Origin of the sequence: Pseudomonas botevensis, assembly GCF_019145475.1 — a bacterium.
Taxonomy (GTDB): domain Bacteria; phylum Pseudomonadota; class Gammaproteobacteria; order Pseudomonadales; family Pseudomonadaceae; genus Aquipseudomonas; species Aquipseudomonas botevensis.
Map to the genome: position 1 here is coordinate 112855 of NZ_JAHTKI010000011.1, position 114145 is coordinate 226999.

Sequence of the window (114145 nt, forward strand, 5' to 3'; positions counted from 1 at the left end):
GTAGGTCAGACAGCCGAAGGCGAACAGCAGAAACGCAAACTGCCCCCACGCGGCCGGTTGCGCCAGCCCCATCCACAAGCGGTCGCCGCGCCAGGCACCGAGCAGGGGCACCACGGCCTGCACCAGCGCCAGGCACAGCGCCAGAATCATCGCCAGATGACCCAGCTCCGGAATGAAAATGGTCGAAGTCATCGATCAACCCTCCTTCGCAGGCGTCGGCGCGGATTGACCGCTGTCCTTGAGCGCCTTGGTGACTTCCGGCGGCATGTACTTCTCGTCGTGCTTGGCCAGCACCTCGTCGGCGACCACCACGCCGTCGGCGTTGAGCTTGCCGAGGGCGACGATGCCCTGTCCTTCACGGAACAGGTCCGGGAGGATGCCGCGATAGGTGATGGTCACCGACTTGTTGAAATCGGTGACGATGAATTTCACGTCCAGCGAGTCCGAAGAGCGCTGCAGCGAGCCCTTCTCGACCATGCCGCCGGCACGGATGCGCGTGTCCTGCGGTGCTTCGCCGTTGGCGATCTGGGTCGGGGTGTAGAACAGATTGATGTTCTGCTGCAGGGCGCTCAGGGCCAGGCCGACGGCAGCGCCGACCCCGACCAGAATCGCCAGAATGATGATCAGACGTTTTTTGCGCAGCGGATTCACTTGCCGTTCTCCCGGCGCAGACGACGCGCCTCTTGTTGCAGATACCGCTTGCGGGCCAGGATCGGCGCCGCCACGTTGAGGGCCAGCACCGCCAGGCAGATGCCGTAGGCCGACCAGACATACAGGCCGTGATGGCCCATGGCGAGGAAGTCGCCGAATGACGCGAAACTCATCGAGCGGCCTCCAGGCTGTTCTGCACTTCTTCTTTCACCCAACTGGCGCGGGCCTCGCGCTTGAGCACTTCAAGGCGCATGCGCAGCAGCAATACCGCGCCGAAGAAGCAGTAGAAACCCAAAGCCGTCAGCAGCAGCGGCAGCCACATTTCCACCGGCATCGCCGGTTTTTCGGTGAGGGTGAAGGTTGCGCCCTGATGCAGGGTGTTCCACCACTCCACCGAGTATTTGATGATCGGGATGTTGATCACGCCGACGATCGCCAGTACCGCACAGGCCTTGGCGGCACTGTCGCGGTTGCTGATGGCGTTGCCCAGGGCGATCACGCCGAAGTACAGGAACAGCAGAATCAGCATCGAGGTCAGGCGCGCGTCCCAGACCCACCACGAACCCCAGGTCGGCTTGCCCCAGATCGCCCCGGTGACCAGCGCCACGGCGGTCATCCACGCGCCGATCGGGGCGGCGCATTGCAGGGCGACGTCGGCCAGTTTCATCTTCCACACCAGCCCTACAACACCGCACACCGCCAGCATCACGTAGATCGATTGGGCGAGCATCGCGGTAGGTACGTGGATATAGATGATGCGAAAGCTGTTGCCTTGCTGATAGTCCGGCGGCGCAAAGGCCAGGCCCCAGATGACGCCGACAGAGATCAGCAGCAACGCCGCAATACTGAGCCACGGCAGCATTTTGCTGCTGATGCCGTAGAACCACTTGGGCGAGCCGAGCTTGTGAAACCAGGTCCAGTTCATACTGTTTCCATCACGGGTGCGCTTCGCTATGAAACGCCTGGGTCTTTGCTGATCAAATTTTGATCAGACCTCATCATTATTCGCCGACGCTGATCTTCAGGCCAGCCGCTATTGCAAAAGGTGTCAGGGTTATTGCCAGGGCGGTCAGGCTACCAAGCCACAACAGATAACCAATCGCCGGCATGCCCTGCAACGCCGCCTGCAAGGCGCCACTGCCCAGGATCAACACCGGGATGTACAACGGCAGAATCAGCAGCGCCAGCAACAGGCCACCGCGTTTCAGACCGACCGTCAGCGCCGCGCCCACCGCGCCGAGCAGACTCAGCACCGGCGTCCCCAGCAGCAATGACAGCAGCAGAACCGGCAGGCAGGCGGCCGGCAATCCGAGCATCAAAGCCAGCAAGGGCGAGAGCAAAACCAGTGCCAGCCCGGAAAAAAGCCAGTGTGCCAGCACCTTGGCCAAGACCAGAAGTGGCAGGGGGTGCGGCGAAAGGACCCACTGTTCCAGGGATCCATCCTCGAAATCACTGCGGAAAAGCCCGTCCAGCGAGAGCAGGACCGACAAAAGCGCCGCCACCCAGACTAACCCCGGGGACAAGTTTTGCAACACTTGTGTCTCCGGGCCGACGGCCAGCGGGAACAAGGCAATGACGATGGCGAAGAAAATCAGCGGATTGGCCAGCTCCGCCGGGCGGCGGAACAGCAGTCGGGATTCACGGGCAACCAGCAGGCCGAACACACTCATACCGCCCAATTCCCCAGATCGATGTCGCGATAACCGGCCGGCATCCGGCTCAGGGTGTGGTGGGTGGTCAACACCACCATGCCGCCGCGCTCGCAGTGCCCGGCCAGATGCGCTTCAAGTTGCGCCACGCCCTGCTTGTCGAGGGCGGTGAACGGTTCGTCGAGAATCCACAGCGGCGGACTGTCCAGATACAGGCGCGCCAACGCCACGCGGCGCTGCTGGCCGGCAGACAGACTGTGGCAGGGAACATCTTCGAAACCGCGCAATCCAACCGCCGCCAGGGCCTGCCAGATTGCCTCGCGTCCGGCCGGTTGATGCAGGGCGCAGAGCCAGGACAGGTTTTCTTCCGGGGTGAGCAGATCCTTGATCCCGGCGGCGTGGCCGATCCACAGCAGGTTGCGCGCCAGTTCGCCACGCTGCTCGTTCAACGGTTGACCGTTGAGCAAAACCTGACCGCCGGTCGGCTGCATCAGCCCGGCCAGCAGGCGCAGCAGACTGGTCTTGCCGCTGCCGTTGGGGCCGCTGATCTGCACCATATCGCCACTGGCCAGTCTCAATTCGAGATTTTCGAAGAGCAGCCTCAAATCTCGCTCACAAGCGAGGGCGACGGTTTGCAGGACAGGGCTGGTCAAGGGATCACGGGCCTTATACGGTTCAAGTCGGCTCTGGCGCGGCCGTTAAAGTGATGCAGCATAGATGCAAAAACGGCTTGATCTAGAGAGCTGCGTCAAACAAATGCAATGTTTTAGCCACTCTCGGAAAGACGGGCGGCATTATACATGCCGTACCTTACTCTCAAGCGTGCAATTTCCTCAGGTTGTGTCCGCGTATGACAGGTGAAATGAACATCCTCCCGCTCCCGCAAACCACGCCGGCGAACAGTCGCCCACAAGTGGTCAGCGGTGAATTGCTCAAGCTGCTGACGCCGGTCGAGGGGTTGATCGGCGCCGGTCAGAGCGCCCGGGCCGAGGTGTTGTCGCTCAAACAGGCGGACCAGACCTTTCAATTGCTGCTCAAGGTCACCCTCGACAACGGTCGCCAGACCACCGTGCAGGCCACCAGCAGCCAGCCCCTGCCCCAGGGCACCAGTCTGGCGATCACCCAGCCATCGGCGGGCAACCTGGCGATCACCGTGCAACAGGCCATCGCCAGCAGCGTCGCCACCCTCACCCGCATCGACACCGCGCAATTGCCGGTCGGCACGCTGTTGCAAGGCAAGGTGCTGACCGCTCAGGTGCTGCCGCAAGTGCCGGGACAACCGACGGTGTATCGCTCGCTGGTGACGCTGCTCAACACCGCGTTGAGTGGCAGCACCCTGAGCATCGACAGCCCGCAACCACTGCGTATCGGCACGCTGCTGTCGGCGCTGGTGCAAGACACCCAGACCCTGAAATTCCTGCCCCTGAGCAATCGTCAGGAGCAACTGGCGGTCAGCCAGCAACTGGTCAGTCAGCAGAGCCGCCAGGGTTCGCTCGATGGCTTGCTGAAGATCCTCCAGAACCTGCCGCCCGCCAGCAGCGACCAGACTTCCCAGGACTTGCGCGCGGCGGTCGACAAACTGCTCGCCAGCCTGCCGGATGTACAACAATTGAGCACCCCTCGGGGTCTGGCCCAGGCCCTGGCCAACAGCGGGGTTTTCCTCGAAACCAAACTGCTGACCGGGCAAAACCCGACGCTGACCCCGGACATGAAAAGCGACCTGCTGAAACTGATCGCGCAGCTCACGCCAGGACTGCCGAGCAGCACCAGTTTCAACGCGATCATCGCCGCCAACACCCTGGCCCAGGCACTGCCGAGTTTCGTGCGCAACGCCCTCGGCACCCTCGGCCAGGTCAGCGCCAAACCTGTGCCGAGCAGCTTCCCGCTGCCCGAACGACTGCTGCAAAGTCTGGAAGGCGAAGGCGATCTGGAGCATCTGCTGCGCCTCGCGGCAGCGGCGGTATCGCGCCTGCAAAGCCATCAGTTATCGAGCCTGGAACAGACCGGCGTCACCGACGACGGCCGTCTCCTGAGCACCTGGCAACTGGAAATCCCCATGCGCAACTTGCAGGACATCGTGCCGTTGCAGGTCAAATTCCAGCGCGAGGAAGCCCCGGAAAAACAGGAGCCGAACGAGCAACGCCGCGACGAGCGCGAACCGAAACAGCAACTGTGGCGCGTCGATCTGGCGTTCGACATGGAACCGCTGGGGCCGATGCAGATTCAGGCGCAACTCATCAGTGGCAGCCTGTCGAGCCAGCTCTGGGCCGAACGGCCGTACACCGCAAGCCTGATCGAAAGCAATCTGGCCGCGCTGCGCCAGCGCCTGCTGGATTCGGGGCTGAATGTCGGCGATCTCGACTGCCACCTCGGCACTCCGCCGCAAGGCAACCAAACCCGTCTCGAACACCGCTGGGTCGATGAAACCGCATGAACGATTCCACTGCTCCACGCCAGGCCATCGCCCTCAAATACGACGGCAGCCACGCCCCGACGCTCACCGCCAAGGGTGATGAAGAACTGGCCGAAGAAATCCTGCGCATCGCCCGTGACTGCGAAGTGCCGATCTACGAAAACGCCGAACTGGTGCGCCTGCTCGCGCGCATGGAACTGGGCGACAGCATTCCGCAGGAGCTGTACCTGACGATCGCCGAGATCATCGCGTTTGCGTGGAATCTGAAGGGCAAGTTCCCGCAAGGACAGGATCCGGATGCGCCCATGGTCGAGAAGGACATCACCGATCGCGGGGATGATTACTGAGGTTTCGAAGCCCCCTTCGCAAACAAGCCCGCCGCCACGTTGATTGTGGGAGCGGGCTTGCTCGCGAAGGGCGATTTCAGCTTCAACGCAAAAATCAGCTTCTGTGCAGCTTTCTCATCAACTCTGCCTCAGCCTGGGTCAAGCCGCAGGACTGGGTCAGTTCATCGACGCTCGCGCCCATGCCCACCAGTTTCGCCGCCTGGGCGAACGACAGGCTCGAGGGGTCGCGCTGTTCCAGCTGGATGATCTTGTCCGGCAACGGACCGACGACCGCGCGCAACTCGTGCAGGGCTTCGCCCATGCGCACGTTGCCGTTCTGGTAATCGTCGACGCGTTTGGCCAGGTCCTTGATGCGCTGGTCACGCAGCGCATCGCCCTGGGCCTGTTGCGCAGCGATCAGCCGCTGCGCCTTGATGTACGCCAGAAACATCGCCAGCGTGCCTGCCCAGAAAAGGAACAGGACAATGACCGCTACCTCGAGAATCAATCAGATATTCTCCAGTTCCGACCATTCTTCTTCGCTCATCATCTTGTCCAGCTCGACCAGGATCAGCAACTCGTTGTTCTTGTTGCATACGCCCTGGATGAACTTGGCCGACTCTTCGTTACCGACGTTTGGCGCGGTCTCGATTTCCGACTGACGCAGGTAAACCACTTCAGCCACGCTGTCGACCATGATCCCGACCACTTGCTTGTCGGCCTCGATGATGACGATACGGGTGTTGTCGCTGATCTCGCCGCTCATCAGGCCGAAGCGCTGACGGGTGTCGATCACGGTCACCACGTTGCCGCGCAGGTTGATGATGCCCAGCACGTAGCTTGGCGCACCCGGAACCGGAGCGATTTCGGTGTAGCGCAGGACTTCCTGAACGCGCATCACGTTGATGCCGTAGGTTTCATTGTCCAGTTTGAAGGTCACCCATTGCAGGATCGGATCTTCGGAACCCTTTGCCGCCGTAGCCTTGTCGTTCATACCCTAGCCCCTCGAAAAACCGCGCCTGGCGGTGTGTGTTCGGTGCGCCGGCTTCAAGGGCCAGCGCGTGTCTTTTATGTCGGTTTGTGGTTCGGCTTACTGCCGGACATGTGCTTAGCCCCGCCGCTGGCGATCAACTCGGCCAGTGCGGCGACATCGAGCAAGGCGCACATGTGTTCAATCACCGTGCCGGCGAGCCATGGCCGCTGCCCTCGGTGACTTCTCCATTTGATTTCATTCGGGTCCAGGCGCAGCGAGCGGCTGACCTGATGCACCGCCAGCCCCCACTCGTAGCCCTGCACCGAAATCACGTACTGCAAGCCCTGACGGAAGTCGTCGCGATAACGATCCGGCATGACCCAGCGCGCGGTGTCCAGTACCTTCAGGTTGCCAGCCTGGCTCGGCAGGATGCCGAGGAACCATTCCGGCTGACCGAACAGCGGCGTCAATTCGTGGCCGGCCAGCGAATAGATCGAACCCAGGCACACCAGCGGCACCGCCAGGGTCAGCCCGGCGACGTCGAACAACAGACATTCGAACGCTTCGGCGGCCCAGGCCGGACGGCCATCGGTGTCCACCGGCGGCGGTGTGTTGCTCGGCGGCAGATGCACTTCCACCAGCGGTGGAACCAGCGTTTGCTCAACCTGCACAGGGGCCGGCGCTTGTGGCTCGACCGGCGCGGGAGCGGGTTCTGGTTCCGGCGTCGTTTGCAGCAATCGGGTTTGCAACAGCGGTGCGAGGGTCGAAACCGGCCGCACAGGTTCCGGGGTTTCGATCAATGCCACAGGCGCTCTGGCAACCGGGGCCGGGGCTGGCGCCGCCACCGTTGTCACCGGTCTGGCAGACGCCTGTGCATCGCGCGCCTGCTCTTCAAGCACCGCTGCCTGGAATTCATCGAGCGCGGCGGCACTTTCAACCACTTCGACCTGCACCTCGACTTCGTCCAGCAACGCCTCCGGCACGTCCTGCAACAAGCTGTCCAGATAGGACTGCAAAGCCATCTGCGGACGTGAAGTCAGTTTGATCGGCCGGTTCATGCTCAGGCCACCTGCGGAACGAGTTGCTGCGCCAGCAGATGCTTGAGCAACGCGCGGTAAGCCAACACGCCACGGCTCTTGCCATCGAACTGCGAAGGCGTGACACCGGCACGGCTGGCATCGCGCAGACGGGTATCGACCGGGATGTAACCCTGCCAGATCTCGTCGGGGAATTTGTCCCGCAACACCCTCAGGGTGCCCATCGACGCCTGGGTGCGGCGGTCGAACAGGGTCGGCACGATGCTGAACGGCAGAGCCTGTTTGCGCGAGCGGTTGATCATTGCCAGGGTGTTGACCATGCGCTCCAGACCTTTGACGGCCAGGTGTTCGGTCTGCACCGGGATCACCAGTTGCTGACTGGCGGCCAGGGCGTTGACCATCAGTACGCCCAACAGCGGCGGGCTGTCGATGATCGCGTAATCGAAATCCTGCCACAGCTGCGCCAGACTCTTGGCGATCACCAGGCCCAGGCCACTCTGCCCCGGCGACTGGCGCTCGAGGGTCGCCAGCGCGGTGCTCGATGGCAACAAGGAAATGCGTTCGTCGCTGGTCGACAGCAGCAACTGCCCCGGCAGGCCTTGCGGCACGCCGCCCTTGTGCAGAAACAGGTCGTAGTTGCTGTGTTCCAGGCTGTCGGGATCGTAACCGAAATAGCTGGTCATCGAGCCGTGGGGGTCGAGATCGACCACAACCACGCGCTTGCCCGCCTCGGCCAGCAACCCGGCTAAAGCGATGGAGGAAGTGGTTTTACCGACACCACCCTTTTGATTGGCGACTGCCCAGACTCTCATTCGGATCATTCCTCCCGGCCGAGATGCTCGGCCGAGACATAGCTCAGCGTATTAATGCGGGCGACGGAGAATTGACGGCACTCTCGCGTCCCGGCGTCTTGACCGGGGTCGGTGCAGTTTGTGTGCCAGCGCGCTTCAATGCCGCGTCCGGTGTTGCATTGGCGGTGCCCGTACCGGTGAGGCTGCGGCGCACGTCGAGGTTTCGCGACACCACCAGCACCACGCGACGGTTTTTCGCGCGGCCTTCGGCGGTGGCATTGTTGGCCACCGGCTGGAATTCGCCGTAGCCCACCGACGCCAGGCGACCGGGGTTCACCCCCTGCATCGCCAGCATGCGCACGATGCTCGCCGAACGCGCCGAGGACAGCTCCCAGTTGGTCGGGTACTGCGCGGTGCGGATCGGCTGGTCATCGGTGAAGCCTTCGACGTGGATCGGGTTGTCGAACGGTTTGAGGATCGCTGCGACCTTGTCGATGATGCTGAACGCGATGTCGCTCGGCATCGCGTCGCCGCTGCCGAACAACAGGCTGGAGTTAAGCTCGATCTCGACCCACAGCTCGTTGCCGCGCACGGTCATCTGGTTGGAACTGATCAGGTCGCCGAACGCGGCGCTGATGTCGTCGGCAATGCTTTTCAAAGGGTCGCTGGCCCCGGCGATACCGGCGTCGACCTGCTCGCTGTCCTTGACCAGCGGCTTGGCCGGGGTCACGGTCTTCGGTCGTTCTTCGCCGATGGGGATCGGCTTGAGCGCGCGGTCGGAGTCGGTGAAGACCCCGATCAACGCTTCGGAAATGATCTTGTACTTGCCTTCGTTGATCGACGAGATCGAGTACATCACCACAAAGAAAGCGAACAGCAGCGTGATGAAGTCTGCGTACGACACAAGCCAGCGCTCGTGGTTGACGTGTTCTTCATGCTGGCGACGACGAGCCATAGTCCATTACCCCCATCAATCCATGAAGCCCTGAAGCTTCAGCTCGATAGAGCGAGGGTTTTCACCTTCGGCGATCGACAAAATACCTTCCAACAACATTTCGCGATAACGCGACTGCCGCAACGCGATTGACTTGAGCTTGGCGGCGACCGGCAGCAGCACCAGGTTGGCACTCGCCACACCGTAGATGGTGGCGACGAACGCCACGGCGATGCCGTTGCCCAGTTGCGACGGATCGGCCAGGTTGCCCATGACGTGGATCAGGCCCATCACTGCCCCGATGATGCCGATGGTCGGCGCGTAGCCGCCCATGCTTTCGAAGACCTTGGCAGCTTCGATGTCGCGGGCTTCCTGGGTGTAGAAATCGACTTCAAGGATGCTGCGGATCGCTTCCGGCTCGGCGCCGTCGACCAGCAGTTGCAGGCCTTTGCGCGAGTAGGCGTCCGGTTCGGCATCTGCCACGCCTTCCAGGCCGAGCAGGCCTTCCTTGCGCGCGGTGAGACTCCAGTTGACCACCCGGTCGATACCGCCGGCCAGATCCACCCGTGGCGGAAAGAAGATCCAGGCGAGAATCTGCATGGCGCGCTTGAAGGCGCTCATCGGCGATTGCAGCAGCGCGGCCCCGATGGTGCCGCCCAGCACGATCAGCGCCGCCGGGCCGTTGGCCAGCGCGCCGAGGTGGCCGCCTTCAAGGAAGTTGCCGCCGATGATGGCGACGAACGCCATGATGATCCCGATAAGGCTTAGAACATCCATCAGATGCACGCCTCGACCAGATGCTTGCCGATATCGTCCAGGCCGTACACCGCGTCGGCGAGGTCAGCTTTGACGATCGCCATCGGCATGCCGTAGATCACGCAACTGGCTTCGTCCTGCGCCCACACCGAACTGCCGCCCTGCTTGAGCAGACGCGCGCCTTCACGGCCATCGGCGCCCATGCCGGTCAGCACCACCGCCAGAACTTTGTCGCCGTAGGATTTCGCGGCGGAGCCGAAGGTGATGTCCACGCACGGCTTGTAGTTCAGACGCTCGTCGCCCGGCAGGATTTTCACCGCACCACGGCCGTCGATCATCATCTGCTTGCCACCCGGCGCCAGCAGCGCCAGGCCCGGACGCAGGATGTCGCCATCCTCGGCTTCCTTGACGCTGATGCGGCACAGCTTGTCCAGACGCTCGGCGAACGCCTTGGTGAACGCCGCCGGCATGTGCTGGATCAGCACGATCGGCGCCGGGAAGTTCGCCGGCAACTGGGTCAGGACCCGTTGCAGGGCTACCGGGCCGCCGGTCGATGTACCGATCGCCACCAGTTTGTAGGACTTGCGCTTGGGGGCCGGCGACGAAGCGCTGGCCGCCGGAGTGCGGGTCGGTGCATGGACAGGGGCTGGCGCCGGACGGGCCGGAGCGCTGCTGCCATGGCTGGCGAAACTCGACGGCGCAGGTGCAGGCGCGGGTGTCGGCGCAGGCGCAGCGGCCGGCGCCGGAGCGCTATAGGCGCTGAAACGACGGTTACTGCGCGAGATGCTGTGAACCTTCTCGCACAGCAACTGCTTGACCTTCTCCGGGTTGCGGGAGATGTCTTCGAAATTCTTCGGCAGGAAATCCACCGCGCCGGCATCCAGCGCATCCAGGGTCACCCGGGCGCCTTCGTGGGTCAGCGAGGAGAACATCAACACCGGGGTCGGGCAGCGCTGCATGATGTGCCGCACGGCCGTGATGCCGTCCATCATCGGCATCTCGTAGTCCATGGTGATCACGTCCGGCTTGAGGGCCAGGGCCTGATCGATCGCCTCTTTACCGTTGGTCGCCGTACCGACGACCTGGATGCTCGGATCCGCTGAAAGAATTTCCGAGACGCGGCGGCGGAAAAAACCCGAATCGTCCACCACCAGGACTTTGACTGCCATAAACACTCCATTAGGTGCGGCGAGACGTTGTCGCCCCGCCGCCCCGGATTCAAATACGCCGTGCGGCGTAACGCTTGAGCATGCTCGGAACATCGAGAATCAGTGCAATGCGGCCGTCACCGGTGATGGTGGCGCCGGACATGCCCGGAGTTCCCTGGAGCATCTTGCCCAACGGCTTGATGACCACCTCTTCCTGGCCGACCAGTTGATCGACGACGAAGCCGATCCGCTGGGTGCCCACCGAAAGGATCACCACATGGCCCTCGCGCTGCTCTTCGTGAGCGGCGGAGCTGACCAGCCAGCGCTTGAGGTAGAACAATGGCAGCGCCTTGTCCCGCACGATCACCACTTCCTGGCCATCCACCACGTTGGTGGTCGACAGGTCGAGGTGGAAGATTTCGTTGACGTTCACCAGAGGGAACGCGAACGCCTGGTTGCCGAGCATCACCATCAGGGTCGGCATGATCGCCAGGGTCAGCGGCACCTTGATGACGATCTTCGAACCCTGGCCCTTGGTCGAGTAGATGTTGATCGAACCGTTGAGCTGGGAAATCTTGGTCTTCACCACGTCCATGCCGACGCCACGGCCGGACACGTCGGAAATCTCGGTCTTGGTCGAGAAGCCCGGGGCGAAGATCAGGTTGTAGCATTCGGTGTCGCTCAGGCGATCGGCCGCATCCTTGTCCATCACACCGCGTTTTACCGCGATCGAACGCAGGACGTTCGGGTCCATGCCCTTGCCGTCATCGGAAATCGACAGCAGGATGTGGTCGCCTTCCTGTTCGGCGGCGAGCACCACCTTGCCGCCACGGGCCTTGCCCGAGGCTTCACGCTCTTCCGGCGACTCGATACCGTGGTCGACCGCGTTGCGCACCAAGTGGACCAGCGGGTCGGCCAGTGCCTCGACGAGGTTCTTGTCGAGGTCGGTTTCTTCACCCACCAGTTCCAGGTTGATCTCTTTCTTGAGCTGACGCGCCAGGTCGCGAACCAGACGCGGGAAGCGCCCGAAGACCTTCTTGATCGGCTGCATCCGGGTCTTCATCACCGCGGTCTGCAAGTCGGCCGTGACCACGTCGAGGTTCGACACGGCCTTGGACATGGCTTCGTCGCCGCTGTTGAGACCCAGGCGCACCAGACGGTTACGCACCAGTACCAGCTCGCCGACCATGTTCATGATTTCGTCGAGACGCGCGGTGTCGACCCGCACGGTGGTCTCGGCTTCACTGGCCGGTTTTTCCGGTGGCGGCGAGGCCGGCGCACGGGCGGGTGCCGGTGCGGCCGCAGCGGCCGGTTTTGGCGCTTCGGCTTTCGGCTCGGCAGCTTTCGCGGCCGGCTTCGGCGCAGCCGCCGGAGTCTTGGCGGCAGGTGCGGCGGCAGCAGGCGTGGCGACGGCCGAAGTGCTGCCGGCGGAAACTGGCGCACCGCTAGCGACGTCCGTGAACTTGCCTTTGCCGTGCAGCTCGTCGAGCAGCGATTCGAATTCGTGATCGGTGATCAGATCGCTGCCTGCAGCGGCCGCAGCCGGAGCGGCAGGCGCCGGGGCCGAAGCAATGGCCGACTCCAGTGCTTCGACGGCGAAGTTGCCTTTGCCGTGCAACTGATCGAGCAGGGCTTCGAACTCATCGTCGGTAATGTCGGAGCTGTCGCCGGCCGCCGGCGCCGCAGGAGCGGCCGCCACCGGGGCCACCGCATCAGCGGCGAACTGGCCCTTGCCGTGGAGCTGGTCGAGCAGCGACTCGAACTCGGCATCGGTGATTTCATCGCTGGCCGCTTCATCGGCGCTCTGCACCGGCGCAGCCACGGCCGCCGGGGCCTCGGCTTCAGCCTTGACGGCGCTCAGCGAGTCCAGCAACTGTTCGAATTCGTTATCGGTGATGTCGCCCGAGGCTGCGTCTTCAACGACCAGTTCCTCGATCATCTCGGCCACCGGCGAGGCCACGGCTTCATCAGCCGATTGCGGCTCGGCCAGACGCGACAGCGCCGCCAGCAGTTCCGGTGTTGCAGCGGTGATCGGGCTGCGATCGCGAACTTCGCCGAACATGCTGTTCACCGAGTCCAGCGCTTCGAGCACCACGTCCATCAGTTCTGCATCTACGCGTCGCTCACCCTTGCGCAGGATGTCGAACACGTTTTCGGCGATGTGACAGCACTCCACCAGCTCGTTGAGCTGAAGGAAGCCGGCGCCCCCTTTTACAGTGTGGAAACCGCGAAAAATTGCGTTGAGCAGATCCGCGTCATCCGGACGGCTTTCCAGCTCGACCAGTTGCTCGGACAGTTGCTCAAGAATCTCGCCGGCCTCAACCAGGAAATCCTGAAGGATCTCTTCATCGGCGCCGAAGCTCATTAATGGGGTGCTCCTACAGGTCTAAAAACCCAAAAAAACTCAAAATCCAAGGCTGGATAGCAAATCGTCCACATCGTCCTGACCGGACACAACGTCTTCTCGTTTATCGGCATGAATCTGCGGACCTTCACCCTGCGAGAGATGTTTTTGTGGATCTTTTTCAGCAAGCATCGCCGCACGGTCATGTTCGATGCCCGCGAAGCGGTCCACCTGACTGGCCATGAGGACGAGTTTGAGCAGGTTGCTTTCGACTTCGGTGACCAACTGGGTCACACGCTTGATCACCTGACCGGTGAGGTCCTGGTAATCCTGCGCCAGCAGAATGTCGTTCAGGTTGGCCGATACGGCGCGGTTGTCCGCGCTGCTGCGTGCCAGAAAACCGTCGACCCGGCGAGCCAGTTCACGGAACTCTTCGGCACCGACTTCGCGGCGCATGAAACGCCCCCAATCGGCACTCAACGCCTGGGCTTCGTCAGCCAGGCCATTGACCACCGGCGTGGCGCTCTCCACCAGATCCATGGTGCGGTTGGCGGCGTTCTCGGTCAGCTTGACCACATAGCCCAGGCGTTCGGTCGCATCAGTGATCTGCGACACTTCCTCGGCTTGCGGCATGTGCGGATCGATCTGGAAATTGACGATCGCGCTGTGCAGTTCACGCGTGAGCTTGCCCACTTCCTGGTACAGGCCACGGTCGCGGGTCTGATTGAGCTCATGGATCAGTTGCACGGCTTCGCCGAACTTGCCTTTTTCAAGGCTTTCGACCAGTTCGACCGCGTGTTTTTTCAGAGTCGACTCGAAGTCGCCCTGTGAAGATTCGTTATGCTCCATAGCTCCCCCGGGGCGCGTACATCAGCCGATGCGTTCGAAAATCTTCTCGATCTTTTCTTTCAGCGCCTGAGCTGTGAAAGGTTTGACCACGTAGCCGTTAACGCCGGCCTGGGCCGCTTCGATGATCTGTTCGCGCTTGGCTTCAGCGGTCACCATCAGCACCGGCAGGTGCTTGAGCTTTTCATCGGCGCGCACGTGACGCAGCAGGTCGATGCCGGTCATGCCGGGCATGTTCCAGTCAGTCACCAGAAAGTCGATGCTGCCGCTGTTGAGCACCGGAATGGCGGTGGTGCCATCGTCCGCTTCAACGGTGTTGGTGAACCCCAGATCACGCAGCAGGTTCTTGATGATCCGCCGCATCGTCGAGAAATCGTCAACGATGAGGATTTTCATGTCTTTGTTCAATTCGACCTCCAAGCAGTCTTAAACGCGCCCAGCACCTGGACGCGCCATTTCAATCAATCCGGCAAAGCACTCAAAGACTGTCTGGAGCACAACAGATCGAGACCGGTGCCGTTCACCACCGCACCAGCCTCGTTCGCAGCGTCCCCACACGGCTCTCAGCGCGCTCGCCACTCCCCCAAACGCCCCCGCAAACGGGCCGCGCACTGGCTGTGTAACTGGCTGACCCGCGATTCACTGACGCCCAGGACTTCACCGATTTCCTTGAGGTTCAGCTCTTCGTCGTAGTACAGCGCCAACACCAGTCGCTCACGCTCCGGCAAATTGGCAATCGCGTCCGCCAGCGCGGCCTGGAATCGCTCGTCTTCCAGATCGCGCGACGGCTCCAGATGAGCACTGGCGCCATCCTCGTGCAGACCTTCGTGTTCGCCGTCCTGCAACAGGTCGTCGAAACTGAACAGCCGGCTGCCCAAGGTGTCATTCAAAATCCCGTAGTAATCGTCGAGACTCAATTGGAGTTCGGCCGCAACCTCGTGATCTTTAGCGTCACGGCCGGTTTTAGCTTCAATTGCGCGAATCGCGTCGCTGACCATACGGGTGTTGCGGTGAACCGAGCGTGGCGCCCAGTCCCCCTTGCGCACTTCATCGAGCATCGCGCCGCGGATCCGGATGCCCGCGTACGTTTCGAAACTGGCGCCCTTGCTGGCGTCGTATTTGGTCGAGACTTCGAGCAGGCCGATCATCCCGGCCTGGATCAGGTCCTCGACCTGCACACTGGCCGGCAATCGCGCCAGCAAGTGGTAGGCAATGCGTTTGACCAGTGGCGCGTAACGCTCGATCAGCTCGTACTGCGCGTCACGTGCCGACTTCTTGTAGTAGTTCATACCGCTGGCGGTCATAGCACTGGCCCTGCCGTTTGCTGCACGAGGCGCTCGACGAAAAATTCGAGGTGCCCACGCGGGTTGGCGGGCAGCGGCCAGGTGTCGACCTTCTGGGCGATGGCCTTGAACGCCAGCGCGCACTTGGAACGCGGAAAGGCTTCATAGACCGCACGCTGCTTCTGCACCGCCTTGCGCACGCTTTCGTCGTAAGGCACCGCGCCGACGTATTGTAGGGCGACGTCAAGGAAGCGATCAGTGACCTTGGTCAACTTGGCGAACAGATTGCGCCCTTCCTGCGGGCTCTGCGCCATGTTGGCGAGGACGCGGAAGCGGTTCATGCCGTAGTCGCGATTGAGCAGTTTGATCAGCGCGTAGGCGTCAGTGATGGACGTCGGTTCGTCGCAGACCACCAGCAGCACTTCCTGGGCGGCGCGGACAAAACTGACCACCGAGTCACCGATACCCGCAGCGGTGTCGATCACCAGCACGTCGAGGTTGTCGCCGATATCGCTGAAGGCCTGGATCAGACCGGCATGCTGCGCCGGGCTCAGGTGAACCATGCTCTGGGTGCCGGAAGCGGCCGGCACGATGCGGATCCCGCCTGGCCCCTGCAACAGCACGTCGCGCAGCTCGCAGCGGCCTTCGATCACGTCGGCCAGTGTGCGTTTTGGCGTAAGCCCCAGCAGAACGTCGACGTTCGCCAGCCCCAGATCGGCGTCCAGCAGCATGACCCGACGGCCAAGCTCTGCCAGCGCCAGAGACAAGTTCACTGACACGTTAGTCTTGCCGACGCCACCTTTGCCGCCGGTCACCGCGATCACCTGTACGGGATGCATGCTGCCCATGTTATTTCTTTACCTTGTCTTGCATAGACGGAGGCCACATTACTGGCTGCGCGTTCACAACCGGAACAATGCGTGGCAAGCCATCGATGTAGGTACAAAAACTGTTCATTACCTCAGCCAACCTGCTTGGTCGGGCTGTGGTAGATATCAGCGAACATGTCAGCCATGGCTTCTTCGCTGGGTTCTTCCTGCATTTGCACGCTGACGGCGCGGCTGACCAGTTGATGACGGCGCGGCAGATGCAGATCATCCGGAATGCGCGGGCCATCGGTCAGGTAGGCGACCGGCAGTTCATGGCTGATCGCCAGGCTCAACACCTCGCCCAGACTGGCCGTTTCATCCAGTTTAGTCAGGATGCACCCGGCGAGCCCGCAACGCTTGTAACTGTGATAAGCGGCGGTTAGAACCTGTTTCTGGCTGGTGGTTGCCAGCACCAGATAATTTTTCGAGCGGATGCCGCGACCGGCCAGGCTTTCCAGTTGCATGCGCAGGGCCGGGTCGCTGGCCTGCAGGCCGGCGGTGTCGATCAGCACCACGCGCTTGCGCAGCAACGGATCCAGCGCCTGCACCAGGGACTGGCCCGGGTCGACGTGGGTCACCGACACATTGAGGATCCGCCCCAGCGTCTTCAACTGCTCCTGGGCACCGATGCGGAAGCTGTCCATGCTCACCAGCGCAATGTTCTGCGCGCCGTACTTGAGCACGTAGCGAGCAGCCAGTTTGGCCAGCGTGGTGGTCTTGCCCATGCCGGCCGGGCCGACCATGGCAATCACCCCGCCGTCTTCCAGCGGCTCGACTTCCGGAACAGAGATCATCCGCGCCAGATGCGCGAGCAACATGCGCCAGGCCTGACGCGGCTCTTCGATATCGCTGATCATCGCCAGCAGATCACGGGACAGCGGGCCGGACAGGCCGATCCGTTGCAGGCGACGGTAAAGATTGGCCTGGGCCGGACGGCTGCCTTGCAGCTGGTTCCAGGCCAGGGTGCCGAGCTGCACTTCCATCAGTTCGCGCAGGCTGTTGAGTTCGAACCGCATCGAGTCCAGCGCACGCGGATCGACACCGGCAGCGGCCGGGGCAGGCGCCACCGGGGCCGGGCGATTCGGCGCGGCGTAGGTCGGCTCGGTCAACGGTTCGGCAGCGGTCAGCGGCAGGCCGGCCGTCAGCGGCAGCCCGGAGAACAACTGGCGATTGGTGCTGCCGTCGGCTTCGCCACGCAGGCTCAGCTCGGCCTGGGCGGTGACGATGCGCGACTGGGTCTTGCGCAGCTCGTCTTCGAGTTCCATGTTCGGCACCCGTGGCGCCAGCGCCGACAGTTTGTAATCCAGCGCCGCCGTCAGCTCGACGCCGCCGGCAATGCGGCGGTTGCCAATGATGGCGGCATCAGCGCCCAGCTCATCACGAACCAGCTTCATGGCCTGACGCATATCGGCGGCGAAAAAACGCTTAACTTGCATAAACCACTACCTCAGCCGTTGGGCCCTACTGTCGCAACGATGGTCACTTGCTTGTTGTCCGGAATTTCCTGGTAGGCCAGCACATGCAGTCCGGGGACGGCGAGGCGACCAAAACGCGAGAGCATCGCGCGTACCGGGCCTGCTACCAACAGGATCACCGGCTGACCTTGCATTTCCTGACGCTGCGCCGCTTCGATGAGCGAACGTTGCAGCTTCTCGGCCATGCTTGGCTCCAGCAGAACGCCCTCTTCCGAGCCTTGTCCTGCCTTCTGCAGACTATTGAGCAATATTTGTTCCAACCTTGGCTCCAAGGTGATCACAGGCAGCTCGGACTCAGTACCTACAATGCTTTGGACGATGGCGCGGGATACGCCAACCCGCACGGCAGCCACCAGCGCGGCGGTATCTTGACTCTTGGCGGCGTTGTTGGCGATGGCTTCGGCGATGCTGCGGATATCGCGCACCGGCACATGTTCGGCCAGCAGCGCCTGCAGAACCTTGAGCAGTTGCGACAGCGAAACCACCCCCGGCACCAACTCTTCGGCCAGTTTCGGCGAACCCTTGGCCAGCAATTGCATCAGTTGCTGCACTTCTTCGTGGCCGATCAGCTCGCTGGAGTGCTTGTACAGAATCTGGTTCAAGTGAGTGGCGACCACGGTACTGGCATCGACCACGGTATAACCCAGCGATTGCGCCTGGGCACGCTGGCTGATTTCGATCCACACCGCTTCCAGGCCGAAAGCCGGATCCTTGGCGTTGATGCCGTTGAGCGAGCCGTAGACCTGGCCGGGGTTGATCGCCAGTTCGCGGTCCGGGTAGATCTCGGCTTCGGCGAGGATCACGCCCATCAGGGTCAGGCGATAAGCGCTCGGTGCCAGATCGAGGTTGTCGCGAATGTGGACGGTCGGCATCAGGAAGCCCAGGTCCTGGGACAGCTTCTTGCGCACGCCCTTGATCCGCGCCAGCAGTTGCCCGCCCTGGTTGCGGTCCACCAGCGGAATCAGGCGATAGCCGACCTCCAGGCCGATCATGTCGATCGGAGTCACGTCGTCCCAGCCCAGCTCCTTGGTTTCCAGGGCGCGGGCCGGCGACGGCAGCAGCTCCTGTTGACGTTTGACCTCCTGCAACGCCTGCACCTTGTCGGCGTTCTGCTTTTTCCAGAACAGGTACGCGCCGCCAGCGGCCAGGGCGGCCATGGTCAGGAACGAAAAGTGCGGCATGCCCGGCACCAGGCCCATGACCGCCATCAGTCCGGCGGCCACGGCCAGCGCTTTGGGCGAGGCGAACATCTGGCGGTTGATCTGCTTGCCCATGTCTTCCGAACCGGAAGCACGGGTCACCATGATCGCCGCAGCAGTGGAGAGCAGCAGTGATGGCAATTGCGCCACCAAACCGTCACCGATGGTCAGCAGCGCGTAAACCTTGCCCGCGTCGGCGAAGGTCATGTTGTGTTGGAAGATACCGACGGCCATGCCGCCGATCAGGTTGATGAACAGGATCAGCAGGCCGGCGATGGCGTCACCGCGCACGAACTTGCTGGCACCGTCCATGGAACCGTAGAACTCGGCTTCCTGGGCGACTTCCTGACGGCGGGCCTTGGCCTGGGCCTGGTCGATCAGGCCGGCGTTGAGGTCCGCGTCGATCGCCATCTGCTTGCCGGGCATCGCATCGAGGGTGAAGCGCGCGCTCACCTCGGAAATCCGCCCGGCACCCTTGGTGACCACGACGAAGTTGATGATCATCAGGATCGCGAAGACCACGATACCGACCACGTAGTTACCGCCGATCACCACCTCACCGAAGGCCTGGATCACCTTACCGGCGGCGGCGTGGCCGTCCTGACCGTGGAGCATCACCACCCGTGTCGACGCCACGTTCAGCGCCAGTCGCAACAGCGTCGCCACCAGCAGGATCGTCGGGAACACCGCAAAATCCAGCGGCCGCAGGGCGTACACGCAGACCAGCAGCACCACGATCGACAGGGCGATGTTGAAGGTGAAGAACACGTCGAGCAGGAACGGCGGCACCGGCAGCATCATCATGGCCAGCATGACCAGCAGCAACAGCGGCACGCCCAGATTGCCGCGACTGAGTTCGGCAATGTTCGAGCGAGCACTGTTGATTAACTGAGAGCGATCCACCGGTTTTCCCCGTTCCTTTAAAGCAAACTTTTGACGCCCGAAGCAGGCGCACGGCGGCTACTGCAAAAAGCCTTCCAACTTTTGCACAGGATTGAAACAGAGGGGTTTATCGGGATTTTTGCGCAAGGATTGCATCAGTGAAAACGGGCCTGCCGACGCTCTCGCAAACAGGCCCGTGGCGGGCAGATCAACCGGCGGTGAGAATCTGTTCGGGCGCAATCGACCCCAACGTCAGTTGATGGGTTTTCATGTAGCGCATCCCGCGATTCATCGGGACACCTTCCACATCCACCATGTCTTCTTCGGCATAACCCAACACGACAACCGTGTACGGCGCCGTGTCCCCGGACAAAACATCACTGTGCATCAGGTTGAGGGCCGCCTGGAAACGAGCGACCGGCAGTTCACCGACCTGCACCGGCCGCCCGTCCTCATGGCGAAAATACTTGCCCGCCGTGATCTGCAAGGTGTCTCCGGTCATTTTGAGCTCGGGCTTGTCGTACCGCTGTTCGAGCCCGCCGCTCGACCACGCGGCCGAGTAGTAATCCGCATCGCTGAAAACCCGGAACAACGCCGCGTTATCGCGAATACGTCCTGCCCAGTCGAAGAAGTAATTGTAAGCATGGTGATAGGCCAACCCATCGAACTCGGGCCGGATCGCATTGAGCGGCGCGTCCAGATAGCCGGGAATGTACTGGTCCGCCATGACCTTGAAGTTCAAAAAGTCCATGCGCAGATTGAAGACGACCCGATACCCCATCGCCCTTTCACTGGCATTTTCCATCAGCTCACCGGAGACGAAATCCAACGCCATCCCCGGGACCTTTCGATACAGACGCTCAACCATGATGGCTTCCTCTGACAAGACGCGAGCATCTCGAACGCTCTCAGCACCTGCCACAAGCGTCCACGGCGAGACATCCAGCGGGAACGATTCCCGCCCCCATGAAAACGCCTGGACCGGCGGCCGTCTACTGTCAGAACTGTCAGGTGCGAAGGGTTTTCAGACGAAATGCACAGTCAGGAATCGCGGCGCAGATCCGGCGGGATCGGCAGGTCGTCCTTGAGCGGATCCGGGCGCTTGCCCTTGCCCGCGCGGTATTGGCGGATCTGGTAGACGTAGGCCAGCACCTGGGCGACCGCCAGATACAGGCCGCCGGGGATCTCCTGCTCCAGCTCGGTGGAGTAGTAGATCGAACGCGCCAGGCCCGGCGACTCAAGCAGCATGACATTGTTGGCCACGGCGATTTCGCGGATTTTCAGTGCCAGGAAATCGCTGCCCTTGGCCAGCAACACCGGCGCCCCGCCCTTGTCGGCGTCGTACTTGAGCGCCACGGCGTAGTGGGTCGGGTTGGTGATGACCACGTCGGCATCCGGAATCGCCGCCATCATCCGCCGCTGCGACATCTCGCGCTGGGTCTGGCGAATGCGCTGCTTGACCTCCGGGCGGCCCTCCTGGTCCTTGTGCTCGTCGCGCACTTCCTGCTTGGTCATCTTGAGCTTCTTGATGCTCTCCCAGATCTGCACCGGCACATCGACCGCCGCGATGATGATCAGCCCGCACGCCAGCCATAGCGTGCTCCAGCCCACCAGCAGCACGCTATGGATGATCGCCTGCTCAAGCGGTTCGTGGGCAATGCGCAACAGGTCGTCGACGTCGCCGGACAACACCACCAGCGCCACCGCCAACGTGATCAGGAACTTGGCCAGCGCCTTGAGCAGCTCGATCACCGATTTGCTGGAAAACATGCGCTTGAACCCGGACAGCGGGTTCATCCGGCTGAACTTGGGCGCCAGGGAGCCGGCGGCGAACAGCCAGCCACCCAGCGCAATCGGCCCCAGGAATGCGGCAATCAGCAGCGTAATCATGATCGGCTGAATCGCCAGCAGCGCCATCAGCCCCGACTGCATCAGAAACTTGCCCATGGAGCCCTGATCCATGACCACTTCGCGCGACAGGGTGAAGTTCAGGCGCATCAGCTCCATCAGGTCCTCGGCCAGCATGCCGCCGAAAATCAGCAGCGCCGCCGAGCCGGCAAGCATGATCGCCAGCGTGTTGAGTTCCTTGGAGCGCGCCACCTCGCCCTTCTCGCGAGAGTCCTTTTTGCGCTTCTCCGTGGGGTCTTCCGTCTTATCCTGACCGCTTTCGCTTTCGGCCATGACTCAGCTCGCCTTTGCCAGTTCACGCAGCAACTGCAAGGCCTCGGCGGCCAGCGGTTGATACTGGTTGAGAATGTCCGCCAGACCGACCCAGACGATGAAGAGGCCGAGCACCAGGGTCAGCGGAAAACCGATCGAGAAGATGTTCAGTTGCGGCGCCGCGCGGGTCATCACGCCGAACGCGATGTTGACCACCAGCAGCGCCGTGACCGCCGGCAACACCAGCAGCAATGCCGCGCCGAGCACCCAGCCGAGCTTGCCGGCCAGCTCCCAGTAATGCGCGGTCATCAGACCGCCGCCGACCGGCAGCGTGGTGAAGCTTTCGGTGAGCACCTCGAACACCACCAGATGACCGTTCATGCCCAAAAACAGCAGGGTCACCAGCATGGTGAAAAACTGCCCGATCACCGCCACCGACACGCCGTTGGTGGGGTCGATCATCGAGGCGAAACCCATGCCCATCTGGATCGCGACGATCTGCCCCGCCACCACGAAAGCCTGGAAAAACAGTTGCAGGGAAAACCCGAGCACCGCGCCGACCAGAATCTGCTCACCGATCAGCAGCAGACCGCTCAGGTCCAGCGGACTGACCGCCGGCATCGGCGGCAGGCCAGGCGCGATCACCACGGTGATCGCCACGGCGAAGTACAGACGAATGCGTCGGGGAACCAGCGTGGTGCCGAACACCGGCATCACCATCAGCATCGATGCGATGCGAAACAGCGGCAGCATGAACGACGCCACCCAGGTACTGATCTGGGTGTCGGTCAACTGAAGCAGCGACTGCATGACTCAGCCGATAACCATCGGAATGTTTTTGTACAAGCCGATGATGTACTCCATGAACGTCTGCACCAGCCACGGGCCGGCGACGATCAGGGTCACCAGCATCACCAAAAGACGCGGCAGGAAGCTCAGGGTCTGTTCGTTGATCTGCGTCGCTGCCTGGAACATCGATACCAGCAGGCCCACCAGCAGGCTCGGCACCACCAGGATCGCGACCATCATGGTGGTCAGCCACAAGGCTTCGCGAAAAATGTCGACCGCCACTTCAGGGGTCATGGCGAAACACCTCCAAAACTGCTGGCCAGGGTGCCGATAATCAGCGCCCAACCATCCACCAGCACGAACAGCATGATTTTGAACGGCAAGGAAATGATCAGCGGCGACAGCATCATCATCCCCATCGCCATCAGCACACTCGCGACAACGAGGTCGATGATCAGGAACGGAATGAAGATCATGAAGCCGATCTGGAACGCGGTCTTCAGTTCGGAGGTGACGAACGCCGGCACCAGAATGGTCAGCGGCGCCTGCTCAGGCGTGGCGATGTCGGTGCGCTTGGACAGACGCATGAACAGTTCCAGATCGCTGGAGCGGGTCTGGGCGAGCATGAAGTCCTTGATCGGCACCTGAGCCTTTTCCACCGCTTGCTGAGCGGTGAGTTTCTCCGCCAGATACGGCTGCAAGGCATCCTGGTTCACCCGATCGAACACCGGGGCCATGATGAACAGGGTCAGGAACAGCGCCATGCCGGTGAGGATCTGGTTCGACGGCGTCTGTTGCAGGCCCAGGGCCTGACGCAGGATCGAGAAAACGATGATGATCCGGGTGAAGCTGGTCATCAGGATGACGAACGCCGGAATGAAGCTCAGCGCCGTCATGATCAGCAGGATCTGCAGGCTGACCGAATACTCCTGCGCGCCCTCGGCATTGGTGCCCAGGGTAATCGCCGGAATCGACAACGGATCGGCGGCGAACGCCAGCGGCGCGGCCAGCATCAGGGCCATGGTCAAGACGATGCGCAACGCACCCATTACTTCTTATCCTTTTGATCCTTGCCGAGGATCTTCAACAGATGCTGGGCAAATTCCGGGGTCGCTTTTTCGCTGGTGACCGGCACCTGCACCGGCTCCTTGAGCACATGCAGCGCGGTGATCGTGCCAGGGCTGAGGCCGAGCAGGATTTGCTCGTTGCCGACCTGAACCAGCATCAGCCGGTCACGCGGACCGAGCGCGCGGGAACCGATCAGCTCGATCACCTGCCCCTTGCCGGCGGGACCGGCCTGCTGCACCCGACGCAGCAGCCAGGCGAGGAAGAAGATCAACCCCAGCACCAGCAGCAGGCCGAACACCAGTTGCGTCAGTTGCCCGGCAACGCCGCTGCCGACCGCCGGTGCCACGACCGCAGCGCTCGTGGCAGCCGGTTCGGCCGCCATGACGCCGACCGGCAGCGCCAGCAGAGCCCAGAGAAACGTTTTCACTCAGCGCAGCTTCTTGATGCGTTCGCTCGGGCTGATCACGTCAGTCAGGCGGATGCCGAACTTTTCGTTGACCACCACCACTTCGCCGTGGGCGATGAGCGTGCCGTTGACCAGCACATCCAGCGGCTCGCCGGCCAGACGATCCAGCTCGATCACCGAGCCTTGGTTGAGTTGCAGCAGGTTGCGGATGTTGATGTCGGTGCTGCCCACTTCCATCGAGATCGACACCGGGATGTCGAGAATCACATCCAGGTTCGGACCGTCCAGGGACACCGGGTCGTTGTTCTTCGGCACGCTGCCGAACTCTTCCATCGGCAGACGGTTGGAGCTGGAAGTGCCCGCATCGGCGGCCAGCAGCGCATCGATATCGGCCTGCCCGGCTTCGCCGGTTTCTTCCAGGGCCGCAGCCCATTCATCGGCCAGTGCCTGGTCGTCCTGGGTGTTCATATCGTCATTCATCATTTGTCCTCGGCGGGCAAAAAAACCGGTAAAGAATCAGGGGTTGGGGCGCCGCTTCAGCGACGCTCGATCGGCTCGATCACCTGCAACGCGAGGTTGCCTTTGTGCGAGCCCATCTTGACCTTGAAGGCCGGCACGCCGTTGGCGCGCATGATCATGTCTTCCGGCATCTCAACCGGGATCACATCCCCCGGCTGCATGTGCAGGATGTCGCGCAGCTTCAGCTGGCGACGGGCAACGGTGGCACCGATCGGCACGTCGACGTCGAGCACGTCCTGGCGCAGGGCGTTGACCCAGCGCTCGTCCTGGTCGTCGAGATCGGACTGGAAACCGGCGTCGAGCATTTCGCGAACCGGCTCGATCATCGAATACGGCATGGTCACGTGCAGGTCGCCGCCACCGCCATCGAGTTCGATGTGGAAGGTCGAGACCACAATGGCTTCGCTCGGGCCGACGATGTTGGCCATGGCCGGGTTCACTTCCGAGTTGATGTACTCGAAGTTGACTTCCATGATCGCCTGCCAGGCTTCCTTCAGGTCGACGAACGCCTGCTCCAGCACCATGCGCACCACACGCAGCTCGGTCGGGGTGAATTCACGCCCTTCGATCTTGGCGTGACGGCCGTCGCCGCCGAAGAAGTTGTCCACCAGCTTGAACACCAGTTTGGCGTCCAGAATGAACAGCGCGGTGCCGCGCAGCGGCTTGATCTTGACCAGGTTGAGACTGGTCGGCACGTACAGCGAGTGTACGTATTCGCCGAACTTCATCACCTGCACGCCACCGACGGCAACGTCCGCCGAGCGACGCAGCATGTTGAACATGCTGATGCGGGTGTAGCGGGCAAAACGCTCGTTGATCATCTCCAGGGTCGGCATGCGTCCGCGGACGATGCGATCCTGGCTGGTCAGGTCGTAGCTTTTGACACTGCCGGGTTCGGCAGCGTTATCGGTCTGTACCAGACCATCGTCGACACCATGCAACAGCGCGTCGATTTCATCCTGGGACAGCAGATCCTGCACGGCCATGTCGTGTTCCTACTGCAATACGAAATTAGTGAAAAGCAACTGTTCGATCACCACTTTGCCCAGCTCTTTCTGCGCCACTTCCTGGACGCTGGCCGTGGCCTTCTGACGCAACATTTCCTGACCGACCGGCGTCGCCAGGGTGGCGAAATCCTGACCGGAGAAGAGCATCACCAGGTTGTTGCGGATCACCGGCATGTGCACCTTGAGCGCTTCCAGATCCGCCTGATTACGCGCCAGCATGGTGATGCTCACCTGCATGTAGCGCTGACGGCCGTTCTGGTTGTAGTTGGCGACGAACGCCGGTGCCATCGGCTCGAAGATCGCCGGCTGCTTGCCGACCGGCGCGGCTTGGGCGGCGGCTTCGGCAGGCTTGCTCTGAGCGCTGTGCATGAAGAACCAAGTGGCCCCCACGGACGCGCCGATCGCCAACAGCAGCGCCAGCACGATCACGATGATCAGCTTGAGTTTGCCTTTGGTTGCGGGGTCTTTTACTGCTGCTGCTTCGCTCTTCGCCATGCCAATAATCCGTCACTAATCGGGTTTTCACAGTCGCACGGCAAGGCAAGAGCAAGTGTTATGCCAGAAGTGTCGCAGGCAGGATTGGGCGAGTTACAAAACCAATGTGGGAGCGGGCTTGCTCGCGAAGGGGGCGTCAAATTCAGCATAAATACTGACTGACACACCGCTTTCGCGAGCAAGCCTGCTCCCACACATTGTCACGTCGACCGGATCAGGCGTAGTAGTCGACCGCACTGCTGCCGATCACGCTGGTGGTCTGGGCGGCGGCTTCGGCCACACCGGTTGCGGCCAGCTCTTCATCCGCCGAATCGAGACGACCGCCGGCAGCCTGGGCGCGACCACTCTGCCCCTGCTGCGCCTGTTCCTGACCCTGCCAGCCACGGCTCTGGTCGGAAACGTTGACATCCACCTGACCCATGCCCTGCTGGGCGAACATGTCGCGCAGGCGATGCATCTGGCCGTCGAGCGCTTCACGCACGCTCGGGTGGGCGCTCATGAAGGTCACTTGCGTCTGCTGATCCGGCACCATGTTCACCCGGATATCCAGGCGCCCGAGCTCGGCTGGCTGCAGCTGGATATCGGCAGCCTTCAGGTTGGCGCTCGACAGGTACATGACACGGTTGACCACCTCCTCCGTCCAGCCGTTCTGGTGCATGGCGATCGGCTGATTCACCGGCACGGCGTTGGCGGTTTTCGGCGTCGCGGCCTGGGTCAGCGCCGCCAACCGGTTGGCGAAATCATCGACCCGGGTATCGCTGGTGGCGCTTTTGAGATCTTTCAGGCCGTCGTCGATCAGACCACTGAAGGACTTCTCCCCACCCTGACTGGTGCTGTCCTTGTCGGCCTGCACGTCAAGCATGTTGGCCATACCGGCGGTGAAGGTCTGCGCCGAGGTCAATTCGCCGTCGGCCGGGTTTTGTGTGGGTGGGGTCTTGGCGGACGACTGGCTGGAAGCGGAAATGTGCCCACTCTGTTCCATGGCCAGGCGCACGGCCGGCAAGGCATCGAGCGGGTCGGCCGCCGGATCGAAATCGCTGTCGGCGACCGCTGCCGGATCCTTGACAGCCGCCGGCAACGCGGCCACGGCCGGGGTTTCGACTTTGGGTTGGGGCGTTTCGACGACCGGCGCCTGCGCCACCGGCGCCGTGACCAGCGGCTGCACGACCTGAGCCACCGCCGGGTCCAGCGCCGGATCAACCGGAGCGGTATCGGCCACCGGGGTTTGCGCCGGGTCGGTTGTGTCGTCAGTGGCCGTCTTGTCCTCGGTCGCCGGTTTGTCGGCGGGCAAGTCATTGCCGCTATCGGCAACCGCCGGCTCCGGGGCGGCAGAAGAATCGTTGTCGACCGTTTTCTTGCCGCTGGCCTCAGCAGTCTTGGCCTGCACGGGCGCGGCCGAATTGTCAGCGACCGCCGAAGGCTTTTTCTGCCCCTGGTCGGCGAACACCTGAGCGAAGCTTGAGGCCTTGTCTGCGGGTTCCGTGGCCGCTGCCGATGCTTTCGCGGAGGCGGCTTGAGCCTTGGCCTGGGCGGCGGTCTGAAGAAGAATGTTAGGGGTCGCAGGCATGACACGGTCTCCGCTGCACTGGGATCGTAGGTACAGTTGAGAGAGATGACTGCAAGTGCCGGGCCACTTTCCCCGATGGCCCGACAAAAGCGCCGGACGGTCGGCTCAGTGCGTCAGCGAGCGCTGTCGTTCGGCTTCATAGACAGGACGCACATCCGCAAACTCGCTGTGGATATCGGCGACCAGTTTGATGATTTCGGAGGGGCTCTTGTCCCTGGCGTGTAATTCCAGCTCATGACAAAGCTCGGCCAGACGAGTCGCCCCCATGTTGCTGCTGCTGCCCTTGAAGCTGTGAGCCACATGGGACAACACCTCGGCGTCGGCAGTCTTTTGCAACTCCCGCAGACGCGTTTCGGAATCCGCCATGAAGGTATCCAGCAATTCCGGATAGGCTTCCTCCATGACTTCCTGCAACGCGCTCAGCACGTTGCGATCAACTTGTATTTCAGCCACTTGTTCACTCCTTGATCAAGAATGCGCGGATTATGCCAGAGCCTCCCAGAAAAACTCCACGTGGGCACTGCGACCATCGTCGGACCAGCCGGCATTGCGGCCCAATTGGCGGATCAGGCTGACGCCGCGCCCCGACAGACGGACATCGTCGAGGGGCCGCTGCATGACCCGCGTCACGTCGAAGCCCTTGCCGCTGTCCTCGACCCGAATGGCCAGGCATCCGCCCTCGCCCTCCGGCGTCACCTTCAGGTGTACGCGCACATAGCCGTCCTGCAACGCATCGAGGCGCGCATTGCGCTGTTCATAGTAACGCGCAAACCCCTGGGCATCGCGCTTGAGGCTGGAGTCGAGCCCCAGCACCCCGTGTTCCAGGGCATTGGAGTACAACTCGGCGAGCACGCTGTACAGCGCGCCGCTCTGCGCCCGCAGGCCATGAACCTCCAGCAGCAATTGCAGCAGGTACGGCATGGGGTTGAAGCGCTTGAGCGTCGCCCCGCGAAACTCGAAGCTCACCGACCAGTCCAGCGGGCACGACTGGCCGCTGTCGGAATACACCGGTGCCGATGGACTGACCTGCGCCGCCTCCAGCAGGCTGACCTCGACCATGCTGACATCGTCCCGCGCCTCGCCACCGAAATCGTGCAGCGCCTGCTCGATCTCCTCGAACAGGTGATCGGGCTGGCGATTGGCGGCAAACAACTGCTGCAGACGCTCGACGCCGAACAGCTGATCCTGCGCATCACAGGTGTCGATCACCCCGTCGGACAGCAGAAATACCCGATCACTGACCGCCATCGAGTGGACTTCCGTACGATCATTGAAGGCCTGCGGGCTGAGCACGCCCAACGGCAGGTGCCGCGCCGCCAGCGGCTTACGCTCGCCGGTGGCGATGCAATGCAGATAACCGTCAGGCATGCCGCCGTTCCAGACCTCCACCGTGCGGCGCTGGAAACTCAGGCTCAACAGCGTCGCGCAGCAGAACATGTCCACGGGCAGGATGCGCTTGAGCTTGGCGTTCATCTCCCGCAGCGTTTCAGCGAGGCCGTAGCCCTTGGCGGTCATACCGTAGAACACTTCGGCCAACGGCATGGCACCCACCGCGGCCGGCAGGCCGTGACCGGTGAAATCCCCGAGCAGCACATGCATGTCGCCGGCCGGCGTATATGCAGCCAGCAGCAGATCGCCGTTGAACAGTGCGTAAGGCGATTGCAGATAGCGAATATTCGGCGCGCTCAGGCATCCGGAGTGCGCGACCTTGTCGAACACCGCTTTGGCAACGCGTTGCTCATTGAGCAGGTAATCATGATGCCTGGCGATCAGGTCGCGCTGTTGCAGCACGGTGGCCTGCAAGCGGCGCAGACGATCCATCGCCTTTATTTTGGCGGTGAGGATCACCTGGTTGTAGGGCTTCGCCAGAAAGTCGTCACCCCCCGCCTCCAGGCAGCGGGCCAGCGCTTCGCTTTCCGTCAGGGAGGTGAGAAAGATGATCGGCACCAGGCTCTCGCCCGCCAGCGTCTTGATCTGCCGTGCCGCCTCGAAGCCGTCCATCACCGGCATCATGGCATCCATCAGCACCAGATGCGGTTGCTCTCGGCGGAACACCTCGACCGCCTCGGCGCCATTGGCGGCAGTGAGCACCTCATGGCCCTGGCGCCGGACAATGGTCGACAGCAGCAACCGGTCGGCGGCACTGTCCTCCGCGATCAGGACTGTCAGGGGTTCCAGCGGCTGCATGGCCGTCAACTGATGTCGAACAGTTTGTCGAAATTGGAGATGGCGAGGATCTTGCGCACGTCCGAGTTGCTGTTGACCACCCGCACGTCGGATTCGTCGCCACCCGCGTGGTCGCGCAGCAGAAGCAACATGCCCAGCGCAGAGCTGTCGAGGTAGGTGGCGTCCTTCAGGTCCACCACGATGGATTCGGGTTTCTGGTTGAGTCGCTCATAGGACTCGCGAAACTCCTGATGGCGCCCGAAATCGAACCGCCCCTTGATCGAAATCGTCAGTTTTTTCTGGTCCGGGGACACTTCTGTAACGACTGACATTTTATGGCTTCCTTGTCATGAACAAACCTGTACAAGGTTTAGCACTTGGCCGGGGTTGCGGCAAGGCGCAAGCACGATCAAAACGACGATCGAAGGTTCGCTCAAGGATACGCATCGTGCCTCGGCAGGCGCTGGGACAATTCGTCCAGCAGTTTCTGTTCGCGCTTGTCTTCGGCGCGCTGCGCCTCATCGCGATAACGTTGTACAAGTTTGCGCAACCCTTCGACCCGGGCGAACGCCTGTTGCCAGGCTTCGCGCGCCTTGTCCAGATTGTTCTGGTGCCAGTTGAGGCTTTGCCGCTGTTGATCGACAGCGGTATCGAGTTGCGCAAGAAAGCCCTGAAAACCCAGCAGCCACTGCCCGGAGACACCCGTGCTGCCGCGCACGATCCATTGCTCCGAGTAGTCGAGGCGAAAGGCATGCAGGTCGGCCAGCTTGCTTTCGGCGACTTTCACCTGCCCCTGGAAGTAACCAAGGCGCTGCACGGCGGTTTTCTCGGCCTTCTCGGCCATTTCCACCACCGGCGCCAGACGCGCCGCTCGGCTCAGGGCCATGAGCGGTTACCCGCCGGCCGCTGTGGCGAAAATCGTTTCGAGGTGCGCCTCGCTTTCGCCCAGGCTGATGCTGTCGTTCAAGCCCTGACGCAAGTATCTGACCAGTTGCGGCTGGAGCGAGATCGCCAGGTCCGTTTCACGATCGCCGCCGGCGACATAGGCACCGACGCTGATCAGATCGCGACTCTGCTGATAACGCGACCACAACTGCTTGAAATACTGCGCCCGGGTCATGTGTTCCGGCGGCACCACCGCCGGCATCACCCGGCTGATCGACGCTTCGATATCGATGGCCGGGTAATGGCCTTCCTCGGCCAGACGCCGGGACAGCACGATGTGTCCGTCGAGCACGCCTCGCGCGGAGTCGGCAATCGGGTCCTGCTGGTCGTCACCCTCGGACAGCACGGTGTAGAACGCGGTGATCGAGCCCCCGCCCTTCTCCGCGTTACCGGCACGCTCCACCAGTTTCGGCAATTTGGCGAACACCGATGGCGGGTAACCCTTGGTCGCCGGTGGCTCGCCGATGGCCAGGGCGATTTCCCGCTGGGCCTGGGCGAAACGGGTCAGCGAATCCATCAGCAACAGGACGTTCTTGCCCTTGTCGCGGAAATACTCGGCGATCCGCGTGCAGTACATGGCAGCGCGCATCCGCATCAGCGGCGCGTCGTCCGCCGGGGACGCGACGACCACCGAACGCTTGAGGCCTTCTTCACCGAGGATGTGCTCGATGAACTCTTTAACTTCACGACCCCGCTCGCCGATCAGGCCGACGACGATGATGTCGGCCTCGGTGAAGCGGGTCATCATGCCCAGCAGCACCGACTTACCGACACCCGTACCGGCGAACAGACCCAGACGCTGGCCGCGACCGACCGTCAACAAGCCGTTGATGCAACGGATGCCCACGTCCAGTGGCACGCTGATCGGGTCACGGTGGAGCGGGTTGATCGTCGGCCCGTCCATCGGCACCCAGTCTTCGGCCTTCATGCCGCCCTTGCCGTCCAGCGCCCGGCCGGCACCGTCCAGCACGCGACCGAGCATGCTCATGCCCATCGGCAAGCGCCCGGTATCGGTCAACGGCACGACCCGCGCACCCGGCGCGATGCCGGCAACGCTGCCGACCGGCATCAGGAACACCTTGCTGCCGGAGAAGCCCATGACTTCGGCCTCTACCTGCGACGGGTGATAGGAGTCGTCGTTGATCACCATGCAGCGAGTGCCCATGGCGGCGCGCAGGCCCTCGGCTTCGAGGGTCAGGCCGACCATGCGCAGCAGGCGTCCTTCGAGGATCGGCGCACCGGCGATTTCGGTGGCCTCGGCGTAGGTGCTCAGGCGCTTGGCGAAACTGGTGCGTTCAAGGCGCATCGGGGGCGTCCGCACGCGGCTCGTCAGTGATCGGCGACGGTGTTGGCGTTTCCGGCAGATCCAGGCTCATGTCCGGCGCGGCCGGATGCAGAGCCTGTTCGTGCAACTGGTCGAACAGCTTGGCCATGATTTGGCTGACCCGGGTTTCGATGCTCGCATCGATCCGGCTGTGCTCGGTTTCGACCCGGCAACCGCCCGGCAGCAGACTTTCGTCCTCGACGATGCGCCAGGTTTCCTCATGACGTTCGCGCAGGGCTTTGACCTGCTCGAAATCCTGCGGATTGACGTACAGCCGCACGTTGTCCACGCCCAACGGCAACAGTTTGAGCGCGTCGCGCATGACGTGTTCGATCTGTTTGGAGTCGATGGCCAGTTCGCGCTGAATCACCTGTCTGGCGATGTGCTGCACGAGGTCGACCAGCGACTTTTCGATCTGGGTGTCCTGCTCGGCGATGGGTTCGAACAGATGCCCCATCAGTTGCTCAAGACTGGCGATCTTCGCGGTCAGCGCCACTTCGGCTTCCTGGCGTACCCGGAGGGTCGCGCTGTGGAAACCTTCTTTTTCGCCGATGGCAAAGCCCTCGTTGTAAGCCTCCTGACGGATGCTTTCGAGCTCTTCCAGGGTCAGTGGCTGGACCTCCTCCAGCGGCACCTCTTCCATTTCCGGCGGTTCGGGTTCCGGTTCAGGCTCGGGTTCCGGCTTGGGCGGATCGAAGCTGGGCAGCGCCCAGGATTCGAAACCACGGACATCCCGGGCACGGATCAGGTCCGTCACAGACTCGTCATGCTTGTCCATGGGCTTAGATCATTTCCTCGCCGCCCTTGCCACCGAGCACGATTTCTCCGGCTTCGGCCATACGGCGGGCGATGGTGAGGATTTCCTTCTGCGCGGTTTCCACGTCGCTGACGCGCACCGGGCCTTTGGCCTCGAGGTCGTCGCGCAACAGTTCGGCCGCACGTTTGGACATGTTCTTGAAGATCTTTTCCTTGACGCTTTCGTCCGAACCCTTGAGGGCCAGTACCAGCACGTCGGAGGACACTTCGCGCAACAGCGCCTGGATGCCACGGTCGTCGACGTCGGCCAGGTTGTTGAACACGAACATGAGGTCTTCGATCTGACCGGACAGGTCTTCGTCGACTTCGCGAATCGAATCCATGAGCTGGCCTTCGATCGAGCTGTCGAGGAAGTTCATGATGTCCGCCGCCCGCTTGATGCCACCCAGGGTGGTGCGCGAGGCATTGGAGTTGCCGGAGAACTGCTTCTCGAGGATCTGGTTCAATTCTTTCAGCGCGGCCGGCTGCACGGTGTTCAGCGACGAGACGCGCAGGATGATGTCCAGGCGCACCTTGTGGTCGAAGTTGCCCAGCACTTCACCGGCCTGATCCGGATCGAGGTACGCCACCACGATCGCCTGGATCTGCGGGTGTTCGTAACGGATCACGTCGGCAACAGCGCGCGGTTCCATCCATTTCAGGCTGTCGAGGCCACTGGTGTTGCCACCGAGCAGGATGCGGTCGATCAGGCCGTTGGCCTTGTCTTCACCCAGGGCCTGAGTCAGCATTTTGCGCACGTAGTCGTCGGAGCCGACGCCCAGGCTGGTCTGGTCGCCGACGATGTCGACGAACTCGCTCATCACCTGCTCGACCTGCTCACGGTGGACGTTGCCCATCTGGGCCATGGCCACACCGACCCGCTGAACTTCTTTGGGCCCCATGTGGCGCAGCACTTGGGCGGCATCGGTCGAACCCAGGGACAGCAGCAGAATCGCGGCTTTATCGACCCGGGACAATTTGGCGACGGCGGCTCGGTTATCACTCATCTGCGTTAATCCACTCTTTCACGACCTGGGCCACACGACCCGGGTCTTCTGCCACCAGACTCTTGATTGCGTTCAACTGTGCGTCATAGCCTTCGCTCGGGCTCGGCAGCAGGATGCTGGTCGGGCCGCCGAGGCTGACGCGGTCGTTGGACAGTTCGCCATCCAGGCCGCCCATGCCACCGAGTTCGACGTCACCACCCAGGCCGGCCAGGTCTTTGCCCTTGCCGCCGTTGGTGATGTTGTTGAGCACAGGACGCAGCACGCCGAACACCAGCACCAGGATGAACAGCACACCCAGCACTTGCTTGACGATGTCCCAGAACCACGGCTGGGAGTAGAACGGAATGTCGGCAACCACTTCACCGCGCTCGGCGGAGAACGGCATGTTGATCACGCTGACGCTGTCGCCACGGCTGGCATCGAAGCCGACGGCGTCCTGCACCAGACGGGTGAAGCGCGCCAATTCGTCGGCGCTCCACGGCGCGCGGGTGGTTTCACCGTTGGCCGGGTTGATCTTGACCTGATCGTCCACCACCACCGACACCGACAGGCGATTCAGGCGACCCTGCTGCTGTTTGGTGTGGCTGATGGAACGGTCGAGTTCGAAGTTCTTGGTGGATTGTTGACGCTTGTCCGCCGGATACGGAGCCAGCATCGGCTGGCCGGTGGCCGGGTCCATGATCTGCTGGCCGTTGGCGTCAACCAGGGGCTGACCCGGCTGCACCATGCCGGCAGCCGCTTGCGCACCACCGGTGGTCTGCGGCGCCGAGGCCGGCGACGGTGGCTGGTTGCTCAGGGCACCCGGCACGCCTTGCGGGCCATTGCTGGCGGTACGCTGTTCGTTGACCGATTGTTCGCTGCGCAGCGCCGGCTGATCCGGGTTGAACTGCTCGGCAGTCGATTCGACGGCATTGAAATCGATGTCCGCCGAGACTTCAGCCTTGTAGCGGTCGTTGCCCAGTACCGGTTGCAGAATGTTGTGTACACGCTGGGTGAGCATGCTTTCCATGCGGCGGCTGTAGTCGAACTGCTTGCCGGCCATGGTCATTTCGGAGTTTTCCGCCTGATCCGAGAGCAGGTTGCCCTTCTGGTCGACGACGGTGATCTGCGATTTGCTCAGCTCGGGAACGGAAGTCGCCACCAGATTGATGATGGCGACGACCTGACCCGGCTCCAGCGAACGGCCGGAGTACAGCTCGACCAGAACCGAAGCACTTGGCTTGCGTTCGTCACGCACGAATACCGAGCTCTTCGGAATCGCCAGGTGAACCCGCGCGCCCTTGACGTTGTTCAGGCTGGAAATGGTGCGGGCCAGTTCGCCTTCGAGGCCGCGACGATAACGGGTCGCTTCCATGAACTGGCTGGTGCCCAGACCCTGCTCCTTGTCGAGGATTTCAAAACCGATATTGCCATCGCTGGGAGTGACACCAGCGGCCGCGAGCTTGAGCCGCGCACGGGACAGGTCATCGGCCTTGACCAGCAAGGCGCCGGAGTTCGGTTCGACGGTGTAGGGAATGTCGGCGGAGGCCAGGGTGTCCATGACCTGCTTGGCATCCATGCCGGCAAGGCTGCCGTACAACGGACGGTAATCCGGCTGCTGCGACCACAGCACCACGGCAAAGCCAATCGCCACGCTCGCAGCCAGGCCGACCAACAGGCCCACCTGACGCAGCATGGTCATCTGGGAGAGGTTTTCCAGGAAGGACAGGCCGAACAACGGCGGTTTGCCGTCTATCGGGGTGGCCTTGGCCGGAACGTTATCGGCGACTGCTTCTGCCATGACTCAATCTCGTCCTTAAACCGGCATCTGCATGATGTCTTGATAAGCCTGAACCAGTTTGTTGCGCACCTGGGTCAGAGCCTGGAACGACACGCTGGCTTTTTGCGACGCGATCATCACATCCGTCAAATCGACGCCGCTCTTGCCGATTTCGAAGGCGTTGGCCAGCTGGGTCGACGCCTGCTGGGTATCGCTGACTTTGTTGATGGCCTGACCGAGCATGTCGGAAAAGCTGCTGCCCGCCATTTCAGGGACAGCGGCAGTCGATTGCGGCTTCGACATGGCGTCCATTTTCATGGCCTTCATGTCCATCATCAATCGATTAAATTCAATACCTTGGCTCATGGTCTACTCTCTTGGGCGGCCCGCAATTTTTTGACACTCACTCAGCGGCTACACAGGTATTAGCAACAACGGTGCCAGCTCGCCGACAGCGTTTTGAGAAAACGTTTGCGCCATCACTCAAGTGGCGAACAGATACCCTTCGACATCCATGCCCGCATCACGCATCTGTGCCAGTTTGTAGCGCAGGGTGCGGGGGCTGATGCCGAGCTTTTCCGCCGCTTCCTTGCGCCGGCCACGCTCGGCACGCAGGGTATCGATAATCATCTGGAACTCACGACGACGCAGGTCATCACCCAAAGCGCCGGCCGAATCGCTTTCAACCTCGACCTCTCGCACAGTGTGTGGCACCGCTGTCGCTACAGGCAGCGGCGCGAACGTCACTGGCCCGGCGAGACAGAAATCCTGCGGCTGGATCAAACCGCCCTGCTGCAGAATCAACGCGCGCTGGATCGCGTTATCCAGCTCCCGCACGTTGCCCGGCCACGGATAAGCCGTCAGACAGGCCTGCGCCTCGACCGACAGTCTGGCGGCCGCATGCTTCATTTTATTGACGTGTTTGGCCAGCAGGCGCTCGGCCAGTGGCAGGATATCGGCGGTACGCTCGCGCAGCGGGCGCCAGGCCAGCGGAAATACCGAGAGCCGGTAGAACAGGTCTTCGCGAAAACGCCCCGCCGCCACCTCCCCGGCCAGATCGCGGTTGGTGGTCGCGACCACGCGGATGTCGAGGGTGATCGGCTTGCGCGCACCGACCCGCTCCACTTCACGCTCCTGCAACACCCGCAGCAACTTGGCTTGCAGGCCCAGGGGCATTTCGGAAATTTCGTCAAGCAGAATGGTGCCGCCGTCGGCCTGTTCGAATTTGCCAGCCTGGGCCGCGATGGCGCCGGTGAACGAGCCCTTCTCGTGACCGAACAGGGTCGCCTCGAGCATGTTGTCCGGAATCGCCGCGCAATTGATCGCAATGAATGGCTGACTGGCGCGGTGGGATTGCTGATGGATGTAGCGCGCCAGCACTTCCTTGCCGGTGCCGGACTCGCCGGAAATCAGCACGGTCGAATCGCTGCGCGCCACTCGCGCCGCCAGATCCAGCAACTGGGCGCTGGCCGGCTCGACCGCCACCGGCCCTTCGACATCACTGCCGCCGCCGACACTGCCCAGCGCGTGGCGCGCCACCAGATCCAGCAAGGCCTTGGGCTCGAACGGCTTGACCAGATAGTCCGCCGCGCCCTGGCGCATGGCGTCGACGGCACGCTCGACCGCGCCGTGAGCCGTCATCAGCAGCACCGGCAATTGCGGCTGACGGGCACGCAGCAGACCCAGCAACTGATGACCGTCCATACCCGGCATGTTGACGTCGCTGACCACCAGACTGAACGCCTCGCGCTCGACCGCCTTCAAGGCCTCCTCGGCCGAACCCACCGCGTGGTAATCGTGGCCGGCAAGCAGCAGCGTATCGGCCAGCGCCTCACGCAGCGCGCGGTCGTCCTCGACCAGCAGAACCTTGATGCCCATGTCCTTCACTCAGCTCCCTGTGCAGCGGAAAACAGCGGCAGGATCACCTGCGCGCACGTGCCGCGCCCGACCCGCGAGCGCAACTGCAATTCTCCCTGATGCGCCCGCGCCACAGCCTTGACCACGGTCAGGCCCAGGCCGGTGCCGGTGACCTTGGTGGTAAAAAACGGTTCGCCCAGACGCGCCAGCACCACCGGTTCGATGCCGCTGCCGCTGTCACTGACAGACAGGCGCAAGGTGTTGTCACGGGTGTAGAAATGCACTTTCAAACGAATATCACCGCCACTGGCCTGGATCGCGTTTTCAATCAGGTTGAGCACGGCGCCGACCAGAGTGTCGCGATTGCACAGCAACTCACCGGTATGGCTGTCGCACTGCCAACGGATCGGCAGGTCCTGCACATGGGTCAGCGCAGCGGCCTGCAAGGACTGCATCAAGGCATTGGGCGTGATGCGATCGGTCAGCGGCAACTCGCCGCGCGCGAATACCAGCATGTCGCGCACCTGATGCTCCAGCTCGTGCAGGCGCTCCTTGAGGCGCCCGGCGAAACGCTGCTGGGTGGCGACCGGCAATTCCTGCTCAGTCAAATGACTGGCGTAGAGCAAGGCGGCGGACAACGGGGTACGAATCTGATGGGCCAGCGAAGCGACCATACGCCCCAGGGATGACAGACGCTCGTGGCGCGCCAGTTGATCCTGCAGGTGGCGGGTTTCAGTCAGGTCGTTGAGCAAGACCAATTGCCCGGGTTCGGCATCCAGCGAACGGGTGGCAATCGACAGGCGCCGACCGTTCTTCAGGGAGATTTCATGACCGTCGTCTTCGCGTGGCGCGAAGCAGCGGGCAATCACCTGACGCCACAACTCGCCTTCCAGCGGCAGGCCCAGCAGCTCGATGGCCGCCGGATTGGCTTCACGCACAATGCCGTGCCCATCAATGACAATGACGCCACCGGGCAACAGATCGAGAAGATTTTGCAGACGGTTGGCCAGCCGCTCTTTTTCCGCCAGCTCCTGCATGCGCTGGGCGCTGACCACCGCCAGCTCGCCCTTGAGCTCGGTGACCCGCGCTTCGAGCATGCTGTAGGAATCGGTCAACTGGCTGGACATCTGATTGAACAGGGCGAACGCCTGCTCAAGCCCCTGACGGCTCGCCTGCTCAACGGACGGCAGTTGCCCCGAAGAATCGGCAACAGAAGACATCTGGGAGGCTTGGGGCATTGTGCTCACTCGCTTGGCTGACCGTCAGTGAAACGGAACGTTGCGAGGGACGTAGCAATACCCGTGCCTAAAAAAAACCGCTTATAAATGAAGCGGTTGAAAAACAGGCGTCAATCATCCGCCTGTTCATCACCTTCGCGCCGGCTCATGCCGTACTTGCGCATCTTCTCCACCAGCGTGGTGCGACGGATACGCAGGCGTTCAGCGGCGCGCGCCACAATACCGTTGGCGTCGTCCAGCGCCTGCTGAATCAGGCCCTGCTCCAGACCACCGAGGTAGTCCTTCAGGTCGAGGCCTTCCGGCGGCAGCATGGCGTTGACCGTGAAGTCCGGAGTATGACCGTTGATCGCCACACGCTCTTCGAGATCGCTGCGCAGGCTGTCGACCATTTGCTCGTCTTCGTCGTCGACGTAGCGGAATTTCTTCGGCAACTCGACCACGCCGATCACCCCGTACGGGTGCATGATCGCCATGCGCTCCACCAGGTTGGCCAGTTCGCGGACGTTGCCCGGCCAGCCGTGACGGCACAGGGACATGATCGCGGCGGAGTTGAAACGGATCGAACCGCGCTTCTCGTGCTCCATGCGCGAGATCAGCTCGTTCATCAGCAGCGGAATGTCCTCGACCCGCTCACGCAGCGGCGCCATCTCGATCGGGAACACGTTCAGGCGATAGTAGAGATCTTCGCGGAAGGTGCCGATCTCGATCATGCTTTCGAGATTCTTGTGGGTCGCAGCGATGATGCGCACATCGACGCTCTGGGTCTTGTTGCTGCCCACGCGTTCGAAGGTGCGCTCTTGCAACACGCGCAGCAGCTTGACCTGCATCGGCAGCGGCATGTCGCCGATTTCGTCAAGGAACAGCGTACCGCCGTTGGCCAGCTCGAAACGCCCGGCACGGCTGGTGATCGCACCGGTGAAGGCACCCTTCTCGTGACCGAACAATTCGCTTTCCAGCAACTCGGCCGGAATCGCGCCACAGTTGACCGGCACGAACGGCGCATCGCGGCGCTTGGAATGGTAATGCAGGTTGCGCGCGACCACTTCCTTGCCGGTCCCGGACTCGCCAAGGATCAGCACGCTGGCGTCGGTGTCGGCCACTTGCTGCATCATCTGACGCACGTGCTGGATCGCCCGGCTGGTGCCGACGAGGCTGCGGAACAGATTGGGTTCGCGATGACGGCCGCGCTCGCGGGCCTGGTCGTACATCTCGCGGTAGACCTGGGCACGGTGCAGGGAGTCGAGCAGCTTGCTGTAGCTCGGCGGCATTTCGAGGGTCGAAAGCACTCGGCGGCGCTGGTCTTCAGGCAAGTCGACGGAAGAATTATCACCCATCAGCAAAACCGGAAGGAACTCATCCCAGGTTGAGAGTGTCTTTAACAAGCCCAGAAGCGCACCCGGAGCATTGACCGTCCCGATCAGCACACAAATGACTTCACGACTTGACGACAAAGAGCCGACAGCCTGCTGCCAGTCATGGCTACCGCAGGGTAAATTTTCTTCACCGAGAAAATTTAAAATCACCGCCAGATCGCGGCGGCGGACGCTATCGTCATCGATCAGCAGAATTTTGGTTTCACGCCACATGCAATAGCAACTTCCCTAGTCAACTCAATGCCCGAAATGAGTGGGCAAGCGAGACGCTTGCAGGACACCTTGTGCCTGTAGACGCCTTCAATCTGAAAACAGCCACTAGTTAAGTCAAAAAACCGTGCACAGTCAAATTTATGGCGCACATGCCTGGATTAACTGGGGGTTAATTAACCAAACAGATGGTAAACCTTTGCCGCATTCTTCGCTTGAGTGATCTGCGACATCTCGTCGACTATCGCCTGGCGCTCGCCCATGGCCACTTCCAGCAACTCCTTGTAGACGTGCAGCAACTCCTCGAGATTACCGCGCAACGCCTCTTCATCCAGCGACGCTTCACTCAAGACGTCTTCCATGCAGGAACGGCAATCCAGGTCCAATTGACCGATGGCCTCCCAGTTGCGTTCGGCCAGCGCGCTGACCAGCGCCATGCGGGTATCTTCGATTCGCTGCAATACGGCACTCATGACAACCTCCTTAAAACTGAGGAGCAGGCACAGGCGCGATGGCGTCCCAGCCCTCTTTCACCGTGCTCAGCAGGCCGGCAACCTCGTCGAGAACGCGCGGGTCGCTGCTGATATTCGCCTCGGCCAGACGCTTCATCATGTAGATATAGAGGCCGTCCAGATCCCCCAGCGTATCGGCGGAATTCTCCAGATCCAGACCTTCGCGCAGGCCACTGACAATGCCGATGGCCTTGCTGATCGCCGTGCATTTGCCCGGAATATCCTTGCGCTCGATGGCGCCCTTGGCCTGAGCGATACGGTCCAGGCCACCTTCCATCAGCATCTGCACCAAGCGGTGGGGACTCGCTTCGGACGTCTGCGCCTGCGCGCCGACTTTCTGGTATTGCCGAAGGGCCAACATCGGATTCATGTTCTACCTCATTTGCCACAATGACTCGTATAGCCAGTGTATCGCCTGCGAGCCTGGAAACTTTAGATGAAAAGACAAAAACCCGGCGCGCGCCTGAAAGCGCAGCCGGGTTTTTGTCGTTCCTGCATGTTACTTCGCGGATTGCTGGGCGTTCAGCGAAGAGAAGAACGACGTGATGTTGCTCGCCGTTGCCTTCATTTGCCCGACCAGCAAGTCCATGGCGTTGTACTTCGCCGTCAGGGTCTTGGTCAGGTTGGCCACACGCAGATCCAGCGCCAATTGCTGATTGGTGATGTTCTTCGTGTTGTTGTTCAGGATCGTCAGACGCTGATCCAGCAAGCCACCGGTAGCGGTACTGCCGGTGGGCGCCTTGAGATACGGATCCACCGCCTTGCTCATCCGCGCCAGCAGACCGTTGGTGTCATCGGTGCCGGTGAACAGCTGCTGGACCTGACCGGTCATGCCCGGTTGGGCCATGGTCTTGGTGAATGCAGCGGTGTCGAACTTCAGGTTACCGGTATCACGGTCGGTCAGAACACCCAACTGCGACAGCACGGCCAGTGGTCCGCCGGCACCGGTAGCGGTCAATTGACCACGGATATCGGCAATGAGCGAACGCGGCAGCGCATCGCCAGTGAACGCCGCCTGAACGGTCAGTTTGCCATCTTCGTCCGGCGTTGCCTTGGACAAGGTGTCAACGGTGCTCTTGAGCGTGTTGTAGGCATCGACAAACGCCTGGATCGATGTCTGCAGGCCCTTGGTGTTGGCATCAACGCTGACAATCGCCGGCGTTGGCGGTGTGCCAGGGCTGGCAGCGACCAGGTTCATGGTCAGACCACTGATTGCACCGGTTACCGTATTGCTCTTGCTGGTCACGGCCAGGCCATCGATGGTCAGCGACGCATCCTTGGCCAGCGCACTGACCGCACCGGAGGCGCCAGGCGCCGGGTTGGTGGCCATCACCTGGGTGCCGTCGATTTCCAGACCGGCAATACCGCTGACCGTCATGTCGGAACCCGCACCCGTCTTGCTCGAGTTGATCACCAGGCGCGAAGCGCCAGTGGCGTCGGTCACGATGTTGGCGGAAATGCCGTTGGCGCCCTGAGCCGTGTTGATGGCATCACGGGTGCTCTGCAACGTCGCATTGGCCGGAATCGTGACATTGTAATCAGTGCCATTCTGACTGATTTTCAGAGTACCACTCGGAATGGCACTGGTAGCACCGCCGGCAAAGGATGCGCTGGCAATTTTCGAGCCGGTGGCCAGTTGACTCACAACCACACTGTAGCTGCCCGACACTGCGGTGTTATCGGAGGTCGCGGTCAGGATCGACGGCGTGCCCGAAGTCGCCGTGAAACCGGCAAACGCAGGGTTGGTCTTGCTGCTCAGGTTGGTCATCGCCGTCTGGAATGCGGTCAGCGCACTCTTCAGCGTACCGATACCGGAGATCTTCAGCGTATTGGTTTTTGTCTGGGAATCGATCTGCGTCTGTTTCGGCGACTTGTCAGCGTTGACCAGCGCAGTAACGATTGCACCGATGTCCAGGCCGGAACCCAGGCCCGTACCCGGTAAAATTGGACTTGCCATGTGCCTCTCCCTTCAAATTGCTGCCAGTCTTTTGACCCTTCCAGGCGTCATGGGGAATGACAAACACTATTCATGCCAGCTATCAGACCTTGGCGTCGAACAACACATGACTCGCATTGGCGAGACTGTCTGCCAGTTTGAGAGCTTCAGCGGAGGGGATCTGTCGTACGACCTCGCCCGTCTCGCTGGCGATCACCTTGACGATGACCTTGCCGGAATGCTCGTCGATCGAGAACTCCAGGTTGCGCTTGATCGACTGGACGAATTTTTCGATCTCTTGCACCGCCAGCTTCAATTTCGCCTCATCCGTATCCTGATGCTTTTCTGCAGCCGAAGCATCGGTGGTACTGGTGACTTTAGGCGTCTCTGACGGCTTTTCAACAACAGGGGTTGCTGGCTTGGGAGCCGGATAAGACACGTTAAGCTTTACGCTCATGTCCATGTCCATCACCTCCTAACGTGAAAAAGCGAGAGAGCACGACAAGCGCACTCCCCCGCCAAAACTCATTCCGAAATTACTGAAGCAGCTTCAGTACAGCGGAAGGCAGTTGGTTGGCTTGAGCCAGAACGGAGGTCGAAGCCTGTTGCAGGGTTTGCTGCTTGGTCAGGTTAGCAGTCTCTGCGGCGAAGTCGGTATCTTGTACGCGACCTTGTGCAGCAGTGGTGTTTTCAGTGATGTTCTGCAGGTTGGAGATGGTGCTGGTCAGACGGTTTTGCGAAGCACCCAGAGCGGCGCGGGTGGCGTTGATGTTCGCAATTGCAGCGTCGATCGCGGTGATCGCGTTGTCGATGTTCGAAGCGGCGGCTGCGGAAGTAGCACCGGTCAGAACAACAGTACCGCTACCTACCGACAGGCTTGCAGCGTCGAACTTGCCGCTCAGTACCAGGTCGATGTGGTTAGCCGAACCGGTGTTTGCGCCCACTTGCAGGGTCACAGTACCAGCCGAACCGTCCAGCAGGTTTTTGCCGTTCAGGTTGGTAGCAGCCGAGATACGGGTGATTTCGTCAGACATCTGAGCGAATTCAGCGTTGGTTGCGGTCTGGTCAGCAGTGCCGTTGGTGCCGTTACGTGCTTTAACAGCCAGTTCACGCATACGCTGCAGGATGTCGGTCGAAGCTTGCAGAGCGCCTTCAGCGGTCTGAGCAACGGAGATACCGTCGTTGGCGTTCTGGATCGCCTGGGTGTTACCACGGATCTGCGAAGACATACGGGTAGCGATTTGCAGGCCAGCGGCGTCGTCTTTAGCGCTGTTGATTTTCAGGCCGGAAGACAGGCGCTGCATCGAAGTCGACAGAGCGTCAGAAGCGCGGTTCAGGTTTTTCTGAACGTTCAACGACGTGGTGTTGGTGTTTACTGTTAAAGCCATGACGAATTCCTCGTTGGTTGGGTACTGCGGCTTCCGGCCCTGGCAACCGCCGGGTATGGCCTAGAGAACCTTCGTAATAGTTATCGTCGGGTTTGCAGGTTGCTTGAGGGCTTTTTTGAAAAAATTTGCCATCAACCTGCCACCCCCTAGAAAACAAAGACTTAGCAGCACTTTCCCTTCAATAAAATGACGTCAAAAAGCGCACACGGCGCAAACCTGCGCGCCAAAGCGCTCGGGCATTTTCAGCCCGGCGCCCGTTCCAGCAAATCGATCAACTCATACTCCATGAAGTCGGCCAGCCCGAGCCAGTCCTGACGCTCCTGACAATCGAGCATCTGCGTGAGCACCTGCGCCCACGACTGCCGGACTTCGGCAGACGCGGACACCAGCCACTGCTGCGCCCCCTCGAAGACCTCGACCATGGTCAACGCCGCCTCGACATCCCGTCCCAGCCGAAACAGCCCGGCGCACTGCCGGCATTCGTCGACACACTTGCGCAGCGCACTCATCGCACGAACTCCTGATTGAGCGTGGTCCCGGCAATCTGCGCGCCCGCGCGACTGCTGTTGAGGAACTGCACCTGCGGCTGGGTGGCGATATAGCGCTCCAGCACACACAAATAGCCGCGGAAGTTGAGCTGCGTACTGACCCGCTCACCGAACCCGTCACGCACCCAATGCCGCGCCTGATTCACCGACGGCCCCAGATCACCGTCGTTCCAGCCGGCGTGGGTCTTGTTCATCGGAAACGCGAAGTCGGCGCCAAACAGAGTGATCCGCCCTGCGCCCATCTTCACCGCCAGATCCACCGCCGGGTGAATCACGCTGCCACCCACATGCAGCAAGGCCCGTGGATGTTGATCACGCAGGCCGGCGTACACCGGACTGGCCGAGTAGCCGCCATAGCGCTTGCCCTTCCAGGCTTTCAACACCTGCGGATCGCTCATCGGCAGATACACCAGCGGGATGCCGTCGGAGTCTTCCCAGGGCAAATGGCGAAAGCTGATGCGCTGATCGATGCTTACCACGAAGTCAGGCACGATCCCGTGCTCGCGTAGCGGCCGATAAGCGGTGTCGACGCAAATGAACAGCGGACGCTGCGCCTGGCCACGCACTGCCGCCAGGCGCTCGAAATGCCCCTCAAGGGTCGGTCCGGTGCCGATCACATAGATTTCCCGACCCGCGCAGGTGCCAAACAAGGTCGCCACGTCATCGTCAGCCAGCAACACCGGCAAGCACTCCTGCAAGCGCTGCTGGATGAAGGGCGATTGCGGGTCGAACTCGCGGTTGTTGAAGCTCAGGTGCACTTCGCTGACCAGGCGATCACGGATCTTCGCGTTGAAGTCATCCGCCAGCAGCATTTCGGCAGGCAGGGCAAAGAACGGCGTGCAGATGTCCGCCAGATCGCCGGCATACAACAGCTCCACCCGAGGGTCTTGCAGCCAATAACGCTGGTCGAGCAATTGCAGCACGAGACTGAACAGCGCGCCGTTGAGGATATGCACATACAAGCGCTCGAGTCCGGCGCGCTCCAGCAATACCGTCGGCAAATCGCCAAGGCCGGTGCCGTAGACATGCAGTTGCGGCTTGTCCGCCGGCAGGCTCGCCGCCTGGACCCGCGCTTCGTGAACACGATCATGGCGACTGGTGAGCTGAATCCCGGCAATGCTCAGCGTCGAACCCAGCCCCTGAGTCAGTTCCGCGTCGATCGCCGTGCTGTCTTCACCCAGCAGACGGGCGAGCAGGCGCGGCCAGCGGCGCTCGATGACCTCGGCGTTGGATTGGAAAAACTCGCTCATGACGCCTCGCGCTCCCTTCAGGCAAAAAAATAGCGTTCAAGGTTAGCCTTGAACGCTATTTTTGTATCGACTGTTTTTTACCGACTCACGGGCGGTAGATGATCGCCGAGCCCCACGACAGACCGACCCCGAAACCACTGATCGCAATGCGCTGCCATTGGGAATCGAGAGCGTGTTTCTCCAGCAGCAGCGGAATGCTCGACGACACGGTGTTGCCGGTCTCGACCATGTCCTTGATGAACTTCTCCGGCTCTCCCTCGAAACGCCGAGCCACGGCGTCGACGATTGCCGCACTGCCCTGGTGGATGCAGAACGCATCGATGTCATCGGCCTTGAGGGCAGAATCGTCGAGTAATTCGTGCAAATGCGCCGGAACCTTGAGCAACGCGAAGTTGAACACCTGGCGACCGTTCATGAAGAACACGCCGTCGGTGACTTTCAGGTGCGGTGCGCCGGAGCCGTCGGTGCCGAACTTGGCCTTGCCCAGCGCCCAGGTCGGATCTTCACCCATCCAGGTCGCAGTGGCGGCATCGCCGAACAGCATGGTGGTGTTGCGATCTTCCGGGTCAACGATCTTCGAGTACGGGTCGGCGGTGATCAGCAGGCCGTTCTTCAGACCGGCGGCTTCCATGAAACCCTTGATCGCGTAGATGCCGTAAACGTAACCGGAGCAGCCCAGGGAGATGTCGAACGCAGCAACGTGGGTCGGCAGACCGAGCTTGTCCTGAACGATCGCCGCCGTGTGCGGCAGGCCTTCTTCATCACCGTTCTGGGTGACGACGATCAGCGCATCGATGGATTCACGTTTCAGCTCAGGATTGCTGGCAAACAGCGCATTGGCCGCTTCAACGCACAGATCGGAAGTTTCCTGGTCCGCATCCTTGCGGGGCAGGAAGGCCGAACCGATCTTGCCGAGGATGAATTCTTCATCCTTCTCGAATTTTGCACCTTGTGCGTAATTGTCCACGCCGGCTACAGGAACGTAGCTCGCAATGCTTTTTATGCCAATCATTACGGCTTCCCAATAATAAACAGCCCAATACCACCGCTCGCAAGGATTCGAGGGGCGCCGACAAACAGAAAACGGCCGCCACAACGGGCAGCCACGGGGAGCGCAGAGGGCTATCACTGAAACCGATAACGGGTCAGGCGCCATCTCCCCGGTCATTACAATACAGTGAAGATGCGCGTTATGACTCGCAGGTCACGCCATTTTGCCGAATCGGTTGCAGATCGGGTTATTCGACCAACGACCAGTCCAGCGGCGTGCCACGTTTGATCGGCGCGCGCGCGCGGCGGCCGAGGACGGCATCGGTGTGCTTGGGCGGCAGACCGAGGCCGGGACGGATGGCGCGCAGGTTGGCGGCCGTGAAGGGTTCACCGGCGGCCATGTCGGCGGTGACGTACAGCGACCGACGGTACACCAGCGACTTGCGCTCGGCCTCCGTCACCCCGTAATGCACCTGGCCCATGGCCTGCCAGGCGCGTTCGGTTTCCAGCACCAGGCTGGCGAGTTCCGCCGGCTCCAGGGAGAAACTGGCGTCGACCCCGCCGGCAGCGCGATCGAGGGTAAAGTGCTTTTCCACCACGGTCGCCCCGAGCGCCACGGCCGCCACCGAGACACCGACGCCCATCGAGTGATCCGACAGCCCCACTTCGCAACCGAACAGCTCGCGCAGATGCGGGATCGTGCGCACGTTGCTGTTGACCGGGGTTGCCGGGTAGGTGCTGGTGCATTTGAGCAGCACCAGATCCTTGCACCCGGCCTCACGGGCGGCGCGCACGGTTTCATCGAGCTCGGCGATGCTCGCCATGCCGGTGGAGATGATGAGCGGCTTGCCCGTGGCGGCCACGCGGCGGATCAGCGGCAGGTCGGTGTTTTCGAAACTGGCGATCTTGTAGGCCGGCACGTCGAGGCTTTCGAGAAAATCCACTGCCGAATCATCGAACGGCGTCGAGAACGCGAGCATCCCCAAGGCTTTGGCCCGGGCGAAAATCGGCGCGTGCCACTCCCATGGGGTATGGGCCTTTTCATACAGATCGTACAAAGACGTGCCGGCCCACAGGCTGTTCGGGTCCTTGATGAAGAACTCGCCCTCGGCCAGATCCAGGGTCATGGTCTCGGCGGTGTAGGTTTGCAGCTTCAAGGCGTGCGCCCCGGCCTTCGCCGCTGCATCGACAATCTGCAGCGCCACGTCCAGCGACTGGTTATGGTTGCCGCTCATCTCGGCAATGATGAACGGCGGTGCGTCGGCACCGATCAGACGGTCGCCAATCCTGAAACTGCTCATGGGCGGTGTTCCTTCAAAACCTTGATGAACGCGCAGGCAGCCTGGCTGAACCCGGCGTCGTGAAATACAGTCAGCGAGGGCCGATTGGCCGGCAGCACCTGCGCGGTGATTGCAGTGAGGGACGGCCAGTGCGCGCTGACGAACGCCTCGCCCCGCGCCAGCAACGCCCTGCCCCAGCCGAGGCCGAAGCGGCCTTCGAACAGATACAGCGAGACTTCGGCCTCGAAGCCGCGCAGGTCGTAGCGCAAGACACCCACCGGGCCGTCGTCGGCCTCGGCGATCAGCAACAGACGCTGGGGATTGCTCAGACTCGCGGTCAGCCAGTTCAGGTGCGCCGGCCATTCGATCACCCCGGTCTCCAGCGACCAGCGCCGCACCGCCTCGGCATTGCGACCGTCGAACAGCAACTGCGCGTCGTCCAGCGTCGCCACACGCAAGGTGAGGACCGCGCCAGCCAGTGCCGCCGCCACCCGCTGCGCCCCGCGTCCGTCGACCAGTTGCCGCGAACGCTCGGCCAGGCTCTGGCGCAGGTAAAAATTCTCGCTGACAAAACCGATGGCATCGCGCAGTTGCTCGACGCTGACCTGCTCCCGTGCGCCCATGAACACATGCACGCCCGCCGCCGCCATCACCTCGCCGTTGGTCTGCTGGTTGTTCGACACCGCGATGCAGATCGTCGGCAGGCCCATCGCCGCACGCTCCCAACTGGTGCCGCCGCCCGCGCCGATGAACAGATCGGCCTCGGTCATGCGTTGATAAAAATCACTGACAAAACTGTGCAGGCGCCAGTTCGGCCGCGTCTCGGCCAGGGCCTGCATCTGTACCCACGCCGGGTTGTCGGCGCCAGCGACGAAGTCCACTTCCAGTTCGGGAAAGTTCGCCAGCGCAAGCATCGCGTGGTGCGTCTGCCGCGCCGCGTCGAAACCGCCGAAGTTCACCAGCACCCGCCGCGCGACCGGCTTGATCGCAATGGCCGGGCAATCGAACTCGTCGCGCAGCATGGCGTAACGCGGGCCGAGCAGCGTCCGGCAATTCTCGGGCAGCAGCGGCGCATAGTTTTCGCTGAGACCCGACAGATTCTGGTTGAGCAACAGATCGACGCTGTAGCGACGGGTCGCCAGATCATCCACGGCGGCAATCCGCAGCGCCCAGCGGCGCGCGGCGGTCTGCCAGTGATGATCGAGGCCGTAATGATCGACGATGATCCAGTCGAAGTCGGTCTGGCCGTCGAGCAGCGCGGCCAGGGCGTCGATGTCCGCCTGCCACGGCAGCATCGACTCGATGGCCTGCTGTGGGTCCTCACCGGGATAGCGATCCGGCAACGCGAAGGTTGCGAAGCCCTCGGCCTGCAAGGCCTCCAGCCGATGCCCCGGCAAGCGACGGCAGGCAAACGCTACGTGACTGCCCTGGGCGCGCAGCACCCTGGCCAGGGTCAGACAGCGGGCAATGTGACCGCTGCCGATGGTCGGCGACGCGTCGGCGCGAATCAGCACTCTCATTGCAGTTCTCCGCCGGCCTTGAGCGCGGCGTAGAGATACTCGGCGCGCGTCCAGTCTTCGGCGGTGTCGATGTCCTGCACCAGATGCCGGGGCAGAATCACCGGCAGGCTGGCCGGCGAATAGAGCACCTCGCCGCGCAGCCACGCCTCGCGCCGGCCCCAATAGAACTGGCCGGCATCCTGGAAGGCCTCGGGCAAATCCTGGGAACGGGTGTCGCGAAATTGCGGATACAGTGCGGTCAGGGCGCCCTGCCCGTCCAGAGTCAACGCGCGCTGCACCGGAAAACCGAAACTGCTGACCGAAAAGGCGAACGACTTGTCCGCATGCTGTTCCAGCAACTCAAACCCCTCACGCAGATACCGCGCCTGCAACAGCGGTGCCGTGGCGTACACGCAGCAGGCGTAATCGAAGGCCGGCAGTTGCTGCAAGGCATGCACGATCACCGCCGCCGTGCCGGTGAAATCATCGGCCAGTTGCGCCGGACGCAGGAACGGCACGTCGGCGCCATGCGCCCGAGACACGTCGGCGATTTCCTCGTCATCGGTACTGACCACCACCTGATCGAACAACCGCGAATCCAGTGTCGTGCGGATCGAGCGGACAATCATCGGCACACCATCGAACGGCTTGAGGTTCTTGCGCGGGATGCGTTTGCTGCCACCGCGCGCCGGGATGATCGCCACGTTGCTCAAGAGCGTTTTTCCAGAAGAAACCAGGTGATGTCGTCGACCGGGAACTGCGGATCGCGGTGATAACCGAAGCCGTAGTCCAGCAGTTGCAGGTCGGGATAGCGATCGAGCATTTCACCGGCAAAATCGCGCTTGAACAGCTTGCCGCTGTTGCCGCGATAAGACACTTCCACCGGCGCCGGGTTGTAGTACTCAGCGATCAGGATGTAGCGCTGGCTCAGTTCGTACAGCTGCGCATAGGCCGCCGGCAACAGTTCCGGCGCCAGGTGAATCAGCACGCCTTTGCTGAGGGTCAGGTCGTAGCGGCGCTCGCGGGGAAAGTCGAACAGCGAACCGTGCCAGATCTGCGCAATGTCCAGTGCTTGCGCCTGGGCGCAGGCACTGGCGTTGATCTCGACGCCGAACAACGCGCATCGCGGCAGCAACTGACGCAGCGCCTGCAAGTTGTTGCCGGCGTTGGTGCCCAGTTCCACCAGGCTCTCGATGCGGCCGGCGCGGGTCAGCGCCTTGGCGAACAACGCCAGGTTGGCCGCCACCAGCGGCTGGCCGACGTTGCGTTCGACGTACTGGTTACCGAACTCGCCCTGCCAGAATTTTTCCTGCTCACTCAGGTCACGCATTGCAGATTCCCATCCGTCGCCACAGGCAATTTATTCGGTCAGACGACGCAGTTGCTCCACCACATGATCCTGTTGCGCATCGCTCAACAGCGGAAACATCGGCAGGCTGATCGCTTCGGTGTAATAACGTTCGGCCTCGGGAAAGTCCCCTTCGGCGAAACCCAGGTCACGATAGTACGGCTGCAAGTGCAACGGAATATAGTGCAGGTTCACGCCGATACCGGCCGCGCGCAAGCCTTCGAACACCTGACGGTGGCTGAGGCCGATGCGCTCGCTCTGCAAGCGAATCACGTACAGGTGCCAGGCGGATTCGGCCTCAGGCTGCGCGCTCGGCAGTGTCACCGGCAGGTACGCCAGCAACCGGTTGTAGCGCGCCGCCAGTTCACGACGCCGGGCGATGAAAACGTCCAGTTTGTCGAGCTGCGACAAACCCAGCGCGGCTTGCAGATCGGTGATCCGGTAATTGAAGCCCAGCTCGATCTGCTGGTAGTACCACGGGCCGTGGCTGGGTTCGGTCATCTGTTGCGGATCACGGGTCATGCCGTGGCTGCGCAGGCGTTGCAGGCGCTCGGCCAGTTCCGGGCGATTGGTCAGCACCATGCCGCCTTCGGCGCTGGTGATGATCTTCACCGGGTGGAAACTGAACACGGTCATCGCGGCGAATTCACCGCACCCGACCGGGCGCCCCGCATAGGACGCACCGACTGCGTGGGACGCGTCTTCGATCACCGTGAAGTTGTAGCGCTCGGCCAGTTCGGCAATGCGCCGCATGTCGCAGCTCTGCCCGGAGAACGCCACCGCCACCAGCACTTTGGGCAGTGTCCCGGTTTGCTCGGCGCGGTCGAGTTTGTCGGCCAGCACCTCGGCATCGAGGTTCCAGGTCAGCGGATCGATGTCCACGAAGTCGACATCGGCGCCGCAATAACGCCCGCAGTTGGCCGAGGCGAGAAAGGTGTTCGGCGTCGTCCACAAATGGTCGCCCGGCCCCAGCCCCGCCGCCACGCAGGCAATGTGCAGCGCCGCCGTGGCGTTGCACACCGCCACGGCGAAATCCGCCTGGCAACGTTCGGCCACCGCTTGCTCGAAGCGTTCGATGGTCGGCCCCTGGGTCAGCCAGTCCGATTGCAACACCTCGACCACCGCGTCGATATCGGCCTGATCGACGCTCTGCCGGCCGTAGGGAATCATGCCGACAGCTTCGCGTGCAGGTCGGCGATCTGGCCCACCGAGAGGAAATGCGGGTTGGTGTCGGAGCGGTATTCGAAGTCCTCGCCTACCGGCCGGCCGCGCTCGCCGAGACGGTCCACGGCAAAATCCACGTCGACGCTGGTGAAACGGATCGACGGCTGGATGGTGTAGTGATCGGCGAATTCCAGGGTCATCCGCGCGTCATCCAGCGGCACCATCAGCTCGTGCAGCTTTTCTCCCGGACGGATGCCGACGTTTTTGTGTGGCAGATGCTCGGCCATGCCCCGCGCCAGATCGACGACGCGGATCGACGGGATCTTCGGCACGAACACTTCGCCGCCGTGCATCCGCGCGAAGCTGTCGAGAACGAACTGCACGCCGTGGTCGAGGGTGATCCAGAACCGGGTCATGCGCTCGTCGGTGATCGGCAGCTCAGTGGCGCCATCGGCGATCAGCTTGCTGAAGAACGGCACCACCGAACCGCGCGAACCGGCAACGTTGCCGTAGCGCACCACGGCGAATCGCGTCTGTTGCTCACCAGCGATGTTGTTGGCGGCGACGAACAATTTGTCCGACAGCAACTTGGTCGCGCCGTACAGGTTGATCGGGCTCGCGGCCTTGTCGGTGGACAGCGCCACGACTTGCTTCACGCCGTTGTCGATGGCAGCGGCGATGATGTTTTCCGCGCCGTTGACGTTGGTGCGGATGCACTCGGTCGGGTTGTATTCCGCCGCCGGCACCTGCTTCAACGCGGCGGCATGCACCACGTAGTCGATGCCGCGCATGGCCTGGCGCAGACGGTCGGCGTCGCGCACGTCACCGAGGAAGTACCGCATGCACGGCGCGTTGAACGTCTGCTGCATTTCGTACTGCTTGAGTTCATCGCGGGAGAACACCACCACCCGCTTGGGCTGGTATTGCTCAAGCAGGCGGCGGATGAAGTTGCGACCGAACGAGCCGGTGCCACCGGAGATGAAGATCGATTTACCGTTGAACATGTCTTGAATCCTGTTCCCTGTGCGAAGGCTTAGGCGAGCAACTGCGCCCAGTCCAGCGAAGCACTTTCGTTGAGAACAAAACCTTTGCCGCTCAGGCTCAGGTTGGCGTTGTAGGCGGCGTCCTGGGCGAAAGCCGAGGACCATTTTTCACGCAGCGCTTGCAGCGCTTGCGGGGACTGCGCGACGTCACCCGAATGGATGACCTGAACCAGCGGCGTCCACACGTTGAGGAAACCGGCCTGACCGGCCTTCAGGCACAGGTCGACGTCGCTGAAGCCTTCGGCGAACTGCTCGTCCAGGCCTCCCAGCGCGTCAAACAGCTCCTTGCCGATCATCAGGCACACGCCCGACACCGCCGAGTAGTTCTGCTCCACGGCCAGACGCTGCATATAGCCATCGGCATCATGCTTGTCACCGACGAAGGCCGAGCCGACACCGCCATTGAGGCCGAGAATCAGGCCGGCCTGGGCGATCTTGCCATCGCGGTCGACCAGTTTCGCGCCGACCACGCCGACTTCCGGACGCTGGGCATGGTTGAGCAGCGACTCGATCCAGTTCGGATTGACCACTTCGCTGTCCGCCGCCATCAGCACCAGGTATTCACCCTGCGCCTGCTGGCTGGCGGCGTTGCACAGCGCCACGCTGTCGAGCGGCTGGTCGGCGTGCAGCACCCGCACCCTGGCCTGGCTCAGTGTGCCCAGCCAGTCATTGACAGCGGCCGACTGATTCGAGCTGGCCGCGATCAACACTTCATAGCGGGTGTAGCGGGTTCTGAGCAGCAGGCCTTCCAGGCACCGTTGCAGGGCCGGCAGATCGTCGCTGGCCGGCACGATGACCGATACCAGCGGCTGTTCCGCGTGGCGATAGTCGACCTGATAGGTGCCCGGTTTGGCCGAGGTGATCTTCGCCTTGTAGCCACGATTGCCGAGATGACGCAGCAGCGCCTGACGCTCGTCGGCGTTCTCTTCCAGCACCGAGGCCTGGGCAATCAGCAGCGGTTCGTCGAGGTGAGCCAGGCCGCCCAGCCCGCCTTGCTCGATGATGCGCAGCAGCAGATCGAATTCCAGCGCCTTGCTGAAATCGGCCTGGTAACCACCGACCTCGATCAGCACGTCACGCCGGATCAGCCAATGCCGCGCCATGAGGGCCGGCAGGCTTTGCAGCAGGTCAAGGTTGAAGCCGGGACGGAATACATCCACCAGGGCGCCGTCGGCGGTCCGCTGGATTTCGTCGGTGGCGACCGCGCGGCATTCAGAGGCGCACGCCAGCTCCAGACCGGCGCGCAGCAGGCCGCCAGCGGTGAACTCGTCGCCCGCCTCGGCCAGCAGCAGCCAGTCGCACGGCGACTGACGGACGCTCAGGTTCAGTTTGTCGACGAAGTTGCCCACCGTGACGCGTACGAAGTGCAGCGTGTTCTGCGCAGTGGTCGCCGCTGGCGGCTCACCGGTGGTGAACACGACCACTTTGAACGCCTTGCTGTGACCTTCAAGCAAGCTGTCCAGGGTGGTCTGCAGCTTGCCGATGTCGTTATCCAGATCGAGCAGGAAAATACCGAACTGCGGGCCGCCGTCATTGGCCGCCAGATGGCTGGCAATTGCTTCGGCCTGAGCGGCATCCGGTTGACGCGCCGCGAGCCACTTGAGCAGGCGGCCGGTGAGCATCTTGCCGAAGGCCTGATCGTTGCCTTCCACCGCTTGCAGGCGCGCGGTCCAGTCACGCAGTTTTTGCGCGTCTTCGTCCTCGCCCATCGACTGCAACTGGTCGATCAGACGGCTGATGACTGCGCGGTTGAAGACGTTGCTGTCGTGGGCCTGCCACAAGCGGTCAACCACGCTTTCCGGCGTGTCGTTGTTGCGGGCCAGCATCAGGTTCTGCTGACGCGCCCAGATGCCTTCCAGGCCCTGCAATTGCAAACGTCCCGCCGGCATCGAATGCAGCAGGAATTCGAATTGGGTCAGCTGATCGAAGAATGGCTGATTGTAGAACGGCATTTCGACGTACTGTTTCGGGCCGAAACGGCGCTGCGGACCGGCCTCGATATCGGTCCAGGCCGATTCGAACACCAGCTCGGCGGTCAGCGCGCGACCGACCCGCAGGCCGTCGGCCAGGGCCTCGAAGCTGTCCAGCACGCTCTGCTTGCCCTGCTGCGGATCCTGATGCTGGACCTGGGTCGGCAACCCGGCCAGGAAACCGGCAAAGGCGTCGCGCTCGGCGACATGCTTGGCATCGGTGTAGGCCAGCGAGTGGTAGATCTCGGTGTTGTGGTCGGAATGCTGGTAGTTGAGCTCACGCACCACGTACGGGATCGGCAGAATCCGCGCCTTGCCGCGCGCCAGCAGATAGTAGGTGTGCCCGACTTCCTGCCACTGGAAGGACGTGTCGTGTGGCAGGACTTCATACCACTCACGCAGGACGGCTGTGCGCTGTACGGCATAGAACGGTGGCAGGTACTGATACAGGTAATCGTGTATACGCTCCTGCGCCACGTCCGAGGCGTAGTCTTCGCAGACTTTCTTGTCGCGCCGGTAGTAACTGACGCTGTTGGCCAGCGACAGATACATCATGCTGTAGCCGTGGCAAAGGCTGTAATCAGGGTTGGCCTGCATGAACGCTACGGACTCGTGCAAGGCCTCCGGCACATGGAAATCGTCGTCGGCGGCAAACACCATCAGGGGCGTGGCGACCTGATCCACACCGTAGGCCAGCTTGGCCCGAATGCCCCAGTAACCGTATTGCGGCAGGTGCTGGTAGTCGACGTTCGGGTAGCGGCCGGCCATGCCTGGCTGAGCCTCGGCAGAGGAATCCAGGACGAGAATCCTGTAGGGCAAGCTGCTGTAAAAAGTCACCGCCCGCCGCAGGAACGCCGGTCGTTCGTGTGAGATCAGCACCACGGTCAACTGTTCGTGGAGTGCCAATTGCGTTTCAGAGCGGTTCTTGCCTTGCATAAAATTTCCCCAACCGGCGAGTAGCCGAAAGAACTCAACGATGTCGTGTCGATTAACGTACGCGGCGCAGATAGCCATCCGGCGCGACAGTGATCAGCAACTTGCCGTGAACGGCATGGTCGATCTCGAAATCGCGGTTTTCTTCCAGATAGGCCCAGACCGCGGTTTTCGGATTGTCGCCCTTGCCCCACGGACGATCAGGGAACGCGTCCTGCGGCATGTCCTCCACGACGGTATCCATCACCACGCAATAGCTGTCCACCGAGGTCAGCGGGGCGTAGGCCTGCAACTCCGCCAGCACATGTTCGTGAGTGTGGTTGGAGTCCAGCACCACCAGCACTTTCTTGCCGGCGACGCGCTGACGCACTTCATCGACGATCGCCGGGTCGATGCTCGAACCCTGGATCATCTGAATCCGCTTGCTCATCGGGTGAGTTTCAATGGCTTCACGGTTGTGCTGGCGGATGTCGATATCGATGCCCAACACTTCGCCATGGCCGATCAGTTCCAGCATCGAGGCGTAGAACACCAGCGAGCCGCCGTGGGCGATCCCGGTTTCAACGATGATGTCCGGCTTCACCGACCAGATGATCTCCTGCATGGCGATCATGTCCTGGGGGAACTGAATGATCGGGCGTCCCATCCAGCTGAAGTTGTAGGTGTACTTGTGCTTGGCGGTCGTATCGATCCAGTCCTGCGAGGCCGCTTGCAGCGCCTTGTCCTGCTGCAGCCCCTGGATGTTCTCTTTTACTTCTTCGCGAAACTGTTCATGCGGATTCATTGCACACTCCAGAATTTGATTGGCGGCGGTTACTTGAAAACCCGGCCGTCTTGAAAGGAATCAGGATTGGACTTGATGATTTTGCCGGGATTGCCGACCACGACCGCGTAGTCCGGAACGTCCTTGGTCACCACGGCACCGGCACCGATCGTCGCCCAGCGACCGATTCGAATGCGCGGCAGAATGCTTGCGTTGGTCCCGATGAAGGTCCCGTCGCCGATCTCGCAGCAACCGGAAACGCTCACGCCATGGGCAATGAACACCGAGTTGCCGACATGGCTTTCATGGGCGATCAAGGCGCCCATGTGAATACTGCTGTTATCACCGATGGAAACTTCTGCCTGGAGAATCACCCCTTCCTGCAAATAGTTGCCGGTGCCCATGCTCGTCATCGTCAGGTCGATGCTCGGGTGAATGAAGTTGCCCAGTTGCCCTCCGGCCTCGACGATGCGGCAGGTGGTCTGGTATCGCGTGGTCGTGCTGCCGGTGATCAGATTGACGAACCGCACATCGTCGCCCTTGAGCTCTGCCACCCGATCCAGACCGCCAACCACCGGCAAGCCGTGGAACAGCGTGCCCTGCTTGGCCGGATCGTTGTCGAGAAAGGCGAATTCCTGGTTTGGCAGCGCGCGCTGAATCGCCAGGATCATGCGCATCGTTTCAGGATTGGCGGCACCCAATAGATAGATCTTCACAGTATCCCCTTGTGCTTGAGAACAACGCGCACGACCTCGATGACCCGGTTCTGATCCGCTTCGGTCATGTCGTGATAGCTAGGCAGGTTGATGGCACGCCCCGGCAACGCAAAGGCCACGGGCGTAGTCACAGGTACGTCAAACATCGGCAGCGAAGACAGCGGCCAGAAGAACACCCGGGCATCGATGTCGGCCGCCTGGAACGCCTCGATCAGCTCTTCGCGAGTCACGCCGGTGCTTTCATCGAATACCACCGTCGGCATCCAGTAGCCGTTTTGCGCATGGGCAGGCTGCGGGTTCATCGAGACACCCGGCAGCCCGGTCAACGCCTGGGCGTAGTAAGCGAAAATCGCCCGCTTGCGCTCGATCAACTCGTCGATCCGCTCGACCTGCGCGCAGCCGACCGCCGCCTGCAAGTTGCTCATCTTGTATTTGAAGCCGACGAACTCCGGCCAGAACTGCTTGGTGCAGCCCGCCACCCGACCGTGGTTGGACAGGGTCAGGACCCGCTCGTACAACGCCTTGTCGGAGGTGACGAACATCCCGCCTTCGCCGGTGGTCATGGTCTTGGTGCCATGGAACGAAAAAGCCCCGAAAGCGCCGAGCGAGCCTGCTGCCTTGCCGCGCCACTGTGAGCCTATGGCTTCCGCCGCATCCTCGATCACCGGAATGCCGAACTCGCGACCCAGGGCCAGCAACGCATCCATGTCGCACAGGTTGCCGTACAGATGCACCGCCAGAATCGCCTTGGTGCGCGGGGTAATCGCCTCCCGGACCCGCTGCGGATCCAGGCACCAGCTATCGGCCAGCACATCGACGAATACCGGCGTGGCACCCAGGTAGGTGATCGGCGCCGCCGAGGCGATCCAGTTGGTGTTGCCCAGGATCACCTCGTCACCGGCGCCGATGCCCAGCGCCGCCATGCCCATGTGCAAGGCGCCGGTGCAGCTGGAGGTAGCGATCGCGTAGGTCGCGCCCAGATGCTCGGCGAAGCCGTGTTCGAAGCGGGTCAGGTATTCGTAGCAACGGGCGCCCCAGCCGTTCTGCACGGCATCCAGGGCATAGCGGGCCTCGAGTTCGCCGACGCTCGGCTTGGTGTAATGAATTCTGCTCATTGGATGCTCAACTCCGGAACGGCGACGACGAAACGCGCGCCCCATGTTTTGGCCGAAGACAGTTGCCGGGTCACTTCACTCAACAGGTTCCATGGCAGAACCAGGATGTAATCAGGCTTCTCCAGCTCGATATGCTCGGGCGCGACGATCGGAATGCGACTGCCCGGCAGGTACTTGCCCTGCTTGTGCGGATTGGCGTCGGCCACCCAGGCCAGCAGATCCGCGCGGACCCCGGCATAGTTGAGCAAGGTGTTGCCCTTGGCGGCCGCGCCATAACCCACCACGCGCTTGCCTTCGGCCTTGGCCTGCAGCAGGAAACGCAGCAACTGGTGTTTGATGTTTTCAGCGGCCGGCGCGAGGGTCGCGTAGTAGCCGGGGGTTTTCACGCCCGCATCGAGTTCGGCCTGCAACTGCTGCTGCACTGCCGGCTGCACGGCACGGCGCTCACCGTCCTGGCGCTGGACGAACACCCGCAGCGAGCCGCCATGGGTGGTCAACTGACTGACGTCGAACACTTCCAGGCCATTGCGCTCGCACAGGGCCTGCACGGCGGTCAGGGACAGGTAGGAATAGTGTTCGTGATAGAGCGTGTCGAACTGCGCGCCGGCCATCAGCGTCAGCAGTTGCGGGAATTCGAACGTGGCCACGCCGGTCGGCTTGAGCAGCGTCGCGAAACCACCGAGGAAGTCGTTGATGTCCGGCACATGGGCCAGCACATTGTTGGCCGCCATCAGGTCGGCGCCCCAGCCTTCGCTACGCAGTTGCGCGGCGGTGTCGCGACCGAAGAACAGCTCACGAATTTCCAGGCCTTTTTCCCGTGCGGCCTGCGCGGTGCTGCGGGTCGGCTCGACGCCCAGGCACTGGATCCCGCGCGCGGCCACGTACTGCAACAGATAACCGTCGTTGGCGGCGACTTCCACCACACGGCTGTCGGCAGTCAGGCCAAAGCGTTCGGCCATCTCGGCCACATACCGCTCGGCGTGGGCCAGCCAGGTGCTGGAGAACGAACTGAAGTAGGCGTACTCGGCGTCGAACAGGCTTTCGGCGCTGGTGTAATCCTCGGTCTGCACCAGCCAGCATTGCTGGCACACGGCGACCTTCAGCGGCACCCACTGCTCGGCCTGCTCGAGGCGATCGGCGTGCACATAGGCGTTGGACGGCGGCGAAGTGCCGAGATCGATCAACGGCAGGCTCAGCGGTGCGGCGCACCCACGGCAGTTCATAGACGCACTCCAGCAAAATGTTGATCGAGCACGGGATGGCTGGAGTCCCGCACCGACAGATTATTGACAGGCAACGGCCAGGCAATCGCCAGCCGTGGATCGTTCACCGACAGACCACCCTCGTGCTCCGGCGTGTAATCGGCGCTGTGCAGGTAGAGCAGTTCGGCGTCGTCGGTGAGGGTCTGGAAGCCGTGGGCGAAACCGGCCGGGATCAGCAGGCTGCGGCCATCGCCGGCCTTCAGATGCTCGGCGTGCCAGTGCAGAAAGGTGGCCGAGTCCGGGCGCAGATCCACCGCCACGTCCCACACTTCGCCGCGCAGGCAGGTGATCAACTTGGCTTCCGGCGCGTTGGCGTTCTGGTAATGCAGACCGCGCACGCTGCCCTTCTCACGGGTGCAGGAGTGGTTGATCTGGCGGATATGAAATTCGCTGCCGAACGCCTTCAGGCTGCCTTCGCAGAACAGTCGGGCGAAGTGCCCGCGCTGGTCTTCGAAGCGCTTGTGCCGCACGTTGAACAGCCCGGCCAGCGGCAAGGCCTGCAAGGAAAATTCGCTCACAGCGCGCCCCGGTACAGGTTCAATTGACCGAGGGTCACGGTGCGCATGTCATCGCCGTTCTGCCAGGCCAGGTGCCAGTCGAGGGTCTGGGTCAGGCATTGCTGCAACGACCAGCGTGGCTGCCAGCCGAGCACCTGACGGGCGCGGCTGCTGTCCAGGCGCAGCAGGCCGGCTTCGTGCAGGTCGCTCGGTTCGATGCGCAGGCCACGGGCCTGGGGCCAGCGGTTGGCGAGCAGTTCGACCACTTCGCCGACGCTGCACATGTCCGCCTCGCCCGGGCCGAAGTTCCACGCCCCGGCGTATTCCGGGCCTTGTTCGTAGAGCCCGGCGGCCAGTTGCAGGTAACCGGCCAGCGGCTCCAGCGCGTGTTGCCACGGGCGCACGGCTTGCGGGTAACGCAGGGTCACCGGCTCATCCGCCGTCCACGCCCGGAGTACGTCGGGAATCAGTCGCTCAGGGGCGAAATCACCGCCGCCCAACACGTTGCCGGCACGCGCGGTGGCCAGTGCCAGACCGTGCTCGGCGTACTTGTCGGCCGGGAAGAACGATGCCGCGTAAGACTGTGCCAGCAATTCGCAGCACGCCTTGCTGCTGCTGTAAGGATCATGACCGCCGAGGGCTTCGTCCTCGCGGTACGGCCATAGCCATTCCTTGTTGGCGTAGACCTTGTCGGTGGTCACCAGCACGCAGGCCCGCACGCAACCGACCTGACGAATCGCTTCCAGCAGGTTGAGGGTGCCCATGACGTTGCTGGAGTAAGTGCCGAGCGGATCGCGATAGCCCTCGCGCACCAGTGGCTGGGCCGCCAGGTGCAGGACGATCTCCGGCTCGGTGTCGGCGATGATTTCCAGCAAGGCGCCGAGATCGCGCAGGTCACCGCGCTGATCGTTGATGCCTTCGCCGACCCGCGCCAGTTCGAACAGGCTCGGCTCGGTCGACGGGTCGAGGGAAAACCCGCTGACCTGCGCACCCAGGCTTTGCAGCCACAGGGTCAGCCAACTGCCCTTGAAACCGGTGTGGCCGGTCACCAGAACCCGTTTGCCGCGCCAGAATTCCGGACTCAGTCCCATTGCTTCCATGGGGCCTCCCCGCTCTGCCACAAGGCTTCGAGATGGTTCTTGTCACGCAGGGTGTCCATCGGCTGCCAGAAGCCTTCGTGCTGGAACGCCATCAGCTCGCCGCGCTCGGCAAGGCCGTCCAGGGGGCCGGACTCCCACGACGTTTCGTCGCCGTCGATCAGCGGCAGGACTTTGGGCGACAGCACGAAGAAACCACCATTGATCCAGCCACCGTCGCCGCGCGGCTTTTCGGTGAAACCCAATACCCGGTCGCCATCGCGATCCAGGGCGCCATAGCGTCCCGGCGGTTGGACGGCGGTGACGGTCGCCAGTTTGCCGTGGGTCAGGTGGAAGTCCACCAGCGCGCTGATATTGAGGTCCGAAACGCCGTCGCCGTAGGTGAAGCAGAACGCCTTTTCGTTTTCCAGATAGCGCGACACACGACGCAGACGACCACCGGTCATGGTTTCCTCGCCGGTGTCGACCAGGGTCACTCGCCATGGATCGCTGTAGTTCTGGTGAACGTCCATGCGGTTTTCACGCATGTCGAACGTCACGTCGGAGGTGTGCAGGAAGTAGTTGGCGAAGAAGTCTTTGATCGCGTAGCCCTTGTAGCCAAGGCAAATCACGAAATCGTGAATTCCGTGCGCGGAATACTGTTTCATGATGTGCCAGAGAATTGGCTTGCCGCCGATCTCGATCATCGGTTTCGGCTTGAGGTGCGACTCTTCACTGATGCGCGTGCCCAGGCCACCCGCCAAAATAACTGCCTTCATCGTCTCCCCTCTCGTTCGTCACCGGGCTGCGCGCTGCTTTCTGCGCATGGCGGCCACCTGGCTAAACCTGTCTGCCGTTCCGGGCGCAGGGGCGATGACCGCGAGCGCTCGTTTTATGGCGATTTGAGGGGGACTTGCAGGAAACGCGCCAGCTCCGCAAGCGCTGCGTCGACGGGACGCGCAGGCATGAAAAAAGGGATGAACCCGTCACCGGGTCCATCCCTTTCGTGCAGCGACATCAACGGTTCAGTTATCAGCCAAACATGGCGAACGCATCACTGTTGGCTGGCAGATTGATAATCTGGTTATCAGCCGTCTGGATCTGTTCGATGGTGTCGGAGCCGGCGAACCAGTCCTTGAGGCGTACACCTTCCTCCGGTGTCTGGCCTGCGGCGAATGTCGACCGGTGCAGGTACAGATCATCACCCACGCGATCGAGCAGCAACTCCCTGGAACTGATATTGGCCAGGACCAACTTGTCGCCACGGCTGGCGCCAGTGTCCTGAATGGTTACCAACAGGCTGGTGTTGACGGTGTAGGTGTCATCCCCTTCGCCGCCGTTGGCAAAACCTCCGGACTTCATCTGCCATGGGTACACACCCGCCAGGCCCAGTTTCAGCGTGTCATTGCCCGCGCCACCCAGCAGCACGAAGTTGGCGCCGGTGCCGGTCAAGGCGTCTGCGCCATCGCCACCATCAGCGGTGCCGCTGACCACGGTGATGCTGTCGTTGCCCGCTTCGCCGAAGGCGAAGGTTCCGCGGTCATCCGGCGCACTGACGATCGTGTCGTTGCCATTGCCGCCGTACAGCATGTCCGCTTGCGGGCCGGCAGAAAGCGCGTCGACCGCGAACGGCCCGAGCGCGGTGAAGAAGCTGCCGTAGAGGTAGTCGTCGCCGTCGCCGCCATAAATGACGTCATTGCCCAGACCACCTTCAAGCCCGTTGGTCAGCGCATTACCGGTCAAGGTGTCGTTGAAGTTAGTGCCGATGATGCTCTCGACGCTGATCAGCACATCGCCCTGGGCGTCGCCGCCCTGATTGACGCCGGTCGCCAGGTTGATGTCCACGGCGGTGCCGTTGTTGACGTACCAGACCGTGTCGATACCCTCGCGACCATCAATGACGTCAGCACCGGCACCGCCAATCAAGTTGTCGTAGCCGGCCGAGCCCGACAACGTGTCGGCAAACTGGCTGCCCTGGAAGATTTCGATCCCGGTGTAGGTATCGCCAGCGGCATCACCGCCATTGACCTTGGTCTTCAGGTCGATGGTGACCGCACTGTCCGAGTTCTCATAGCTGACCATGTCCAGACCCGTACCGCCGTCCAGCGCCATGGCGGCCGTACCGCCGACGAAGATGTCGTTGTAGTTCGAACCACGAATCGCTTCGATGCTGTTGTAGGTGTCACCCAGCGCGATACCGGTATTGACCCCGGTCTTCAGGTTGATGCTGACGCCCACGGTGCTGTCGGTGTAGCCAACGGTGTCCATGCCGGCACCACCGATGAACTGGTCCGCGCCATCGCCACCAAAGAACGTGTCGTTGCCGATGCCGCCGGTCATGATGTTGTCGCCAGCGTTACCGTAACCGGTAAAGGCGCCCGTGCCGGTGTAGGTCAGGCGCTCGACGTTGGCGTTCAGGGACTGCGTGCCGTAGTTGGTGCGCACCTCGTCGTCACCACCGCCAGCCTGTTCGATCACCGTACCGCCGATGCCATTGATGACATACACATCGTTGCCCGCACCACCCTCGAAGGTGACCGTCAGGGTGTCGAGGTTGAAGGTGTCGTTGAACGCGGTGCCGATGACTTTCTCGATGTTGATCAGGGTATCGCCCTGAGCATCGCCGCCAATGCCGGCACGGCCCGGGGTGCCATAACGAATGTCGACGTTGATTGCTTCGGTGGAACCCGAATAATCCACGGTGTCGATTCCCGTACCGCCGTCAAAGGCAAATACGCGGCTGTCAGCGACGAAGGTGTCGTTGTATTTCGAGCCCAGGATGCCTTCGATGCCAGTGTAGGTGTCGCCCGCTGCAATGCCGGAGTTGACCCCGGTCTTGAAGTTGAGCGTCACGCCGACGGTGCTGTCGGTGTAGCCGGCGACGTCGATGCCTGCACCGCCGATGAACTGATCCGCGCCGTCACCACCGAACAGCGTGTCGTTGCCAATGCCGCCGGTGATGATGTTGTCGCTGGCATTGCCGTAACCGGTAAAGGCGCCCGTGCCGGTGTAGGTCAGGCGCTCGACGTTGGCGTTCAGGGACTGCGTGCCGTAGTTGGTGCGCACCTCGTCGTCACCACCGCCAGCCTGTTCGATCACCGTGCCGCCGATGCCGTTGATGATGTACACATCGTTACCTGCACCGCCCTCGAAGGTGACCGTCAGGGTATCGAGGTTGAAGGTGTCATTGAACGCGGTGCCGATGACTTTCTCGATGTTGATCAGGGTATCGCCCTGAGCATCGCCGCCAATGCCGGCACGGCCCGGGGTGCCATAACGAATGTCGACGTTGATTGCTTCGGCGGAGCCCGAATAATCCACGGTGTCGATTCCCGTACCGCCGTCAAAGGCAAATACGCGGCTGTCAGCGACGAAGGTGTCGTTGTATTTCGAGCCCAGGATGCCTTCGATGTCGGTGAAGGTGTCGCCCGTAGCGATGCCCGAGTTGATCCCGGTCTTGAAGTTCACGGTGACGCCGACAGTGCTGTCGGTGTAGCCAACGGTGTCGACGCCTGCACCGCCGATGAACTGGTCCGCACCGTCACCACCAAACAGGGTGTCGTTGCCGATGCCGCCAGTGATGATGTTGTCGCTGGCGTTGCCGTAACCAGTAAACGCGCCGGTGCCGGTGTAGGTCAGACGCTCGACGTTGGCGTTCAGCGATTGCGTGCCGTAGCTGGTACGTACCTCGTCGTTGCCGCCACCTGCCTGTTCGATGACAGTACCGCCCACGCCGTTGATGATGTAAACGTCATCGCCCGCGCCGCCTTCGAATGTCGCGGTGAGGGTATCCAGGCTGAAAGTGTCGTTGAACGCGCTGCCGATCACCTTCTCGATATTGAACAGGGTGTCGCCTTCCGAGTCGCCACCGATACCGGCACGGCCCGGGGTGCCATAACGGATATCGACGTTGATCGCTGAGGTGGAACCCGAATAGTCCACGGTGTCGATGCCGGTATCGCCATTGAAGGCCATGACGCGGCCGTCAGCGACGAAGGTGTCGTTGTATTTCGAACCCAGGACACCTTCGATGTCGGTGAAGGTATCGCCGGCCGCGATGCCCGAGTTGACCCCGGTCTTGAAGTTGACGGTGACGCCGACAGTGCTGTCGGTGTAGCCAACGGTGTCGATGCCCGCGCCGCCGATGAACTGGTCCGCACCCGCGCCACCGAACAGCGTGTCGTTGCCGATGCCGCCGGTGATGATGTTATCGCTGGCGTTGCCGTAACCGGTAAAGGCGCCCGTACCGGTGTAAGTCAGGCGCTCGACGTTGGCGTTCAACGACTGGGTGTAGTAGCTGGTGCGCACTTCGTCGTTACCGCCGCCGGCCTGTTCGATCACCGTGCCGCCCACGCCGTTGATGATGTACACATCATCACCCGCGCCACCTTCGAAGGTCGCGGTAAGGGTATCCAGGCTGAAGGTGTCGTTGAACGCGCTGCCGATCACCTTCTCGATATTGAACAGGGTGTCGCCTTCCGAGTCGCCACCGATGCCGGCACGGCCCGGAGCGCCATAGCGGATGTCGACATTGATCGCTTCGGCAGAGGTGGAGTAATCGACCGTGTCGATCCCGATATCACCATTGAACGCCATGGCACGGCCGTCAGCGACGAAGGTGTCGTTGTATTTCGAACCCAGGACACCTTCGATGTCGGTGAAAGTGTCGCCCGCCGCGATGCCCGAGTTGACCCCGGTCTTGAAGTTGACGGTGACGCCAACGGTGCTGTCGGTATAACCGACGGTGTCGATGCCCGCACCGCCGATGAACTGGTCCGCACCGTCACCACCAAACAGGGTGTCGTTACCGATGCCACCGGTGATGATGTTGTCGCTGGCGTTACCGTAACCAGTGAACGCGCCAGTGCCGGTGTAGGTCAGGCGCTCGACGTTGGCGTTCAGGGACTGGAAGTAATAGTTGGTACGTACTTCGTCGTTACCACCGCCGGCCAGTTCGATGACAGTCCCGCCCACGCCGTTGATGATGTACACATCATCGCCCGCACCACCTTCGAAGGTCGCGGTGAGGGTATCCAGGCTGAAGGTGTCGTTGAAGGCGCTGCCGATCACCTTCTCGATATTGAACAGGGTGTCGCCTTCCGAGTCGCCACCGATGCCGGCACGGCCCGGAGCGCCATAGCGGATGTCGACATTGATCGCTTCGGCAGAGGTGGAGTAATCGACCGTGTCGATCCCGATATCACCATTGAACGCCATGGCACGGCCGTCGGCGACGAAGGTGTCGTTGTATTTCGAACCCAGGACACCTTCGATGTCGGTGAAGGTGTCGCCCTTGGCAATACCGGAGTGAATCCCGGTCTTGAAGTTGACGGTGACCCCGACGGTGCTGTCGGTATAACCGACGGTGTCGATGCCCGCACCGCCGATGAACTGGTCCGCACCGTCACCACCAAACAGGGTGTCGTTGCCGATGCCACCGGTGATGATGTTGTCGCTGGCGTTACCGTAACCAGTGAACGCGCCAGTGCCGGTGTAGGTCAGGCGCTCGACGTTGGCGTTCAGGGACTGGAAGTAGTAGTTGGTACGTACTTCGTCGTTACCACCGCCGGCCAGTTCGACGACAGTGCCGCCCACGCCATTGATGATGTACACGTCATCACCCGCACCACCCTCGAAAGTCGCGGTGAGCGTGTCGATGCTGAAGGTGTCGTTGAAGGCGGTGCCGATCACCTTCTCGATATTGAACAAGGTATCGCCTTCCGAGTCGCCACCGATGCCGGCACGGCCCGGGCTGCCGTAGCGAATGTCGACATTGATCGCCCCGGTCGAAGCCGAATAGTCGACGGTGTCGATCCCCGTGCCGCCATCGATCTTGTCCGCGCCCGCACCACCCAGAATCAGATCATTGCCAGCCAGGCCATTGATCTCGTCATCCCCACTGGTTCCCGTCAGCGTATCCGCGCCGTTTGTCCCGTTTATGACTGCCATTGTTTCTTCCTTGCCTTGTTTGTGAACCGGTACAGGCCTGCGGGGTGATCACACCTCAGCGCGGCGCAATTTTCGAAAACAGAGAATGTGTTGATATCGACAGGAAATACTCAATCCTTGAGGGGTCGAAAAAAATTGTATCGAGATTGATGCAAATACGAATTTCAAACGCAAAAAAAAACAGACGACCGCCAAGTCGCCTGTTTTTTTGCTGTAGCCGGTGCGGTTCGATCAGTCCGCCAGCCAGCCGTTTTCCCAATAGCGCAGGTTATCGCCACGCAGCACATAGTCGCGCAGAACGACCTCGCGCAGCTCGTCGCCCATGCGGTAGCTGGCATCCGGATCGGCCAGGTGCATGCGGATCGCCTGCAGCCACTCGTCCGTGGTGTTGGTCTTGATCCGGGTGCATGGCAGGTAACCGCGATAGGCCTCGGTGTCGGTGCAGATCACCGGGTAGCCACAGGCGCCGTACTCCAGCAGACGCAGATTGCTCTTGCAGTCGTTGAAGATGTGGAATTCCAGTGGCGCCAGGGCCAGGTCGAGGTTGAGGCTGGCCAGTTTCGCCGGGTACACGTCCAGGCCGATCACGCCGTGGAATTCGTGCATGTACGGACGCAGGTCATCCGGGCACATGCCGAAGAACACCCAGTCGACCTCGTTAGCCAGCTCGCGCACCACATCGGCGATCACCGCCAGATCGCCATGGTGGCTGGTGCCGCCGCCCCAGCCGACCCGAGGTTTTTTCGAGGTGCGGCGCTGGCTGCGCAGGTCGCTCCACAGGTGTTTGGCCAACATGTTCGGGACGACGCGAATGTCGCTGTGCATGCTCGACAGCGCATTGCCCAGCGGCGCGGTGGACACCACCACGCGGTCGCACATGGCGATCGCCCGGCGGACCAGCCTCTCCATCTCGTCCTTGTTCGGCATGTTGCGGATGTGTGCGTTGCGGTGCGGAACGTCGATCACGTAGTCATCGAGTTCATAGATGCGCCGCGCGCTGGAATACTTTTGCAGGCCCGGGATTTCGTTGATCGGCGCTTCGGCATAACGCCCCTGCAAAATGATCACGTCCGGAGACTGACGCTCGACTTCAATGATCGTCGGCAGGTTGTAGTGAATGCGCCCCAGCGCGCGACCTGCGGCTTCCAGTTCGATCAACGGCTGAGTCACGCGATAGTGGCCGATGGCGGAAGCGTTGACCGGCAGCGCGAGGATCTTCGGCAGTTGCGGCTGGGAAAACGGACTCCAGCCGGTACGCAGGCCCGGATCGAGACTGAAGCTCGAACCGCCCAGGCCGTTCAGCGACAGGTTCTTGTTGTAGGCCGGGTCCCGCGCCACGATCGGCAACCAGCGCTTGTAGAACGTTTCCTGTTCCTGGCCGAGCTGCGCCTGCTCGCCCTCCTTCGGCGTACCCGCCGGCTGCGCGCCGAGGGCCACTTGAGCATACGGCGTCCAGACCACCAGATAACCTTCCTGACCGATCCGCAGGCACAGGTCCACTTCATTGAGCGACTGCGCCAGATCCTGCTCGTCGAGGCCGCCGACCGCGTCGAAAACCGCCTTGCGCACCAGCAGGCAATCGCTGCCCACAGCGCTCAGATCATGAGCCACCAGCAACCGGTACATGTAGCCCGTCGCTTGCAGCGACTCACCGTAAAACGGCACGCCGGCCGGGCCTTGCAGGCCGAGGATCAGCCCGGAGTGCAATATCCGGCCATCCGGGTTGAACAGCTTGGCGCCCACCACACCGACTTCGGAACGCTGGGCATGGTTGAGCATTTCCGCCAGCCACTCGCCGTGGGTGATCACTGCGTATGGGTTGAGCAACAGCACGTACTCGCCACGGGCCTGGCCTACGGCGGCATTGCGTACCGCCGCCATGTTGTCCTGCTGCGGGCAGTCCAGCACGCGAATCCGCTCGCTGCCCAGTTGCGCCATGCCATCGAACCAGGTCTGCGCCTCGGCGCTTTCGCTGCCGTTGTCGACCAGCAGCAACTCGTATTCGGCGTAAGCGGTTTTCTCCAGCAGGCTCTCGACGCAGCGCTGCACGGCGGCGGTCTGATCCTTGCTGACAATGACAATCGACACCAGCGGCTGGCGCGCATGGTGATAGTCGACCCGGTTGAGCAGCGTCGATGCGCCGCGACGGATGTCATGGGCAATGCCCAGGCGATCCAGGTGCGCGCTGACCAACTGTGCGTTGTTGTCGGCCATTTGCGGCTCGGACAACCACTTGGCGAGGTCGAACGCCGACTCCAGCAACACCTCGGCGACATGCCCGACCACTTGCGTACCTTCGTGCTCGACCATGCGCCACAACAGATCGTGGGGCGCCAGTTCGCCGAACGCGGCATCGAAACCGCCGAGGTCCAGGAAGCGCTCACGCTCGAACGCCAGCGCCCTGCCGACATAGGGGTAGCTGCGCATCAGGTCGAGGTTGAAGTCCGGTTTGAAAACCGGTTCGCTCGACTCGCCCTGGCTCAAGCCACCTTCATCGCTGTACAGGCACGCCAGGCTGCGCGACAGCGCAATGCGCTCGGCCAGCACCAGCAACGCCGGCACCACCAGCCGATCACCGGCACGCAACAGGTAGAACCAGTCGGCCCCGTCCAGCTGCGGCAGCAGGTCATTGATTTGCTGCTGCCAGTTCTCCTGCAGCGGCATGCGCACCACGCGTTCGTCCAGCTGCGCTTCGGTACAGGACGCCGACAGCACAATGGTCAGCTCGGGCAAGTATTCCTGGGCGGCCAGCGATTGCAACGTCAGGTCCAGCGCCGAACGGCTGCCCTGCTCGTCGATAATCAGCGGAACGATTTTCGGCACACGCGGCCACGCGGCCAGCGTATCGGGCAGCAGCTCGCGCTGGCCTTCGGTCAGGTTGCGGCAGGCCAGCCACTGCGCGTACAGCTCGGCGAAACTGACACTGGCGATCCCGACGTGCCAATCCTGGGTGGTCTGCTTGGTGCCGAGCGTGCGGCTCAACGGCAGCTCTTCCCAGACACGCGGGGTCTCGCTGGCCTTGCTCAGCGGCACGTGACGCACCCAGCCCGATGCGGGCGCGGATTCGCCACTGCGCGCTTTGAGCATCTGCGTCAGCCATTGGCGTTCGGCCTCGATCGCATCACGCATGTGCTGCTGACCGCTCAATCGCTCCGGGTACAGCCGCTCGACGCTCATGACGTGATTTGACACCACCACGTTGCCCCGGCGCAGCAGGCAGACATACAGCGCGAAATCGAGGGAGGCGACAAAGCAATGCCCGGGCTGGGTCAGCGCCGGGAGCAGTTCCAGCACGTCGGCCCGACGAAACAGGGCGTTGCTGAAACCGCCAAGAATGTTGACCGGGAAATTCTCGAAGATCGCCAGCAGGTCTTCACCCTTGAGCAGGCCGCAGGTCGGCGACAGCGGCGTGTTTTGCAGGCGCGACGGCAACGGCATATCGTCGGCGTCCCAGAACAGGCGCTGGGCCAGGGCCAGGTTGACATCATGGTGATCGATGAGGATTTGTGCCTGGCGCTCGACACAGATGCCGAACAACTGATCGTCATCGCACAGGAATTTGATGAACTCACCCTGCGCCTGCTCCAGGCACGCATGCAGGTTGCCGACCAGCCCCAGCGTCCGGGGATTGCGCACATAACGCACGGCCACGCCGCTGCTTTCACTCACCGCCGTGACGATGGTTTCGATCTCCGTGCCGCGACTGTCATCGCAGACAATGATTTCGAGATTGCCATAGCCTTGGCTCACGGCACTGAGCAACGCCCGTTCGAAAAAACGCGGATTGAAGGCGGGAATGACCAGGCTGACGAGGGGAAGTGAATTCACGGCGGGCTCACAGGCGGTGCGAGCCCGCTCAGAAAAGCGAGCCCTTGAAACCGCTAAAGACATTAACTATTGAAGAAACAGGGCAACACGGGCGCTTGCGCGCCCGCCTGCCATCAGATCTTGTTGAACAGACCCAGCTGGCTGATTTTGCTGAACGCCAGTTGCGAGGCCTGCAGCATGGTCTGCTGCAAGGTCAGGCGCGTCATCACCTCGGCCGGGTCCGAATCACGGATCGAGCCCTGGGTGGTGGTGTTGGCCTGGGTCAGGCTCTGGTTGGTGGTGGTCTGGTCATCCAGCGTCTGGCCACGGGCACCGATCGAGGTCACGGCGGAACCGATCTGGTTCGCGGCGCTGTCGATGTTGCCCAGAGCCGACTCCATCTGCCCCTGGAATTTCTGCTTGGCGACCGGATCACCATCGATCGGTGCATTCAGCGCGGTGACCATCTGGCCCAGGGTGTCGAGCACGTTCTGGGTCTGGTGGTTGTTGGACTGAATCGAGAACTGGTCACCGGCCGCTGGCGTACCGCCAATGGCGAAGGTCACACCGGCGGCCGTGGCATTGCCGGCGGTCACGGTGCCCGACGACACCGGCTTGCTGTCGGCAGTGACCGGCGCTGCGTACAGGTCGAAGTTGGTGGCGCTGGTGAACTTGAGGATCGCGCCGCCGCCCGACGGGAAGGTGCTGTCGTACGCCGCCTGGTTGGTCACGCTGGAGCCGGTGATCACGGCAGTCGACGGGTTGCCCGGGCTGCGCGCGGTGGTGAACGAGTCCGGGGTGACCGACAACTGGAAGCTGTGACCGGCAATGACCGCGTCCGGGTTGGTATCGCCCGCCTTCAGGTTGATGTTCAGCTTCAGGTCGACGCCACGGAAGCTGACCGTCTGGTTGGCGCCGTTGGTGTTGACGATCGCGCCGTTCTGGCTGGCTTCGGTGGTCACGTCGTTGCCCAGGGCATCGGTGATTTTCAGCTGGGTGCTGCTGATGAAGTCCACGGTGTACGGCTGGCCGGCGGCGAACTTGGCGTTGTAGGTGGCAGCGGTGCCGACCGTACCGTTGGACAGCACCACGCGACCGTCATCCACCGCCGGAGCAGTCATGTTGGTCTGGGTGCGGCCGGTGTTGATGGTCTGCTGGAACGCGTCCCAACCGGTGGTGTTGGTCGCGACCGACAGGCCATCGCCGATGCCCAGATTGATCTGGGTCTGGTCACCGTTGTAGGTGTAGGTGCCGTCGGCGTTCTGCGAGTACGGCGCGGTATCGGTCTTGGAGCCGGAGAACAGGTAGTTGCCGTTGGCATCCTTGGAGTTCATCAGGCCCAGCACCTGCTTCTGGATCTCGCCCAGTTCGGCGGCGTAGGCCTTGCGGTCCGTGTCGGTGGCGATACCGTTGTTGGCGGCCAGACCGATTTCCTTGGCGCGCTGCAAGGCATCGTTGATCGACGTCAGGGTCGATTCCTGAACCGTCAGGCCACTCTTGGTGGTGTCGATGTTGGACTTGTACTGATCGAGCATCGCAGCCTGCTGACCCAATTGCAGCAGGCGACCGGCACCGATCGGATCGTCGGCGGCGGTGTTGATGCGCTGCAGGCTGCTCGCTTCGTTGGCGGTCTCGACAGTCTTGCTGTAGTTGCGCTGATATTGAGCAGCTTGCGTCGCGTAATACTGAGCGGTGGAAATGCGCATGGATTACGACTCCTTAAAGGCTGTTGATCAGCACGCTGAAAGTTTCCTGCGCAGCCTTGATGATCTGCGAAGAGGCGGTGTAGTACTGCTGGTACTTGACCAGGTTGCCGGTTTCTTCATCCAGGTTGACCTGGGACAGAGAATCACGGGCCGTCTGCGCCTGGTCCAGGATCGCCGTGGTGGCGGTGCTGTCGGACTTGCTCTGGGCGGCCTTGGTGCCGACGTTGGTCACCAGTTTGTTATAGGCGTCGGTCAGGCTGATGCCCTTGCTCGCCGTACCGGTGTCCACGGTCTGTTTGGTCTGCAGGCCGACCAGCGCCTGCGCGTTGCGGTTGTCCGAAGACGCGGCACCGGTCAGGTTCATGGTGAAGGTTTCACCGCTCTTCGGCGTCGCCGCCACCGTGGTCTGTACGGTGAAGGTTTTCTGTACGTTCGGCGTGACGCTGGTGTCCATCACCGGGTTGCCACTGGAATCGAGCATGCCGATCTTGAGATTCAGGGTGTTGGCCTGCCCCGGAACGATCGTGCCGGTGCCGATGCTGTTGCCCTTGGCGTCGACCAGGTTGTAGGACTGGCTGCCGCTGGTGGTAGCGCCGAACACCAGTTTGACCGGTGTCGAATACTTGAGCGCGTTCTGCAATTCCGCCTGGGAGGCCGGGTTGTAGATATCGACGGTGTCGACCAGGGTCGGCTGGGTGTAAGTACCGGCGTTGTTGGCACTGGCCACGCCGGTCAACGGTGCCGCCGCCGCGATTTTCTTCGGGTCGGTGAGCACGGTCTGGATGGTGGCCGCCGCGTTGCGGGTCGGGGTGATCTTGAACGTGTCACCGGCGCTCAGCGCGCCGCCGTTAAGGGCCAGGGTGAAACCGTCGATCACCGGCGGCGGTGTGGTCGTGGTGCTGAACGAGCCCATGTCGGTGCCGTCGGAACGCTTGACCGAGTAGTTGGTGGCGCTGGTGAAGGTGACCTGGTAATCGCTGGTGGTCAGCTTGCCAGTGTCCTTGATGGTGACGTCAAGGTTGCCCGAACCGGCGCTGTTGCCCGCCTGGGCAATGCTGCGCTGGCTGACCAGGGCGGCACTGTTGATGTTGTTGAAAATCGCCGCGCCGAAGTCACCGTTCTTGTCGATGCCCTGGGCTTGCTGGCTGTTGATCTGGTCGGCCACCACCAGTGCCACGCGACCCAGTTCGTTGAGCGAAGGGTCGAGCACTTCCTTGCGATAGGTCAGCAGGCCGCCGATCTCACCGCCGCTGATCACCGAGGTGATGTCGATGGTGCTCGAGCCGCGATCCATCTGGATGTTCATGCGCGACGGATCGTCTTTGCTCGGAACGGTGCTCAGGGTGTTGGTGGTGTTGCCGACGACCAGCGGCTGACCGCTGCCGACGTACACGTCGAAACTGGTGCCACGTTCGACGACCTGCGCGCCGACCAGTTCGGACAACTGGCGCACGGCTTCGTTACGGGTATCGAGCAGATCGTTCGGCTGGCCGCCGCTGGTGGAAATCTCGCCGATCTTCTGGTTCAGATTGGCAATCGAGGTCGCCAGCTTGTTCACCTGGGTCGCCATGTCGCCCAGGCTGCCGTTGATCGTGGTGTTCTGATCGTTGAGCTGCTTGGACAGCGCATTGAAGCGGCTGGTCAGCGCCTGGGCGCCGGTCAGCACCGACTGACGGGAGGTGTCGTCGGTGGCCGAAGTCGTCACGCCCTGCATCGAGGTGAAGAACTTCTGCAGCACGCCGGTCAACCCGGTGTTGGTATCGGACAGCGAGCCGTCCAGCGCGGTCGCCTGGGCACCGTACGCAGCCGCTTCGCTGTTGAGCGAAGTGGCGGTATGCAGTTGCGTCTCGAGGTAGGAGTTGTACACCCGGCGCACGTCGGCGAGGGTCGTGCCGGTGCCGATGAAAACGTTGCCGAACTGTTGCGAGGACTTGGTGCCCTGCACGGTTTGCTGGCGTGAATAACCGGCGGTGTCGACGTTGGCAATGTTGTTACCTGTCGTTGCCAGAGAGGACGAACTCGCGGCCAACCCCGACATCCCGATATTGAGCAAACTCATGGTTAAGACCTTATTCCTTGTGCCTTATAAAGGCGTGGTGGAAACGCCCGCCGCAGCGTAGTTCTGGAAACTGTTCATCTGCTTGGCTATCTGCGAAATCTTCGTCGCGTAGTTCGGGTCGGTCGCGTAACCGGCCTTTTGCAACTCGCGTACAAACTGTTCTGGGTTATCGGCCGACTTCAGCACATCTTGATAGCGATTATTGCTCTGCAACAACGTCACCAGATCGTGGAAGCTGTCCTTGTACGAGGCGTAGGAACGGAACTCGGCCGTCTCCTTGACCATCTGCCCGTTACGGAATTCGCTGGTGATCGCCCGGGCCGAATCGCCCTTCCAGTTGCTGCTCGCCTTGATGCCGAACAGGTTGTGACTGCTGGTGCCGTCCTGGGCGCGCATGACCGATTTGCCCCAACCGGTTTCCAGTGCGGCCTGCGCCACCAGATAACGCGGATCGACGCCAATGCGCGCGGCGGCCTCCTGGGCCATCGGCAGCATGGTGTTGACGAATTCGTCGGCGTTGCTGAATGCCTTCTTCGCCGGCGCCAGAGGGATCTGCGCCATGGCGCGACCGTAAATCTGCATTTGCCCGCCCGAGGCTTTGTCCGCCTCGGCCCGCGCCAGCCAGTCGCCGTTGTACAGCGGGCCGGAACCGGTGGCCGTAGCAGTCGTCGTGGCGCGCTGCGGCAGTTGCGTGGCGGCCGTGGCAGTCGTGGCCGACGGCACCAGGCCGGCGAGCAAGCGATCAGCCAGTTTCGGCGGCAGCGCCAGACGGCGCTGGTTGATCAATTCCATGTCATTGCGATGGGCGAGCTGGGTGTTCGGTGCGCTCACCGAACGCGACGCCCACAACGGACGCTCACCGTTGACCCGCGACAACGGGCCGGTGGCGACGGTGCCGGCGGCAACCGGCGTCGCCACGGCGGCGGCTTTCGCCTTGGCTTCTTCCTGCTTGGCGGCGGACGCGGCCGCCGCCTCACCCGGTGCCATTGGTTTGTTTTTCGACATTTGGCGCATCAGGACGTCGGCCAGACCGATACCACCGCCCTCGCGGGACAGGGAAACGGCCAGTTGCTGGTCGTACATTTCCTGATACTGCTTGGCCGCCGGGGTATTCATCGGGTTGTCTTGGCCCAACGCTTCGGTGGCCGAACGCATCGACTTGAGCATCTCGCCCAGGAACAGCGATTCGAATTCCTGCGCCACCTTGCGCATGTTCGCATCGCTGTTCTTGTCGCCGACCTTGAGCTGGTTCAGGCGATTGAGGTCGGAGTAGGAACCCGAATCGCTGCTGCTGACCAGACCGCTCTTGCGCATATCCATGCTCGCCGTCCTCAGATCACGATCAGGTCGGCTTGCAACGCGCCGGCCTGCTTCAGTGCTTCGAGAATGGCCATCAGGTCACCCGGCGCTGCGCCGACCTGGTTCACCGCACGAACGATTTCGTCGAGGGTGGTGCCCGGGCCGAACTTGAACATCGGCTTGGCCTCCTGCTCGGCGTTCACGCGCGAGCGAGGCACGACAGCTGTCTGGCCGTTGGACAACGGGCCTGGCTGGCTGACGATCGGGTCTTCAGTGATGGTCACAGTCAGGCTGCCGTGGGTCACGGCGGCCGGCGAGACTTTCACGTTCTGACCGATGACGATGGTGCCGGTGCGCGAGTTGATGATGACTTTCGCCACCGCCTGGCCCGGATCGATTTCGAGGTTTTCCAGGATCGACAGATAGTCGACGCGCTGGCTCGGATCGAGCGGCGCGGTCACCCGGATCGAGCCGCCGTCGATGGCCTGCGCGACGCCAGGGCCGAGCATGTCGTTGATCTTGTCGACGATGCGCTTGGCCGTGGTGAAGTCGGAACGGTTGAGGTTCAGCGTCAGGCTGTTGCCCTGGTTGAAACCGCTCGGCACCGCACGCTCGACCGACGCACCGCCGGGGATGCGACCGGCCGACGGAACGTTGACGGTGATCTTCGATCCGTCACGGCCCTCGGCGTCGAAGCCGCCCACCACCAGATTGCCCTGGGCGACGGCGTAGACGTTGCCGTCGATACCCTTGAGCGGGGTCAGCAACAGGGTGCCGCCGCGCAGGCTCTTGGAGTTACCGATGGAGGAAACGGTGATATCGACCTGCTGACCCGGTTTGGCGAACGCCGGCAGGTCGGCACTGATCGACACCGCCGCGACGTTTTTCAACTGCACGTTGCCCGACCCTGGCGGAACCTTGATGCCGAACTGCGACAGCATGTTGTTGAAGGTCTGCAGGGTGAACGGGGTCTGCGTGGTCTGGTCGCCGGTGCCGTTAAGCCCGACCACCAGGCCGTAGCCGATCAACTGGTTGGAACGCACGCCGGAAATGCTGGCGATGTCCTTCAACCGTTCGGCGTGGGCATTGACGGCCGCCGACAACAACAGCGCGGCCATCATGAGGCGCTTGAAATTCAAAGTAGCCACCTAGAAAGGGAACAGCGGGCTGAGGAAGAAACGGTCGAACCAGCCTGGCTGACTCGCATCGGCGAACGAACCGGTGCCCGAATAGGTGATGCGTGCATCGGCGACGCGGGTCGACGACACAGTGTTGTCGGTGGCGATGTCATCGGCGCGCACCAGACCGGCAATCCGCACCAGCTCGTCGCCGGTGTTGAGGGTCATCCACTTCTCGCCGCGCACGGCGATGATGCCGTTGGGCAGCACGTCGGCCACGGTCACGGTGATCGAACCGGTCAGGGTGTTGCCTTGCGCGGCCTTGCTGTCACCCTTGGTCGCACGGTCGCCGCTGTAGCCGACGTCCAGGCTCAGGTCACCGCTGCCGAACGGGCTATTGGTGGTGGCGCTGCCGCCGAACAGCGAGGTCAGGCCGATGCCGGTCTTGCTGGTCTTGTCGACCTGCGAGTTGGCGTTCTTGCTGGCCTGGGTCCTTTCGTTCAGGGTGATGGTGATGATGTCACCGACCCGGAACGCCTTGCGGTCGCTGTACAGGTTCTGCTCGAAACCGGCCTGATAGATCGAGCCGTTGTTGGCGGCCGCCGGCAACGGTGTGCGCGGCAACACCGGCGCATAGTAAGGGTCATTGGGCTTGGGCGTCGGGGCGACGCAGCCCGCGAGCGAGACGACCCCACTCAATGCCAGAACAGATACGAAGCGATTCATGACCCTTACCTCACGGTGTTGCAGGCGACCTCATGGCCGCCTCGTAGACTTGATTACAGATTCTGCGTTACGAACGAGAGCATCTGGTCGGCGGTGGAGATCACCTTGGAGTTCATCTCGTACGCGCGCTGGGTGGTGATCATGTTGACCATCTCTTCCACGGTGCTGACGTTGGAGGTTTCCAGGGTGTTCTGCAGGGTGGTGCCGAAACCGTTCAGGCCCGGGGTGCCGACTTGCGGCGCGCCGGAAGCGGCGGTTTCCAGGAACAGGTTGTTGCCCACCGCTTGCAGACCGGCCGGGTTGATGAAGTCGGCGGTTTGCAGGTTGCCGATCACTTGCGACGCGGCGTTGCCGGGCACAGTGATGGAAACGGTGCCGTCACGACCAACGGTGAAGGTCTGGGCGTTGTTCGGGATGACAATCGCCGGCTCCAGGGCGAAACCGCTGGCGTTGACGATCTGGCCGTTGGAGTCGAGGTGGAAAGTACCGTCACGGGTGTAGGACGTGGTGCCGTCCGGTTGCAGGATCTGGAAGAAACCGCGACCGTCGATGGCCATGTCCAGCGGCTGCTCGGTGGTTTGCAGGCTGCCGGCGGTGAAGTTCTTCTGGGTGCCGACGATGCGCACACCGGTCCCCACTTGCAGACCCGACGGCAGTTCGCTGTCCTGGGTCGACTGGGCGCCTGGCTGACGCTTGATCTGATACAACAGGTCCTGGAACTCGGCGCGGTCACGTTTGAAACCCGTGGTCGACACGTTCGCCAGGTTGTTGGAAATGGTGGTCAGGTTGGTGTCCTGAGCGGACAGACCGGTTTTGGCAACCCATAGAGCCGGAAGCATTCGATTCTCCTCGTGCGCCTGTTTTACGGCGCGACGTTCTGATAATTAGCTGATCTGCAAGACCCGAGCCATGGCCTGGTCGTCGTCTTTGGCGGTGTTCATCATCTTGACGTGCAACTCGAACTGCTTGGCCAGGGCCAGCACCGAGGTCATCTCTTCCACGGCATTGACGTTGCTCGACTCCAGGAAACCCGACACCAGCTTGACGTTGGCATCGGCCGGCGCAGGCTGGCCGTCCTTGGTGTAGATGGAACCGTCCAGGCCCTTGTTCATGTTCTTGATGTCCGGGTTGACCAGCTTGATCCGGTCGACTTCGGCCATGACGCGCGGGCCTTCGCCCATCGCACGAATACTGATGGTGCCGTCTTCACCGACTTCGACCTGCTGCTCCGGCGGCACGGCGATCGGCCCGCCATTGCCCATGACCGGCATGCCGTTGCCGGCGCGCAGGACGCCGAGGGCATCGATGTTGAGGCTGCCGGTGCGCACGTAGCTCTCGCCACCGTTGGGGTTCTGCACGGCGATGAAGCCGTTGCCGCTCACGGCCACGTCGAGGTCACGCCCGGTCTGCACCAGCGAGCCGGCGGTGAAATCCGTGGCAGGTCGTTCGCTCATGGCAAACGCACGCGCCGGAAAGCTGTCACCAAACACCGGCATCGAACGCGCCTGCTCCAGGTCGCGCTGAAAACCGTTGGTGGAGATGTTCGCCAGGTTGTTGGCATGAGCCTTTTGCGCCAGTGCGTTCTGGCTGGCGCCGGTCATTGCCACATAAAGGTACTTGTCCACACTCTTTCCTCTGCATGCCGGACGTTTGCCGCCCACCGCTGTACTGCTGAGCCATAAGCAATTTGCAGACCAACTTTTTTCTGGCGGCTCGCGACCCGGTAAACAAAGGACTTGCAGGATTTTGTGGGGAGGGAGGGAATGTATCGAAGTCGAAAAACCGGCGGTGTCATGCCGCCAAGCGGCATGATCGTTCCCACACAACGCCCGGGAACGATCATGCAGAAGCTAGGACTCGGTCTTGCCCACTTCATACTCGCGCAACTTATTGGCGATCGTGGTGTGCGAAACCCCCAGCCGCTTGCCCAGTTGCCGGCTGCTCGGGTGTTCGGAATACAGCCGCTCGAGTACCGCTTTCTCGAAACGCCCGACAATCTCGTCCAGTCCGCCATCGAGGGAAAAATCGCCAAGGGGCTGACGCACGCCATAGTCCGGCAGGCGAATATGCTCGGCCTTGACCGTCCCACCCTCGCACAGCGAAACCGCCTGGAACAGCACGTTCTCCAGTTGCCGCACGTTGCCCGGCCAATGGTAGTGACTGAGCCGATCCATCGCTGCCGGCGCCAGTTTCGGCAGCGAGCAGCCAATCTGCCGACTGGCCTGATCGAGGAAGTGTTCCACCAGCGGCGTCAGGCCGTCGAGGCATTCGCGCAGCGGCGGAATGTGCAGCGAAAGCACGTTCAAGCGATGGTACAGATCCTGGCGAAACTCACCGCGCGCGCACAACTCGGACAAGTCCACCTGAGTCGCGCAGATCACCCGCACATCCAGGTAAACCTCTTCATCGCTGCCAACACGCCGGAAGCATCCGTCCTGCAGGAAACGCAACAATTTCACCTGCAGGCGCGGACTCATTTCGCCCACGCCATCGAGAAACAGCGTACCGCCCGCCGTCAGTTCCAGCAGCCCGAGCTTGCCCTCGGCGCGCGCCCCTTCGAAGGCGCCAGGGCCATAACCGAACAGTTCGGTCTCGGCCATCGACTCCGGCAACCCCGCACAATTGAGCGCCATCAACGGCGACTGGCCGCGCGGACTCGCCAGGTGACAGGCGCGGGCCAGCAACTCCTTGCCGGTGCCGGTTTCGCCCTCAATTAATAATGGTGCGTCCAGCGGCGCCATGCGCCGCGCTTCGCGGACAACCGCCGCCATCACTTTCGAGCTTTGGAAGATACTGTCGAACCCGCGCAGCTCCTGCTTGCGCACGTTATAGATGCGCTCGCCGACCCGGTCCGCGCGATGCAGGGTCAGCACCGCGCCGGCCATGGCTTCGCTGTCGTCGTGCTCCGATTGCAGCGGCGCGATGTCGGCCAGAAAGACGTCACCCTTGACCTTGACCCGCATGCCATTGATTCGCGATTTGTTGGCGCGCACCAGCTCCGGCAAGTCGAAATCCTCGGCGTAGCGCGACAGCGGAATCCCCGGCACCTCATCGACCCGCACCCCCAGCAACTGGGCGGCCGCGCGGTTGGCGGCGACGATGGAGCCGCCCATGTCGATCGACAGCACCGGAAACTCCAGCGCGCCGAGCAACGCATTCAGCTCCATGTGCCGGCGTTCGCTGGGCATCAGCCCTACCCGCTTGACGCCGAACACCCCGGCAATTGCCTCGAACTTGGGGCGCAGCGCCTGGAACTGGATGTTGATCAGGTTCGGACAATGCAGATAGATCGCGTTGCCGTGCTCGCCGCCGACTTCGCCGCGAGCAACGTTGATCCCGTACTCCACCAGCAGATTGAGGATGTCGCGCAGGATGCCGATGCGGTTCTGACAATGGACTTTGATACGCATAGGAAAGGCCCGGAATGCGGTGGAATAAAGTGTCCGTTCCTGTGGAAACGGGCGTGCGCGGCGCAAATCTGGACAATTTTCTGTCGAGGCGCACAGATAATCGTCAAGATTATGTGACAGTCATCCACCATTTCAAACCCAAGACTCACCGCAAATACGACTTGGCCGACAAAGCGTAACGAAAATTTTACGAAATCTGCCGACTTTTCCTACGCAAACACCGCTCAACCCGCTGCAAGCCGACACGCCTTGGGTTATTTCTGAGTCCATCGCAGGACATAACAAGAACGAAATTCCCCTCGCAGGAGAGCAGTATGAAGCAGACGCAATACGTGGCCCGCGAGCCCGATGCGCAAGGTTTTATCGACTACCCCGCCGAAGAGCACGCGGTGTGGAACACGCTGATCACCCGTCAATTGAAAGTGATCGAGGGTCGTGCGTGCCAGGAGTACCTGGACGGTATCGAAAAACTCGGTCTGCCCCACGACCGCATTCCACAACTGGGCGAAATCAACAAAGTGCTCGGCGAGACCACCGGCTGGCAGGTCGCCCGCGTTCCGGCACTGATCCCGTTCCAGACCTTTTTCGAATTGCTCGCCAGCAAACGCTTTCCGGTGGCGACGTTTATCCGCACCCGTGAAGAGCTGGACTATCTGCAAGAGCCGGACATCTTCCACGAGATCTTTGGCCACTGCCCGCTGCTGACCAACCCCTGGTTCGCGGAATTCACCCACACCTACGGCAAACTCGGCCTGCAAGCGACCAAAGAAGAGCGCGTGTACCTGGCGCGTCTGTACTGGATGACCATCGAGTTCGGTCTGGTCGAAACACCGCAAGGCCGCCGCATCTATGGCGGCGGCATCCTGTCCTCGCCCAAGGAAACCGTTTACAGCCTGTCGGACGAACCTGAGCATCAGGCCTTCGATCCACTGGAAGCCATGCGCACGCCGTATCGCATCGACATCCTGCAACCGCTGTACTTTGCCCTGCCGAACCTCAAGCGCCTGTTCGATCTGGCCCACGAAGACATCATGGGCATGGTCAAGCACGCCATGCAGCTGGGTCTGCACGCACCGAAATTCCCACCCAAGCCAAAAGCGGCGTGAGCCGCGACTTTTGCTTACAAGTGAGTCTGTCAGTGGCCGCCACTTTGGTTTAGCTTGGCGGCATTGACGACCCGTTCAACCCTTATAAGAAAAACACGCCTTCTCAGGAAAAATGCCATGTCCAGTTTGAACCAAGCCCATTGCGAAGCCTGCCGCGCCGATGCGCCACAAGTCAGCGACGAAGAACTGCCGATCCTGATCAAGCAGATCCCTGACTGGAACATCGAAGTACGCGACAGCATCATGCAGCTGGAAAAAGTCTTCCTGTTCAAGAACTTCAAGCACGCCCTGGCGTTCACCAACGCAGTTGGCGAAATCTCCGAGGCCGAAGGTCATCACCCGGGCCTGCTGACCGAGTGGGGCAAAGTCACCGTGACCTGGTGGAGCCACTCGATCAAAGGCCTGCACCGCAATGACTTCATCATGGCCGCGCGTACCGACGAAGTGGCCAAGACCGCAGAAGGACGCAAGTAATGCACTTCGACGCCATCGGCCGGGTGCCCGGCGACCCGATCCTCGGCTTGATGGAGGCGTACGCGCAGGACTCCAACCCGCGCAAATTCGACCTGGGCGTGGGCGTCTACAAGGACGCCCAGGGCCTGACGCCGATTCCCGAGGCGGTGAAAATCGCCGAGGCGCGGCTGGTTGAAAGCCAGGACACCAAGACTTACATCGGCGGCCACGGCAACCCGCTGTTCGGCAAGGTCATCAATGAGCTGGTGCTCGGCGCCGACTCGAAACTGATCGCCGCGCAACGCGCCGGGGCCACCCAGACCCCGGGCGGCACCGGCGCCCTGCGCCTGAGCGCCGACTTCATCGCCCAGTGCCTGCCGGGCCGTGGCGTGTGGCTGAGCAACCCGACCTGGCCGATCCACGAAACGATTTTCGCGGCGGCCGGGGTCAAGGTCAGTCACTACCCGTACGTCGGCAGCGACAACCGTCTCGATGTTGAGGCGATGCTCGCCGTGCTCAGCCAGGCACCGAAAGGTGACGTGGTCCTGCTGCACGCCTGCTGCCACAACCCGACCGGTTTCGATCTGAGTCACGACGACTGGCGCCGGGTGCTGGAGGTGGTGCGCAACCGCGACCTGCTGCCACTGATCGACTTTGCCTACCAGGGCTTTGGCGACGGTCTGGAACAGGATGCGTGGTCGACCCGGTTGTTCGCCGCCGAACTGCCGGAACTGCTGATCACCAGTTCCTGCTCGAAGAACTTCGGCCTGTACCGCGACCGCACCGGTGCGCTGATCGTCTGTGCGAAAACCGCCGACAAGCTCACCGACATCCGCAGCCAACTGGCCAACATCGCCCGCAACCTGTGGTCGACGCCGCCGGATCACGGCGCGGCGGTAGTGGCGACCATCCTCGCCGACCCGGAACTGAAAAGCCGCTGGGCCGACGAAGTGGAAGCCATGCGCCTGCGTATCGCCCAGTTGCGCAGCGGCCTGGTCGAAGCGCTGGAACCTCACGGCTTGCGTGAACGCTTCGCCCACATCGGCGTGCAACGCGGGATGTTCTCCTACACCGGCCTGTCGCCGGAACAAGTGAAAAACCTGCGCGACCACCACAGCGTGTACATGGTCAGCTCGGGCCGGGCCAACGTCGCCGGCATCGATGCCACGCGACTGGACCTGCTGGCCGAGGCAATCGCCAAGGTCTGCCAGTAGCCACAAAACCTGATGTGGGAGTGGGCTTGCCCGCTCCCACATTGGCGTTAGCGCATCCCTTACAAACCTGTCTAGACAAGCCCATCCGTCGCAACAAATGGATATAAAAATCTGTTTGTCACTTTTCCTGCTGTATCCTCCACGAGCTTTCTGAAAGCGCGGATCTACCAGATCTATCAACAGACTTAGCGAGGAGCGCAACCATGCACGAGATTCCCAATCTCCCCTTCCCAAGCCTGCACGTACCTGAGCAGACGACCCCGCAACAAGCCGGCGCCCAACAGCCCGAGCCGAAACAAGAAGCCACTGACAGCCGCAAGGCTGACAGCGAAGACTGAAACACCCGCCGTACAGACCGTGTGGAAAGCGCTAACATGCGCTTTCCACACTGCCTGAAACCGAGCCCGCCATGACCGACGAATTCTCCGCCAGCCAAGCCGAAGTCCTGATCGGCGCCACCGAGAAAATGATCGAGATCTGGAACCGCCTCTCCCCGGAGAAACAGGCCGCCCTGCTCGCCCGCTTCGGTACGGAAGAAAATGCCCTCGCCGCGCTGGTCACCACGCAACTGGTCGCACCGGCCAAATCCTGATTTCGCCGCCCGGCAAATAGTTTTACTTTTCCCCGCCCCTGACGCGTCCGCGCCGGTATCATAAGCAGCCTATCTAATCCTGCTTCCCGTGGATCGTTTCCAATGTCAGAACCTCAGCGCCCCCTGGCGGTCACGCTGCAAGTCGTTTCCATCGTCCTCTTCACCTTCATCGGCTACCTCAACATCGGCATTCCCCTCGCCGTTTTACCGGGCTACGTCCACAGTGATCTGGGCTTCGGCGCGGTCATCGCCGGGCTGGTGATCAGCGTGCAATACCTGGCCACCCTGCTCAGCCGCCCGTACGCCGGCAAGATCATCGATAACAAGGGCAGCAAACGCGCCGTGATGATCGGTCTGGCCGGTTGTGGCTTGAGCGGTGTGTTCATGCTGATTTCGGCGTGGACACCGCATGTGCCAATGCTCAGTCTGATCAGCCTGCTGATCGGCCGCCTGGTGCTGGGCAGCGCGGAAAGCCTGGTCGGTTCCGGCTCGATTGGCTGGGGCATCGGCCGGGTCGGCGCGGCGAACACCGCCAAAGTGATTTCCTGGAACGGCATCGCCAGTTACGGCGCACTGGCCGTCGGTGCGCCGCTGGGTGTGTGGCTGGTCAGTCGCCTGGGGCTGTGGAGCATGGGCGTCAGCATCATCTTGCTGGCTGCACTGGGTCTGCTGCTGGCGTGGCCGAAAACCGCCGCACCAATCGTTGCCGGCGAGCGCCTGCCGTTCATGCATGTACTGGGTCGGGTCTTTCCCCACGGCTGCGGACTGGCGCTGGGCTCGATCGGTTTCGGCACCATCGCCACCTTCATCACCCTGTATTACGCCACGCAGCATTGGGACAACGCCGTGCTGTGCCTAAGCCTGTTCGGCGCCAGCTTCATCGGCGCGCGGCTGCTGTTCGGCAATCTGATCAATCGCCTCGGCGGCTTCCGCGTGGCGATTGCCTGCCTGTCGGTGGAAACCCTGGGCCTGTTGCTGCTGTGGCTGGCGCCGGATGCGCATTGGGCGCTGGCGGGTGCGGCGTTGAGCGGTTTTGGCTTCTCGCTGGTGTTCCCGGCGCTGGGCGTTGAAGCGGTGAATCTGGTGCCGGCCTCCAGTCGTGGCGCAGCCGTTGGTGCTTACTCGCTGTTCATCGACTTGTCGCTGGGGATCACCGGGCCGCTGGCGGGGGCGATTGCGGCGGGCTTCGGCTTTGCTTCGATCTTTCTGTTTGCGGCGCTGGCGGCGTTAAGCGGCCTGGCGTTGAGCATCTATCTGTACCGCCACACCTCGAAGTATCGCGAGGACTAGAAATCAACCTTGCCCCGCCCGGCCTTGATATTGCCGCGCTTGGCTTTCGACTCGAGGCGGCGTTTCTTCGAGCCGAGGGTCGGCTTGGTCGGGCGGCGCTTCTTTTCGACTTTGCTGGCGCTGAGGATCAGTTCGACAAGACGCTCCAGCGCATCGGCGCGGTTCTGCTCCTGCGTGCGGTATTGCTGGGCCTTGATAATCAGCACGCCGTCGCTGGTGATACGACTGTCGCGCAACGCCAGCAACCGCTCCTTGTAGAACGCGGGCAGGGACGAGGCCGGAATGTCGAAACGCAGGTGCACGGCGCTGGAAACCTTGTTGACGTTCTGCCCCCCGGCGCCCTGCGCGCGAATGTACGTCAGCTCGATTTCGGCATCCGGCAGATGCACGTTGTTGGAAATCACCAGCATGGAAAAACGTCCGAATTCAGAACTCGCAGGATACCTTGATTGATCCGTTTCCTGTGGGAGAGGGAGCGGCATCAAGCTCAGAAACGACAAACCCGGCACATTGGCCGGGTTTGTCGTTTCTGCATCTGACGCTTATTTGGCAGCGCCCGCCGTGTGCAGCGCCTGCTGCGCACCGCGCTTGTTCTTGATCACGTAGCAGACCCACATGAACACGACCCACACCGGGATCGCATACACCGAGACCTGGATGCCCGGGATCAGCAGCATCACGCCCAGAATGAACACCACGAACGCCAGGCAGATGAAGTTGCCGTACGGATACCAGAGTGCCTTGAACAGCGGCTTCTGGCGGGTCTTGTTCATGTGCTGACGGAACTTGAAGTGCGAGAAGCTGATCATCGCCCAGTTGATCACCAGGGTGGCTACCACCAGCGACATCAGCAATTCCAGCGCGTGCTGCGGAATCAGGTAGTTGAGCAGCACCGCCACCAGCGTCACCGCTGCCGAGGCGAGGATCGAACGCACCGGCACGCCGCGCTTGTCGATTTTCGCCAGGCCCTTCGGCGCATCACCCTGCTCGGCCATGCCCAGCAGCATGCGGCTGTTGCAGTAGGTGCCGCTGTTGTACACCGACAGCGCCGCCGTCAGGACCACGAAGTTGAGGATGTGCGCGGCGGTGTTGCTGCCGAGCATCGAGAACACCTGCACGAACGGGCTGCCGCTGTACGAGTCGCCCGAAGCGTTGAGGGTTTCCAGCAGGCTGTCCCATGGGGTCAGCGACAGCAGGATCACCAGCGCACCGATGTAGAAAATCAGGATCCGGTAGATCACCTGATTGATCGCTTTCGGGATCACGGTCTTCGGCTTGTCGGCTTCGGCGGCGGTGAAACCGAGCATTTCCAGGCCGCCGAAGGAGAACATGATGATCGCCATGGCCATCACCAGGCCGCTGACGCCATTGGGGAAGAACCCACCGTGGGACCACAGGTTGCTCACCGAGGCCTGCGGGCCGCCGTGGCCGCTGACCAGCAGGTAGCTGCCGAGGGCAATCATGCCGACAATCGCCACGACCTTGATGATCGCGAACCAGAATTCGGCCTCACCGAAGACTTTGACGTTGGCCAGGTTGATCGCGTTGATCAGCACGAAGAACGCGGCGGCGGTGACCCAGCTCGGGATGTCCGGCGCCCAGTAGTGGATGTATTTGCCGACCGCTGTCAGCTCCGACATGCCCACCAGGATGTACAGGATCCAGCAGTTCCAGCCCGACAGGAAGCCGGCGAAGCCGCCCCAGTACTTGTGCGCAAAATGGCTGAAGGAACCGGCCACCGGCTCTTCGACGATCATTTCGCCGAGCTGGCGCATGATCATGAAGGCGATGAAGCCGCAGATGGCGTAGCCGAGGATCATCGACGGGCCGGCGGATTTCAGCACCCCGGCCGAGCCGAGGAACAATCCTGTACCGATCGCGCCACCGAGGGCGATCAGTTGAATATGGCGATTTTTCAGGCCGCGTTTCAGCTCGCCTGATTGCGAGTTTTGTCCACTCATGAAAAAGGTCTCACGCAAGGTTTGATGATGTTCAGTAGACGTTGCTGCAAGGTTGCGATTTCAGGCAGCCCCGATCAAACCCCAGCGCAGGCACCAGGAGTTCAGCTTTTTTACAACGGTCATGCGTCACCTGTTTGTTTTTATCTGTGACGAAATCGAACCCGACACGCTCGTGACGCGACGGAGTGAACAAGGCGGATAGCCTTGCGGTTTGCGCGATTACGCAGGGGGTCACAGTAAAACGCGGCGCATTGTACACCGCTAACCCCCTGCTGCCAGACCCGCCGGATCAGCGTGTCGGTTGCCGGGATTGCATGTGTCCGCCTCGAGATGCCCGGGCGGCCGCAAAAATTGAGTCAGGCCTTTGCAGGCCATCGGCGTGGACGATGGAAAATCCGCCCCACGTAGAGAAGTGAAAATGGATAACGGCGTTCATTGCGCCTCCTTCTTGTTATGCACCTGCACGACAGGCATGGGGCGCATCTCACCTTTCAATCGGGCTTGAAACAAGCGGCTTAGAGCCTTGCGAAAGGCCCGGCGGACGGGGTTTCGGCAGGTTTTCCTTACACGCCCGCCAGCCCATGGGATTCACGGCTTGAAGTACGTTTTTTCGTAAACATCCGCTGACACCGTGTAACGAATTTTTTCCACGTTGAGCCAGGAGCACGGCTCGACAGGCGGGCGCTAGAAAGCCTGCTAACTAATTGAAAGATCTGTTTTTTGTTTTTTAAATAAGAAAAATTCGGGAAGAAAAGAGAGCTTGAAGAGTGGATTTAAATTTTAAATAAATATGTTCTGGCGCTTTTAACCAAGGCTCAGGAGCAAACGCCAGACGAAAAAAAACGCCAACCCTGAGGTTGGCGTTTTCACTTCAGCTTGCAGCTACCTTATTCCGGCTTCTTGCGACCGAAACCCGGACGCTGACCCGAACCGGCCGGTGCACCACGGCGCTTGCCCGACGGTTTGTCGTCATCGAGCTTGAGGCCTGGACGCTTCACACCGGGCTTGGCCGGACGCTTGGTGTCGGCTGGACGATCCGCCACCGGCGTACCACGACCGGCCGGCGCGCGGCCTTCGCCACGCTCGGTGCGACCGCGTGGAGCGCGCTCGCCATCCGGACGCGCGGCCGGCTTGCGACCTGGACGCTCGCCTTCGATCTGCGGCTCACGGACCGGGCGCGGGCCGGCGGCAGCAGGAGCACCATTGGCCGGACGCAGCGTACGTACGCGATCAGCACGCGCCATCGGACGCGACGACTTGCGCTGCATGCGGTCGAGCTTGTCTTTGCTCTTGGTGGTCATTTGCGGCATGGCCACCGGGGTCAGACCCACTTCGGCGCTCAGTACGTCGACTTCGTACTGGCTCATTTCACGCCAGCGGCCCATCGGCAGATCGGAGTTGAGGAACACCGGACCGAAACGCACGCGCTTCAGACGGCTGACCACCAGCCCTTGGGACTCCCACAGACGACGAACCTCACGGTTACGGCCTTCCATCACCACGCAGTGATACCAGTGGTTGAAGCCTTCGCCGCCCGGCGCCTGCTGGATGTCGGTGAAACGCGCCGGGCCGTCTTCGAGCACAACGCCGGCCTTGAGGCGGTCGATCATCTCGTCATCGACTTCACCGCGTACACGCACGGCGTACTCGCGGTCCATCTCGTAGGACGGGTGCATCAGGCGGTTGGCCAGTTCACCGTCGGTGGTGAACATCAGCAGCCCGGTGGTGTTGATGTCGAGGCGACCGATGTTGATCCAGCGGCCTTCTTTCGGACGTGGCAGCTTGTCGAACACGGTCGGACGGCCATCCGGGTCGTCACGGGTGCAGATTTCACCATCAGGCTTGTTGTACATGATGACGCGGCGAACCGACTCGGCGGCTTCTTCGCGCTTGATGACCTTGCCATCGATGCTGATGGCGTCGTGCATGTCGACACGCAGGCCGAGGGTCGCGTCGTTGCCATTGACCTTGATCCGGCCCTGGCTGATCCACGCTTCTACGTCACGGCGCGAGCCGACGCCGATACGGGCGAGGACTTTCTGCAGTTTTTCGCCTGCTGGACGGATTTCCTGGTCGTCTTGCTGATTGATGTCACTCATCTGGGCACCTCCCGGTGTGGTCGGTTCAGGCAGCGCCTGAAACGTTGAATCTAACGTTGAAAAACAGGTTTTCGGGCGAAGGGATCGCCGAAGGGTCGCGAATCATACGCGGATGTGCTCGTTCGCGCATCAGAGACTAGTCGATCAACCCGCAGTTATTTCATTTTCCGCCGACCGGTGTGCGACTGACGCAAGCAGGTCAGTCTTCGAACTCGCGGCGTTCGGCCTCAATCGCTTCGGCCAGCGCGCGGGCTTCGGCTTCTTCTTCGCTCAATTCCGGTTCGGGCGTCGATTGTTCAAGGGCGGCAACGGCGGCCAGGAGCTTTTCCCTGGCTTCGGCGACGCCCAGCACGTCTTCCTCGGCTTCCGCTTCGGGTTCGGGTTCGGGTTCGGGTTCAGGTTCTGGCTCGGCCTCGACTTCAGCCTCGACTTCAGCCCCAACCTCCAGCTCGACCGCAACGACCGGCGCATCCGGCGGCGTTTCGAACGCATCCGACAGGGATTCCCCATCGCGCAGCAAATCGTCGAAGTCGGTCTTGATCCCCTCCTCCATGCTGTCCAGCTCCAGCAGCAAGGTGTGGAAACTGGTTTCTTCCTTCGGTTCTTCGTCGGGTTCGGCGCTGGCGTCGGCCAGTTCCTGCAAGCTGCGCGGCACCGGGGCGTCGTCAAAGTCGAGCACGGGCTCGGTTTCCATCTCGCGCAGTTCGGCCAGCGGCGGCAGATCTTCGAGGTTTTTCAGGTTGAAGTGATCGAGAAACGCCTTGGTGGTAGCGAACATCGCCGGTTTGCCCGGTACGTCGCGATAGCCGACGATGCGAATCCACTCGCGCTCGATCAACGTCTTGACGATGTTGCTGTTGACCGCCACGCCCCGCACATCTTCGATCTCGCCCCGGGTGATCGGCTGGCGGTAGGCGATCAGCGCCATGGTTTCCAGCAAGGCTCGGGAGTAGCGTTGCGGCCGCTCTTCCCACAAGCGGCCGACCCACGGCGAGAACTTCTCGCGAATCTGCAGGCGATAGCCGGAGGCAACCTCCTTGAGTTCGAACGCCCGCCCTTCGCAGGACTTGCCCAGCAGGGTCAGGGCTTTCTTGAAGACCGGCGGCTCCGGCCGCTCGCCCTCTTCGAACAGTTCGTAGAGACGCTCAAGGGATTGCGGCTTTCCCGAGGCCAACAGAAAGGCTTCAAGCAGGGGCGCCAGCTCGCGGGGTTCAGTCAGGTTCATGTTTCGACTCGTTATTCGGCTCGGGCTCGCACGTGGATCGCGGCGAACGGCTCATTCTGCACCAGCTCGACCAAGGATTCCTTGACCAGTTCAAGGATCGCCATAAAGGTCACCACCACGCCGAGCCGGCCTTCCTCGGCGGTGAACAGCTCGACGAACGGCACGAAGCCGCCGCCCTTGAGGCGCTCCAGCACATCGCTCATGCGCTCGCGGGTGGACAGCGCCTCGCGGCTGACCTGGTGACTTTCGAACATGTCGCCACGGCGCAGCACTTCGGCCATGGACATCAGGATTTCTTCCAGCGCCACGTCGGGCAACAGCTTGCGCGCGCGGGCCTCCGGAGCGTCGAGCTTGGGCACCACCACATCGCGGCCGACCCGGCTCAAGCCGTCGATGCCTTCGGCGGCAGCCTTGAAGCGCTCGTACTCCTGCAGGCGGCGGATCAGTTCGGCGCGCGGGTCGTCCTCTTCGTCGTCGACGGTTTCGGCCCGTGGCAGCAGCATCCGCGACTTGATCTCGGCGAGCATCGCGGCCATCACCAGGTATTCGGCGGCCAGTTCCAGGCGCACCGACTGCATCAACTCGACATAGCCCATGTACTGGCGGGTGATTTCCGCCACCGGGATGTCGAGAATGTCGATGTTCTGTTTGCGGATCAGGTACAGCAACAGGTCGAGGGGGCCTTCGAAGGCTTCGAGAAACACCTCCAGCGCATCCGGCGGGATGTACAGGTCCAGCGGCATTTCCATGACCGCCTGGCCATAGACCATGGCAAACGGTAGCTCCTGCTGGGCGCCGGCCTGGGGATCGACGTTTTCCACTGCTGACATTCAGGCCTCGACCATGAACGGAGCCGGGTCGCCGCAACCGACGCGCACCACTTCCGGGTCGTCGCCGGTCAGGTCGATCACGGTGGACGCCTTGATCCCGCCGAAACCGCCATCGATGATCAGGTCGACCTGATGCTCGAGCAACTGACGCATTTCGTAGGGATCGCTCAGAGGATCGTCCTCGCCGGGCATGATCAGGGTCACACTCATCAGCGGCTCACCCAGTTCGGCGAGCAGGGCCAGGGCAATCGGATGGCTCGGCACCCGCAAACCGATGGTGCGCTTCTTCGGGTGCAGCAACAGCCGTGGCACTTCGCGGGTGGCGTTGAGAATGAAGGTGTACGGCCCCGGCAAATGAGCTTTGAGAATGCGGAAGGTGCCGGTGTCGATCTTGGCGTAGTTGCCCAGTTGCGACAGGTCGCTGCAAATCAGCGCGAAGTTGTGCTTTTCATCCAGTTGACGCAGGCGCCGGACGCGCTCGATGGCGGTCTTGTCGCCGATCTGGCAACCGATAGCGTAGGAAGAGTCCGTGGGATAAATCACCACCCCGCCGTTGCGGATGATCTGGACGGCCTGTTTGATCAGGCGCGCTTGCGGGTTTTCCGGATGTATCTGGAAAAATTGGCTCACATTCTCTACCTGTTCAGACGGCGGCAATAACTGGGTCATGTTTGAACCGGCGCCACAGGGGCGGCAGGTCCTCGGGAAGCGGCCGGTACTGGCCGATCTCGGACCAGCCACCCGGGCCATGGAAATCACTGCCGGCGCTGACCAGCAGACCGAACTCTCGGGCAAGGATCGCCAGGCTGCCCACCTGTTCCGCAGGCTGATAACCGTTGACCACTTCCAACGCTTGCCCGCCCGCTTGAATATAGTCGGCAATCAGCTTTCGGCGCTTGCTGCGGGTGAAATCGTAGTGCCACGGATGCGCCAGACTGACCCAGGCACCGGAATCGCGCAGCGTGCCGACGGTGTCGTCCAGGCTCGGCCAGTGCTGCTTGACGTCACCCAGCTTGCCGGCGCCGAGCCATTTGCGGAATGCCTCGGCGCGATCCTTCACAAAACCTTCGCGCACCATCCAGTCGGCGAAATGCGGACGGGCCGGCGCGTTACCGCTGTCGCCCAGTTCCTGCTGGATCTGCCGGGCGCCTTCGAGCGCGCCGGGCATGCCTTTGAGCGAAAGCTTGCGGCTTATCTCTTCCGACCGCAGCCAGCGGCCATCGTGCAGTTTGGCGATGGCCTCGACCAGTGGCGCGGCATTGACGTCGAAACCGTAGCCCAGCACATGAATGGTGGCGCCGCCCCAAGTGCAGGACAGCTCGACACCGTTGATCAGGTGCATGCCCAGTTTCTGCGCGGCGCTGCGCGCTTCGGCGAGGCCTTCGACCGTGTCGTGATCGGTCAGGGCCAGCATTTGCACGCCGTTCTCGAACGCCCGCGCAACCAGTGCCGTCGGCGCCAGGGCGCCATCGGAGGCCGTGCTGTGGCAGTGCAAATCAACATTCACGGGGAGTTGTAACCTCAAATCAGCTGGCGCTATCGCGCGCCCATATGTTTGTTATTATGCCGCCACATCCAGCTTCTGGCTCTTACTGTGAAACAATTCATCGATTTCATCCCGCTCCTGCTGTTCTTCATCGTCTACAAACTCGATCCGCGCAGCGTCGACGTGGCCGGCCATGAATTGACTGTAGGCGGTATTTACAGCGCCACCGCGATGCTGATCGTCAGTTCGCTGGTGGTGTACGGCGCGCTGTTCATCAAGCAGCGCAAGCTGGAGAAGAGCCAGTGGCTGACCCTGATCGCCTGCCTGGTCTTCGGCAGCCTGACCCTGGCCTTCCACAGCGAAACCTTCCTGAAATGGAAAGCACCGGTGGTCAACTGGCTGTTCGCCCTGGCCTTCATCGGCAGCCACTTCATCGGTGACCGCCTGCTGATCAAGCGCATCATGGGCCACGCGCTGACCCTGCCGGACCCGGTCTGGACCCGCTTGAACATCGCCTGGATCGCCTTTTTCCTGTTCTGCGGTGCCGCCAACCTGTTCGTCGCCTTCACCTTCCAGAGCATCTGGGTGGACTTCAAGGTGTTCGGCAGCCTGGGCATGACCGTGCTGTTCCTGGTCGGTCAGGGCATCTACCTGTCCCGTCACCTGCACGACGCCGATACCACAACGCCAAAAACCGAGGACTGACATGCTCTACGCAATCGTTGCCACCGACGTCGCCAACTCCCTGGACGCCCGCCTCGCCGCGCGCCCGGCGCACCTGGAACGTCTGCAAGTGCTCAAGGGCGAAGGCCGCATCGTGCTGGCCGGTCCCAACCCGGCGGTCGACAGCAATGATCCGGGCGCGGCGGGTTTCACCGGCAGCCTGATCGTCGCCGAATTCGACTCCCTGAGCGCCGCGCAGGCCTGGGCCGATGCCGACCCGTACATCGCCGCCGGCGTCTACGCCAGTGTCGTGGTCAAGCCGTTCAAGCAAGTCCTGCCGTAATCTCTGCGGCAAATCTCCCCACGCGATGAACCTTGTCGGTTCATCGCGTTCTCAATCGCTCATTATTCTCGTTTGCCGGCCGACAACCTGCCCAATATCCATTTGGAAGCAGGAGTCGCGATGCGCAAGGGTCCGTTGTGTCTGATGTTGGTCACGTTGTCGATCGTGGCGCCCGCCCATGGTGAGGAAGGCAGCGAAGGCGGCAATTCCACGCCGTTGTCGTTGAGCGTCGGCAGTCAGATCACCGAGTTGCAGCAGCGCCTGAAGGCCAGCGAGCAGCAGCGGGAAGAACTGAGCAAACAATTGCAAAATGCCGACAATGAACGCGAAAGCGCCCAACTGGCGCGGCTGCGCCAGGAAAACCAGCGCCTGAAGCTGCAACTCAAGGAAGCCCAGGCAAGCCCGCTGCCGCGCCTGCTGACCGATCAGCAGCAATGGTTCGTCACCGGTGCCGGAGTAGCGCTATTGGCTCTGCTCTGCGGTATCTTTGCCAGCGGTGGACGTAGAACACGTCGGCAATGGCTAAATTGAGTGAGTCATGAGCGAGCTGTTACTAATTGATGATGACCAGGAGCTGTGCGAGCTCCTGAGCAGTTGGCTGACCCAGGAAGGTTTCCAGGTGCGTGCCTGCCATGACGGCCAGAGCGCCAGAAAGGCACTGGCTGAGTCTGCGCCCGCCGCGGTGGTGCTGGACGTGATGCTGCCCGACGGCAGCGGTCTGGAACTGCTCAAGCAATTGCGCAGCGACCACGCCGATCTGCCGGTGCTGATGCTGTCGGCCCGTGGCGAACCGCTGGACCGCATTCTCGGCCTGGAACTCGGCGCCGACGATTACCTGGCCAAGCCGTGCGACCCGCGTGAGCTCACCGCCCGCCTGCGTGCCGTGCTGCGCCGCAGCCATCCGGCCGCCGTGTCGACCCAGCTGGAACTGGGCGACCTGAGCTTCAGTCCGGTGCGCGGCGTGGTCAGCATCGACGAAAAGGAATTCACCCTCACCGTCTCCGAAAGCCGCCTGCTCGAAGCCCTGCTCAAACAGCCTGGCGAGCCGCTGGACAAACAGGAGCTGGCGCAGATCGCCCTCGGTCGCAAGCTGACCCTGTACGACCGCAGCCTCGACATGCACGTCAGCAACCTGCGCAAAAAGATCGGCCCGCACCCCGACGGCCGCCCGCGCATCGTTGCTCTGCGCAGCCGAGGCTACTACTACAGCCTGTAAGTTTTGTCAGGTCAGCGCCGAAACGTCTTTACCCAAGCTTTACCCAGCGCTGACCGCCGCTGACCTAGATCTCCGTAATCTGAACTCATCCGGAACGTACCGGGAACGAGACAAGGAGATACACCATGCGCAAGACTCTTATCGCTCTGATGTTCGCCGCTGCCCTGCCAACCGTCGCCATGGCCATGCCTGAAGGCGCAGGCCCGATGGGCGGCCCGCTGGACGGCCCGCACCACGGCGGTCAGATGCACGGCATGCACGGCAAAGGCCCGTACAGCCAGCTCGACCTGTCCCGCGAACAGCGCGAGCAGATCCGCAAGATCATGGGCGAACAGATGCACGAGCGTAAGCAAACGGTCGAAAAGTACCTGGAGAAACTCTCGCCGGCTGACCAGAAAGCCATGAAGGACGAGATGGCGGCCAACCACAAGAAAGCCGAGTCCGATGTCCGGGCGGTGCTGAAACCGGATCAACAGAAGAAATTCGACGAGATCCAGAAGAAACAGGCCGAACGCCGCGCCGAATGGGCCGAGTTCAAAGCCTGGAAAGCGCAACAGCCGCAAAAGACGCAATAATGCAGTGACCGCAGGCCCGACGGCTGACCCCGTCGGGCCTGTTTTCACTTTGTTGAATGTGAGAGCGGGCTGGCTCGCGAATGCGGTGTATCGGACAACCCCTGTCGACTGACGCACCCGTTCGCGAGCCAGCCCGCTGCCACCATTGGTTTTTGTGTTTGATCGAGGAATTTCTGTGCGTTCACTGTTCTGGCGTGTCCTCGCCAGCTTCTGGCTGGCCATTGCTCTGGTTGCAGGGCTTTCCATTCTGCTGGGGCACATGCTCAACCAGGACGCGTGGATCCTCAGCCGCCATCCGGGCCTCAACACCCTGGCCGAGCAGTGGACGCAAACCTACGAAAGCCAGGGCGAAGACGCCGCTCAGGACATCCTCGAACAGCGCAAGCGCCAGTACCACATCGACGTGCAAGTGCTGAACGAGAGCGGCGACCCGGTGGTACGCGGCACCTTCCCCCGTCGCGCCGCCGCCTTCGAAGCGCGCCAGAACAACGACGACCGCCGCCTGCCATGGCGGCGTCTGACCGATGAGTTCACCAGCGACAAGACCGGCGATACCTACCTGTTCATCTACCGCATCCCGCACCCGGAACTCGACGCCTGGCACCGCGAAAGCCTGCTCTGGCCGCTGAGTGCGCTGGGCATCGCGCTCGTGGTGCTGACCCTGTTCAGCCTGTTGGTGACGTTCTCCATCACCCGTCCGCTGAGCCGTTTGCGCGGCGCGGTGCATGATCTCGGGCAGACCACCTATCAGCAGAACAGCCTCGCGCAACTGGCGAATCGTCGTGATGAATTCGGCGTGCTGGCCAATGACTTCAACCGCATGGGCGCGCGTCTGCAAAGCCTGATCGGCAGCCAGCGCCAGTTGCTGCGCGACGTGTCCCACGAACTGCGCTCACCGCTGGCCCGGTTGCGGATTGCCCTGGCGCTGGCCGAACGGGCCAGTCCCGAAGAACGGGAAAGACTCTGGCCGCGCCTGACCCGTGAGTGCGACCGCCTGGAAGCGTTGATCAGTGAGATTCTGGTGCTGGCACGGGTCGATGCCGACAACGCCAGTGCTGAAGATGTCGACTTGAATGCGTTGCTGACGGCCCTGCAAAAGGACGCGCAGCTCGGCTCACCCGAGCAGAACGTGCGCCTGGAGGCCGAGCCGCAGCTCAATCTGACGGGGTGGCCGACCATGATCGAACGGGCCGTGGACAACCTGCTGCGCAATGCCCAGCGATTCAATCCGCAAGGCCAGGCAATCGAGATGCAGGCCACGCGGCAAGGCGAGCGGATTGTAGTCAGCGTGCGCGACCACGGCCCGGGGGTGCAGGACGAGCATTTGAGCCAGTTGGGCGAACCGTTCTTCCGCGCGCCGGGGCAGACGGCTGCCGGGCATGGCTTGGGCCTGGCGATTGCGCGGCGGGCGGCGGAGCGGCATGGCGGGAGCCTGGTGCTGGCGAATCATCCCCAGGGCGGGTTTGTGGCGAGCCTGGAGTTACCGTTGGTGCCTGGCGCTGTTGTGCAGCCTTAAAGCCCCTCACCCCAGCCCTCTCCCGGAGGGAAAGGGCGCCGACCGAGGTGTCTTGCGTCATACATCGACCTGAAAGATCGAGTCGATTATGGTTCTGCAAAAGCACCTGAACCAAATCAATTCGGATTCGGCCAAAGCACTTGAACCCGTCAATTCCGGATTCGGCCAAGCTCTGTCAGCTAGGTGAACCTCTGAAGCATCCCCCAATCAGTCCCCTCTCCCCCTGGGAGAGGGCTAGGGTGAGGGGGTGCTTTTAACGCTTTCAGGCTTTACCCGACCAGGCGCTGACGAACGCGTTCAGATCAACTTTCTCGGCCACACGCGGTTCTTTCTGCGGAGTGCCGAGGTACAGGAACGCGATCACCTCTTCATCCGCCCCCAGCCCCAGCCCTTGGGCCACGTGCTTCGAATAAGCCAGCTCACCGGTGCGCCACACCGCGCCGATTCCCTGCGCATAGGCCGCCAGCAAAATCCCGTGGGCCGCGCAGCCTGCCGCCAGCAATTGCTCGGCTTTCGGGTATTTGACGTGATCCTGCAATTTGGCGATGACGACCACCACCAGCGGAGCCCGCAGCGGGCCGTTACGGGCCTTGTCGATGGCCGCTTCAGTGACTTCGCCGTCCTGCATCTGCGCCGCTTGCGCCAGCAATTCGCCCATTTGCTCGCGTGCCGCGCCTTCGACGGTCAGGAAGCGGTACGGCTGCAAATGGCCGTGATCCGGTGCCCGGGTCGCGGCGCCGAAGAGGATTTCCCGCTGTTCGGCAGTAGGGGCCGGTTCGACCAGACGAGGAACGGAAACACGGTTGAGCAAAGCCTCGAGCGCCTGCATGGGTCATCTCCTGAAAAAATTGTGCGGCTATTCTAGCGGTATCTGCCATCAGGATGCCGGTTTACATGCCCTGCCCCACGGGTAGAATGGCGCCCTTCACACTTCAGCCCGAGCGGACTTCATGGCGTTGCCGACCTTACGGATCATTGGTTTCATCATCGGCATCTTCCTGATCACCCTGGCCATCGCCATGGTCGTGCCCATGGCCACACTGTTGATTTTCGACCGCACGGGCGATCTGCCGTCGTTCCTCTGGGCCAGCATGATCACCTTTGTCGCCGGCCTGGCGCTGGTGATTCCCGGTCGCCCGGAACACATTCACCTGCGCCCGCGCGACATGTACCTGCTGACGGTCAGCAGTTGGCTGGTGGTGTGCATTTTCGCCGCGCTGCCGTTCCTGCTGACCCAGCACATCAGTTACACCGACTCGTTTTTCGAAAGCATGTCCGGCATCACCGCCACCGGCTCCACCGTGCTCAATGGCCTGGACAACATGTCCCCCGGTATCCTGATGTGGCGCTCGTTGCTGCACTGGATCGGCGGTATCGGCTTCATCGGCATGGCGGTGGCGATTCTTCCATTGCTGCGCATCGGCGGCATGCGGCTGTTCCAGACCGAGTCCTCGGACCGCTCGGAAAAGGTCATGCCCCGCTCGCACATGGTGGCGCGGCTGATCGTGGCGGCGTATGTGGGTATCACCATTCTCGGCAGCCTGGCGTTCTGGTGGGCCGGGATGAGTCCGTTCGATGCGATCAACCACTCGATGTCGGCGATCTCCACCGGCGGTTTCTCGACGTCTGACCAATCCCTCGCCAAGTGGACCCAACCGGCGGTGCATTGGGTGGCGGTGGTGATCATGATTCTCGGCAGCCTGCCGTTCACCCTGTACGTGGCGACGCTGCGCGGCAACCGCAAGGCGCTGTTCCGGGATCAACAGGTGCAGGGTTTGCTCGGCATGTTGCTGGTGACCTGGCTGGTGCTCGGCACCTGGTACTGGTGGACCACCAACCTGCATTGGCTGGACGCACTGCGCCATGTGGCGCTGAACGTGACCTCGGTGGTCACCACCACCGGCTTCGCCCTCGGCGACTACAGCCTGTGGGGCAATTTCTCGCTGATGCTGTTCTTTTACCTGGGCTTCGTCGGCGGCTGCTCCGGCTCGACGGCAGGCGGGATCAAGATTTTTCGTTTTCAGGTCGCCTACATCCTGCTCAAGGCCAACCTTAACCAGTTGATTCACCCCCGCGCGGTGATCAAGCAGAAGTACAACGGTCACCGCCTCGACGAAGAAATCGTGCGCTCGATTCTGACCTTTTCGTTCTTCTTCGCCATCACCATCTGCGTGATCGCCCTGCTGCTGTCGCTGCTCGGCGTCGACTGGATGACCGCGCTGACCGGTGCCGCCAGCACCGTATCCGGCGTCGGTCCGGGGCTGGGCGAAACCATCGGCCCGGCCGGCAACTTCGCCAGCCTGCCGGACGCGGCCAAGTGGATTCTGTCGTTCGGCATGCTGCTCGGCCGACTGGAGATCATTACGGTATTTGTGCTGTGCATTCCGGCGTTCTGGCGTCACTGACGGCACCCGGCGCCTGCAGCAGCCGCACCCGATAATCGCCCGGCGTGGTGTCGAACCAGCGGCGGAAGGCACGGAAGAAGTTGCTCGGGTCAGCGAAACCCAGCAGGTAGGCAATTTCCAACAGGGTCATGCTCGGTTGCGCCAGATACTGCTCGGCGAGTTCGCGGCGGGTGTCATCGAGCAGTTGCTGAAAACTCGTGCCCTCCTCCTGCAGGCGCCGTTGCAGGGTGCGCTGCGACAGGTGCAGGGTCTGCGCCACCGCATCGCGCTTGGGCTCGCCCTGGGGCAGCAGGCGGCACAGCACCTGGCGCGCCTTGTGGGTCACGCGACTTTCGGAAAACCGCGCCAGATACTCCCCGGCAAAACGGTCATGCAGCAGCGCCATCGCTTCGTTGGCGGTCGGCAGCGGCGCTTCCATGTCGGCACGCTCGAAGATCAGCGCGTCGTACGGCGCGTTGAACACCAGCGGTGCGTGGAAGGCTTGCTTGTAAGGTTGCAGATCGTCCGGCTCCTCGCCCTGCACCAGCACTTTGCGTGGGTGCAACGTGCGCCCGGTCAGCCAGCCGCACAGGGCCAGCGCACAGGCCAGAGACGCTTCGGCGCTTTGCCGGGTCGGCGGCAGGTGATCGCCATGCACCGTCAGAATCAGCGCATAACCTTCGTCGAGCAAACGAAAACTCAGGTCGGCGCTTTCCGCGATGATCCGCTGATAGCGCACCAGTCGCTCGAAGCCTGCGGCCAGAGTGTTGCTGGACATCAAGGCGTAGCCGGCGACATGGAACGACGCCGGTCGCACCACCTTACCCATGTTCAGGCCGATCGCCGGGTTGCCGGACAGTTCAACCGCCCGTTGCCAGAGGCGGGTCATGGAATCCTGTGGGAAGCGTGCATCCGGATCATCCAGTGCCGCGTAGTCGAGCCCCAGTTGCTTGAACAAAACCCGGCAATCCAGGCCGTCCATTTCCAGTGCTTTGACAATCCCCATCGCCCAGCTTGCAGAAGTCGTTCGTTCGCTCATGGCGTTTTTTTCTTTTGCATGATGGGCTGCAGGCTACAGCCCGATTTGCGAAGGATACTAAAGTGGCGCCGATTGTCACTGGCCGGCGCCAACGTTCACTCTAGACTCAAATAAGCTACCCGCCGAACAACTTGCCATCAGAACAATAACCACAGAGATCGCGGTCGTGGAAAACATCAAGCAGTTCAACAGCTTCGCCGAGTTCTATCCGTTCTACCTGGGCGAACACCGCAACAGCACCTGCCGGCGTCTGCATTTCGTCGGAACGACACTGGTGATTTTCATTCTTGCGATGACCGTCGCAAAAGGCGCCTGGCTGCTGTTGCTGGCCCTGCCGCTGGCCGGTTACAGCTTTGCCTGGATCGGGCATTTCTTCTTCGAGAAAAACCGCCCGGCCACGTTCCAGCATCCGTTCTACAGCCTGCTCGGCGATTTCGTCATGTACCGCGACATGATCCTCGGTCGCGTGGCGTTCTGAACAAGGGGTCTGCCGATGAATGCCAATGCGCGCTTCACCCATATGAAGGACGGCACCCAGGAAGACTGGGCGATCATCGCCGCAGATTTCAGTGCCTACGCCCGCCAGTTGCCGTCGCGGATCGTCGCGCACCTGAAACTGCTCGAAGGCGACTTTGGCGGTTTCCCGGTGGATCGTCTGACCCATTCCCTGCAAACCGCGACCCGCGCCCATCGCGACGGGCGTGACGAGGAGTACGTGGTCTGTGCCTTGCTGCACGACATCGGCGACACCCTAGGCACCTATAACCACCCGGACATCGCGGCGGCGATCCTCAAACCGTTCGTCAGCGCCGAAAACCTGTGGATGGTGGAAAAGCACGGGATCTTCCAGGGCTATTACTTCTTTCATCACCTGGGCATGGATCGGCATCTGCGCGAGCAATTCAGCAGCCATCCGCAGTATCTGGCGACGGTGGAATTCTGTGCCAGATACGATGCGGCGGCGTTCGACCCGGATTATGAAAGTCTGCCGCTGAGCTTCTTCGAACCGATGCTGGAACGGTTGTTCGCCCAGCCGAAGAACTCGATCTACAAGGCGGCGATGGAAGAACACGCCCCGGTGTGAAATCGACACGTGTCACAGGTTGTGGGAGCAGACCTGCTCCCACAGGCAGTTGCTACGCCAGCTCGGCCACTTTGGCGGCTTTCAGTTGGGCCTCGCGCGCTTGGGCATCCGCCAGGCGATACAGCTCGATCGTGCCGTCCCAATGCTCGATCAGCGCCGTACACGACTCCACCCAATCACCGCAGTTGAGGTAATCCACCTCGCCGACCTTGCGAATCTCGGCATGGTGAATGTGCCCGCAGACCACGCCATGCAGCTCGCGCTTGACGCACTCGTGGGCGATGGCTTCTTCGAAGTCGCTGATGAAACTCACCGCCGTCTTTACCTTGTGCTTGAGATAAGCCGACAGCGACCAATAGCCGTAGCCGTACTTCGCCCGCCAGTGGTTGAGCCAGCGGTTGAGGGTCAGGGTGAATTCGTAGGCGGAGTCGCCGAGAAACGCCAGCCAGCGGTGATAACGGGTGATCACGTCGAACTGGTCGCCGTGGATCACCAGCAGGTGCCGGCCATCTGCGGTGACGTGGACCGCTTCGTCGACCAACTGAATGTTGCCCAGGATCAGCTTCGAATAGCGCCGCAGGAATTCGTCGTGGTTGCCGGTGACGTAGATCACCTCGGTGCCGCGCTTGCTCATGGTCAGCAGGCGGCGGATCACATTGGTGTGCGCCTGCGGCCAGTACATGCCGCCGCGCAGTTTCCAGCCGTCGATGATGTCGCCGACCAGATAGATCTTGTCGGCATGGTAGCCCTTGAGGAACTGCGACAGATGCTCGGCCTGGCAATCCCGGGTGCCGAGGTGCACGTCGGAGATCCACAAGGTGCGCACCCGTTGTTTGCGACTGGGTTTGGCGAGCTCGGCGCTGGTCATGGACAACCCTCTGCGATGTTTTCGCCAGCTTGCGCGAGCCCGGTTAATCGACCATGACAGGTTCGCGTCAGTCGTGTGACAGCACGATCCGAGCAGCGGCCGTGTAGACTGGCGGCTCGCCCGGAGATTCGCCATGCACCCGATCCTGTCCCTGCGCCACTACACACACGATCTGATCGCCCACAGCCACGACCACCCGCAACTGGTGTTCGGCCTGTCGGGTGCGCTGGATTTCGAGGTCGATGGCTATGGCAGCCAGGTACGCCAGCAGAGTTTCGTGGTGGTGCCCGCCGGTGCCCATCATGCCTGCGGCAGCATCGATGGCAGCCGTTGCCTGGTGCTGGATGTGCCCGGTGATTCATGGGTGACGCAATCGCTCGGCGCACATGCCGACGCCAGCCGCCGCTTGCTCGACAGCGCGGCGCGCCGCTCGCTGGATGCCGGGCAAAGCCAGTTGGTCAACTGGCTGGCGAGCAGCCCGGTGGACGATCCGCTGATCGCCCGCCAAGGCGCGGTGTTGCTGCTGGCGAGCCTGAACAACACCAACCCCGTGGCACTCGCGGGCCGACGCCTGCCCTACGCGGCACTCGACGCGCACATCGAGCAATACGCCGCCTACCCGTTGCAAGTCGCCGATCTGGCCCGCGTCGCCGGTCTTTCCAGTGCTCGTCTGCATGCGCGGTTCATCGCCGAATGCGGGCAGACGCCGATGGATTACCTGCGCAACCGCCGACTGCAAATGGCCGTGAAACTGCTGCGCGACACGCCCTTGCCGATTGGGGAAATCGCCAGTCGGGTCGGCTACAGTTCGCAGAGTGCGTTTTCAGCGGCGGTGTTGCGCGAATTCGGCGCCTCCCCCGGCCAGTTGCGCCGCGAGTCCGGCGCTAAAACGCGCTAGCCTGGCGACAGACTTTTTGCGCCGTTTCACGCTTCAATGGGCGTGAAACCGTACTCAAACCAAGGATCGCAATGACTCCCCGTACCGCCCTCGGCGCCCTGCATATCGGTGCCTTGATGTTCGGCCTGACCGGCGTCTTCGGCAAACTTGCGGCGGCGACGCCCGCCGTCATCGTGTTCGGCCGCGCCGCGTTCGCCGTCCTCGCCCTGGCGTTTTTCGCCCGTTTCGCCCGTGGCCAGGGCTGGCAGAAACTCCAGGCCGTGGATTGGCGGCGTCTGCTGCTCAGCGGCGTGTTGCTGGCCGGGCATTGGGTGAGTTTCTTCATCTCGGTCAAGGTCGCCGGCGTGGCCATCGCAACGCTGGGGTTCGCCAGTTTCCCGGCTTTCACGGTGATCCTCGAAGGATTGATTTTCCGCGAACGCATCCGCGCCAATGAAATCATTCTGGTGACATTGGTGACGGTGGGTCTGGTGCTGGTGACCCCGGCGTTCGATCTGGGCAGCGGCGCCACCACCGGGCTGCTTTGGGCGATCCTTTCCGGGCTGCTGTTTTCCCTGCTGTCGCTGACCAACCGCGCCAGCTCCGGGCGCATTCCGGCGGTGCAGGCCGCGCTGTGTCAGAACGTGGTGGTCGCGCTGTGTCTGTTGCCGGTGGCGGCGCCACAACTGAGTGAAGTGCGCGCCATCGACTGGTTGTGGATCGGCCTGCTCGGGGTGTTCTGCACCGGTGTCGCCCACAGCCTGTTCGTCGCCAGCCTGGCGGTGATCAAGGCGCGTACCGCCGCCGTGGTGTTCGCTCTGGAGCCGGTCTACGGCATCACCGTCGCCTGGCTGCTGTTCGATGAAAACCCGACCCTGCGCATGTTGATCGGCGGCGCGCTGATCATCGTCGCCATCGTGGTGTCGAGCCAGATGTCAGGCGGCTCCGACAAAAAAGCCGTGGCCGCCGAAGCGGCCTCTCACTGAGTACGGTCGTTGTGCCCGAGGTCGCGATCAGGATCGATCCGGTCGCGCACCCGTTGCTTGAGCACCTTGGCCTCGGGGAAACCGCCGTCGGCCTTGCGCTCCCAGATCTGCACCTCGTCGCACGTAATCCGGAACACCCCGCCGGTGCCCGGCACCAGTGACACTTTGCCGAGGTCGTCACCGAAGGTGCTGAGCAGTTCCTGCGCCAGCCACGCGGCGCGCAGCAGCCACTGGCATTGAGTGCAATAGGTGATGACGATTTCCGCTTTGGTGGCAGTCATGTTCGCTGAAACTCCTGAGGCAGAGGGGCGCCGCTATAATAGCCGGCTTTATCGCTCGCCCCGAGACTCACGATGCGTCGCCTTCTGCTCTGCCTGCTTGTTTTCCTCCCGTTGTTTTCCGGCGTCAGCGCCCAGGCCAGCGAAGCGCCGCGCCCGAAGGTCGGCCTGGTGCTGTCCGGCGGTGCCGCCCGTGGCCTGGCGCACATCGGCGTGCTCAAGGCGCTGGAAGAACAAGGCATCAAGATCGATGCGATCGCCGGCACCAGCATGGGCGCCGTCGTCGGTGGGCTGTACGCCTCGGGCTACAAGATCGATGAGCTGGAAAAACTCGCCCTGAGCATCGACTGGCAGCAGGCGCTGTCCGACGCGCCACCCCGTGAGGACGTGCCGTTCCGACGCAAACAGGACGACCGCGACTTTCTGGTGAAACAGAAACTGAGCTTTCGCGACGACGGCAGCCTCGGCCTGCCGCTGGGGGTGATTCAGGGCCAGAACCTCGCGCTGCTGCTGGAAAGCCTGTTGGCCCACACCAGCGATACCCGTGACTTCGACAAGCTGCCGATCCCCTTCCGGGCCGTGACCACCGACATCGCCAATGGCGAAAAAGTGGTATTCCGCAAAGGGCATCTGCCGCAGGTGATCCGCGCCAGCATGTCGATCCCGGCGGTGTTCGCGCCGGTCGAGCTGGACGGCAAATTGCTGGTGGATGGCGGCATGACCGACAACATCCCCCTCGACGTGGCCCGGGAAATGGGGGTCGACGTCGCCATCGTGGTCGACATCGGCACGCCGCTGCGCAATCGCAAGCAACTGGTGACCGTGGTCGATGTGCTGAACCAGTCGATCACCCTGATGACCCGGCGCAACTCTGAAGAACAACTGGCGGCGCTGCATCCCGATGACGTACTGATTCAGCCACCGCTGGCGAGTTTCGGCGCCACCGATTTCGGCTGCGCCCAGGAAATGATCGACGCCGGCTACCGCGCCGCCAAAGTCCTCGATGCGCGCCTGGCCCGTTTGAAGCCAGCGGTGTCCCAGGACGCCGAACTCAATGCCGCCCGCGCTCCGGGCCAGCGCACGCCGATCATTACCGCGATCAGGGTCGAGAACGACTCGAAAGTCGATGACGACGTCATCCGCTATTACATCCGCCAGCCCATCGGCGAGCCACTGGACCTGGGCCGTCTGCACTCGGACATGGGCACCCTGTACGGCCTCGATTACTTCGAGCAAGTGCAATACCGCGTGGTTCACAAGGGGCAGGATCACACCCTGGTCATCAGCGCCCGGGGAAAACGCAGTGGCACCGATTATTTGCGGGTCGGCCTGAACCTGTCGGACGACATGCGCGGCGACAGCGCCTTCAACCTCGGCGCCAGTTACCGGGTCAACGGCATCAACCGCCTCGGCGCGGAATGGCTGACCCGCGCGCAGATCGGTGACCGACAAGAGTTGTACAGCGAGTTCTATCAGCCGCTGGACGTCGGCTCACGCTACTTCATCGCGCCGTCCGTGGTGTTCCAGGCGCAGAACGTCGATGCGGTGCTCGACAACGATCCGATCGCGCAATATCGCGTCGAGCGCTACGGGCTGGCCCTGAATGTCGGGCGGCAGATCGGCAACAACGGTGAGGTGCGCTTCGGCGTCGGCGAGGCCTGGGGCAAGGCCGATGTGCGGATTGGCGATCAGGATCTACCCAGCGAGCGCTTCAAGGAGGGCTTCTATTCGCTGAAATATTCCTATGACTCGCTAGATAACGTTTATTACCCGCACGAAGGCAAGGACATCAGCCTGACCCTGCTGCAATTCGAACCGAGCCTGGGGTCGGACAACCGCTACCAGCAATGGGAATTCAAACTGGACAAGGCCATGAGCAGTGGCCCGGACACCCTGATTCTGGGCGGACGCTACGGCCGCACGCTGAATGACGCCAACGTGGTGACTTCAAGCTTCCTGCTCGGCGGCGCCCGGCAGTTGTCCGGTTTCCGCGAAGATGCGATCTCCGGGCAAAACGTCAGCCTGATGCGCGCCGTGTACTACCGCCGCCTGACCCCGCGTGCCTACCTGCCACTGGACTTCCCGCTGTATGCCGGCGCTTCGCTGGAGCGCGGACGGGCATGGAACAACGACAATGAATTCGACAGCGGCTACATCAATGCCGCCAGTGTGTTTATCGGCTTCGACACGCCACTGGGGCCGCTGAACTTCAGTTATGGCTTGAATGATGCGAGTGAACAGGCGGTTTATCTGAACCTGGGGCAGACCTTCTGAGGCAGAGCGGATTTCTGCGGTGACGATCAGTCCGTCTTCGTGGACAAGCCCACTCACACATTGCCGGCGGTGACCTGTGGGAGTGGGCTTGCCCACGAAGGCGTCAGCACAGTCACCCCGGCAAGATCGGCTGTACCCGGATCAGCGAATCCCCGCCAACAATGTCCGCGCCGTTTGCTTCAGCGGTTCATCAGCCTCCTTGAGCAGCTCGTTGAGCAAGGCTATCGCGCTCTCCAGGTCACCGTCGTCGATGCAGGTCTGGGCCTGTTCGAGTTTGCCGGCATTGGCCGCGTCCTGAGGATCTGGCGCCTGCAAATCCAGCGACTGACCGGGGTCGCCGAACTCATTGAGAAAATCATCATCCAGCGGCTGCGCATCCGGTTCGACAAGCCATTCCAGCTCGGCGGCTTCAGCCTCGTCGTCCGCCGGTTTTTCCGACAGCTCGAAACCCTGCGGCAATACCTGGAGACTGGCGCCGAATGCGCTCTCCCCCAGTTCCGGTTTATCGCTAGGCGGGCGGCTGTCCTCCAGATCCCAGCTGGAATCCATCGATAACGCATTCAGATCCAGCTCGAAATCATCCTCGACCGGCGCGGGTGCAGGCTCGGGCCGGGCCTCGGCCAGCGGCGCCACGGCGGCAACCGGAACCACAGCGGCCAGCGGCGCGGCACTGACCAGTTGCGGATAGCGCGCGCGGATGTCCTGCAACGTCTGCTCCTCGACCCCCAACTGGCGCAGACGGCTTTCCTGTTCGTCATAGGCCGGCGAATCACCCTGCCGCCCCAGCACCTCCAGCAGTTGCACACCGATGTCGGTGCGTTCCGGCTCCTTGTACAAGGCATCGCGCAGCAGACCCGCCGCTTCACCGAGCCTGCCGTAAGCCAGATAAATGCCCACGGCTTCCAGCACATCCCCCGCGACGTGATCCTCACGATGTTCGACGGCAGGATGAACCGCCGCCGGGCGCGCACTCTCGGTGTCATTCACCTCGGGTTCACTGCGCGACGGCAACGCGGCGATCGGCACGGCATGGCCCTGCCCCTGTTGCCGACGACGGATGTACAAGCCCGCAGCCAGCAGGCCCAGCAACACCAGCAACCCGCCGAGCAACGGCCAATTGAGCGAGTCGTCCTCCTCGACTGGCGCGGCGACCGGAGCAGGCACAGACGGTGCCACGACGGCCGCTGGCGGTGGCGGCTGTTGCAGCTCGGCGATGCGTGCCTGCAAGTCGCTCACCTGTTTTTTGCCATCGGCGATCAACACGTCCTGCGCCTGTAATCGCAGGTTCAGTTCATCGACGGTTTTTTGCAGTTGCTGGTTCTGCAACACACTGGCCGCCAGTTGCTCGGCTGCCGCGTCATTGGCCGGCACGGCTGGCGTTGGTGCCGGCGCAGCGGCAGGCCTGCCCTGGGCGCTCGGCGCAGGTGCCTCGGGGACGGGAAATTCAGAGGATTGCGCGCGCGGGTCAGGCTCATCGGTGGCCGGCGTGATACCGGGCGATCCCGGCGGATCGATCAGCACGGTGTACTCGCGCAGCAGGCGACCGTTGGGCTGATTGAGCTGCACCAGAAAATTCAGAAAGGGTTCTTTGACCGGTTTGGCCGAGGTCACCCGGATCATGTTGCGATTGCCGTGCAGGATCGGGGTGAACTTCAGGTCATTGAGAAAAAACACCCGCTCGATCCCGGCCTCGCCGAACTCGTCGGGCGTTGCCAGGCTGACCGACAGGTCGCTTTCGCGCAGACCGCTGACATCCGCCAGGGCGATGTCGGCCTTGAGCGGCTGATTGAGGGCCGAATGGACGGTGATGTCACCCAGCCCCAGCGCCAATGACGCGCTGGACCAGGCCACAACACCGGCCACCAGCAGCGAATGAGCGCAACGCATTACCACGTGCCGACTTCCGAGCATGAGCATCCCTTAAATAAGCAAAACCGACTTCTATGCGTTCGCACATCCGGTACGAACACGATATTGCCCAGTAGTTCTTATAGTCTGCCCAGCGCGATCTCTCAAAAAAACGGCACGAGGTTATGCCTCAAGATTTTTCCAGGTTGGCCAGAATGTGTCCGTGAACGCGCATGCAGACCTTCAAATCCGCCTCATCGACGCCTTCGAACAGCTCATGGCGCAGTTGCGTGGCAATGGTTTCAATCTGTTCGATAAGCGGGAGGGCCGGAGAGCACAGCACGATTTTTTTCGCCCGACGGTCTTCCATCACGGACTGGCGTTGCACCAGTCCCTGGCTTTCCAGGCTGTCGAGCAGACGGGCCAGGGTCGGCCCTTCGACGCCGACGCTTTGCGCCAGCTCCCGCTGGGTCGGCGCTTCGTCGAATCGCGCCAGATGCAGCAGCACCAGCCAGCGGGCCTGGGACAGCCCCAGCCCCGCCAGACGGCGATCCAGTTCGGCACGCCAGCCACGGGACATCTGCGCCAGTTGCATGCCAAAGCGGTGTTGATCGGTTAACGGCATAAAACACTCATGAGTAGACTGAACAAATAGAAAAAAACTAATTATTAGTCAGCTAAGCATGACATTTGGCTATAGGCAAGAGCCGTCCTGTACTGAATCGTTACAACCACCTGACGGTTGTCACATACGCCGTCTTACATTTCAAATTCCGATTGCAGCGCAGCCCGCACGCAGTACAGCACGCCCTCCGGCACCCGGCCCGCAAACAGCTCGGAGACTTCGGCGACAGACGGCAGCTCGCCCTCGCCGTCGAGGAACGCGTCCTGGACTTCACCCATCAGGTCTTCAGGCAGATCCAGCGCCTGTTCCAGCGACAATTGCTGCTTGCCGATGGCCTCGGCGAGCATGCTGTAGACGTTCTTTTCCGAGCACTGCAACTGACCGGCGATCTGCAACGGGGTCATGCCGGCACGAGCCAGGGTGATCAGTTCGTGGCGCACATCGGCGACCACTTTCGGCGTTTCGGCTTCACCGCCGAGCACTTCGAGGAAGGCCTCGCCGTAACGCTCCAGCTTGCGCGCGCCAACGCCGCTGACCCGGGCCATTTCCGCCAGCGAGGTCGGCTGGCTGCGGAGCATTTCCAGCAATGTCGAGTCGGGGAAGATGACGTACGGCGGCACGCCGTGTTCTTCCGCCAGTTTGCGCCGCAGGGCGCGCAGGGCTTCCCACTGTTCGCGCTCCTCGCCGCGCACCAGTTGGCTGGCCTGGCTCTTGCTGCCGCTTTTGGCAGTGACTTGCGGCTTGAGGTCGCGGCGCAGCTCCAGGGTCACTTCGCCCTTGAGCAGCGGCCGGCAGGTGTCGCTCAGGCGCAGGCCGCCGTAGCCTTCGTGATCGACATCAGCCAGGCCACGGGCCACCAGTTGGCGGAACAGCGAACGCCATTCGCTCTCCCCCAGCGCCTTGCCGACGCCGTACACCGACAGGTGCTGATGGCCGAAACTGCGGACTTTCTCGTTGTCCTTGCCCAGCAGTACATCGACCAGATGACCGACGCCATAGCGCTGGCCGGTGCGGAAAATCGCCGACAGCGCCTGACGAGCCGGCTCGGTGGCGTCCCAGGTCTGCACGCCATCGACGCAGTTGTCGCAATGGCCGCAAGGCTCGGGCAGATCTTCGTCGAAGTAGGCCAGCAGCGCCTGACGGCGGCAGCGGGTTTCTTCGCAGAGCGAGAGCATCGCGTCGAGCTTGTGCTGCTCCAGACGCTTGTGGCGCTCGTCGCCCTCGGAGTTCTGCAGCATCTGCTTGAGCATCACCACGTCTTGCAGGCCGTAGGCCATCCAGGCGTCCGCCGGCAGGCCGTCACGACCGCCACGTCCGGTTTCCTGGTAATAGGCCTCAAGGGACTTCGGCAGATCGAGGTGCGCGACAAAGCGCACGTTGGGCTTGTCGATGCCCATGCCGAACGCCACGGTGGCAACCATGATCAGGCCTTCCTCGTTGAGGAAACGCTTCTGGTGAAAGGCGCGCAGATCATTGGGCAGGCCGGCGTGGTAAGGCAGCGCCGGGAAGCCCTGCTCGCTGAGAAACGCCGCGACCTCCTCGACCTTCTTGCGCGACAGGCAATAGACGATGCCGGCATCGCTGCGCCGCTCGGCGAGGAACGCCAGCAACTGCTTGCGTGGCTGCTCCTTGGGCACGATGCGGTAGAAGATGTTCGGCCGGTCGAAACTCGACAGGAAACGCTCGGCGTTCTGCAAATGCAGGCGGGTGACGATTTCTTCGCGGGTGCGCTTGTCGGCGGTGGCGGTCAGGGCGATGCGCGGCACGTCGGGGAACATCTCCGCCAACTGCCCCAGTTGCAGGTATTCCGGACGGAAGTCGTGGCCCCATTGCGATACGCAGTGGGCTTCGTCGATGGCGAACAAAGCGATGTTCAGCCCTTGCAGGAACGCCAGCATGCGCGGCTGCACCAGGCGCTCGGGGGCCAGATAGAGCATTTTCACTTCGCCGCGCTTGATCCGGGCGGCGAGGTCGCGTTGTTGCTCGGCGCTCAACGTGGAGTTCAGCGCGGCGGCGGCCACCCCGAGTTCTTCAAGGGTCGCGACCTGGTCGTCCATCAGCGCGATCAACGGCGACACCACCACCGCCAGGCCCTCGCGCAGCAGTGCCGGCACCTGGAAGCACAGGGACTTGCCGCCGCCGGTCGGCATCAGGACAAGGGCATCACCGCCACTGGCCACGCGCTCAATGATTGCACCCTGGCGGCCACGGAAACTGTCGTAGCCGAAGATGTCCTTGAGGACGCGTTGAGCCTGTTCGAGCATAAAAACTCCAAAAATCCACCGAAACATCCCTGCACAGGCTGGTTCAGGACAGCCGAAGCCGTTTAAACAAAACGTAAGGACGCGTTGCAGGTCGATGCAAGGCGGGCAGGGATCGCAAAACGCGGCAGTATACCCGAGCGTTCCCCCGCACAGGGCGCCGCTGATAAGACGGGGCAACTCCCATGGGTTTTATGCCAGAGCCGGCAATTGGGCCAAATCTGCCAAGCGGCTGGCTTGAGCGGTCAAGAAGGCCTAGAATTCCCGCATTGTTTATTCCCCCAAGGTAGCCCTTTAATGTCCTTCGCCGAGCAACTAACCCGCCTGCAAGTCTTCCTCGACGCCGACGAGCTGCACGAAGAGGCGCTGGACTACGTGGCCGCCCACGGTTTCCTCACCGCGCTGTCGGTCTGCGCCGAAGTCGTGCCGGATCGCGAGTGGATCGACGCCCTGTTCGCCGAAGAGCCGCATTACAGCAGCGAAGCCCAGCGTGAAGAGATCGAAGCCACGCTGATCGGCCTCAAGGCGCACATCGCCCGTCAACTGGCCTCCGACGAAGAATTCGAGCTGCCCTGCGATCTGGATCTGGGCGACGAGCCGGACGACTCCGAACTGCGCGGCTGGTGCATCGGTTTCATGGAAGGCGTGTTCCTGCGCGAAGAAGCCTGGTTCGAAACCGCCGAGGAAGAAGTCAGCGAAATGCTTCTGCCGATCATGGTCGGTTCGGGCCTGTTCGACGAGCAGCCGGAGTTCTCCGACATCGCCGCCGACGCCAACCTGATGGACGACATGATCGTGCAAATCCCGGAAGCCCTGACCGCGCTGTACCTGCTGTGCCACGCGCCAGACGAAAAACCGGCGATCCTCAAGCCTCGTCACCATTAAGATCCGGCCTATGGACAATCCCATAGGCAACCGCCCCCTGATGTTGCGCTACATCCTGCTGGCCATCGGCTGGCTGAGCGTGGCATTGGGGGTGCTCGGGATCTTCCTGCCCGTTTTGCCCACCACCCCTTTCCTCCTGCTGGCGGCAGCCTGTTTCGCCCGCAGCTCTCCGCGTTTCTATCGCTGGCTGGTGGAGCATCCACGGCTTGGCCCGTGGATTCGCGACTACCTCGACGGCAACGGCATCCCGCTCAAGGGCAAGGTCTACGCGATCGGCCTGATGTGGGCGAGCATTCTGTTCTCCTGCTACCTGGTGCCGCTGCCGTGGGCACGAGGGTTCATGCTGACCAGCGCGGTGCTGGTGACGGTGTACATCCTGCGGCAGAAAACCCTGCAAAAACCCTGAGGCGACAACCGACCGCTCGTCGTAAAACCGCCGCCCCCTGTCAGATCTGACAGGTGCCAATTTCGCCCTTTTGACGCTCAATCACTCCGTCATCCTTGATCGGAGTTTCCGTCATGAACACCCCGGCGCCCACCGG

The 114145-nt window shown here is 62.1% G+C and carries 110 protein-coding genes and 1 pseudogene (2 of these 111 running past the window's edge); 23 read left to right on the forward strand and 88 right to left on the reverse strand.

Translation table 11 applies throughout. The features are described from left to right. The 6 genes from KVQ74_RS16175 to ccmA form a co-directional block, all read right to left on the reverse strand. Positions 1 to 192 carry the 5' end (the start) of a heme lyase CcmF/NrfE family subunit gene (locus tag KVQ74_RS16175; RefSeq protein WP_217832179.1) on the reverse strand. The gene continues 1797 nt to the left of window position 1, outside the view, so 192 of the gene's 1989 nt are visible here — the first part of the coding sequence; the start codon lies at positions 190 to 192; its stop codon lies beyond the left edge, outside the window. A gap of 3 nt (positions 193 to 195) precedes the next feature. After that, positions 196 to 651, reverse strand: coding sequence for a cytochrome c maturation protein CcmE (gene ccmE / locus KVQ74_RS16180; RefSeq protein ID WP_217832180.1), 456 nt, complete (start codon positions 649 to 651; stop codon positions 196 to 198). Continuing rightward, the gene (gene ccmD, locus KVQ74_RS16185) at positions 648 to 824 is read right to left on the reverse strand and encodes a heme exporter protein CcmD (RefSeq protein ID WP_008055370.1); all 177 of its coding nucleotides are present in this window, start codon (positions 822 to 824) and stop codon (positions 648 to 650) included. The genes ccmE and ccmD overlap by 4 nt, the downstream gene beginning before the upstream one ends. Then, positions 821 to 1576, reverse strand: coding sequence for a heme ABC transporter permease (locus KVQ74_RS16190; RefSeq protein WP_217832181.1), 756 nt, complete (start codon positions 1574 to 1576; stop codon positions 821 to 823). Before KVQ74_RS16190 ends, ccmD begins: the two co-directional genes overlap by 4 nt. A 76-nt stretch (positions 1577 to 1652) precedes the next feature. Next, a complete protein-coding gene (ccmB, locus tag KVQ74_RS16195) occupies positions 1653 to 2321 on the reverse strand; it encodes a heme exporter protein CcmB (protein ID WP_007959235.1) in 669 nt (222 codons plus the stop codon). Beyond that, entirely contained in the window at positions 2318 to 2953 is a 636-nt protein-coding gene (gene ccmA / locus KVQ74_RS16200; RefSeq protein ID WP_217832182.1) for a cytochrome c biogenesis heme-transporting ATPase CcmA, read from the reverse strand. Before ccmA ends, ccmB begins: the two co-directional genes overlap by 4 nt. Positions 2954 to 3150: 197 nt before the next feature. On the opposite strand from ccmA, the gene fliK reads away from it, so the two are divergent. Next, complete coding sequence (gene fliK, locus KVQ74_RS16205) at positions 3151 to 4734, forward strand: flagellar hook-length control protein FliK (protein ID WP_217832183.1); 1584 nt, start codon at positions 3151 to 3153, stop codon at positions 4732 to 4734. Further along, positions 4731 to 5060 (forward strand): EscU/YscU/HrcU family type III secretion system export apparatus switch protein, encoded by a 330-nt coding sequence (locus tag KVQ74_RS16210; RefSeq protein ID WP_217832184.1) that lies wholly within the window; start codon positions 4731 to 4733, stop codon positions 5058 to 5060. The genes fliK and KVQ74_RS16210 overlap by 4 nt, the downstream gene beginning before the upstream one ends. A gap of 94 nt (positions 5061 to 5154) precedes the next feature. Here KVQ74_RS16210 and KVQ74_RS16215 read toward each other — a convergent pair whose 3' ends face one another. The 68 genes from KVQ74_RS16215 to KVQ74_RS16550 form a co-directional block, all read right to left on the reverse strand. Continuing rightward, positions 5155 to 5547 carry a DUF2802 domain-containing protein gene (locus KVQ74_RS16215; RefSeq protein WP_217832185.1) on the reverse strand — a complete coding sequence of 131 codons (393 nt, stop codon included), beginning with the start codon at positions 5545 to 5547 and terminating at the stop codon, positions 5155 to 5157. Further along, on the reverse strand, positions 5548 to 6033 hold the full coding sequence (locus KVQ74_RS16220; protein WP_007959223.1) for a chemotaxis protein CheW: 486 nt from the start codon (positions 6031 to 6033) through the stop codon (positions 5548 to 5550). 74 nt (positions 6034 to 6107) lie between these two features. Further along, positions 6108 to 7070, reverse strand: a complete 963-nt coding sequence (locus KVQ74_RS16225) for a CheW domain-containing protein (RefSeq protein WP_217832186.1) — start codon at positions 7068 to 7070, stop codon at positions 6108 to 6110. A 2-nt stretch (positions 7071 to 7072) separates the two neighbouring features. After that, positions 7073 to 7861, reverse strand: a complete 789-nt coding sequence (locus KVQ74_RS16230) for a ParA family protein (protein ID WP_011333076.1) — start codon at positions 7859 to 7861, stop codon at positions 7073 to 7075. Between the two features lie 43 nt (positions 7862 to 7904). Continuing rightward, entirely contained in the window at positions 7905 to 8795 is an 891-nt protein-coding gene (gene motD, locus KVQ74_RS16235) for a flagellar motor protein MotD (protein ID WP_217832187.1), read from the reverse strand. Between the two features lie 15 nt (positions 8796 to 8810). Continuing rightward, on the reverse strand, positions 8811 to 9551 hold the full coding sequence (locus KVQ74_RS16240) for a flagellar motor protein (RefSeq protein WP_085710490.1): 741 nt from the start codon (positions 9549 to 9551) through the stop codon (positions 8811 to 8813). After that, positions 9551 to 10699, reverse strand: coding sequence for a protein-glutamate methylesterase/protein-glutamine glutaminase (locus KVQ74_RS16245; protein WP_217832188.1), 1149 nt, complete (start codon positions 10697 to 10699; stop codon positions 9551 to 9553). Before KVQ74_RS16245 ends, KVQ74_RS16240 begins: the two co-directional genes overlap by 1 nt. A 49-nt stretch (positions 10700 to 10748) precedes the next feature. After that, entirely contained in the window at positions 10749 to 13043 is a 2295-nt protein-coding gene (locus KVQ74_RS16250) for a chemotaxis protein CheA (protein WP_217832189.1), read from the reverse strand. 39 nt (positions 13044 to 13082) lie between these two features. Beyond that, positions 13083 to 13871, reverse strand: coding sequence for a protein phosphatase CheZ (locus KVQ74_RS16255; protein WP_217832190.1), 789 nt, complete (start codon positions 13869 to 13871; stop codon positions 13083 to 13085). Between the two features lie 21 nt (positions 13872 to 13892). Continuing rightward, positions 13893 to 14264, reverse strand: a complete 372-nt coding sequence (locus KVQ74_RS16260; protein WP_003183998.1) for a chemotaxis response regulator CheY — start codon at positions 14262 to 14264, stop codon at positions 13893 to 13895. Between the two features lie 167 nt (positions 14265 to 14431). After that, positions 14432 to 15172 carry an RNA polymerase sigma factor FliA gene (gene fliA, locus KVQ74_RS16265; protein WP_003222919.1) on the reverse strand — a complete coding sequence of 247 codons (741 nt, stop codon included), beginning with the start codon at positions 15170 to 15172 and terminating at the stop codon, positions 14432 to 14434. Continuing rightward, a complete protein-coding gene (fleN, locus tag KVQ74_RS16270) occupies positions 15169 to 15999 on the reverse strand; it encodes a flagellar synthesis regulator FleN (RefSeq protein ID WP_003222917.1) in 831 nt (276 codons plus the stop codon). The genes fliA and fleN overlap by 4 nt, the downstream gene beginning before the upstream one ends. Before the next feature lie 113 nt (positions 16000 to 16112). Beyond that, positions 16113 to 17456 carry a flagellar biosynthesis protein FlhF gene (gene flhF, locus KVQ74_RS16275; protein ID WP_217832191.1) on the reverse strand — a complete coding sequence of 448 codons (1344 nt, stop codon included), beginning with the start codon at positions 17454 to 17456 and terminating at the stop codon, positions 16113 to 16115. Between the two features lie 11 nt (positions 17457 to 17467). Beyond that, positions 17468 to 19597 (reverse strand): flagellar biosynthesis protein FlhA, encoded by a 2130-nt coding sequence (gene flhA, locus KVQ74_RS16280; RefSeq protein ID WP_217832192.1) that lies wholly within the window; start codon positions 19595 to 19597, stop codon positions 17468 to 17470. 187 nt (positions 19598 to 19784) lie between these two features. Continuing rightward, the gene (locus KVQ74_RS16285; RefSeq protein WP_217832193.1) at positions 19785 to 20444 is read right to left on the reverse strand and encodes a hypothetical protein; all 660 of its coding nucleotides are present in this window, start codon (positions 20442 to 20444) and stop codon (positions 19785 to 19787) included. A gap of 173 nt (positions 20445 to 20617) precedes the next feature. Then, the gene (gene flhB / locus KVQ74_RS16290) at positions 20618 to 21757 is read right to left on the reverse strand and encodes a flagellar biosynthesis protein FlhB (RefSeq protein WP_217832194.1); all 1140 of its coding nucleotides are present in this window, start codon (positions 21755 to 21757) and stop codon (positions 20618 to 20620) included. A gap of 3 nt (positions 21758 to 21760) precedes the next feature. Next, complete coding sequence (gene fliR / locus KVQ74_RS16295) at positions 21761 to 22546, reverse strand: flagellar biosynthetic protein FliR (RefSeq protein WP_217832195.1); 786 nt, start codon at positions 22544 to 22546, stop codon at positions 21761 to 21763. Positions 22547 to 22549: 3 nt separating this feature from the next. After that, the gene (gene fliQ / locus KVQ74_RS16300) at positions 22550 to 22819 is read right to left on the reverse strand and encodes a flagellar biosynthesis protein FliQ (RefSeq protein WP_217832196.1); all 270 of its coding nucleotides are present in this window, start codon (positions 22817 to 22819) and stop codon (positions 22550 to 22552) included. After that, positions 22816 to 23574 carry a flagellar type III secretion system pore protein FliP gene (gene fliP / locus KVQ74_RS16305; protein WP_217832197.1) on the reverse strand — a complete coding sequence of 253 codons (759 nt, stop codon included), beginning with the start codon at positions 23572 to 23574 and terminating at the stop codon, positions 22816 to 22818. The genes fliQ and fliP overlap by 4 nt, the downstream gene beginning before the upstream one ends. Continuing rightward, positions 23574 to 24020, reverse strand: coding sequence for a flagellar biosynthetic protein FliO (fliO, locus tag KVQ74_RS16310; protein WP_217832198.1), 447 nt, complete (start codon positions 24018 to 24020; stop codon positions 23574 to 23576). The genes fliP and fliO overlap by 1 nt, the downstream gene beginning before the upstream one ends. Further along, on the reverse strand, positions 24021 to 24479 hold the full coding sequence (gene fliN, locus KVQ74_RS16315) for a flagellar motor switch protein FliN (protein ID WP_404822688.1): 459 nt from the start codon (positions 24477 to 24479) through the stop codon (positions 24021 to 24023). Positions 24480 to 24535: 56 nt separating this feature from the next. Continuing rightward, complete coding sequence (gene fliM, locus KVQ74_RS16320; protein WP_003222890.1) at positions 24536 to 25504, reverse strand: flagellar motor switch protein FliM; 969 nt, start codon at positions 25502 to 25504, stop codon at positions 24536 to 24538. Positions 25505 to 25513: 9 nt separating this feature from the next. Next, positions 25514 to 26020: a flagellar basal body-associated protein FliL gene (gene fliL / locus KVQ74_RS16325; protein ID WP_217832200.1), complete on the reverse strand. Its 507-nt coding sequence runs from the start codon at positions 26018 to 26020 to the stop codon at positions 25514 to 25516. Between the two features lie 214 nt (positions 26021 to 26234). Then, a complete protein-coding gene (locus KVQ74_RS16330) occupies positions 26235 to 27587 on the reverse strand; it encodes a flagellar hook-length control protein FliK (RefSeq protein WP_217832201.1) in 1353 nt (450 codons plus the stop codon). Between the two features lie 105 nt (positions 27588 to 27692). Beyond that, positions 27693 to 28040, reverse strand: coding sequence for an Hpt domain-containing protein (locus tag KVQ74_RS16335; RefSeq protein WP_217832202.1), 348 nt, complete (start codon positions 28038 to 28040; stop codon positions 27693 to 27695). A 30-nt stretch (positions 28041 to 28070) separates the two neighbouring features. Next, positions 28071 to 29774: an ATP-binding SpoIIE family protein phosphatase gene (locus tag KVQ74_RS16340; RefSeq protein WP_217832203.1), complete on the reverse strand. Its 1704-nt coding sequence runs from the start codon at positions 29772 to 29774 to the stop codon at positions 28071 to 28073. Between the two features lie 5 nt (positions 29775 to 29779). After that, positions 29780 to 30085 carry an STAS domain-containing protein gene (locus KVQ74_RS16345; RefSeq protein ID WP_217832204.1) on the reverse strand — a complete coding sequence of 102 codons (306 nt, stop codon included), beginning with the start codon at positions 30083 to 30085 and terminating at the stop codon, positions 29780 to 29782. A gap of 101 nt (positions 30086 to 30186) precedes the next feature. Beyond that, the gene (fliJ, locus tag KVQ74_RS16350) at positions 30187 to 30639 is read right to left on the reverse strand and encodes a flagellar export protein FliJ (protein ID WP_217832205.1); all 453 of its coding nucleotides are present in this window, start codon (positions 30637 to 30639) and stop codon (positions 30187 to 30189) included. A 6-nt stretch (positions 30640 to 30645) separates the two neighbouring features. Beyond that, on the reverse strand, positions 30646 to 32004 hold the full coding sequence (fliI, locus tag KVQ74_RS16355) for a flagellar protein export ATPase FliI (RefSeq protein ID WP_217832206.1): 1359 nt from the start codon (positions 32002 to 32004) through the stop codon (positions 30646 to 30648). Continuing rightward, positions 31994 to 32800: a flagellar assembly protein FliH gene (gene fliH / locus KVQ74_RS16360; RefSeq protein WP_217832207.1), complete on the reverse strand. Its 807-nt coding sequence runs from the start codon at positions 32798 to 32800 to the stop codon at positions 31994 to 31996. The genes fliI and fliH overlap by 11 nt, the downstream gene beginning before the upstream one ends. Before the next feature lie 4 nt (positions 32801 to 32804). After that, entirely contained in the window at positions 32805 to 33824 is a 1020-nt protein-coding gene (gene fliG / locus KVQ74_RS16365; RefSeq protein ID WP_065260773.1) for a flagellar motor switch protein FliG, read from the reverse strand. Next, the gene (gene fliF, locus KVQ74_RS16370) at positions 33817 to 35604 is read right to left on the reverse strand and encodes a flagellar basal-body MS-ring/collar protein FliF (protein ID WP_217832208.1); all 1788 of its coding nucleotides are present in this window, start codon (positions 35602 to 35604) and stop codon (positions 33817 to 33819) included. The genes fliG and fliF overlap by 8 nt, the downstream gene beginning before the upstream one ends. Before the next feature lie 15 nt (positions 35605 to 35619). Further along, positions 35620 to 35949, reverse strand: coding sequence for a flagellar hook-basal body complex protein FliE (gene fliE / locus KVQ74_RS16375; RefSeq protein ID WP_217832209.1), 330 nt, complete (start codon positions 35947 to 35949; stop codon positions 35620 to 35622). A 117-nt stretch (positions 35950 to 36066) separates the two neighbouring features. After that, positions 36067 to 37461, reverse strand: coding sequence for a sigma-54-dependent transcriptional regulator (locus KVQ74_RS16380; protein ID WP_217832210.1), 1395 nt, complete (start codon positions 37459 to 37461; stop codon positions 36067 to 36069). Between the two features lie 5 nt (positions 37462 to 37466). Beyond that, entirely contained in the window at positions 37467 to 38678 is a 1212-nt protein-coding gene (locus KVQ74_RS16385) for a sensor histidine kinase (RefSeq protein WP_404822690.1), read from the reverse strand. Positions 38679 to 38788: 110 nt separating this feature from the next. Beyond that, entirely contained in the window at positions 38789 to 40264 is a 1476-nt protein-coding gene (locus tag KVQ74_RS16390; RefSeq protein WP_217832211.1) for a sigma-54 dependent transcriptional regulator, read from the reverse strand. 173 nt (positions 40265 to 40437) lie between these two features. After that, positions 40438 to 40734: a flagellar protein FliT gene (locus KVQ74_RS16395; protein WP_217832212.1), complete on the reverse strand. Its 297-nt coding sequence runs from the start codon at positions 40732 to 40734 to the stop codon at positions 40438 to 40440. A gap of 10 nt (positions 40735 to 40744) precedes the next feature. Further along, positions 40745 to 41143: a flagellar export chaperone FliS gene (gene fliS / locus KVQ74_RS16400; RefSeq protein WP_217832213.1), complete on the reverse strand. Its 399-nt coding sequence runs from the start codon at positions 41141 to 41143 to the stop codon at positions 40745 to 40747. A gap of 129 nt (positions 41144 to 41272) precedes the next feature. Next, positions 41273 to 42730, reverse strand: coding sequence for a flagellar filament capping protein FliD (fliD, locus tag KVQ74_RS16405; RefSeq protein ID WP_217832214.1), 1458 nt, complete (start codon positions 42728 to 42730; stop codon positions 41273 to 41275). 82 nt (positions 42731 to 42812) lie between these two features. After that, positions 42813 to 43172, reverse strand: a complete 360-nt coding sequence (locus tag KVQ74_RS16410; protein ID WP_217832215.1) for a flagellar protein FlaG — start codon at positions 43170 to 43172, stop codon at positions 42813 to 42815. Positions 43173 to 43245: 73 nt separating this feature from the next. Continuing rightward, positions 43246 to 44097: a flagellin domain-containing protein gene (locus tag KVQ74_RS16415; protein WP_011333041.1), complete on the reverse strand. Its 852-nt coding sequence runs from the start codon at positions 44095 to 44097 to the stop codon at positions 43246 to 43248. Positions 44098 to 44339: 242 nt separating this feature from the next. Further along, positions 44340 to 44606 (reverse strand): hypothetical protein, encoded by a 267-nt coding sequence (locus KVQ74_RS16420; RefSeq protein WP_217832216.1) that lies wholly within the window; start codon positions 44604 to 44606, stop codon positions 44340 to 44342. Continuing rightward, complete coding sequence (locus KVQ74_RS16425) at positions 44603 to 45895, reverse strand: motility associated factor glycosyltransferase family protein (protein WP_217832217.1); 1293 nt, start codon at positions 45893 to 45895, stop codon at positions 44603 to 44605. Before KVQ74_RS16425 ends, KVQ74_RS16420 begins: the two co-directional genes overlap by 4 nt. An 85-nt stretch (positions 45896 to 45980) precedes the next feature. Next, on the reverse strand, positions 45981 to 46907 hold the full coding sequence (locus KVQ74_RS16430) for a ketoacyl-ACP synthase III (protein ID WP_217832218.1): 927 nt from the start codon (positions 46905 to 46907) through the stop codon (positions 45981 to 45983). Between the two features lie 226 nt (positions 46908 to 47133). Further along, positions 47134 to 48186: a pseudaminic acid synthase gene (gene pseI / locus KVQ74_RS16435; RefSeq protein ID WP_217832219.1), complete on the reverse strand. Its 1053-nt coding sequence runs from the start codon at positions 48184 to 48186 to the stop codon at positions 47134 to 47136. Next, a complete protein-coding gene (gene pseG, locus KVQ74_RS16440; RefSeq protein ID WP_217832220.1) occupies positions 48183 to 49685 on the reverse strand; it encodes a UDP-2,4-diacetamido-2,4,6-trideoxy-beta-L-altropyranose hydrolase in 1503 nt (500 codons plus the stop codon). Before pseG ends, pseI begins: the two co-directional genes overlap by 4 nt. Next, positions 49682 to 50377 carry a pseudaminic acid cytidylyltransferase gene (pseF, locus tag KVQ74_RS16445; RefSeq protein ID WP_217832221.1) on the reverse strand — a complete coding sequence of 232 codons (696 nt, stop codon included), beginning with the start codon at positions 50375 to 50377 and terminating at the stop codon, positions 49682 to 49684. Before pseF ends, pseG begins: the two co-directional genes overlap by 4 nt. Beyond that, positions 50374 to 50994: a pseudaminic acid biosynthesis-associated methylase gene (locus tag KVQ74_RS16450; protein ID WP_217832222.1), complete on the reverse strand. Its 621-nt coding sequence runs from the start codon at positions 50992 to 50994 to the stop codon at positions 50374 to 50376. The genes pseF and KVQ74_RS16450 overlap by 4 nt, the downstream gene beginning before the upstream one ends. A 30-nt stretch (positions 50995 to 51024) precedes the next feature. Further along, positions 51025 to 52182: a UDP-4-amino-4,6-dideoxy-N-acetyl-beta-L-altrosamine transaminase gene (pseC, locus tag KVQ74_RS16455; RefSeq protein ID WP_217832223.1), complete on the reverse strand. Its 1158-nt coding sequence runs from the start codon at positions 52180 to 52182 to the stop codon at positions 51025 to 51027. Next, positions 52179 to 53180 (reverse strand): UDP-N-acetylglucosamine 4,6-dehydratase (inverting), encoded by a 1002-nt coding sequence (pseB, locus tag KVQ74_RS16460; RefSeq protein ID WP_217832224.1) that lies wholly within the window; start codon positions 53178 to 53180, stop codon positions 52179 to 52181. The genes pseC and pseB overlap by 4 nt, the downstream gene beginning before the upstream one ends. 29 nt (positions 53181 to 53209) lie before the next feature. After that, positions 53210 to 56125: a glycosyltransferase family 2 protein gene (locus KVQ74_RS16465; RefSeq protein WP_217832225.1), complete on the reverse strand. Its 2916-nt coding sequence runs from the start codon at positions 56123 to 56125 to the stop codon at positions 53210 to 53212. Positions 56126 to 56177: 52 nt separating this feature from the next. Further along, the gene (locus KVQ74_RS16470) at positions 56178 to 56906 is read right to left on the reverse strand and encodes a cephalosporin hydroxylase family protein (RefSeq protein WP_217832226.1); all 729 of its coding nucleotides are present in this window, start codon (positions 56904 to 56906) and stop codon (positions 56178 to 56180) included. A 29-nt stretch (positions 56907 to 56935) separates the two neighbouring features. Further along, positions 56936 to 57601, reverse strand: a complete 666-nt coding sequence (locus tag KVQ74_RS16475) for a NeuD/PglB/VioB family sugar acetyltransferase (RefSeq protein WP_217832227.1) — start codon at positions 57599 to 57601, stop codon at positions 56936 to 56938. After that, positions 57598 to 58716, reverse strand: a complete 1119-nt coding sequence (locus KVQ74_RS16480) for a DegT/DnrJ/EryC1/StrS family aminotransferase (RefSeq protein WP_217832228.1) — start codon at positions 58714 to 58716, stop codon at positions 57598 to 57600. Before KVQ74_RS16480 ends, KVQ74_RS16475 begins: the two co-directional genes overlap by 4 nt. Further along, entirely contained in the window at positions 58713 to 59939 is a 1227-nt protein-coding gene (locus KVQ74_RS16485; protein ID WP_217832229.1) for a class I SAM-dependent methyltransferase, read from the reverse strand. The genes KVQ74_RS16480 and KVQ74_RS16485 overlap by 4 nt, the downstream gene beginning before the upstream one ends. Next, positions 59936 to 60496 (reverse strand): dTDP-4-dehydrorhamnose 3,5-epimerase family protein, encoded by a 561-nt coding sequence (locus KVQ74_RS16490; protein WP_217832230.1) that lies wholly within the window; start codon positions 60494 to 60496, stop codon positions 59936 to 59938. The genes KVQ74_RS16485 and KVQ74_RS16490 overlap by 4 nt, the downstream gene beginning before the upstream one ends. Continuing rightward, positions 60493 to 61575, reverse strand: a complete 1083-nt coding sequence (gene rfbG, locus KVQ74_RS16495; RefSeq protein WP_217832231.1) for a CDP-glucose 4,6-dehydratase — start codon at positions 61573 to 61575, stop codon at positions 60493 to 60495. The genes KVQ74_RS16490 and rfbG overlap by 4 nt, the downstream gene beginning before the upstream one ends. Then, positions 61557 to 62330, reverse strand: coding sequence for a glucose-1-phosphate cytidylyltransferase (gene rfbF / locus KVQ74_RS16500; RefSeq protein ID WP_217832232.1), 774 nt, complete (start codon positions 62328 to 62330; stop codon positions 61557 to 61559). The genes rfbG and rfbF overlap by 19 nt, the downstream gene beginning before the upstream one ends. 253 nt (positions 62331 to 62583) lie before the next feature. After that, positions 62584 to 67500, reverse strand: a complete 4917-nt coding sequence (locus tag KVQ74_RS16505) for a beta strand repeat-containing protein (RefSeq protein WP_217832233.1) — start codon at positions 67498 to 67500, stop codon at positions 62584 to 62586. A 231-nt stretch (positions 67501 to 67731) separates the two neighbouring features. Beyond that, positions 67732 to 71328, reverse strand: coding sequence for a glycosyltransferase (locus KVQ74_RS16510; protein WP_217832234.1), 3597 nt, complete (start codon positions 71326 to 71328; stop codon positions 67732 to 67734). A gap of 113 nt (positions 71329 to 71441) precedes the next feature. After that, positions 71442 to 73013, reverse strand: coding sequence for a flagellar hook-associated protein 3 (locus tag KVQ74_RS16515; RefSeq protein WP_217832235.1), 1572 nt, complete (start codon positions 73011 to 73013; stop codon positions 71442 to 71444). A gap of 13 nt (positions 73014 to 73026) precedes the next feature. Then, entirely contained in the window at positions 73027 to 75072 is a 2046-nt protein-coding gene (gene flgK / locus KVQ74_RS16520) for a flagellar hook-associated protein FlgK (RefSeq protein ID WP_217832236.1), read from the reverse strand. Between the two features lie 24 nt (positions 75073 to 75096). Further along, a complete protein-coding gene (flgJ, locus tag KVQ74_RS16525; RefSeq protein ID WP_217832237.1) occupies positions 75097 to 76392 on the reverse strand; it encodes a flagellar assembly peptidoglycan hydrolase FlgJ in 1296 nt (431 codons plus the stop codon). Positions 76393 to 76403: 11 nt separating this feature from the next. Further along, positions 76404 to 77492 carry a flagellar basal body P-ring protein FlgI gene (locus tag KVQ74_RS16530; RefSeq protein WP_217832276.1) on the reverse strand — a complete coding sequence of 363 codons (1089 nt, stop codon included), beginning with the start codon at positions 77490 to 77492 and terminating at the stop codon, positions 76404 to 76406. Positions 77493 to 77519: 27 nt separating this feature from the next. Continuing rightward, positions 77520 to 78215 (reverse strand): flagellar basal body L-ring protein FlgH, encoded by a 696-nt coding sequence (flgH, locus tag KVQ74_RS16535; protein ID WP_217832238.1) that lies wholly within the window; start codon positions 78213 to 78215, stop codon positions 77520 to 77522. Between the two features lie 53 nt (positions 78216 to 78268). Next, on the reverse strand, positions 78269 to 79054 hold the full coding sequence (flgG, locus tag KVQ74_RS16540) for a flagellar basal-body rod protein FlgG (protein WP_217832239.1): 786 nt from the start codon (positions 79052 to 79054) through the stop codon (positions 78269 to 78271). Between the two features lie 45 nt (positions 79055 to 79099). Further along, entirely contained in the window at positions 79100 to 79840 is a 741-nt protein-coding gene (locus KVQ74_RS16545) for a flagellar basal body rod protein FlgF (protein ID WP_217832240.1), read from the reverse strand. Positions 79841 to 80065: 225 nt separating this feature from the next. Beyond that, entirely contained in the window at positions 80066 to 81625 is a 1560-nt protein-coding gene (locus tag KVQ74_RS16550; protein ID WP_217832241.1) for a sigma-54-dependent transcriptional regulator, read from the reverse strand. A gap of 314 nt (positions 81626 to 81939) precedes the next feature. Between KVQ74_RS16550 and phhA the strand changes: the two genes are divergently transcribed. The 6 genes from phhA to KVQ74_RS16575 all read left to right on the forward strand — a co-directional run bounded on the left by phhA (position 81940) and on the right by KVQ74_RS16575 (position 86280). Next, positions 81940 to 82731 carry a phenylalanine 4-monooxygenase gene (phhA, locus tag KVQ74_RS16555; protein WP_217832242.1) on the forward strand — a complete coding sequence of 264 codons (792 nt, stop codon included), beginning with the start codon at positions 81940 to 81942 and terminating at the stop codon, positions 82729 to 82731. Between the two features lie 117 nt (positions 82732 to 82848). Continuing rightward, positions 82849 to 83205, forward strand: a complete 357-nt coding sequence (locus KVQ74_RS16560; protein WP_213027921.1) for a 4a-hydroxytetrahydrobiopterin dehydratase — start codon at positions 82849 to 82851, stop codon at positions 83203 to 83205. After that, on the forward strand, positions 83205 to 84398 hold the full coding sequence (locus tag KVQ74_RS16565) for an amino acid aminotransferase (RefSeq protein ID WP_217832243.1): 1194 nt from the start codon (positions 83205 to 83207) through the stop codon (positions 84396 to 84398). The genes KVQ74_RS16560 and KVQ74_RS16565 overlap by 1 nt, the downstream gene beginning before the upstream one ends. 203 nt (positions 84399 to 84601) lie before the next feature. Then, complete coding sequence (locus KVQ74_RS29420; protein ID WP_262149814.1) at positions 84602 to 84736, forward strand: hypothetical protein; 135 nt, start codon at positions 84602 to 84604, stop codon at positions 84734 to 84736. Positions 84737 to 84807: 71 nt separating this feature from the next. After that, positions 84808 to 84990 (forward strand): hypothetical protein, encoded by a 183-nt coding sequence (locus KVQ74_RS16570; RefSeq protein ID WP_217832244.1) that lies wholly within the window; start codon positions 84808 to 84810, stop codon positions 84988 to 84990. 102 nt (positions 84991 to 85092) lie between these two features. Continuing rightward, the gene (locus KVQ74_RS16575) at positions 85093 to 86280 is read left to right on the forward strand and encodes an MFS transporter (protein WP_217832245.1); all 1188 of its coding nucleotides are present in this window, start codon (positions 85093 to 85095) and stop codon (positions 86278 to 86280) included. Here the strand turns inward: KVQ74_RS16575 and arfB are convergent. From arfB to KVQ74_RS16610, 7 genes are all read right to left on the reverse strand, one after another. Further along, complete coding sequence (gene arfB / locus KVQ74_RS16580; RefSeq protein ID WP_217832246.1) at positions 86277 to 86690, reverse strand: alternative ribosome rescue aminoacyl-tRNA hydrolase ArfB; 414 nt, start codon at positions 86688 to 86690, stop codon at positions 86277 to 86279. The genes KVQ74_RS16575 and arfB overlap by 4 nt on opposite strands. Positions 86691 to 86822: 132 nt before the next feature. Continuing rightward, positions 86823 to 88241, reverse strand: coding sequence for an amino acid permease (locus KVQ74_RS16585; protein WP_217832247.1), 1419 nt, complete (start codon positions 88239 to 88241; stop codon positions 86823 to 86825). An 887-nt stretch (positions 88242 to 89128) separates the two neighbouring features. Beyond that, the gene (rluB, locus tag KVQ74_RS16590; protein WP_217832248.1) at positions 89129 to 90340 is read right to left on the reverse strand and encodes a 23S rRNA pseudouridine(2605) synthase RluB; all 1212 of its coding nucleotides are present in this window, start codon (positions 90338 to 90340) and stop codon (positions 89129 to 89131) included. A gap of 199 nt (positions 90341 to 90539) precedes the next feature. Beyond that, complete coding sequence (scpB, locus tag KVQ74_RS16595; RefSeq protein ID WP_217832249.1) at positions 90540 to 91565, reverse strand: SMC-Scp complex subunit ScpB; 1026 nt, start codon at positions 91563 to 91565, stop codon at positions 90540 to 90542. Between the two features lie 11 nt (positions 91566 to 91576). Next, complete coding sequence (locus tag KVQ74_RS16600; protein ID WP_217832277.1) at positions 91577 to 92275, reverse strand: segregation and condensation protein A; 699 nt, start codon at positions 92273 to 92275, stop codon at positions 91577 to 91579. A 120-nt stretch (positions 92276 to 92395) separates the two neighbouring features. Continuing rightward, positions 92396 to 93025, reverse strand: a complete 630-nt coding sequence (locus KVQ74_RS16605; RefSeq protein ID WP_217832250.1) for an L-threonylcarbamoyladenylate synthase — start codon at positions 93023 to 93025, stop codon at positions 92396 to 92398. Positions 93026 to 93038: 13 nt separating this feature from the next. Next, on the reverse strand, positions 93039 to 93902 hold the full coding sequence (locus tag KVQ74_RS16610) for a PHP domain-containing protein (protein ID WP_217832251.1): 864 nt from the start codon (positions 93900 to 93902) through the stop codon (positions 93039 to 93041). Between the two features lie 87 nt (positions 93903 to 93989). On the opposite strand from KVQ74_RS16610, the gene KVQ74_RS16615 reads away from it, so the two are divergent. The 6 genes from KVQ74_RS16615 to KVQ74_RS16640 all read left to right on the forward strand — a co-directional run bounded on the left by KVQ74_RS16615 (position 93990) and on the right by KVQ74_RS16640 (position 98194). Continuing rightward, positions 93990 to 94586, forward strand: coding sequence for a septation protein A (locus tag KVQ74_RS16615; protein ID WP_217832252.1), 597 nt, complete (start codon positions 93990 to 93992; stop codon positions 94584 to 94586). Between the two features lies 1 nt (position 94587). Beyond that, positions 94588 to 94887, forward strand: coding sequence for a YciI family protein (locus KVQ74_RS16620; RefSeq protein WP_217832253.1), 300 nt, complete (start codon positions 94588 to 94590; stop codon positions 94885 to 94887). 120 nt (positions 94888 to 95007) lie between these two features. Next, the gene (locus KVQ74_RS16625) at positions 95008 to 95418 is read left to right on the forward strand and encodes a translation initiation factor 2 (RefSeq protein WP_217832254.1); all 411 of its coding nucleotides are present in this window, start codon (positions 95008 to 95010) and stop codon (positions 95416 to 95418) included. A 7-nt stretch (positions 95419 to 95425) separates the two neighbouring features. Continuing rightward, positions 95426 to 96103: a response regulator transcription factor gene (locus tag KVQ74_RS16630; RefSeq protein ID WP_217832255.1), complete on the forward strand. Its 678-nt coding sequence runs from the start codon at positions 95426 to 95428 to the stop codon at positions 96101 to 96103. Positions 96104 to 96228: 125 nt separating this feature from the next. Continuing rightward, complete coding sequence (locus tag KVQ74_RS16635) at positions 96229 to 96678, forward strand: Spy/CpxP family protein refolding chaperone (protein ID WP_217832256.1); 450 nt, start codon at positions 96229 to 96231, stop codon at positions 96676 to 96678. Positions 96679 to 96853: 175 nt separating this feature from the next. Next, positions 96854 to 98194, forward strand: a complete 1341-nt coding sequence (locus KVQ74_RS16640; protein ID WP_217832257.1) for a sensor histidine kinase — start codon at positions 96854 to 96856, stop codon at positions 98192 to 98194. Positions 98195 to 98456: 262 nt separating this feature from the next. On the opposite strand, the gene KVQ74_RS16645 is transcribed toward KVQ74_RS16640, so the two are convergent. Next, complete coding sequence (locus KVQ74_RS16645) at positions 98457 to 99023, reverse strand: nitroreductase family protein (RefSeq protein ID WP_217832258.1); 567 nt, start codon at positions 99021 to 99023, stop codon at positions 98457 to 98459. Positions 99024 to 99144: 121 nt separating this feature from the next. On the opposite strand from KVQ74_RS16645, the gene KVQ74_RS16650 reads away from it, so the two are divergent. After that, on the forward strand, positions 99145 to 100599 hold the full coding sequence (locus tag KVQ74_RS16650) for a TrkH family potassium uptake protein (RefSeq protein WP_217832259.1): 1455 nt from the start codon (positions 99145 to 99147) through the stop codon (positions 100597 to 100599). Here KVQ74_RS16650 and KVQ74_RS16655 read toward each other — a convergent pair. After that, positions 100556 to 101617 (reverse strand): AraC family transcriptional regulator, encoded by a 1062-nt coding sequence (locus KVQ74_RS16655; RefSeq protein WP_217832260.1) that lies wholly within the window; start codon positions 101615 to 101617, stop codon positions 100556 to 100558. The genes KVQ74_RS16650 and KVQ74_RS16655 overlap by 44 nt on opposite strands. Before the next feature lie 166 nt (positions 101618 to 101783). On the opposite strand from KVQ74_RS16655, the gene KVQ74_RS16660 reads away from it, so the two are divergent. Further along, positions 101784 to 102095, forward strand: coding sequence for an Mpo1-like protein (locus KVQ74_RS16660; protein WP_217832261.1), 312 nt, complete (start codon positions 101784 to 101786; stop codon positions 102093 to 102095). A 15-nt stretch (positions 102096 to 102110) separates the two neighbouring features. Then, complete coding sequence (locus KVQ74_RS16665) at positions 102111 to 102701, forward strand: HD domain-containing protein (protein ID WP_217832262.1); 591 nt, start codon at positions 102111 to 102113, stop codon at positions 102699 to 102701. Positions 102702 to 102753: 52 nt separating this feature from the next. Here KVQ74_RS16665 and KVQ74_RS16670 read toward each other — a convergent pair whose 3' ends face one another. Continuing rightward, positions 102754 to 103569 carry a UDP-2,3-diacylglucosamine diphosphatase gene (locus KVQ74_RS16670; protein ID WP_217832263.1) on the reverse strand — a complete coding sequence of 272 codons (816 nt, stop codon included), beginning with the start codon at positions 103567 to 103569 and terminating at the stop codon, positions 102754 to 102756. A gap of 133 nt (positions 103570 to 103702) precedes the next feature. Between KVQ74_RS16670 and KVQ74_RS16675 the strand changes: the two genes are divergently transcribed. Next, positions 103703 to 104467: a helix-turn-helix transcriptional regulator gene (locus tag KVQ74_RS16675; RefSeq protein WP_217832264.1), complete on the forward strand. Its 765-nt coding sequence runs from the start codon at positions 103703 to 103705 to the stop codon at positions 104465 to 104467. A gap of 71 nt (positions 104468 to 104538) precedes the next feature. Then, positions 104539 to 105432, forward strand: coding sequence for a DMT family transporter (locus tag KVQ74_RS16680; RefSeq protein ID WP_217832265.1), 894 nt, complete (start codon positions 104539 to 104541; stop codon positions 105430 to 105432). Here the strand turns inward: KVQ74_RS16680 and KVQ74_RS16685 are convergent. Continuing rightward, the gene (locus KVQ74_RS16685) at positions 105426 to 105713 is read right to left on the reverse strand and encodes a SelT/SelW/SelH family protein (protein WP_217832266.1); all 288 of its coding nucleotides are present in this window, start codon (positions 105711 to 105713) and stop codon (positions 105426 to 105428) included. The two genes, KVQ74_RS16680 and KVQ74_RS16685, sit on opposite strands and share 7 nt — an antisense overlap. 72 nt (positions 105714 to 105785) lie before the next feature. Between KVQ74_RS16685 and KVQ74_RS16690 the strand changes: the two genes are divergently transcribed. After that, on the forward strand, positions 105786 to 107984 hold the full coding sequence (locus KVQ74_RS16690) for a patatin-like phospholipase family protein (protein WP_217832267.1): 2199 nt from the start codon (positions 105786 to 105788) through the stop codon (positions 107982 to 107984). A 141-nt stretch (positions 107985 to 108125) separates the two neighbouring features. On the opposite strand, the gene KVQ74_RS16695 is transcribed toward KVQ74_RS16690, so the two are convergent. The 3 genes from KVQ74_RS16695 to recQ form a co-directional block, all read right to left on the reverse strand. Beyond that, positions 108126 to 109895 carry a FimV/HubP family polar landmark protein gene (locus KVQ74_RS16695; RefSeq protein WP_217832268.1) on the reverse strand — a complete coding sequence of 590 codons (1770 nt, stop codon included), beginning with the start codon at positions 109893 to 109895 and terminating at the stop codon, positions 108126 to 108128. A gap of 127 nt (positions 109896 to 110022) precedes the next feature. Then, entirely contained in the window at positions 110023 to 110457 is a 435-nt protein-coding gene (locus tag KVQ74_RS16700; RefSeq protein ID WP_217832269.1) for a MarR family transcriptional regulator, read from the reverse strand. A 134-nt stretch (positions 110458 to 110591) separates the two neighbouring features. Beyond that, complete coding sequence (gene recQ, locus KVQ74_RS16705) at positions 110592 to 112721, reverse strand: DNA helicase RecQ (RefSeq protein ID WP_217832270.1); 2130 nt, start codon at positions 112719 to 112721, stop codon at positions 110592 to 110594. 294 nt (positions 112722 to 113015) lie between these two features. On the opposite strand from recQ, the gene KVQ74_RS16710 reads away from it, so the two are divergent. The 3 genes and pseudogenes from KVQ74_RS16710 to KVQ74_RS16720 all read left to right on the forward strand — a co-directional run. Beyond that, positions 113016 to 113603 carry a YecA/YgfB family protein gene (locus tag KVQ74_RS16710; RefSeq protein ID WP_217832271.1) on the forward strand — a complete coding sequence of 196 codons (588 nt, stop codon included), beginning with the start codon at positions 113016 to 113018 and terminating at the stop codon, positions 113601 to 113603. A 10-nt stretch (positions 113604 to 113613) separates the two neighbouring features. Then, positions 113614 to 114009 (forward strand): YbaN family protein, encoded by a 396-nt coding sequence (locus tag KVQ74_RS16715; RefSeq protein WP_217832272.1) that lies wholly within the window; start codon positions 113614 to 113616, stop codon positions 114007 to 114009. A 113-nt stretch (positions 114010 to 114122) separates the two neighbouring features. After that, a pseudogene (locus KVQ74_RS16720) lies at positions 114123 to 114145 on the forward strand (hypothetical protein); its annotated part runs 1141 nt beyond the window's last position; the annotation flags it as partial.

Excerpts from the sequence above, each read along its gene's own strand:
- KVQ74_RS16190 (WP_217832181.1), bottom strand. The coding sequence starts at position 1,576 with ATGAACTGGACCTGGTTTCACAAGCTCGGCTCGCCCAAGTGGTTCTAC.
- KVQ74_RS16635 (WP_217832256.1), top strand. The coding sequence starts at position 96,229 with ATGCGCAAGACTCTTATCGCTCTGATGTTCGCCGCTGCCCTGCCAACC.
- KVQ74_RS16485 (WP_217832229.1), bottom strand. The coding sequence starts at position 59,939 with ATGAACTGCCGTGGGTGCGCCGCACCGCTGAGCCTGCCGTTGATCGAT.
- KVQ74_RS16245 (WP_217832188.1), bottom strand. The coding sequence starts at position 10,699 with ATGGCAGTCAAAGTCCTGGTGGTGGACGATTCGGGTTTTTTCCGCCGC.
- ccmD (WP_008055370.1), bottom strand. The coding sequence starts at position 824 with ATGAGTTTCGCGTCATTCGGCGACTTCCTCGCCATGGGCCATCACGGC.
- KVQ74_RS16340 (WP_217832203.1), bottom strand. The coding sequence starts at position 29,774 with ATGCAGCCGCTGGAACCCCTGACAGTCCTGATCGCGGAGGACAGTGCC.
- fliN (WP_404822688.1), bottom strand. The coding sequence starts at position 24,479 with ATGAATGACGATATGAACACCCAGGACGACCAGGCACTGGCCGATGAA.
- KVQ74_RS16680 (WP_217832265.1), top strand. The coding sequence starts at position 104,539 with ATGACTCCCCGTACCGCCCTCGGCGCCCTGCATATCGGTGCCTTGATG.
- pseI (WP_217832219.1), bottom strand. The coding sequence starts at position 48,186 with ATGAGCAGTTTCAGGATTGGCGACCGTCTGATCGGTGCCGACGCACCG.
- KVQ74_RS16530 (WP_217832276.1), bottom strand. The coding sequence starts at position 77,492 with ATGATGGCCGCGCTGTTGTTGTCGGCGGCCGTCAATGCCCACGCCGAA.
- KVQ74_RS16240 (WP_085710490.1), bottom strand. The coding sequence starts at position 9,551 with ATGGATGTTCTAAGCCTTATCGGGATCATCATGGCGTTCGTCGCCATC.
- KVQ74_RS16715 (WP_217832272.1), top strand. The coding sequence starts at position 113,614 with ATGGACAATCCCATAGGCAACCGCCCCCTGATGTTGCGCTACATCCTG.
- KVQ74_RS16645 (WP_217832258.1), bottom strand. The coding sequence starts at position 99,023 with ATGCAGGCGCTCGAGGCTTTGCTCAACCGTGTTTCCGTTCCTCGTCTG.
- pseG (WP_217832220.1), bottom strand. The coding sequence starts at position 49,685 with ATGAGAGTGCTGATTCGCGCCGACGCGTCGCCGACCATCGGCAGCGGT.
- KVQ74_RS16425 (WP_217832217.1), bottom strand. The coding sequence starts at position 45,895 with ATGAGCGAGTTTTTCCAATCCAACGCCGAGGTCATCGAGCGCCGCTGG.
- KVQ74_RS16625 (WP_217832254.1), top strand. The coding sequence starts at position 95,008 with ATGCGCAAGGGTCCGTTGTGTCTGATGTTGGTCACGTTGTCGATCGTG.
- rfbG (WP_217832231.1), bottom strand. The coding sequence starts at position 61,575 with ATGGAAGCAATGGGACTGAGTCCGGAATTCTGGCGCGGCAAACGGGTT.
- fliR (WP_217832195.1), bottom strand. The coding sequence starts at position 22,546 with ATGCAGTCGCTGCTTCAGTTGACCGACACCCAGATCAGTACCTGGGTG.
- pseC (WP_217832223.1), bottom strand. The coding sequence starts at position 52,182 with ATGATTCCCTACGGCCGGCAGAGCGTCGATCAGGCCGATATCGACGCG.
- KVQ74_RS16210 (WP_217832184.1), top strand. The coding sequence starts at position 4,731 with ATGAACGATTCCACTGCTCCACGCCAGGCCATCGCCCTCAAATACGAC.
- fliA (WP_003222919.1), bottom strand. The coding sequence starts at position 15,172 with ATGACCGCCAGCGGTATGAACTACTACAAGAAGTCGGCACGTGACGCG.
- KVQ74_RS16570 (WP_217832244.1), top strand. The coding sequence starts at position 84,808 with ATGACCGACGAATTCTCCGCCAGCCAAGCCGAAGTCCTGATCGGCGCC.
- fliK (WP_217832183.1), top strand. The coding sequence starts at position 3,151 with ATGACAGGTGAAATGAACATCCTCCCGCTCCCGCAAACCACGCCGGCG.
- KVQ74_RS16410 (WP_217832215.1), bottom strand. The coding sequence starts at position 43,172 with ATGGACATGAGCGTAAAGCTTAACGTGTCTTATCCGGCTCCCAAGCCA.
- fliG (WP_065260773.1), bottom strand. The coding sequence starts at position 33,824 with ATGAGTGATAACCGAGCCGCCGTCGCCAAATTGTCCCGGGTCGATAAA.
- KVQ74_RS16565 (WP_217832243.1), top strand. The coding sequence starts at position 83,205 with ATGCACTTCGACGCCATCGGCCGGGTGCCCGGCGACCCGATCCTCGGC.
- phhA (WP_217832242.1), top strand. The coding sequence starts at position 81,940 with ATGAAGCAGACGCAATACGTGGCCCGCGAGCCCGATGCGCAAGGTTTT.
- KVQ74_RS16560 (WP_213027921.1), top strand. The coding sequence starts at position 82,849 with ATGTCCAGTTTGAACCAAGCCCATTGCGAAGCCTGCCGCGCCGATGCG.
- KVQ74_RS16430 (WP_217832218.1), bottom strand. The coding sequence starts at position 46,907 with ATGATTGGCATAAAAAGCATTGCGAGCTACGTTCCTGTAGCCGGCGTG.
- KVQ74_RS16695 (WP_217832268.1), bottom strand. The coding sequence starts at position 109,895 with ATGCTCGGAAGTCGGCACGTGGTAATGCGTTGCGCTCATTCGCTGCTG.
- KVQ74_RS16255 (WP_217832190.1), bottom strand. The coding sequence starts at position 13,871 with ATGGAGCATAACGAATCTTCACAGGGCGACTTCGAGTCGACTCTGAAA.
- KVQ74_RS16655 (WP_217832260.1), bottom strand. The coding sequence starts at position 101,617 with ATGAGCGAACGAACGACTTCTGCAAGCTGGGCGATGGGGATTGTCAAA.
- fliH (WP_217832207.1), bottom strand. The coding sequence starts at position 32,800 with ATGGACAAGCATGACGAGTCTGTGACGGACCTGATCCGTGCCCGGGAT.
- KVQ74_RS16470 (WP_217832226.1), bottom strand. The coding sequence starts at position 56,906 with ATGAATCCGCATGAACAGTTTCGCGAAGAAGTAAAAGAGAACATCCAG.
- KVQ74_RS16665 (WP_217832262.1), top strand. The coding sequence starts at position 102,111 with ATGAATGCCAATGCGCGCTTCACCCATATGAAGGACGGCACCCAGGAA.
- flhF (WP_217832191.1), bottom strand. The coding sequence starts at position 17,456 with ATGCAAGTTAAGCGTTTTTTCGCCGCCGATATGCGTCAGGCCATGAAG.
- fliF (WP_217832208.1), bottom strand. The coding sequence starts at position 35,604 with ATGGCAGAAGCAGTCGCCGATAACGTTCCGGCCAAGGCCACCCCGATA.
- fleN (WP_003222917.1), bottom strand. The coding sequence starts at position 15,999 with ATGGGCAGCATGCATCCCGTACAGGTGATCGCGGTGACCGGCGGCAAA.
- motD (WP_217832187.1), bottom strand. The coding sequence starts at position 8,795 with ATGGCTCGTCGTCGCCAGCATGAAGAACACGTCAACCACGAGCGCTGG.
- KVQ74_RS16620 (WP_217832253.1), top strand. The coding sequence starts at position 94,588 with ATGCTCTACGCAATCGTTGCCACCGACGTCGCCAACTCCCTGGACGCC.
- KVQ74_RS16685 (WP_217832266.1), bottom strand. The coding sequence starts at position 105,713 with ATGACTGCCACCAAAGCGGAAATCGTCATCACCTATTGCACTCAATGC.
- rluB (WP_217832248.1), bottom strand. The coding sequence starts at position 90,340 with ATGAGTGACATCAATCAGCAAGACGACCAGGAAATCCGTCCAGCAGGC.
- fliL (WP_217832200.1), bottom strand. The coding sequence starts at position 26,020 with ATGGCGAAGAGCGAAGCAGCAGCAGTAAAAGACCCCGCAACCAAAGGC.
- KVQ74_RS16330 (WP_217832201.1), bottom strand. The coding sequence starts at position 27,587 with ATGCCTGCGACCCCTAACATTCTTCTTCAGACCGCCGCCCAGGCCAAG.
- flgJ (WP_217832237.1), bottom strand. The coding sequence starts at position 76,392 with ATGGATATGCGCAAGAGCGGTCTGGTCAGCAGCAGCGATTCGGGTTCC.
- pseB (WP_217832224.1), bottom strand. The coding sequence starts at position 53,180 with ATGTTCAACGGTAAATCGATCTTCATCTCCGGTGGCACCGGCTCGTTC.
- arfB (WP_217832246.1), bottom strand. The coding sequence starts at position 86,690 with ATGCTGGTGATTTCCAACAACGTGCATCTGCCGGATGCCGAAATCGAG.
- KVQ74_RS16675 (WP_217832264.1), top strand. The coding sequence starts at position 103,703 with ATGCACCCGATCCTGTCCCTGCGCCACTACACACACGATCTGATCGCC.
- fliD (WP_217832214.1), bottom strand. The coding sequence starts at position 42,730 with ATGGCAAGTCCAATTTTACCGGGTACGGGCCTGGGTTCCGGCCTGGAC.
- KVQ74_RS16390 (WP_217832211.1), bottom strand. The coding sequence starts at position 40,264 with ATGTGGCGTGAAACCAAAATTCTGCTGATCGATGACGATAGCGTCCGC.
- KVQ74_RS16550 (WP_217832241.1), bottom strand. The coding sequence starts at position 81,625 with ATGCGTATCAAAGTCCATTGTCAGAACCGCATCGGCATCCTGCGCGAC.
- flgG (WP_217832239.1), bottom strand. The coding sequence starts at position 79,054 with ATGCTTCCGGCTCTATGGGTTGCCAAAACCGGTCTGTCCGCTCAGGAC.
- KVQ74_RS16285 (WP_217832193.1), bottom strand. The coding sequence starts at position 20,444 with ATGGTTGAGCGTCTGTATCGAAAGGTCCCGGGGATGGCGTTGGATTTC.
- KVQ74_RS16690 (WP_217832267.1), top strand. The coding sequence starts at position 105,786 with ATGCGTCGCCTTCTGCTCTGCCTGCTTGTTTTCCTCCCGTTGTTTTCC.
- KVQ74_RS16670 (WP_217832263.1), bottom strand. The coding sequence starts at position 103,569 with ATGACCAGCGCCGAGCTCGCCAAACCCAGTCGCAAACAACGGGTGCGC.
- fliP (WP_217832197.1), bottom strand. The coding sequence starts at position 23,574 with ATGGGTGCGTTGCGCATCGTCTTGACCATGGCCCTGATGCTGGCCGCG.
- flgH (WP_217832238.1), bottom strand. The coding sequence starts at position 78,215 with ATGAATCGCTTCGTATCTGTTCTGGCATTGAGTGGGGTCGTCTCGCTC.
- KVQ74_RS16250 (WP_217832189.1), bottom strand. The coding sequence starts at position 13,043 with ATGAGCTTCGGCGCCGATGAAGAGATCCTTCAGGATTTCCTGGTTGAG.
- recQ (WP_217832270.1), bottom strand. The coding sequence starts at position 112,721 with ATGCTCGAACAGGCTCAACGCGTCCTCAAGGACATCTTCGGCTACGAC.
- KVQ74_RS16480 (WP_217832228.1), bottom strand. The coding sequence starts at position 58,716 with ATGAGCAGAATTCATTACACCAAGCCGAGCGTCGGCGAACTCGAGGCC.
- KVQ74_RS16585 (WP_217832247.1), bottom strand. The coding sequence starts at position 88,241 with ATGAGTGGACAAAACTCGCAATCAGGCGAGCTGAAACGCGGCCTGAAA.
- KVQ74_RS16630 (WP_217832255.1), top strand. The coding sequence starts at position 95,426 with ATGAGCGAGCTGTTACTAATTGATGATGACCAGGAGCTGTGCGAGCTC.
- KVQ74_RS16420 (WP_217832216.1), bottom strand. The coding sequence starts at position 44,606 with ATGAGTGCGCTGCGCAAGTGTGTCGACGAATGCCGGCAGTGCGCCGGG.
- KVQ74_RS16650 (WP_217832259.1), top strand. The coding sequence starts at position 99,145 with ATGGCGTTGCCGACCTTACGGATCATTGGTTTCATCATCGGCATCTTC.
- KVQ74_RS16230 (WP_011333076.1), bottom strand. The coding sequence starts at position 7,861 with ATGAGAGTCTGGGCAGTCGCCAATCAAAAGGGTGGTGTCGGTAAAACC.
- KVQ74_RS16575 (WP_217832245.1), top strand. The coding sequence starts at position 85,093 with ATGTCAGAACCTCAGCGCCCCCTGGCGGTCACGCTGCAAGTCGTTTCC.
- KVQ74_RS16515 (WP_217832235.1), bottom strand. The coding sequence starts at position 73,013 with ATGCGCATTTCCACCGCTCAGTATTACGCGACGCAAGCTGCTCAATAT.
- KVQ74_RS16260 (WP_003183998.1), bottom strand. The coding sequence starts at position 14,264 with ATGAAAATCCTCATCGTTGACGATTTCTCGACGATGCGGCGGATCATC.
- KVQ74_RS16345 (WP_217832204.1), bottom strand. The coding sequence starts at position 30,085 with ATGTCAGTCGTTACAGAAGTGTCCCCGGACCAGAAAAAACTGACGATT.
- fliI (WP_217832206.1), bottom strand. The coding sequence starts at position 32,004 with ATGCGCCTTGAACGCACCAGTTTCGCCAAGCGCCTGAGCACCTACGCC.
- fliM (WP_003222890.1), bottom strand. The coding sequence starts at position 25,504 with ATGGCCGTGCAGGATCTGCTGTCCCAGGATGAAATCGACGCGCTGTTG.
- KVQ74_RS16700 (WP_217832269.1), bottom strand. The coding sequence starts at position 110,457 with ATGCCGTTAACCGATCAACACCGCTTTGGCATGCAACTGGCGCAGATG.
- KVQ74_RS16220 (WP_007959223.1), bottom strand. The coding sequence starts at position 6,033 with ATGAACGACAAGGCTACGGCGGCAAAGGGTTCCGAAGATCCGATCCTG.
- flgK (WP_217832236.1), bottom strand. The coding sequence starts at position 75,072 with ATGAGTTTGCTCAATATCGGGATGTCGGGGTTGGCCGCGAGTTCGTCC.
- KVQ74_RS16465 (WP_217832225.1), bottom strand. The coding sequence starts at position 56,125 with ATGCAAGGCAAGAACCGCTCTGAAACGCAATTGGCACTCCACGAACAG.
- flhB (WP_217832194.1), bottom strand. The coding sequence starts at position 21,757 with ATGGCCGAAAGCGAAAGCGGTCAGGATAAGACGGAAGACCCCACGGAG.
- KVQ74_RS16380 (WP_217832210.1), bottom strand. The coding sequence starts at position 37,461 with ATGGGCATCAAGGTTCTGCTGGTCGAGGACGACCGCGCGCTGCGTGAG.
- KVQ74_RS29420 (WP_262149814.1), top strand. The coding sequence starts at position 84,602 with ATGCACGAGATTCCCAATCTCCCCTTCCCAAGCCTGCACGTACCTGAG.
- KVQ74_RS16225 (WP_217832186.1), bottom strand. The coding sequence starts at position 7,070 with ATGAACCGGCCGATCAAACTGACTTCACGTCCGCAGATGGCTTTGCAG.
- KVQ74_RS16710 (WP_217832271.1), top strand. The coding sequence starts at position 113,016 with ATGTCCTTCGCCGAGCAACTAACCCGCCTGCAAGTCTTCCTCGACGCC.
- KVQ74_RS16415 (WP_011333041.1), bottom strand. The coding sequence starts at position 44,097 with ATGGCTTTAACAGTAAACACCAACACCACGTCGTTGAACGTTCAGAAA.
- fliQ (WP_217832196.1), bottom strand. The coding sequence starts at position 22,819 with ATGACCCCTGAAGTGGCGGTCGACATTTTTCGCGAAGCCTTGTGGCTG.
- ccmB (WP_007959235.1), bottom strand. The coding sequence starts at position 2,321 with ATGAGTGTGTTCGGCCTGCTGGTTGCCCGTGAATCCCGACTGCTGTTC.
- KVQ74_RS16395 (WP_217832212.1), bottom strand. The coding sequence starts at position 40,734 with ATGAGTGCCGTATTGCAGCGAATCGAAGATACCCGCATGGCGCTGGTC.
- fliS (WP_217832213.1), bottom strand. The coding sequence starts at position 41,143 with ATGAATCCGATGTTGGCCCTTCGGCAATACCAGAAAGTCGGCGCGCAG.
- fliE (WP_217832209.1), bottom strand. The coding sequence starts at position 35,949 with ATGAGCCAAGGTATTGAATTTAATCGATTGATGATGGACATGAAGGCC.
- fliJ (WP_217832205.1), bottom strand. The coding sequence starts at position 30,639 with ATGGCCCTGAGCCGAGCGGCGCGTCTGGCGCCGGTGGTGGAAATGGCC.
- scpB (WP_217832249.1), bottom strand. The coding sequence starts at position 91,565 with ATGAACCTGACTGAACCCCGCGAGCTGGCGCCCCTGCTTGAAGCCTTT.
- rfbF (WP_217832232.1), bottom strand. The coding sequence starts at position 62,330 with ATGAAGGCAGTTATTTTGGCGGGTGGCCTGGGCACGCGCATCAGTGAA.
- KVQ74_RS16385 (WP_404822690.1), bottom strand. The coding sequence starts at position 38,678 with ATGCCCCAAGCCTCCCAGATGTCTTCTGTTGCCGATTCTTCGGGGCAA.
- KVQ74_RS16450 (WP_217832222.1), bottom strand. The coding sequence starts at position 50,994 with ATGCGTGACCTGAGTGAGCAGGAAAAATTCTGGCAGGGCGAGTTCGGT.
- KVQ74_RS16505 (WP_217832233.1), bottom strand. The coding sequence starts at position 67,500 with ATGGCAGTCATAAACGGGACAAACGGCGCGGATACGCTGACGGGAACC.